The 115,343-nt window shown below is 34.4% G+C and carries 101 protein-coding genes, 1 pseudogene and 1 other annotated feature (2 of these 103 cut by a window edge); of the genes and pseudogenes, 15 read left to right on the top strand and 87 right to left on the bottom strand.

The features are described from left to right. Together MN581_RS01150 and nrdR are read right to left on the bottom strand one after the other, a co-directional pair. Window positions 1-1,227, bottom strand: the 5' portion of a protein-coding gene (locus tag MN581_RS01150; protein ID WP_117972302.1) for a DnaD domain protein. 180 nt of this gene lie to the left of the window's left edge; the window shows 1,227 of its 1,407 coding nt (coding positions 1-1,227); its start codon is at window positions 1,225-1,227; its stop codon lies off the left edge, out of view. A gap of 22 nt (window positions 1,228-1,249) precedes the next feature. Further along, complete coding sequence (gene nrdR / locus MN581_RS01145) at window positions 1,250-1,714, bottom strand: transcriptional regulator NrdR (protein ID WP_117972301.1); 465 nt, start codon at window positions 1,712-1,714, stop codon at window positions 1,250-1,252. Window positions 1,715-2,021: 307 nt separating this feature from the next. On the opposite strand from nrdR, the gene MN581_RS01140 reads away from it, so the two are divergent. Beyond that, window positions 2,022-3,638, top strand: coding sequence for an MFS transporter (locus MN581_RS01140; protein ID WP_241698990.1), 1,617 nt, complete (start codon window positions 2,022-2,024; stop codon window positions 3,636-3,638). 41 nt (window positions 3,639-3,679) lie between these two features. On the opposite strand, the gene coaE is transcribed toward MN581_RS01140, so the two are convergent. The 25 genes from coaE to MN581_RS01015 form a co-directional block, all read right to left on the bottom strand. Next, the gene (gene coaE, locus MN581_RS01135; RefSeq protein WP_241698989.1) at window positions 3,680-4,273 is read right to left on the bottom strand and encodes a dephospho-CoA kinase; all 594 of its coding nucleotides are present in this window, start codon (window positions 4,271-4,273) and stop codon (window positions 3,680-3,682) included. A 13-nt stretch (window positions 4,274-4,286) separates the two neighbouring features. Continuing rightward, window positions 4,287-5,117 (bottom strand): DNA-formamidopyrimidine glycosylase, encoded by an 831-nt coding sequence (gene mutM, locus MN581_RS01130; protein WP_241698988.1) that lies wholly within the window; start codon window positions 5,115-5,117, stop codon window positions 4,287-4,289. A gap of 18 nt (window positions 5,118-5,135) precedes the next feature. Beyond that, window positions 5,136-7,787 (bottom strand): DNA polymerase I, encoded by a 2,652-nt coding sequence (polA, locus tag MN581_RS01125; protein ID WP_241698987.1) that lies wholly within the window; start codon window positions 7,785-7,787, stop codon window positions 5,136-5,138. A 261-nt stretch (window positions 7,788-8,048) separates the two neighbouring features. Beyond that, window positions 8,049-9,125, bottom strand: a complete 1,077-nt coding sequence (locus tag MN581_RS01120) for a DUF5808 domain-containing protein (protein WP_117972296.1) — start codon at window positions 9,123-9,125, stop codon at window positions 8,049-8,051. Further along, complete coding sequence (locus MN581_RS01115; RefSeq protein WP_241699216.1) at window positions 9,109-9,450, bottom strand: GntR family transcriptional regulator; 342 nt, start codon at window positions 9,448-9,450, stop codon at window positions 9,109-9,111. The genes MN581_RS01120 and MN581_RS01115 overlap by 17 nt, the downstream gene beginning before the upstream one ends. Before the next feature lie 165 nt (window positions 9,451-9,615). Then, window positions 9,616-10,305, bottom strand: coding sequence for a Bax inhibitor-1/YccA family protein (locus tag MN581_RS01110; RefSeq protein WP_117972770.1), 690 nt, complete (start codon window positions 10,303-10,305; stop codon window positions 9,616-9,618). After that, a complete protein-coding gene (locus tag MN581_RS01105; RefSeq protein WP_347247400.1) occupies window positions 10,280-10,693 on the bottom strand; it encodes a MaoC/PaaZ C-terminal domain-containing protein in 414 nt (137 codons plus the stop codon). The genes MN581_RS01110 and MN581_RS01105 overlap by 26 nt, the downstream gene beginning before the upstream one ends. Before the next feature lie 114 nt (window positions 10,694-10,807). Continuing rightward, on the bottom strand, window positions 10,808-12,145 hold the full coding sequence (gene murC, locus MN581_RS01100; RefSeq protein ID WP_117972293.1) for a UDP-N-acetylmuramate--L-alanine ligase: 1,338 nt from the start codon (window positions 12,143-12,145) through the stop codon (window positions 10,808-10,810). A gap of 116 nt (window positions 12,146-12,261) precedes the next feature. Next, the gene (locus tag MN581_RS01095) at window positions 12,262-13,059 is read right to left on the bottom strand and encodes a hypothetical protein (RefSeq protein WP_147340772.1); all 798 of its coding nucleotides are present in this window, start codon (window positions 13,057-13,059) and stop codon (window positions 12,262-12,264) included. Between the two features lie 118 nt (window positions 13,060-13,177). Next, window positions 13,178-13,501: a hypothetical protein gene (locus MN581_RS01090; protein ID WP_117972291.1), complete on the bottom strand. Its 324-nt coding sequence runs from the start codon at window positions 13,499-13,501 to the stop codon at window positions 13,178-13,180. A 123-nt stretch (window positions 13,502-13,624) separates the two neighbouring features. Next, on the bottom strand, window positions 13,625-14,062 hold the full coding sequence (locus MN581_RS01085) for an OsmC family protein (RefSeq protein WP_241698986.1): 438 nt from the start codon (window positions 14,060-14,062) through the stop codon (window positions 13,625-13,627). A gap of 261 nt (window positions 14,063-14,323) precedes the next feature. Beyond that, entirely contained in the window at window positions 14,324-14,926 is a 603-nt protein-coding gene (locus tag MN581_RS01080) for a DUF5052 family protein (RefSeq protein ID WP_117972289.1), read from the bottom strand. A gap of 62 nt (window positions 14,927-14,988) precedes the next feature. Then, window positions 14,989-17,586, bottom strand: coding sequence for an ATP-dependent chaperone ClpB (gene clpB / locus MN581_RS01075; protein ID WP_117972288.1), 2,598 nt, complete (start codon window positions 17,584-17,586; stop codon window positions 14,989-14,991). Between the two features lie 202 nt (window positions 17,587-17,788). Next, a complete protein-coding gene (gene pepT, locus MN581_RS01070; RefSeq protein ID WP_241698985.1) occupies window positions 17,789-19,024 on the bottom strand; it encodes a peptidase T in 1,236 nt (411 codons plus the stop codon). A gap of 13 nt (window positions 19,025-19,037) precedes the next feature. Then, entirely contained in the window at window positions 19,038-20,156 is a 1,119-nt protein-coding gene (locus MN581_RS01065) for a Nif3-like dinuclear metal center hexameric protein (protein WP_117972286.1), read from the bottom strand. Beyond that, the gene (locus tag MN581_RS01060) at window positions 20,153-20,854 is read right to left on the bottom strand and encodes a tRNA (adenine(22)-N(1))-methyltransferase TrmK (RefSeq protein WP_241698984.1); all 702 of its coding nucleotides are present in this window, start codon (window positions 20,852-20,854) and stop codon (window positions 20,153-20,155) included. Before MN581_RS01060 ends, MN581_RS01065 begins: the two co-directional genes overlap by 4 nt. A 132-nt stretch (window positions 20,855-20,986) precedes the next feature. Continuing rightward, a complete protein-coding gene (gene typA, locus MN581_RS01055; RefSeq protein ID WP_241698983.1) occupies window positions 20,987-22,831 on the bottom strand; it encodes a translational GTPase TypA in 1,845 nt (614 codons plus the stop codon). 116 nt (window positions 22,832-22,947) lie between these two features. Continuing rightward, window positions 22,948-23,724, bottom strand: coding sequence for an inositol monophosphatase family protein (locus MN581_RS01050; protein WP_241698982.1), 777 nt, complete (start codon window positions 23,722-23,724; stop codon window positions 22,948-22,950). Beyond that, the gene (locus MN581_RS01045; RefSeq protein WP_347247396.1) at window positions 23,717-24,007 is read right to left on the bottom strand and encodes a UPF0223 family protein; all 291 of its coding nucleotides are present in this window, start codon (window positions 24,005-24,007) and stop codon (window positions 23,717-23,719) included. The genes MN581_RS01050 and MN581_RS01045 overlap by 8 nt, the downstream gene beginning before the upstream one ends. Before the next feature lie 126 nt (window positions 24,008-24,133). Beyond that, complete coding sequence (locus MN581_RS01040) at window positions 24,134-25,570, bottom strand: sensor histidine kinase (protein ID WP_117972281.1); 1,437 nt, start codon at window positions 25,568-25,570, stop codon at window positions 24,134-24,136. Window positions 25,571-25,576: 6 nt separating this feature from the next. Next, the gene (locus MN581_RS01035) at window positions 25,577-26,302 is read right to left on the bottom strand and encodes a response regulator transcription factor (protein ID WP_117972280.1); all 726 of its coding nucleotides are present in this window, start codon (window positions 26,300-26,302) and stop codon (window positions 25,577-25,579) included. After that, complete coding sequence (locus MN581_RS01030; RefSeq protein ID WP_117972279.1) at window positions 26,283-26,657, bottom strand: SdpI family protein; 375 nt, start codon at window positions 26,655-26,657, stop codon at window positions 26,283-26,285. The genes MN581_RS01035 and MN581_RS01030 overlap by 20 nt, the downstream gene beginning before the upstream one ends. Before the next feature lie 278 nt (window positions 26,658-26,935). Next, on the bottom strand, window positions 26,936-27,583 hold the full coding sequence (gene pcp / locus MN581_RS01025) for a pyroglutamyl-peptidase I (RefSeq protein ID WP_117972278.1): 648 nt from the start codon (window positions 27,581-27,583) through the stop codon (window positions 26,936-26,938). A 20-nt stretch (window positions 27,584-27,603) separates the two neighbouring features. Further along, entirely contained in the window at window positions 27,604-28,524 is a 921-nt protein-coding gene (locus MN581_RS01020) for a DUF979 domain-containing protein (RefSeq protein WP_241698981.1), read from the bottom strand. Then, complete coding sequence (locus MN581_RS01015; protein ID WP_117972276.1) at window positions 28,524-29,213, bottom strand: DUF969 domain-containing protein; 690 nt, start codon at window positions 29,211-29,213, stop codon at window positions 28,524-28,526. The genes MN581_RS01020 and MN581_RS01015 overlap by 1 nt, the downstream gene beginning before the upstream one ends. A 313-nt stretch (window positions 29,214-29,526) precedes the next feature. Between MN581_RS01015 and MN581_RS01010 the strand changes: the two genes are divergently transcribed. After that, window positions 29,527-29,685, top strand: coding sequence for a hypothetical protein (locus MN581_RS01010; RefSeq protein ID WP_158559350.1), 159 nt, complete (start codon window positions 29,527-29,529; stop codon window positions 29,683-29,685). 208 nt (window positions 29,686-29,893) lie between these two features. On the opposite strand, the gene MN581_RS01005 is transcribed toward MN581_RS01010, so the two are convergent. The 9 genes from MN581_RS01005 to parE form a co-directional block, all read right to left on the bottom strand. Next, window positions 29,894-30,259: a hypothetical protein gene (locus tag MN581_RS01005; protein WP_241698980.1), complete on the bottom strand. Its 366-nt coding sequence runs from the start codon at window positions 30,257-30,259 to the stop codon at window positions 29,894-29,896. Between the two features lie 19 nt (window positions 30,260-30,278). Next, window positions 30,279-30,617: a thioredoxin family protein gene (locus tag MN581_RS01000; protein WP_241698979.1), complete on the bottom strand. Its 339-nt coding sequence runs from the start codon at window positions 30,615-30,617 to the stop codon at window positions 30,279-30,281. A gap of 63 nt (window positions 30,618-30,680) precedes the next feature. Beyond that, window positions 30,681-31,634 carry a DUF1803 domain-containing protein gene (locus MN581_RS00995; RefSeq protein WP_241698978.1) on the bottom strand — a complete coding sequence of 318 codons (954 nt, stop codon included), beginning with the start codon at window positions 31,632-31,634 and terminating at the stop codon, window positions 30,681-30,683. A 57-nt stretch (window positions 31,635-31,691) separates the two neighbouring features. Then, window positions 31,692-32,621, bottom strand: a complete 930-nt coding sequence (locus MN581_RS00990; protein ID WP_117972272.1) for a manganese-dependent inorganic pyrophosphatase — start codon at window positions 32,619-32,621, stop codon at window positions 31,692-31,694. A gap of 448 nt (window positions 32,622-33,069) precedes the next feature. Beyond that, window positions 33,070-33,687 carry a PepSY domain-containing protein gene (locus MN581_RS00985; protein ID WP_117972271.1) on the bottom strand — a complete coding sequence of 206 codons (618 nt, stop codon included), beginning with the start codon at window positions 33,685-33,687 and terminating at the stop codon, window positions 33,070-33,072. A gap of 146 nt (window positions 33,688-33,833) precedes the next feature. Beyond that, complete coding sequence (gene pflA, locus MN581_RS00980; protein ID WP_117972270.1) at window positions 33,834-34,607, bottom strand: pyruvate formate-lyase-activating protein; 774 nt, start codon at window positions 34,605-34,607, stop codon at window positions 33,834-33,836. Window positions 34,608-34,685: 78 nt separating this feature from the next. Then, complete coding sequence (gene pflB, locus MN581_RS00975) at window positions 34,686-36,932, bottom strand: formate C-acetyltransferase (RefSeq protein WP_117972269.1); 2,247 nt, start codon at window positions 36,930-36,932, stop codon at window positions 34,686-34,688. Between the two features lie 305 nt (window positions 36,933-37,237). After that, a complete protein-coding gene (gene parC / locus MN581_RS00970; protein ID WP_241698977.1) occupies window positions 37,238-39,694 on the bottom strand; it encodes a DNA topoisomerase IV subunit A in 2,457 nt (818 codons plus the stop codon). 29 nt (window positions 39,695-39,723) lie between these two features. Then, window positions 39,724-41,739, bottom strand: coding sequence for a DNA topoisomerase IV subunit B (gene parE, locus MN581_RS00965; protein ID WP_117972267.1), 2,016 nt, complete (start codon window positions 41,737-41,739; stop codon window positions 39,724-39,726). A gap of 261 nt (window positions 41,740-42,000) precedes the next feature. On the opposite strand from parE, the gene MN581_RS00960 reads away from it, so the two are divergent. Next, window positions 42,001-43,206 (top strand): MFS transporter, encoded by a 1,206-nt coding sequence (locus tag MN581_RS00960; protein WP_117972266.1) that lies wholly within the window; start codon window positions 42,001-42,003, stop codon window positions 43,204-43,206. A 39-nt stretch (window positions 43,207-43,245) separates the two neighbouring features. Here the strand turns inward: MN581_RS00960 and MN581_RS00955 are convergent, their stop codons facing one another. Then, window positions 43,246-43,875 (bottom strand): DUF1361 domain-containing protein, encoded by a 630-nt coding sequence (locus tag MN581_RS00955; RefSeq protein WP_241698976.1) that lies wholly within the window; start codon window positions 43,873-43,875, stop codon window positions 43,246-43,248. A gap of 27 nt (window positions 43,876-43,902) precedes the next feature. Further along, the gene (locus tag MN581_RS00950) at window positions 43,903-44,091 is read right to left on the bottom strand and encodes a hypothetical protein (RefSeq protein WP_117972265.1); all 189 of its coding nucleotides are present in this window, start codon (window positions 44,089-44,091) and stop codon (window positions 43,903-43,905) included. A gap of 159 nt (window positions 44,092-44,250) precedes the next feature. Between MN581_RS00950 and MN581_RS00945 the strand changes: the two genes are divergently transcribed. After that, entirely contained in the window at window positions 44,251-44,424 is a 174-nt protein-coding gene (locus MN581_RS00945; RefSeq protein ID WP_158559346.1) for a hypothetical protein, read from the top strand. An 11-nt stretch (window positions 44,425-44,435) separates the two neighbouring features. Here the strand turns inward: MN581_RS00945 and MN581_RS00940 are convergent, their stop codons facing one another. From MN581_RS00940 to gdhA, 3 genes are all read right to left on the bottom strand, one after another. Next, window positions 44,436-45,125, bottom strand: a complete 690-nt coding sequence (locus MN581_RS00940; RefSeq protein ID WP_241698975.1) for a DNA alkylation repair protein — start codon at window positions 45,123-45,125, stop codon at window positions 44,436-44,438. A 56-nt stretch (window positions 45,126-45,181) separates the two neighbouring features. After that, window positions 45,182-46,531 (bottom strand): glucose-6-phosphate isomerase, encoded by a 1,350-nt coding sequence (locus MN581_RS00935; RefSeq protein ID WP_117972263.1) that lies wholly within the window; start codon window positions 46,529-46,531, stop codon window positions 45,182-45,184. Between the two features lie 117 nt (window positions 46,532-46,648). After that, window positions 46,649-47,995, bottom strand: a complete 1,347-nt coding sequence (gdhA, locus tag MN581_RS00930) for an NADP-specific glutamate dehydrogenase (protein ID WP_241698974.1) — start codon at window positions 47,993-47,995, stop codon at window positions 46,649-46,651. A gap of 130 nt (window positions 47,996-48,125) precedes the next feature. Between gdhA and MN581_RS00925 the strand changes: the two genes are divergently transcribed. Beyond that, on the top strand, window positions 48,126-49,397 hold the full coding sequence (locus MN581_RS00925; RefSeq protein ID WP_241698973.1) for an NAD(P)/FAD-dependent oxidoreductase: 1,272 nt from the start codon (window positions 48,126-48,128) through the stop codon (window positions 49,395-49,397). Window positions 49,398-49,413: 16 nt separating this feature from the next. Here MN581_RS00925 and MN581_RS00920 read toward each other — a convergent pair whose 3' ends face one another. The 4 genes from MN581_RS00920 to MN581_RS00905 form a co-directional block, all read right to left on the bottom strand. After that, entirely contained in the window at window positions 49,414-51,129 is a 1,716-nt protein-coding gene (locus MN581_RS00920) for a hypothetical protein (RefSeq protein WP_241698972.1), read from the bottom strand. Between the two features lie 176 nt (window positions 51,130-51,305). After that, a complete protein-coding gene (ybaK, locus tag MN581_RS00915) occupies window positions 51,306-51,806 on the bottom strand; it encodes a Cys-tRNA(Pro) deacylase (RefSeq protein ID WP_241698971.1) in 501 nt (166 codons plus the stop codon). A 2-nt stretch (window positions 51,807-51,808) separates the two neighbouring features. Continuing rightward, on the bottom strand, window positions 51,809-52,582 hold the full coding sequence (gene aroD / locus MN581_RS00910) for a type I 3-dehydroquinate dehydratase (RefSeq protein WP_117972258.1): 774 nt from the start codon (window positions 52,580-52,582) through the stop codon (window positions 51,809-51,811). A gap of 30 nt (window positions 52,583-52,612) precedes the next feature. Next, window positions 52,613-53,788 (bottom strand): class I SAM-dependent rRNA methyltransferase, encoded by a 1,176-nt coding sequence (locus MN581_RS00905; RefSeq protein WP_241698970.1) that lies wholly within the window; start codon window positions 53,786-53,788, stop codon window positions 52,613-52,615. 206 nt (window positions 53,789-53,994) lie between these two features. Here MN581_RS00905 and MN581_RS00900 point away from each other — a divergent pair, with 206 nt between their 5' ends. Then, window positions 53,995-56,163 (top strand): LTA synthase family protein, encoded by a 2,169-nt coding sequence (locus MN581_RS00900; protein ID WP_305853361.1) that lies wholly within the window; start codon window positions 53,995-53,997, stop codon window positions 56,161-56,163. A gap of 19 nt (window positions 56,164-56,182) precedes the next feature. Here MN581_RS00900 and abc-f read toward each other — a convergent pair whose 3' ends face one another. Next, window positions 56,183-57,763, bottom strand: coding sequence for a ribosomal protection-like ABC-F family protein (gene abc-f / locus MN581_RS00895; protein WP_241698969.1), 1,581 nt, complete (start codon window positions 57,761-57,763; stop codon window positions 56,183-56,185). A gap of 294 nt (window positions 57,764-58,057) precedes the next feature. Between abc-f and MN581_RS00890 the strand changes: the two genes are divergently transcribed. Then, window positions 58,058-58,753 (top strand): AzlC family ABC transporter permease, encoded by a 696-nt coding sequence (locus tag MN581_RS00890; protein ID WP_241698968.1) that lies wholly within the window; start codon window positions 58,058-58,060, stop codon window positions 58,751-58,753. Beyond that, window positions 58,750-59,085 (top strand): AzlD domain-containing protein, encoded by a 336-nt coding sequence (locus MN581_RS00885; RefSeq protein ID WP_241698967.1) that lies wholly within the window; start codon window positions 58,750-58,752, stop codon window positions 59,083-59,085. The genes MN581_RS00890 and MN581_RS00885 overlap by 4 nt, the downstream gene beginning before the upstream one ends. A 56-nt stretch (window positions 59,086-59,141) precedes the next feature. Here MN581_RS00885 and MN581_RS00880 read toward each other — a convergent pair whose 3' ends face one another. The 26 genes and pseudogenes from MN581_RS00880 to MN581_RS00755 form a co-directional block, all read right to left on the bottom strand. Further along, the gene (locus tag MN581_RS00880) at window positions 59,142-59,993 is read right to left on the bottom strand and encodes a VOC family protein (RefSeq protein WP_241698966.1); all 852 of its coding nucleotides are present in this window, start codon (window positions 59,991-59,993) and stop codon (window positions 59,142-59,144) included. A 93-nt stretch (window positions 59,994-60,086) separates the two neighbouring features. After that, window positions 60,087-61,433 carry a HAMP domain-containing sensor histidine kinase gene (locus MN581_RS00875; protein WP_241698965.1) on the bottom strand — a complete coding sequence of 449 codons (1,347 nt, stop codon included), beginning with the start codon at window positions 61,431-61,433 and terminating at the stop codon, window positions 60,087-60,089. Then, entirely contained in the window at window positions 61,412-62,083 is a 672-nt protein-coding gene (locus tag MN581_RS00870) for a response regulator transcription factor (RefSeq protein WP_241698964.1), read from the bottom strand. Before MN581_RS00870 ends, MN581_RS00875 begins: the two co-directional genes overlap by 22 nt. Continuing rightward, a complete protein-coding gene (locus MN581_RS00865; protein WP_241698963.1) occupies window positions 62,083-62,814 on the bottom strand; it encodes a hypothetical protein in 732 nt (243 codons plus the stop codon). Before MN581_RS00865 ends, MN581_RS00870 begins: the two co-directional genes overlap by 1 nt. Next, window positions 62,807-63,562, bottom strand: a complete 756-nt coding sequence (locus MN581_RS00860) for an ABC transporter permease (RefSeq protein WP_241698962.1) — start codon at window positions 63,560-63,562, stop codon at window positions 62,807-62,809. The genes MN581_RS00865 and MN581_RS00860 overlap by 8 nt, the downstream gene beginning before the upstream one ends. Next, on the bottom strand, window positions 63,555-64,262 hold the full coding sequence (locus MN581_RS00855; RefSeq protein WP_117972248.1) for a lantibiotic protection ABC transporter ATP-binding protein: 708 nt from the start codon (window positions 64,260-64,262) through the stop codon (window positions 63,555-63,557). Before MN581_RS00855 ends, MN581_RS00860 begins: the two co-directional genes overlap by 8 nt. 150 nt (window positions 64,263-64,412) lie before the next feature. Next, window positions 64,413-65,633 (bottom strand): FtsX-like permease family protein, encoded by a 1,221-nt coding sequence (locus MN581_RS00850; RefSeq protein ID WP_241698961.1) that lies wholly within the window; start codon window positions 65,631-65,633, stop codon window positions 64,413-64,415. After that, window positions 65,626-66,333, bottom strand: coding sequence for an ABC transporter ATP-binding protein (locus MN581_RS00845; protein WP_071456915.1), 708 nt, complete (start codon window positions 66,331-66,333; stop codon window positions 65,626-65,628). The genes MN581_RS00850 and MN581_RS00845 overlap by 8 nt, the downstream gene beginning before the upstream one ends. After that, window positions 66,333-67,490 carry an efflux RND transporter periplasmic adaptor subunit gene (locus MN581_RS00840; RefSeq protein WP_117972245.1) on the bottom strand — a complete coding sequence of 386 codons (1,158 nt, stop codon included), beginning with the start codon at window positions 67,488-67,490 and terminating at the stop codon, window positions 66,333-66,335. The genes MN581_RS00845 and MN581_RS00840 overlap by 1 nt, the downstream gene beginning before the upstream one ends. A 284-nt stretch (window positions 67,491-67,774) precedes the next feature. Continuing rightward, window positions 67,775-68,785 carry a DUF1002 domain-containing protein gene (locus MN581_RS00835; RefSeq protein ID WP_117972244.1) on the bottom strand — a complete coding sequence of 337 codons (1,011 nt, stop codon included), beginning with the start codon at window positions 68,783-68,785 and terminating at the stop codon, window positions 67,775-67,777. 164 nt (window positions 68,786-68,949) lie between these two features. After that, complete coding sequence (rpoD, locus tag MN581_RS00830; RefSeq protein WP_241699213.1) at window positions 68,950-70,071, bottom strand: RNA polymerase sigma factor RpoD; 1,122 nt, start codon at window positions 70,069-70,071, stop codon at window positions 68,950-68,952. Window positions 70,072-70,098: 27 nt separating this feature from the next. Next, entirely contained in the window at window positions 70,099-71,937 is a 1,839-nt protein-coding gene (gene dnaG, locus MN581_RS00825; RefSeq protein ID WP_117972243.1) for a DNA primase, read from the bottom strand. Window positions 71,938-72,061: 124 nt separating this feature from the next. After that, the gene (locus MN581_RS00820; protein WP_241698960.1) at window positions 72,062-74,383 is read right to left on the bottom strand and encodes a cation-translocating P-type ATPase; all 2,322 of its coding nucleotides are present in this window, start codon (window positions 74,381-74,383) and stop codon (window positions 72,062-72,064) included. Between the two features lie 144 nt (window positions 74,384-74,527). After that, a complete protein-coding gene (locus MN581_RS00815) occupies window positions 74,528-75,961 on the bottom strand; it encodes a PASTA domain-containing protein (RefSeq protein ID WP_241698959.1) in 1,434 nt (477 codons plus the stop codon). After that, window positions 75,954-76,628, bottom strand: coding sequence for an ABC transporter ATP-binding protein (locus MN581_RS00810; RefSeq protein WP_241698958.1), 675 nt, complete (start codon window positions 76,626-76,628; stop codon window positions 75,954-75,956). The genes MN581_RS00815 and MN581_RS00810 overlap by 8 nt, the downstream gene beginning before the upstream one ends. A gap of 12 nt (window positions 76,629-76,640) precedes the next feature. After that, the gene (locus tag MN581_RS10140) at window positions 76,641-78,179 is read right to left on the bottom strand and encodes an ABC transporter permease (protein ID WP_241698957.1); all 1,539 of its coding nucleotides are present in this window, start codon (window positions 78,177-78,179) and stop codon (window positions 76,641-76,643) included. Window positions 78,180-78,362: 183 nt separating this feature from the next. After that, window positions 78,363-82,013 carry a pectate lyase-like adhesive domain-containing protein gene (locus MN581_RS00800; protein WP_241698956.1) on the bottom strand — a complete coding sequence of 1,217 codons (3,651 nt, stop codon included), beginning with the start codon at window positions 82,011-82,013 and terminating at the stop codon, window positions 78,363-78,365. 293 nt (window positions 82,014-82,306) lie between these two features. Continuing rightward, a complete protein-coding gene (locus tag MN581_RS00795; RefSeq protein WP_241698955.1) occupies window positions 82,307-83,374 on the bottom strand; it encodes a DUF916 domain-containing protein in 1,068 nt (355 codons plus the stop codon). A 33-nt stretch (window positions 83,375-83,407) separates the two neighbouring features. Then, window positions 83,408-86,230, bottom strand: a complete 2,823-nt coding sequence (locus MN581_RS00790) for a MucBP domain-containing protein (protein WP_241698954.1) — start codon at window positions 86,228-86,230, stop codon at window positions 83,408-83,410. A gap of 63 nt (window positions 86,231-86,293) precedes the next feature. Next, window positions 86,294-86,558 (bottom strand): annotated as a pseudogene (locus MN581_RS00785) (transposase); the annotation flags it as partial. A gap of 309 nt (window positions 86,559-86,867) precedes the next feature. Continuing rightward, on the bottom strand, window positions 86,868-87,539 hold the full coding sequence (locus tag MN581_RS00780; RefSeq protein WP_241698953.1) for a hypothetical protein: 672 nt from the start codon (window positions 87,537-87,539) through the stop codon (window positions 86,868-86,870). Between the two features lie 23 nt (window positions 87,540-87,562). Then, the gene (locus MN581_RS00775; RefSeq protein WP_241698952.1) at window positions 87,563-88,660 is read right to left on the bottom strand and encodes a DUF916 and DUF3324 domain-containing protein; all 1,098 of its coding nucleotides are present in this window, start codon (window positions 88,658-88,660) and stop codon (window positions 87,563-87,565) included. Between the two features lie 114 nt (window positions 88,661-88,774). After that, complete coding sequence (locus tag MN581_RS00770) at window positions 88,775-89,575, bottom strand: WxL domain-containing protein (protein WP_241698951.1); 801 nt, start codon at window positions 89,573-89,575, stop codon at window positions 88,775-88,777. Window positions 89,576-89,617: 42 nt separating this feature from the next. Further along, a complete protein-coding gene (locus MN581_RS00765) occupies window positions 89,618-90,433 on the bottom strand; it encodes a WxL domain-containing protein (RefSeq protein ID WP_241698950.1) in 816 nt (271 codons plus the stop codon). Next, entirely contained in the window at window positions 90,423-90,785 is a 363-nt protein-coding gene (locus MN581_RS00760; RefSeq protein ID WP_241698949.1) for an LPXTG cell wall anchor domain-containing protein, read from the bottom strand. Before MN581_RS00760 ends, MN581_RS00765 begins: the two co-directional genes overlap by 11 nt. 837 nt (window positions 90,786-91,622) lie before the next feature. After that, window positions 91,623-93,959, bottom strand: coding sequence for a DNA translocase FtsK (locus tag MN581_RS00755; RefSeq protein WP_241698948.1), 2,337 nt, complete (start codon window positions 93,957-93,959; stop codon window positions 91,623-91,625). Between the two features lie 343 nt (window positions 93,960-94,302). Here MN581_RS00755 and sstT point away from each other — a divergent pair, with 343 nt between their 5' ends. Then, window positions 94,303-95,547 carry a serine/threonine transporter SstT gene (sstT, locus tag MN581_RS00750; protein ID WP_241698947.1) on the top strand — a complete coding sequence of 415 codons (1,245 nt, stop codon included), beginning with the start codon at window positions 94,303-94,305 and terminating at the stop codon, window positions 95,545-95,547. Between the two features lie 108 nt (window positions 95,548-95,655). Further along, window positions 95,656-95,832, top strand: coding sequence for a hypothetical protein (locus MN581_RS00745; RefSeq protein WP_158559342.1), 177 nt, complete (start codon window positions 95,656-95,658; stop codon window positions 95,830-95,832). A 445-nt stretch (window positions 95,833-96,277) separates the two neighbouring features. On the opposite strand, the gene MN581_RS00740 is transcribed toward MN581_RS00745, so the two are convergent. Beyond that, a complete protein-coding gene (locus tag MN581_RS00740; protein WP_241698946.1) occupies window positions 96,278-97,072 on the bottom strand; it encodes a helix-turn-helix domain-containing protein in 795 nt (264 codons plus the stop codon). Between the two features lie 143 nt (window positions 97,073-97,215). On the opposite strand from MN581_RS00740, the gene MN581_RS00735 reads away from it, so the two are divergent. The 4 genes from MN581_RS00735 to MN581_RS00720 all read left to right on the top strand — a co-directional run bounded on the left by MN581_RS00735 (window position 97,216) and on the right by MN581_RS00720 (window position 101,179). Beyond that, the gene (locus MN581_RS00735) at window positions 97,216-97,692 is read left to right on the top strand and encodes a DNA-deoxyinosine glycosylase (RefSeq protein ID WP_241698945.1); all 477 of its coding nucleotides are present in this window, start codon (window positions 97,216-97,218) and stop codon (window positions 97,690-97,692) included. A gap of 120 nt (window positions 97,693-97,812) precedes the next feature. Then, window positions 97,813-99,339, top strand: coding sequence for an acyl-CoA synthetase (locus MN581_RS00730; RefSeq protein WP_241698944.1), 1,527 nt, complete (start codon window positions 97,813-97,815; stop codon window positions 99,337-99,339). A gap of 210 nt (window positions 99,340-99,549) precedes the next feature. Beyond that, window positions 99,550-100,845, top strand: a complete 1,296-nt coding sequence (locus MN581_RS00725; RefSeq protein WP_117972225.1) for a DUF4041 domain-containing protein — start codon at window positions 99,550-99,552, stop codon at window positions 100,843-100,845. Between the two features lie 139 nt (window positions 100,846-100,984). After that, on the top strand, window positions 100,985-101,179 hold the full coding sequence (locus tag MN581_RS00720; protein WP_241698943.1) for a hypothetical protein: 195 nt from the start codon (window positions 100,985-100,987) through the stop codon (window positions 101,177-101,179). A gap of 68 nt (window positions 101,180-101,247) precedes the next feature. On the opposite strand, the gene MN581_RS00715 is transcribed toward MN581_RS00720, so the two are convergent. The 10 genes from MN581_RS00715 to MN581_RS00670 form a co-directional block, all read right to left on the bottom strand. Continuing rightward, window positions 101,248-101,880: a hypothetical protein gene (locus MN581_RS00715; protein ID WP_117972223.1), complete on the bottom strand. Its 633-nt coding sequence runs from the start codon at window positions 101,878-101,880 to the stop codon at window positions 101,248-101,250. Between the two features lie 210 nt (window positions 101,881-102,090). Further along, complete coding sequence (sufB, locus tag MN581_RS00710) at window positions 102,091-103,485, bottom strand: Fe-S cluster assembly protein SufB (RefSeq protein WP_117972201.1); 1,395 nt, start codon at window positions 103,483-103,485, stop codon at window positions 102,091-102,093. Between the two features lie 14 nt (window positions 103,486-103,499). Then, window positions 103,500-103,973: a Fe-S cluster assembly sulfur transfer protein SufU gene (sufU, locus tag MN581_RS00705; RefSeq protein ID WP_117972200.1), complete on the bottom strand. Its 474-nt coding sequence runs from the start codon at window positions 103,971-103,973 to the stop codon at window positions 103,500-103,502. Next, window positions 103,960-105,192 carry a cysteine desulfurase gene (locus tag MN581_RS00700; RefSeq protein ID WP_241698942.1) on the bottom strand — a complete coding sequence of 411 codons (1,233 nt, stop codon included), beginning with the start codon at window positions 105,190-105,192 and terminating at the stop codon, window positions 103,960-103,962. Before MN581_RS00700 ends, sufU begins: the two co-directional genes overlap by 14 nt. After that, window positions 105,193-106,482, bottom strand: coding sequence for a Fe-S cluster assembly protein SufD (gene sufD / locus MN581_RS00695; protein WP_241698941.1), 1,290 nt, complete (start codon window positions 106,480-106,482; stop codon window positions 105,193-105,195). A gap of 17 nt (window positions 106,483-106,499) precedes the next feature. Further along, entirely contained in the window at window positions 106,500-107,273 is a 774-nt protein-coding gene (gene sufC / locus MN581_RS00690; RefSeq protein WP_071456948.1) for a Fe-S cluster assembly ATPase SufC, read from the bottom strand. A 189-nt stretch (window positions 107,274-107,462) separates the two neighbouring features. Further along, the gene (locus MN581_RS00685) at window positions 107,463-108,644 is read right to left on the bottom strand and encodes a cation:proton antiporter (RefSeq protein ID WP_241698940.1); all 1,182 of its coding nucleotides are present in this window, start codon (window positions 108,642-108,644) and stop codon (window positions 107,463-107,465) included. A gap of 228 nt (window positions 108,645-108,872) precedes the next feature. After that, complete coding sequence (locus MN581_RS00680) at window positions 108,873-109,721, bottom strand: MetQ/NlpA family ABC transporter substrate-binding protein (protein WP_241698939.1); 849 nt, start codon at window positions 109,719-109,721, stop codon at window positions 108,873-108,875. 19 nt (window positions 109,722-109,740) lie between these two features. Beyond that, a complete protein-coding gene (locus tag MN581_RS00675) occupies window positions 109,741-110,430 on the bottom strand; it encodes a methionine ABC transporter permease (RefSeq protein WP_117972195.1) in 690 nt (229 codons plus the stop codon). A 1-nt stretch (window position 110,431) separates the two neighbouring features. After that, window positions 110,432-111,460 carry a methionine ABC transporter ATP-binding protein gene (locus MN581_RS00670; protein WP_241698938.1) on the bottom strand — a complete coding sequence of 343 codons (1,029 nt, stop codon included), beginning with the start codon at window positions 111,458-111,460 and terminating at the stop codon, window positions 110,432-110,434. Between the two features lie 65 nt (window positions 111,461-111,525). Further along, window positions 111,526-111,780: a binding site (T-box leader), on the bottom strand. A 168-nt stretch (window positions 111,781-111,948) separates the two neighbouring features. Here MN581_RS00670 and deoC point away from each other — a divergent pair. Further along, complete coding sequence (gene deoC, locus MN581_RS00665; protein WP_117972193.1) at window positions 111,949-112,596, top strand: deoxyribose-phosphate aldolase; 648 nt, start codon at window positions 111,949-111,951, stop codon at window positions 112,594-112,596. Between the two features lie 54 nt (window positions 112,597-112,650). Here the strand turns inward: deoC and MN581_RS00660 are convergent, their stop codons facing one another. The 4 genes in view from MN581_RS00660 to MN581_RS00645 are tightly spaced (at most 39 nt apart) and all read right to left on the bottom strand, a layout consistent with a single transcriptional unit that may run on beyond the window. Then, on the bottom strand, window positions 112,651-113,655 hold the full coding sequence (locus MN581_RS00660; protein WP_071456954.1) for an SIS domain-containing protein: 1,005 nt from the start codon (window positions 113,653-113,655) through the stop codon (window positions 112,651-112,653). 39 nt (window positions 113,656-113,694) lie between these two features. Continuing rightward, entirely contained in the window at window positions 113,695-114,519 is an 825-nt protein-coding gene (locus tag MN581_RS00655; protein WP_199500879.1) for a PTS system mannose/fructose/sorbose family transporter subunit IID, read from the bottom strand. Then, window positions 114,503-115,291: a PTS sugar transporter subunit IIC gene (locus MN581_RS00650; RefSeq protein WP_233519146.1), complete on the bottom strand. Its 789-nt coding sequence runs from the start codon at window positions 115,289-115,291 to the stop codon at window positions 114,503-114,505. The genes MN581_RS00655 and MN581_RS00650 overlap by 17 nt, the downstream gene beginning before the upstream one ends. A 13-nt stretch (window positions 115,292-115,304) precedes the next feature. Continuing rightward, window positions 115,305-115,343 carry the end of a sugar phosphate isomerase/epimerase family protein gene (locus MN581_RS00645; protein ID WP_241698937.1) on the bottom strand. It continues 801 nt past the right edge of the window, so the window shows 39 of its 840 coding nt (coding positions 802-840); the start codon falls outside the window, past its right edge; it ends in the stop codon at window positions 115,305-115,307.

The raw sequence follows: 115,343 nt of genomic DNA, 5'->3' as shown, positions 1-115,343 counted from the left end.
CGATTCTTGTTTGAAGTTTTTCACTTGTTTTAAAGCTTCAGATGCTTTAAACACTTTATTTTGTGCCCAATTATTCGCAATCGTATTCACCATATTTTGATTAAGTGATGGATTGTTTAACACGACCAATGAATAATGAATTAACATATTAATCACTTCATCCGGCAAGTTAGATTGAGCTTTTAAATTTTCAATCGTCCAACGTTCATTTTGCGCGACAAATCCATTTTTTTGTTCTTTAATGGCTTTTAAAAAAATAAGGGGGGCAATTCTTTCACACGATGTAATCACGGCAATCTCTTCTGGAGAAAATCCTTGATGTTTCAAATCATTTTTATGACGTTCAATTGCTTGATCTTGTTCTTTAAGCGTTAATGGTGTCACTTGATTGTTTTTTACATTCAATGCTGTCGATTTAGCTTGATGATATTTTTTATAAATATGACGTTTAAATTCTGTCACATCAATTTTGTTTGTGACATAGTCTAAACAATATTTGACATGACTCACCATCTCTAGTTCATTTATGCCATATAAGCCATGAATTGTGTAAACAAGTGGTTTAAATTCATTGGTTAAAAAGGTTTGATCAATGTTTAAACCAGACAAGTTATCTACGAAAAATTCCCAATCAAATGTTTCACTTTCTAGCGTGGGTTTAACAGATGTTGGCATTTGCTTCATGATTTGATTTGTTTGTTCAATTAATTTATTAGATGGGATTAATCGCTCAGAACTTAACTGGAACGTATCAGTATACTTATTCGTAATATCGCTATAATCTGATAAATCAGGTTGATCAGGTTGAAACATGTCAACTAATAATTGAAATCGTTGTTCTCCCACCCTGTCTAATAATAATAGACTCAAGACATCATCAGCTAAAAAAATATGCGGTGGTAAAACATTTGCTAATAGATAGATATAATGATACCCCTCATCTTTTTTTCTAACATAAGTTTTTAATAGACCTATAGCTTCTAACTTGATACGTGATTGATATAATTCCTGAAGCCCATTATTTATTATATCTTGTAACACAAAATGAGCGGTTGGTTTCTTAAATACCGATACATTGCTTAATAAGTTATGATATAGCATTAAAGCATTCCCACCAATGATTGGTTGATACAGTAGGTTCAAAACACGTGTATCTTCTCCATTTAACAGGCAATAACCATGAACTTCAAATGTATCTTTAGGCTTTAAATGGGTCTGTGTGTTCATCACCTAATACTCACTTCACTTTCTAATCATGTTTTTCTTTATCAATAATTTCTTGTAACTCTTTCAAAAAGACACTCATATCTTTAAACTGGCGATAGACACTGGCAAAACGAATATAGGCAATCTCATCAAGATTGACTAATTCTTCCATGACATATTCTCCAATTAGATTCGTCGATACTTCATTATCTCCTTTTTGTCGGACTCTATTTTCTATGCGCTCAACGACTTGTTCCATCTGATCCATTGACACTGGTCTTTTTTCAGCTGAACGGACCAAACCTCTTAGTATTTTTTCGCGATTAAACTCTTCTCTTGCCCCATTTTTCTTTATAACAAGTAAAGGAGCAACTTCAATACGCTCGAATGTGGTAAAACGAAAACCACACTTTTCACATTCTCTTCTACGACGAATAGCACGATTGTCATCTGCAGGACGACTATCTACTACTCGCGATCCATTATAGCTACATTTTGGACATTGCATTTTTTTCACCTCTTCATAAACTGTCTCAATAGACAAAATAGTAGCACTATTATAACATGTAACACCACTATTGGTATAGGCAAACTAGTTTAGACGGATTAAGCCATTATAACAAATTTTTCTCCATACTAAAAAACAAGAAATCTTTTCTAATTATTTTGTATTTAATAGTGACTATTTCCCTTTAAATAGTGACTATTTTATGACTATGTAAAAAATATGTGTTAATATCGCAAACTGTGTGACACATCGTCACTTTAGGTGTAATATAGAAACGTAAATAACTATATTAAGTGAGGTGTTCAATGTGGCAGATACTACAACTGCACAACAACAAACTGTCAAACATAAATGGTGGGCATTAGCCGTACTCGCTCTGTCTGTATCTCTAGTTGTAATAGATGGAACCATTGTTAATGTGTCTTTACCCGTCATTATGAAAGATTTAAAATTATCTTTTACAGATGCTGAATGGATTATTACGCTTTATTCTTTAATTTTCTCTTCTTTATTAATTACCATGGGACGCATTGCAGATAATTTTGGTCGAAAAAAAATGCTCATTACTGGAATCATTATTTTTTTAGTTGGCTCTATAATGGCTAGTTTTTCAAAAGATATTACCTTTATGTTAGCTGCTAGAACCATGCAAGGTATTGGAGGAGCTACGGTTTTACCAACTACCTTATCAGCTGTTAATGCACTGTTCTTTGGAAAAGATCGTATTGTCGCTTTTGCTGTATGGGGCTCAGTGATTTCTGGTATGGCAGCTATTGGACCATTGTTAGGTGGGTATTTTACCACTTATATGACATGGCACTGGATTTTCTGGATTAATTTACCAATTGGTTTATTTATTATTTTAGCGGCTTTAAAATTTTTACCTGAAACTTATGGTGAAAAGATGACGAATGGTTTTGATTTTATTGGCTTTATTTTATCAACTATTGGGTTAATTTTATTAGTATTTGGTATTATTGAAGGACGTAATTATGGTTGGTGGCACGTAAAAGGCGATCATCCCACTCTCTTTAACTTATCTATCATCCCAACCCTACTTGTTGTAGGAGCTATTTTCTTTGCTTTATTCTTAGTTTGGGAAGCACATTTAAGTAAAACAAATAAATCTCATTTACTTGATTTATCACTATTTAAATTCAAAAGTTTTTCATTGGGTAACACGATTGCAGGGATTGTGGCAATTGGGGAATCAGGTTTGTTATTCTTATTACCACTATTTTTACAAAATATTTTAACACTTAGTCCAATTAAATCAGGTGCTATTTTAGCGATGATGGGACTTGGTGCCTTTTTAGCTGGTGGAATGGCATCCTTTATTGTTGAAAAAACATCTGCTTCATTTGTTGTTTCTCTTGGATTATTCCTAGAAACACTTGGATTTTTCGGTTTCTTTAAAACCGTTGATCCAAATAATGGCTTAACTTGGATTATTGTTTGGTTAGTCGTATACGGTATCGGATTAGGTTTTGCATCTGCTCAATTAACGTCAATTGTATTAAAAGATGTGCCTCCTGCTCAATCTGGTCAAGGATCAAGTATCCAATCCACTGTTCGTCAAATTGGTTCAGCTTTAGGAATTGCGATTATTGGAACAGTATTTGGTTTACAATTACAACATGATATTCCAAATACGTTAGACAATGTTGGATTACCAACACAAGTCCAACATTCACTTGAATCAAGTGTGATTGATAGTGCAGGATCATCTATTCGTGTGTTAAAACAATCAAATCCTGAAACATTGCATTTAACAAAATCAATTCAAGCTAATATTGTTACAAAATTAGATCACAACTTTACAAATAGTGTGGTTAAAACAATCGGTATTGCCTCCATTATTATGTTTATTAGTTTTATTTTAACGTTTGGTCTTTATAAACGAAAAGATAAAGCAACAGAATAAAAAAACGAAACCACCTGAACGAAAACGCTCAGGTGGTTTTTTTATGAAAAGTGTGTTAGCCAATTATCGACTTGTTTTAATGTTTCTTCGATTGATCCACTATTGTCAATTATTGTATCAGCCAGATTTTTTTTATCATCCAAACTCATTTGACTATCAATTCGTTTCAAGGCGTCTTCCTCATTTAACCCATCACGCAACATTAATCGGTGTAATTGAGTCTTTTTCGGTACATAACAAACCATGACACTATCTACCATCTCATCATATGCTCCTTCATAAAGAAGTGGAATATCAAGCACAATGAGAGGTGCTTTTCTCGACTGGAAATAAGTCACTTTCTCTAAAATATTTTGACGAATTTCTTTTGACAGTATGGTATTTAATTGTTCTCTTTTTTTTTCATCCTCAAAAATAATCGATCCTAATTTTTTTCGATTAAGTTTTCCATTAGACAACAGAATCTCTTCACCAAAATGAGCCACAATCTGATTTAACCCAGTTGTATTAGGCTCTACCACTTCTCTAGCAACGATGTCTGCATCAATCACTGGAATATTTTTTGATTTAAAAAATTCACTAATCGTTGATTTTCCAGAAGCAATACCGCCAGTTAACCCTAATAAATAAGTCATCGTTGACTCCCCCCTAATCATGAGTGACTTGACAGATAGGACAAAAGTGCGTGCCACGTTGGGCGACCTTTATTTTTTCAATCGTATGACCACAGCGTTTGCAAGGTTCACCTTGTTTACCGTATGCCGATAAATACACTTGAAAATGGCCAGCATCTCCTAAGGCATTTTTATACGTTCTAATGGTGGTTCCACCAGCCTCTACAGCTGTCGCTAAGACATCAATAATAGATTGATGAAGTGTTTCAACTTCATTGTCCGTTAGTTTTGATGCTATCTGCTCTGGATGAATACACGATTGATACAATGCTTCGTCTACATAAATATTGCCTAACCCTGTGACAAGTGTTTGATCTAATAATAGTGGCTTAATAGCACGATGTTTTTTCTTTAATTGCTGTTTAAAAACCTCTAAATCAAAATCAGGTAAAATAGGTTCTGGACCAAGTTTTTTAATTCCTTTGTACTCTTCACCCAGTCCTTTAGGTTCTAATGATAAGCGACCAAATTTTCTCACATCGAGATAACGTAATTCTGTTCCATCAGTAAATTGAAAACGAACGTGCGTGTGTTTTTGAATCTCATCAGTTTGACTATGATATTCAAATTTTCCTTCCATTCGTAAATGACTAATCATATCATTTTGACTTAATTTAAAAATCAAAAATTTACCACGTCTGTCCACATCTAAAATCGTTTGACCAACTAATGTATGAATAAATTCGTCTACTTCAGGGGACTCAATAATTCTTCCCCAATCGACGATAACATTACTAATTTCTTTTCCCTTAACAAGTTGAACCAGTCCTTTTCTGACTGTTTCAACTTCTGGTAATTCAGGCATTCACTCTACCCCTTTATCTTATTTGGCATCATACCATGTGTCACCATAACTACTATCTGCTCTAAGTGGGACAGATAATTCAACGGCATGATTCATGGTTTCTTCGACTAATTGTTGCAAGACTGGAATTTCTTCCTCTGGTGCTTCAAATACTAACTCATCGTGTACTTGTAACAACATCGTTGCTTGCAGGTTTTCTTCTTTTAATCGTTTATGTATCTGAATCATCGCAATTTTTAAAATATCAGCAGCACTTCCTTGAATTGGCGTGTTAATCGCTGTTCTTTCAGCAAATGAGCGCAGATTAAAGTTTCTAGCATTGATATCTGGTAAATAACGGCGACGATGATACATCGTTTCAACATATCCCTTATCTTTTGCTTCTCGCACAATGTCTTCCATATATTTTTTAACACCTGGATACATTGTAAAGTAACGGTCGATGAACTCTTGCGCTTCTTTTCGTGTAATGCCTAAATTTTGTGATAAACCATAATCACTAATCCCATACACAATCCCAAAGTTAACGGCTTTTGCTTGGCGACGCATATTGCTATCTACGTCTTCAGCTTTTTCAATACCAAACACACGCATCGCTGTACTTGAATGAATATCCATTCCTTCAATAAACGCTTCTTTTAAATGTTCATCATCAGAAATAGCCGCTAACACACGCAACTCAATTTGAGAATAGTCGGATGCGAACAATTTCCATCCCTTTTGTCGTGGAACAAATGCTTGACGAATTTGACGTCCTTCTTCCAATCGAATTGGAATATTTTGCAAATTAGGGTCAACTGAGCTTAGTCGCCCTGTTTGAGTTAGTGTTTGAATGTATCTGGTATGGATTTTATTATCTTCAAAAATGACTTTTAATAATCCTTCCACGTACGTTGATTGAATTTTAGCTAACTGTCGATAAGACAAAATACTATCAATAATGGGTGACTCACCCTGTAATTTTTCTAATACGTCAACCGCTGTCGAATAACCGGTTTTTGTTTTCTTAATAACAGGCAATCCCATTTTTTCAAATAAAATCACACCCAATTGTTTTGGCGAGTTAATGTTAAACTCTTCGCCGGCAATACCGTAAATCGTTTGTTCAATCTCACTTAATCTCTCAGCAAATTCGCCTTTCATTTCTTGCAATCGACTCGCATTCACCGTAATGCCTTCTATTTCCATATCAGCTAAAATCAAGGCAATTGGTAATTCGATATTATAAAATAAATCAGCTTGGTTTTTATCTTCAAGATCGGTCATGATTGGCTCATACAATGAGTCTATTGCGATAACCTTACGAGCTAAATGCTCATATAACGTGTCAATGGATTCAGGTAACCCTTTCTTCGCTCCTTTACTATAAACCACTTCATCACGATCCACATCATAATAATCATAAAAATGAGCGATTTGAGCTAAGTCTTCACTATTATTCGTTGAATCAGCTAAATACGCAGCTAAGAGCATATCAAATTTAACATTTTCAAGTTTAATGTGATAACGATTTAACGCTACATATTGTCTTTTTGCATCAAAAACTTTTTTCGTTTTTTCATTGTCTTGAAGCCATTGAACCAACAATGGATGCGAAAGTAAGTCCATATTATCTGTCACATAGACTTTTTCTTTGTTTCCAAAAGCAAACCCAACAATTGGGGAAGTATGATAATTTTCTCCTAACATCTCTGCATAAAACGTCATATCTGAAGTAAACATATCTTCCCTTAAATCTGACACAACCTCATAATGAATCGCGACTTTTTCAACTAAATCACTTTCTACATGACTGGTATCTAATTTTGCCAAGAATGAATTAAAATCCATTTCTTTATAAAAAGGAATCAACTTTTCTAAATCTTTCCCATTATAAACTAAATCATCTAGCGTCATATCGAGTGGAACATTTGTATCAATGGTGGCTAGTTTTTTACTTAATAAGGCAATGTCTTTTTCATTGATCAGATTTTCTTTCATTTTACTTTTTTTCATATCATCAATGTGTTCATAGATACCTTCAACTGTGCCATACTCTTTTAATAACTTGATAGCTGTTTTTTCACCAATTTTAGTGACACCAGGAATATTATCTGATTGATCTCCTGCTAGACCTTTCATGTCGACAATTTGTGACGGAGTTAATTCATATTTTTCCATAATATGCTCAGGTGTATAACTTTCGATTTCACTGACACCTTTCACCGTTACATCCACTTTCGTGTGCTCACTTGCTAGTTGAGTTAAATCTTTATCTCCAGATAACACCACAACATCTATTTCCTCCGAGGCATAGTTTGTCGCAAGTGTTCCAATGATATCATCTGCTTCATAATTATCTAGTTCAAAATGCTTCATCCCAAGACCTTCAATTAAATCTCGTAAATAAGGCATTTGTTCCTTAAATTCACTTGGTGTTTTTGCTCGTCCCGCTTTATAATCTTCGTAAAACGCATGTCTAAAGGTTGTTTTCCCTGCATCAAATGCTACTAATACATGAGTTGGTTCTTCTTTAGCTAATATATTTTCTAACATATTATTGACTGCATATAACGCATTTGTATGTAATCCATTGTTATTTTTAAACCGTTCTAATGATTGATAGAGTGCATAGAATCCTCTAAATGCAATACTATTTCCATCGACTAATAATAATTTTTTCTTTGTCATTATGACACTCCATTTCTATTCTTCTGTTAATATTCTATCAAATTTTACATGCTATTGCGAAAGTTAAAAATCCTAAAGGGGTTTATTTTTGTCTAGCTGCATTATTCTTTTGAAAGATTATCTTGTTTGCGATAATAGTTTATGTAAATAAATCTTTATAATAACCAGTAAAATAAAAAAAAATGATTTCTATTCATTGCCAGCCATACCAATAATAATTAATAAAAAAACACAAAACCCTTAGATTCTGTGTTTTGATCGTTAACTAATAAAAAACGACACGCCTAACATAAAAACAATCGGTATCACCACAAATGCGACTGCTTTCCAATTAGCCAGATTAATCGTCATGCCAATCCCCATTCGCTTTTCAACCCAAAAGGATGGATCCTCTCGATTATAATAAAACATCCCCCATTTCCAGTATTTATCATCATCATAGGCTTGTGGTATCACACTTGACGGATTTAATCTAGAACCACTTTGTCCATAAATCACCATTAAACTGATAATAGTGAGTAACATGAGTCCTAAAAGGATAATGAATATTTTAAACAGTGTCTTCTCAGTGAGCAGTGGTACCACACTGGTCATTTGGATACTAAATATCGTGATTTGGACTAATACCGCAATCACTACTCCTACATAAGAAGATATTTTTCTAAAAGACTGACTCCATTTAACTGATTGATTATTCATCACTCGTTGTTTGCCACGTTTATATGATTCATTGGTGATGCTTAATATAAATACCATGACTAATTGAATAATGGGTAAAGAATAAATATTAAACCATGTTTTATCAACTATTCTTGTAGGATTTCCTTGAAAATCCCATTGCATGATGATTTTATTAGGGATAATTGCTTGATGTTTGATCGTGATAATTATTTCGATTGCGATAATAATAAGTTGAATAGCAACTAATAACCACGTCGGAAAAATCGTCATAGTTTCTCGGTAATTTAAATCAAGCACCATTTTTTTGTTTGGTTGATAGCCTTCTTTAATTAGTTGGTTTTTATAACATGCTACTTGTCGATTCGCAATGAAATAGGCGACAATCCCAAATACCATTTGAAGAGAGATAAAGACCACCATTATAATGCTCAATGTTTCCTCTGATAGATTTAATCCTTTATCAAAAAAAATAAACAATAGTATCATCACTATGCTTAATAGCATATTTTGATTAAAATATCGTTTCTTTAACTGAATGATGTCATCGGTTTCTTTTGATAAAGTCACACCAAAAATAATCCCTCTTTGTGTTATGTAAGGTGTCATAGACATTGAAAACCCTAAAAATAAAAGTAACGCACTAATTATCCAAATCATTTATTTCACATCCTTCAAGTATATTTAATCTTTGCTCAATTAATGCCTCTATATCTAGATCAAAAATTAACCCATCAATAATAATTTCATCTAATTTTTGTTGAATTTGTTTTTTATTTTCTTCACTGGTTTGAATTGGTTTTTCACAACTCACTGTAAAGCCTTTTTTTTCTTGAACCAATACACCCTCTTCTACAAGTAATTTGTACGCTTTATTAATCGTATGCAAATTCACACCAATATCTCCAGCCAGCGATCTCACGCTTGGCATACTTTGCCCCCTCTTTAGATTCCCTAATACAATTGCTCGCTTTATTTGAAACATTAGCTGACTATATATTGGGATAATACTCTCTGTATCAATCTCTATCATGGTCTCACCTCTTTTTGTTATAGATATAGTATAACAAAAAATATTATATGTCAACTATAACAAAAAAGGTGTCAAAAAAAAAGAAGCCCCTTTTTAAAAGGACTTCTCTTACTTGTATTAATCTCTACCGAAAATTCTTACTAACGCTAAGAATAAGTTGACGATATCAAGGTATAAGCTTAATGCACAATAAACAGCTAAACCTGATGCTGTTTTCGCACCACTTTCTTGATAAATTACTTTAATTTTTTGATTATCATATGCAATCAATCCAGCAAAAATGACAACCATTGAATAAGAAATAAAATAATCAACTGGGGCACTTTTTAAGAAAAAGACGTTAATCAGTGTCGCAATAATCACACCAATCACTAAACTATATAAAGCATGACCCATGGCACTTAAATCTTTTTTGATAAACACACCAAGTAGTGACATCCCAACAAACATAATCGCTGTTGTAACAAACGCACGAACAATGGCTTGTTGATTGTACATCGCAAGCGTGACAGAAATGGTCACACCAGTTAAAGCGGAATAGGCGATAAACCCAATGAATGATTTAGCTGAATCATTAAATGCATTTTTTCCAAGGTAAACAACTAGTACAAGTTGTGCTATCCACATACCCCAAAATAGTAATGGATTACCAAAAATAACGGGTAAAACAGATTCAGCAAATACATTAAGCACTAAGTAAGAAATTAAGGCACTAATACCTAAGCCAACGCCTAAATAGCCATATACTTTACTGTAAAATTTCGCTAAACCATTTGTATGTTCAATTGTTTGATGTTGTTGATTCATTGACATCGCTCACTTTCTCTTTTGTATTAAGTTCGACAATAACCACCGAATTTAAAAGACGTTCATCATCATAATCATACGCTTTAACAGAAAGTGTCATCGTTCTCTTCAACTCGTCAATGTTTATGATTTCAAAATGAAACGTCAGTGTTTCACCGTGATACACATTTCGAAGTAAGTTAAATGTTAGATTTACAATATTCCATCCTGGACCAGGTAAATGTTTTGAGATATTACTTGAAATAATTCCCATTAACATGATACTTGGTACAATTGGCGCATCATTAATCGTTTCTTCTGCAAATTCTGTTTGAATAAATAAAGGATTCGCATCTTTGGTTAATCCTAGATAGAGTAAAATTTGGCTATCTTCTAAGGTTTCTGTGATGCTTAAAATCTCTCCCTCATTAAATTCCGTAATGGCTTTAATTTTATTTTTTGACGAATCGATGATTACCTCTCCCTTCCTTTTTATCTTATCATATCAGAAAACAATCACCAACTACATTGTATTTGGACGAGTGTTTCCTAATAAACTTTCATACGCCACTTCAAATTTCTGTACATCTCCTGCTCCCATAAAAATCACAACAGCCTCTTTGTAGTCAAGTAGTGGTGACATATTTTCTAGTGTAATTAAATCGCCACCTTTAGAAATTTTAACGCCTAAATCTTCAATTTTTACCGAACCAATTTCTTCTCTTGCAGAACCAAAGATGTCACATAAATAAACTTGGTCAGCATGATCTAGTGATTCAGCGAATTCATCCAATAACGCAATGGTTCTAGTAAACGTATGTGGTTGGAAGACAGCAATAATTTCTTTTTCAGGATATTTTTGTCTTGCCGCATCAATCGTTACTTTGATTTCTGCTGGGTGGTGAGCATAATCATCTACAATAATCATATCAGAAACGCGTTTTTCACTAAAACGACGTTTCACGCCACCAAATGTTAGCATCTCTTTGGCGACTAAACTCATATCAAATCCTTCTAGGTGAGAAATCGCAATCACACTTAAAGCATTTAAAATATTGTGCACGCCGTATGTTGGCACTTTAAATGAGCCAATCATATCTCCTTTATGGAGTACATCAAATGATGACCCTTCAGTTGTTCGCTCAATATTAACCGCTTGGAAATCATCCGTCTCATTTAATCCATAATAATAAACTGGCACATCTGTTTTCAAACGTCTTAAGTTTTTATCATCACCAAATGCGATGATTCCTTTTTTCACTTGATTAGCAAATGACTGGAATGCATCAAACACATCCTCAATGCCATGATAATAATCAGGGTGATCAAAATCAATGTTTGTCATAATCGCATAGTCAGGAGAATATGCTAAAAAGTGACGACGATATTCACATGCTTCAAAACAGAAAAATTTCGCTCCGGGCTCACCATGTCCAGTCCCATCTCCGATTAAGTAACTTGTTGGCTCAATTCCTGAAAAGACGTGAGACAACAATCCTGTAGTCGTTGTTTTTCCATGAGAACCCGTTACCGCAATGCTTGTAAAGTGCTTAATAAATTCTCCTAAGAATTTATGATAACGAATAACCGGTAATCCTTTTTTAAGTGCTGCTTTTATTTCAATATGACTGTCTGGAAACGCATTTCCAGCAATAATCACCATATCATCTTGTATATTCACTTCTTGAAATGGTTTAATCGGAATGTTAGCCAATTCTAATTCTCTTTGAGTAAAGATATATTTGTCAATATCAGATCCTTGTACTGTAAATCCTTTTTGATGCAAAATAAGAGCTAATGCACTCATTCCTGTTCCTTTAATTCCGACAAAGTGGTACGTTTTATTTTTATTCAGTTCCATAGAAAAGCTCCTCTATTAATATAATAAATTATGACTATCCTGTATTATCTTACAATTAAGATAACAATTCAATAAAAAATACTTACAAGAATCCACTGATTCCAGTAAGTATTTCCCTAATCAAAATAAAAGTTGTCTGAGTCTTGTCTTGATTCATCTTGCATAATACCAGACAATGATTTTTCTAATCGATTATTTTTTTTAGCTGATATTGGTGTGGTATCATCAACCATTTCTACTGGGTCTAATTCATCCATCATTAACAAATGGTCTTTAGCCGATTGTCTTAACTCTTTCATGACTTGTGTTGATTCAATCTCACTATTACTAGCTGGTTTATCATCAATCAATGATGCTGGAATATACTTAGGTTTGAATAAATCTTGTGGGTTTTCTCCAGGTAAGTGATAAGAAGAAGAAAATGGTTTACGATTATGATGTCGTTTACGGTATTTAGCTTGGCCATTTTGATCTGTCTCATATAACTTATTAGAAAAAGATGATTGTGGTGCTTTATATTCTTGTTCACTAGGCTCAGCATAGACCTGATTAGTCATCTTCTTAATTTCAATATTGCTATTATTTAAGTTAACCGTCTTTTCTGCTGTTTTCTTTGGTGTCACCGTTTTAGAAGTCAAAGGTGTTTTAGCTTTTTTTACGTTAATTTTTTGTTGCACACTTCGATTCGGTTCAGCTCGTTCGATTTCCATCTCTGGCAAACCATCTTCCCCAAAATATTTTGGTTCAGAAACCATTTCGATAGGATCTAAGATAACTGTGTCATTTTCTTGACTACTCACAGTTCGTTTAGCATTATCACCCAACTGTTGTGATGGTCTATTTAATTTGACTCCTGTCTCATCATCATAAACAGGAAATCGAAAGTGTTTACGCTTATCAGAAAAATTCATCATTTATCATTCCTTTAATTTCACTTTATTTATTCTAACATACCTCTAGATAGAAAACATCTAATTTAACGTTAAATAAATAAAAAGTACAAAGATTTCACTTTGTACTTTCCTTGTTTATTTAGTGGAATAAATGCCATAGAAACGGTATATACACATCTAACAGTGGGGCAAGAATACCAAAAAGAATTAAACTAACACCAAAAATAGATAACACAATACCGCTAACTTTATGCGATTTTTTCAACATGTAAAAGATTAATACAACAATAAGAGCAACTGCCAATAAAATAGCTAGCTCAACTGAGCCCATATTTAAAGTATTTCCATTCATTAGTGGTTTAATAATTTGAGAATATAAAAACCAAATTAATTCAATCACATAAATAACCAAAAACCCTTTTAATAATAAGTGATATTTATTGTTCGACTGATTATTTGCCATTAATTCACTCCTCCCTTATATATAACACAATACGCATTATACCAAACTAAATGGCTTTTGTTAATCTTATTTAGCACCCAATCAATAAAAAAATTAGCCCTAAGGACTAGTCTAGTGAAAACATTATTTAATAATATACGATTCCATTTCAGGAGCGTTTTCAATTGTATCGGCTACTGGACATGTTTTGTTGATAAAACGCACGTAATCAGCAATTTCTTCGTCTGTGTTATCAGCGTCGATATAAAAATTTGACACGATTTTAGAAAAACCAACTTTAGCATTTGGATTTTTTCCTGAAAAACCATCTGTATCTAATTCGCCTTCTACTTCTACTTTGATAGATTTTAGATTAATTTTATGATAAGCAGCAAAGCTCTTAGCTACGATGACCTTACAAGCCCCTAATGCACCTAATAACGCTTCCACTGGATTCATTCCAGTATCATTTCCGCCTAGATTTTTAGGTTCATCTAATATAAATTCAAAACCTCTTGATTTTACGGAAACTTGTACTCCTTGAGTATTCTCTGCTACTGTTTTAAATGTTCGAACTGTCATACTAACTTCCTCCTAATCTAATATACCTCTCATGGTATCACAAAATAAGTATTTTTTAACTCAAATGACATTATTTTACTAAAATCCTATCATTTAAAAACGCTCTCAATCCTATTATTTCACTCATCATTACTTTAAAAGAGTAATATAATTGGAAAATAACATAAAAAAATCAATATGATTGCTTTATACATACAATGAAACCTATCAGATTAACTAAAAAAAGAAGCCATAATAATCGCTTCTTTTCAATATTAAAGATTAATCAACTAATGCTTTATCATAAATCGTGTAATCACATCGGTAAATAAACAAATATTTTCCATCAATTAAAATCCCCGTACTTTTTGGCACATCCGTTGAATACATTGATACTTTATTTCCAGCATAAGTTGCTAGCGGGGTTCCATTTTGACTTCTTATCAAAATCACTTTGTCTTTTCCTTTAAACGAATTACTAAAATCATTCACCATTGAGTTAATCATTGGCACACTTCTTTTAGTATTGTTGATATCTACTTTGTCAGCATATTCATCAAAAACGTTGGTTAGTCCTTTTTCCTCAATAATCATTGATGAGCCAACATGATGCATTTCATTTTTACCGACAGTAATTTGAATCACACTGGAGTCTTTACTGTCTTCATCTGTGTCGAAGGTATTATCTCGTTCAATTTTGACAGATTTTCCTTGAACTTTATCCATCACTTGGCTTTGTTCATCATACGTTCTAACAGTCATCTCTAAACCTTTAAAACTTTGTTCAAACTGCTTAAAAGAATTCATAATATCTTGGCAACCTGATAACATGATTACTGTCATACTTAATAATCCCACTACTAATAATTGTTTTTTATGTTTCATGATTAGCTCCTCTCCTTATTAAAAAAAGCAAAGATGATGTAACATCTTTGCCTTTTATTATACTACTCTTCGGTTTGTAATGCAGTAAATGATAATTTACCCTCTACTACTTCAATCATGACGTCTGTTTTAGGACCAATTTTTCCAGCAACAATTTCTTTAGCAAGAGGTGTTTCCACTTCTTTTGTTAAGAAACGTTTGATTGGACGAGCGCCGTAAATTGGATCGTATGCTTGTTCAGCAATCCAAGTTTTCGCATCCTCAGAGATTGTTAATTTGATATCTTGATGAGCTAAACGTCTTGTTAAGCTTTCAGTCATTTTCACGATGATATCTTTCACGTTGTCTAGAGTAAGCGGACTAAACAAGATAGTATCATCAATACGGTTTAAGAATTCTGGTTTGAAGTGACCACGTAACATGTCAAGAACCCCTTCTTTAGCACTCTCAGATACGTTTCCATCTTCATCTACGCCATCAAGCAATAGTTGAGACCCAATATTACTTGTCATGATTAACACAGTGTTTTTAAAGTCAACGACACGACCTTTAGAGTCAGTCAAACGACCATCATCTAGCACTTGAAGTAAAATGTTAAACACATCTGGATGAGCTTTTTCAATTTCATCAAGCAAGACAATAGTGTACGGACTTCTTCTTACTGCCTCTGTTAATTGGCCACCTTCCTCGTAACCAACATATCCAGGAGGAGCTCCGACTAAACGAGACACGCTATGTTTTTCCATGTACTCACTCATATCCAAACGTACCATATGGTCTTCAGAATCAAACAAGTTTTCAGCTAATGATTTCGCTAACTCTGTTTTACCCACACCAGTAGGTCCTAAGAATAGGAATGACCCAAGTGGACGATTAGGGTCTTGCAATCCAGCACGAGAGCGAATCACCGCATCAGACACCGCATCGACTGCCTCATCTTGACCAATCACACGTTTATGGAGTGTTTCGTTTAAGCGTAAGATTTTTTCTCTTTCGCCTTCTTCAAGTCGTTTCACAGGGATACCAGTCAAACGACCAACTACAACTGCGATTTCTTTGTCAGTTACCACTTCTTGTACCATACGGCCATCATGTTTTTCTTTTTCTTCTAATTCTTTTAACTCTTTTTCAAGTTTTGGAATCGTTCCATGACGTAACACAGCAGCTTCTTCTAAATCGTAGTTACTTTCTGCGTTTTCAAGTTGTGTTCTGGCTTGATCCAACTCAGAACGTTTTTCATTTATTTTGTTTAATTCTTCTTTTTCAGTCTCCCATTGCATTTTTAGTGTATTGGCTTCTTCTCTTAATTCAGCCAACTCACCTTGAAGAATGTCTAAACGTTTTTTACTTGCATCGTCATCTTCTTTTTTAAGAGCTGCTTCTTCAATTTCTAATTGCATCAAACGTCTCGTTACTTGGTCTAATTCAGTTGGCATTGAATTCATCTCAACACGAATAGTCGCACACGCTTCGTCGACTAAATCAATTGCTTTATCTGGTAAGTAACGATCAGTGATGTAGCGATTAGACAATGTACTTGCAGCGACTAACGCGTTATCGTGAATGTTTACCCCATGATGGATTTCAAAACGTTCTTTCAATCCACGTAAAATACTAATGGTATCTTCTACAGTTGGTTCTTTCACTAATACTTTTTGGAAACGTCTTTCTAACGCTTTATCAGTTTCCATGTATTCACGGTACTCATCAAGTGTTGTCGCCCCAATACAATGCAACTCACCACGAGCAAGCATTGGTTTAAGTAAGTTTCCGGCATCCATACTACCTTCTGTTTTCCCAGCCCCTACTATTGTATGAATTTCATCGATGAACAAAATAATTTCGCCATCGCTATTTTTGACTTCTTTTAGAACTGCTTTTAGACGTTCTTCAAATTCCCCTCTGAATTTCGCTCCAGCAATCAATGACCCCATATCTAATGAGATGATGGTTTTATTTTTTAAGTTTTCAGGAACGTCTTTTTTCACAATACGTTGTGCTAATCCTTCGATGATGGCTGTTTTACCAACACCAGGTTCACCGATTAATACTGGATTATTTTTTGTTTTACGTGATAAAATACGAATCACATCACGAATTTCTTCGTCACGCCCAATGATTGGATCTTGTTTTCCAGATTTTACTGCTTCATTAAGGTTTGTTCCGTATTTTTCTAGTGCTTCATATTGTTCTTCTTGATTTTGACTAGTCACACGTTCTCCTCCTCTCAAATCTTTAATACGTTCAGTTAGTTCAGCTTCGGTCACTTTTTGTGCCATTAAGAAACGGGTTAAACTAAAGTTTTTAAGTTTCATTAAGGCTAAAACCACTACTTCGGTTGACAAATAGTCGTCATTAAATGATTCTCTAATTTTATCTGCTTCTTGCAATAAGTGAAACAAGTTTTGACTTAAGTTTTGTCCATATTGGACATTTCCACTAACGGTTGGTAATTTATCTAATTCATTATCGACTTCTCTTTCAAATGCATCAACATCTAAGCCAATACCGGCATATAAGTTTCTAGCAAAATGATTGGGTTGTAAGAATATTTTCCATAAGTGGACAATATCAATCTCTTGATTTTTTCGAGTGATTGCAACTTGTTGCGCTTCTGCGATTGCTTGTTGCAATGTCGTAGTCATTTTTTCTATATTCATATCATTACCCCCTTATTCTTAACTACAAAATATATTTTACACCATAGGTCAAAATAGGTCAAACAAAAAGACTCGACATCAAACTGTTAAGTTTATTCTAATATATATAAGTGATTAAAACCACACTTTTTAGGTCTTTAAAACGACAGTTTTCATCAAAAGACATAAAAAAGACTCGATTATCACCGAGTCTTCAAACTATTTACGCTTTTTCTTCATTAAGTTTAACAATTTCTACGATTAAGCTAGTCGCTTTTTCCATGCTTTCAACTGCCACATATTCAAAACGTCCATGCATGTTTTCCCCACCAGCAAAAATATTTGGTGTAGGTAATCCCATGTAAGAAATTTTAGAACCGTCTGTTCCACCGCGTACGGGTGCTTTATTTGGTTCAATGTCTAAATTACGCATTGCTTCGTCTACTAAATCAATGATACTCATATCTTTTTCGATAACTTCACGCATGTTGTAGTATTGGTCAAATAAGTTTAATGACACACGTTCTTGACCAAAGTTGTCGTTAAATTCTTTTACGATGGATTCAAGTAGTGATTTACGTGCTTCAAATTTTTCACGGTCATGATCACGAATAATGTAAGTCATCGTTGCTTCATCAGGCACACCATCTAATTGTAATAAATGGAAGAATCCTTCATATCCATCTGTTTTTTCAGGAACTTCATCTTGTGGTAATTTATTATGTAAGTCAATGGCTACTTGCAAGGCATTAATCATGGTGTCTTTTGCTGTACCTGGGTGAACGTTTTTACCTTCAATTGAAATTTCTGCTTGAGCAGCACTAAATGTTTCAAATTGTAATTCACCAACTGGTCCACCATCCATCGTATAAGCAAAGTCTACTGGGAATTCTTCGACATTAAATTTATCCGCTCCAACACCGATTTCTTCGTCTGGACCAAACGCTACCATGATTTTACCATGTTTAATTTCTGGATGATTCACTAAATATTCCATCGCAGTCATAATTTCAGCGATACCTGATTTATCATCTGCTCCTAAAAGAGTTGAACCGTCCGTTGTAATCAATGTTTGACCTTTATAGTTAGCTAAGTTAGGGAAATCTTTAACGGTTAACTTAAACTTGCCTTCTTTGTCTAAAGGAATATCACTTTGACCATCGTAATTTTCTACAAATTGTGGGTTCACACCAACAGCGTTAAAATCAGCTGTATCCATATGTGCGATAAATCCAATGCTACGCACGTCTTTATCTGTATTGCTTGGTAATGTCGCAATCACAAATCCGTTTTCTTCGTTATGGAATACATCTGACATCCCAATATCTTCTAATTCTTTTTTCAACTCTTTAGCAAAGGCAATTTGAGTTGGTGTTGATGGTGTTGTCTTGCTTGTTGCGTCCGATCTTGTTTCTGTCTTAACATACTTGATAAATCTTGGTACTAAATTTGTATACATAATTGACACTCCCTTATATTATTTCAAATGGATTAGTATTCACGTCACTTTCGATGAACGTGACATCCCAATCATTTTGTTGTTTCCATTGATTAAATAACTCAACATAGTATTTTTTACATACTGACTCAATATAATGTCCTGGGTCAATCACTGATAACCCTTCTTCCATCATATCGTGAGCTGTATGGTAATACACATCTCCGGTAATATAAACATCTGCCCCGTTTTTAAGGGCGTCTTTATAAAACTTCTCACCACTACCACCACAAATGGCCACTGTTTTTACTTGTTTATCTTTTGTATCAGTCGTTAAACGAATGGCATTTAAACCAAATGTCTGTTTAACTTTTTCAACAAAATCAAGCAAAGGCATTGGTTGTGGTAGAGTACCAATACGACCGATTCCATATGTTTTTGATATATTTTCTAGTGGAAAAATATCAAACATCGGCTCTTCATATGGGTGATACTCATTAATAATTGACAGCACTGTTGGGTACTCTTGGGGTAAAAACATCACTTCAATTTTTTCTTCTTCAACACTTGTCAGCTCGTTATTCTCACCAATTGCTGGTTGAGCCTTTTCAAGTGGACGAAAACGACCTGTTCCACTAGATGAAAAACTTGTGTAATCATAATCATGATAAGCCCCAATGCCTACAGCACCAAACGCTTCTCGTAGTGACTCTGCATGAGTTGTCGGCACATAAACTACTAACTTACGGTAGAAATATTCATGAGTTTGACGTAAATAATCCGTTGCGTCAATACCCAACATATCGCAAAACAAATCATTCAACCCATTGTCAACAATATCCATATTTGTGTGTGCTGCGTAGACGGCGATGTCATGTTTTAATAAGTCAGCATACATTTTAGTTTGAAAATCATCGACCAACAAATGCTTAACTGGACGAAAAATCGGCGGATGTTTCGCCACGATTAAATCTATTTTTTTATCAATCGCTTCTTGCACCACATCTGGTCTAACATCTAGTGTCATCATCACGCGGTTAATTGGTTTATTAAGCGTACCAATATGTAACCCAACTGGATCATTATCTTCAGCAAGTTCTAGTGGTACGACTGATTCAAATTGTTTAATAAATTCAGCTCCTGTTATTTTCATGACAGTACCTCCTTGATTAAATCACACTGACGATTGATTTGTGCTATTTTTTCATCTTGGTTTGTTTTAGATTGAGACAACTGATTTATTACGCGTTCATATTGTTCTAATTCAAATTGCCATTTTGCTTTAAACACTTCAGATGATTCTTTCATCAAAATGGGGCCAAATAATTCTTCTGATTCAGTTAGCTCTACTTTTTTATCAGATGCTTCAGCGACAATAATTTCGTACGTTTTATCATTCTCACTCAATATTTTCTCATCTTGAATGATGTAATGATTTTCAACTAACCAACGTCTTAGGATATGAGAGCCAACGTTTGGTTGTAAGATTAATAATTCTTTGCGGGTTAAACGGTTTTTGTTTTTACCACGTTCTAAAATATCACGAATGAGTGTGCCACCCATCCCACAAATCGTAATGACACTCACGTCATCATAAGATTTGATGACTTCTAAGCCATCCCCTAATCTAACATCTATTTTATCTGTCAGTAATAAATCATTGACTAATTTTTCAGCAGATTCATATGGACCTTTGACGACTTCACCGGCAATAGCCCCTGTAATCTGATTATTTAATATTAAATGAGCAGGCAAATACGCATGGTCAGAGCCGATATCAGCTAAAAAGCTATCCTGTGGCACTAAATTTGCTACTACTTCCAAACGGTTTGATAATTGTTGATAATCCATATATTCGCCTCACTTTTCATCATTAATCTTATTATAACACTAATCGTATTTTTTTAAATGATATTAACTGTATGATTTGTGTTATTTATAAAAAAAGACTGACAAGTAAACTTGCCAGTCCTTTCAATTTAATTAAGCATTGTCTGCTTGTTTTTTACGTTTCGCTGCTTTTTCACGTTCAGCTTTGTTTAAGATTTGTTTTCTTAAACGAATGCTTTCTGGTGTTACTTCACAGTATTCATCGTCATTTAAGAATTGTAATGATTCTTCTAAAGTTAAGATTTTTGGTTTTTTAATCACTGATGTTTGGTCTTTTGTTGCAGAACGCACGTTAGTCATTTGTTTTGCTTTTGTGATGTTAACACCTAAGTCATTTTCACGAGAGTTTTGACCTACGATCATTCCTTCGTATACTTCTGTACCTGGCTCAACAAAGACAGTCCCACGTTCTTCAATACTCATGATAGAGTAAGTTGTAGCTTTACCTTGGTCGATAGAGACTAAGGCACCGTTACGACGACCACTGACTAAACCAGAGATTACTGGTAAGTATGAGTCAAACGTGTGGTTCATGATACCATATCCACGAGTTAATGACATAAATTCAGTTGAGTAACCAATTAATCCACGGGCTGGAGCTAAGAAGATTAAGCGGACTTGACCGTTACCTGAGTTGATCATGTCTTGCATTTCTGCTTTACGTTGACCTAATGACTCGATAACCCCACCCATGTATTCTTCAGGTGTGTCAATTTGCACACGTTCAAATGGCTCACATAATACGCCATCAACGTCACGATAAATAACACTTGGACGAGATACTTGTAACTCGTATCCTTCACGACGCATGTTTTCTATTAAGATAGATAAATGCAATTCTCCACGTCCAGAAACGATCCATTTATCTGGCGATTCAGTTTCTTCAACTTTTAGAGACACATCTGTTTGTAATTGGTTTTGTAGACGTTCTTCGATTTTACGAGCCGTCACGTATTTACCTTCGCGACCTGCAAATGGAGAGTTATTTACTAAGAAAGTCATTTGTAATGTTGGCTCATCAATGTGTAGGATTGGTAGAGCATCTTGGTGGTCAACAGGTGTAACAGTTTCTCCAACGAAGATATCTTCCATACCTGAAACCGCAATTAAATCTCCCGCTTTAGCTTCATTGATTTCCACACGAGTTAGGCCTAAGAAACCTAATAATTTAGTGACACGGAACTTTTTAACAGAACCATCTAATTTCATTAAAGCAACTTGGTCCCCAACTTTGATTGTTCCACGGAATACACGACCAATCCCAATACGTCCAACGTAATCATTGTAATCAAGTAATGATACTTGGAATTGTAATGGCTCATCACTATTATCAACTGGAGCTGGAATATGCTCAATAATAGAGTCAAGTACGTGATTCATTGTGTGTTCTTGATCAGCTGGATCATCAGATAAACTTGATGTTCCGTTTACAGCAGCAGCATAAACAACTGGGAATTCTAATTGGTCATCATCGGCTCCAAGCTCGATGAATAACTCTAACACTTCATCCACTACTTCAGCTGGACGAGCAGTTGGTTTGTCAATTTTATTTACAACCACAATTGGTGTTAATTTTTGCTCTAAGGCTTTTTTCAACACAAAACGTGTTTGAGGCATTGTTCCTTCATACGCATCAACAACAAGTACCACACCGTCTACCATTTTCATGATACGTTCAACTTCTCCACCAAAGTCCGCATGTCCTGGTGTATCCAAGATGTTGATGTGTTTTCCAGCGTAGTTGATAGCTGTATTTTTAGCTAAAATCGTAATACCACGTTCTTTTTCAATATCACCAGAGTCCATCGCACGTTCTTGTAACTGTGTATGGCCTTCCAATGTATTAGATTGTTTTAACAACTCGTCTACCAACGTTGTTTTACCGTGGTCAACGTGGGCAATAATTGCCACATTACGAATATCTTCTCTTAATTTCACTATTATATACTCTCCTTACTGTTTAAAAAACATAAGCGATTAATCCTCGCTTAAATTAACCGACTATTCAGTATAACAAAAAAATTCCATGAAAAAAAGTGAAAGTTTTTCATTTTTCACTTATTTTTAAAAAATTTTTGAATATCACGAAAAGTCTGTGGTGTTGCAACAATAAAATACTGACGTTTTCCTAATATATTATAATCTAAATCAGGAAATTGACGACAAACTAACCCTAATGCCTCAGCTAAAACTGTACCAGCTGCAAAATCCCAAGGAGCTAGATTGGAAATATAAGCATTTTGCGTCCCTCGAAGGACATTTAAAAAATCTAATCCAGCACAACCTAACATCCTTACTCCAATGGCTGCTGAGGCAATCTCACGACTGTGTTCATAATTCTCTGAATACATGCCAACGTTACAACCTAATAGCCCATCTGCTAGAGAACTATCTTCTGGAGCATGTAATGGGGTGCCATTTAAATAAACACCCGTAGAAGGACCACCATAAACAAATTCATTTTTCATCACATCATAGATAAACCCTAATAATGGGTTACCATCCTCAAAAATGCCAATCATCACACAAAAATTTTCTTGTTGTTTGACAAAATTCAGTGTGCCATCAATTGGATCAATAATCCAAATACGCCCTTTTGTTGAAGAAACCTCTCTTCCTGTTCCTTCTTCACCAATAATTAAATCATTGGGATACGCCTCGTTTATTTTTTTTACTAAAAAGGCTTCTGTTCCTTTATCAACATTTGTTACCAAATCACTGCGATTCGTTTTTTCTTCTACTGTCACCACTTGTTTTAACTCATCTTTAATGTATTGACCTGCTTCTTCCATCCACTGTTTGACTTGTAACATTAATTGTTTGTTATCCATTCACTAAATCCTTTCTCTTAATCAAACCTGATTGTTTTTTTCTTGCTAGTTGCACCACACGATATAAGGAATAACCACTAACTTCTTCAAACTCACGACCTAATTGGCGTTCTTCACCGATACTTTTAACCACCTGTTTAAACTCATTATATGAATTCAAAAAATCATTGATGTCTATTTTCGATTCATACGCTTGTTCGACTGCTTGCCAAACTCCCATCACTTTTATCAACTCATCTGTTGTCCAATCGGGATTCATTGGATACGTAAAATTTTCTTTCACACGCTCACCTGTTCTCTTTATCGTAATATTATCTAGTTAAAAGTGTATCAAAAAAATCACCAAAGAGATAGTAAAAACAAATAAAAGCCAAAAAAGACGAAGAAAACTGTCTTTTTTGGCCAATAGTTATTTTTTAATCTCATGATCTGGAAACGTCACTTTAAAGGTGGTTCCAACACCCAACTCACTAATGACCTGGATAGAGCCTTTATGAAGTTTCACTAACTGATCAACAATCGATAGACCTAATCCTGATTCACCATATTTTGTGTTTTTCCTTGATGGATCAGCTTTATAATATCTATCCCACATATTTTTTTGTTGCTCTTTATCCATTCCAATCCCATTATCAGAAATAGAGACAACTGTCGCATTTTCTAAACGTGATAGAGACAATCTAATCTCTCCGTCTTGTGTAAATTGGATGGCATTGGTTGTAATATTTACCACGACTTGAACAAATCGATCATAATCAGCACATACCTTAATTGGCTCAGTTGTATCTAGAATAAGTTGATCGTTTTTATCCCCAGCCTTACCCTTTAATTGTTCAATAATTAGTTCCAACACTTCAGTTGCATTAAATTGTTGTATAACCATTTTAATTTGATTGGTTCGAATTTTCTCATAATCAAGGTTTTCATTCACTAAACGAATCAATCGTCTGGTTTCATTTTGCATAAGTGTAATGCATTTTTCTTCTTGATCTTTTGGTATGGCGCCATAAGAAATGCCTTCCAAGAGACCATTAATCGTCGTTAAAGGGGTTCGCATTTCATGAGCCACATCTGCCATAAAATTACGGCGTCGCTCTTCTTGGCGCTCAATTTCTTCTTGCGATTCTTTTAACGCAATAGCGAGTAAATTAAAGTCAGAAGCAAGCTCATCGAGTTCATCACCTTTATCTTTCACTTTAATTTGCACATCATAATTTCCATTAGCTAATTGGTTCGTCGCTTGTTTCATGCGATCAATTCGTTTGACTTGAAATTTCGCTAAAAAGTAACTCAACCAAATAGCAATAATGGTTGAAATTAAAAAACCTTTCAATAAGTCATTGGTCAGTGATTTCAAACTAGCGTCGATACTACTATCTGGCCTAGAAACCAATAAAAGCCCCATAAATTTTAAATCTGGTGAAGAAAAAAGTGGTTGAATAAACAAGGATGTTGGTTGACTATTAGTTGATAAGTGCGTATCTTTTACCGTCTTTTTTATCGTGTTTCCATTTTTTAACGAATCTAACTCCGTCTCAGTCACATAACTCGAACCACTTTGTCCTTCAAATTCTACTGGATAACTCACCGTTAAATCTGGGTTAAGCATCGTAAAGGCTACTTTTTGTTTTTTCAACACAGACTGAGAAGTATCAAGGGATTGTTGAAGTGTCCAATTTTGTTGTTTAATATTATCAATGATGGTATCAGAGTACCCTTTCAATTGAGCATAAGAGGTTTCTGTTACCGTTCGCCTAGTGTACGAACGAAACGAGACACCAAAAATAATTAATACCGTCAAGATAATCACAACAAACGCAATCATCTGTTGTAGTAGGTATTTCATAGCGCACTACTCTTTAATGTTTGAATCGTCAAATTTGTAGCCAACTCCCCAAACAGTTTGAATCACTTGCGGACCAACTTTTTCAATTTTTTGTCTTAATTTTTTGATATGTGCATCAACTGTTCGTTCATCACCAAAATATTGGTAATCCCAAACTAATTCCAATAATTTTTCACGAGAGAATACTTGTCTTGGTTTTCTCGCTAATGTTAATAATAAATCAAATTCTTTTGGCGTTAAACCACTCACCAATTCCTCATCAAAATACGCTTCACGTGTTTTAATGTTAATTTTAAAATGTTCAGTTTTCACATCAAAGTCATCATTTTTACTATGATCTGTATTTCCATCACCGTCTTCTTTGATTTGAGCTCTTCTATGTAACGCTTTAATTCTAGCGATTAATGTGATAGGACTAAATGGTTTTGTGACATAGTCGTCTGCTCCCATCTCTAGTCCAATGACTTGATCACTTTCAGAATCTCTTGCGGTTAACATCACGATTGGAACGGATGACGAATGTTTTCTCATTTCACGACAGACACTCACTCCATCCATTGTTGGTAAATTTAAATCTAGCGTAATCATATCCCAAGATGTTGGATCTTCTAAAAAGGCATCTAATCCTTCTTTTCCATCATCTTTAAACGTAACGTCCCATTCCTCATTCAAAAAAAACATTCTCATCATTTCTGAGACAGACTCGTTGTCTTCAATCATTAATAATTTCATGTGTATCCTCCTCTTTAGTTTTACTCATTTCTCGGTCAAGCTCATCGTTGAACAACTCAAGGCGTCGTTCAATCTGATAGAACACACTAATAATAGGTATTGCTATCAAAAATATTTCTAAAAGAAAGAATTGTGTTATACCACTACTCTTTATTAAAAACCCAATTAACCATGTTGCCACTCCAATCAACAGCAAGATTTTAGCAGCCACTTTTTGAGCATACTTAAATGTGGCATCTGTATATCTTGCTCGCTGCGTACGATATCCGTATTTATTTTCTCGTCTTCTAGAAGGAAAAATCAGATAAATGACACCCACTACTGTCATTAACATTCCCACAAAATTAAATATCAAACTAACACCTACCTCACATTTCTTCTAATAGTATACTCTTTTTAGAACGTACATGGAACTAAAATGAACAGAATCGTTATAAAAGCACCTAAATAACTTTACAAAATAATGTCAAACATTTCAATGATTGCGTTATTTTTTTAAATAAATATTTAATCTTTGAATCATGTTTCACTAATTATGTTATTTTTTTCAAATTTAAAGACTATTTTAAGAAAAACAAGAAGATAAACGTTTTTTTTCTTCACGTTATCTTCTTGTTTTTTTGACCTCCGAAATTAATGAGTTTCTCCACCAATCACTCGAATATCCTTCTTATTGTCAAACAATACAATGGCTTCTAATGCTTTTTCTAAAGATTGTACAATATCATCCAAACTCATACTTGGTTGATTTGGCTTATCAACCACTTGTGATGGGATAAAAGGAACATGGATAAACCCACCTTTTACATTTGGAAATTCTTTATCAATCATATATTGAACTTGATACATGATATGATTGCATACAAATGTTCCTGCCGTATTTGATACGGCTCCAGGTAAGCCCGCTTCTTTCATGGACGCTACCATCGCTTTGACGGGTAATTGAGTGAAATAAGCTGCTTGACCGTCTTTTTGGATTACTTCATCAATTGGTTGATTGCCTTCATTATCTGGAATCCGTGCATCATCTATATTGATTGCCACTCGTTCTGGCGTCACAGAAAATCGTCCACCAGCTTGACCAATATTTACGACAACATCTGGTTGATGTTTTATCATTGCTTCTTTCACTACTTCTGCTGATTTGTTAAAAACAGTGGGTATTTCAAGTTTTATAATAACTGCATCTAAAATAGTTTCTGGTAATTTTTTAACAGCTTCTAAAGCTGGGTTAGTTGATTCTCCACCAAATGGATCAAAACCTGTTACTAATATTTTCATCTAATATCTTCCTCTCTTTATTAAAAAGCTAACACATACATCAAAATGATATGAATGATCATCATCATAATAGCCATTGGGGCTTGAGCTTTTATGACACCATTTGTATCATCCATCTCAAGCAACGCCACCGGTAACGCATTGAAATTAGCGGCCATTGGTGTTAAGAGTGTCCCACAAAATCCTGCCGTCATCGCAAGTGTCCCAGCAACAACAGGGTCCCCCCCTTGCATCATCACAAATGGAACACCAATTCCTGCTGTAATAACAGTAAAAGCGGCAAACGCATTACCCATTACCATGGTAAATATCATCATACCTAAACAATAAGCAATGACGCCAGCTAAACGATTGCCTTCTGGAACAATACCCGAAATAGCATGGGAGATTACATCACCTACACCTGCTGCATTAAATACCACACCAAGCGCTGCTAGTAACTGTGGCAAAATACCTGTCGTCCCCACCGATTGTAACATGCGGTCAGTATCTTTTAATGCCGTTTTTGGTGGAGCTTTCGTAATCACCATCGCCACAAGTAATGCGACAATCGAAGCCACACCAATCCCCACTTGCCCTCCAAGTGGTGTGTACGAAATCACCACAGCGACAATTGCTAATAAAACAGATGGGAAAAAGATCCAACTTCCGATTCTTTCGGCTGATTTTTGACCTTCTTCTTCACTAATCTCGGCTAATTTCCCAACGTTAACTTGTTTAAACAACGTTAATAAACCAATAACAGCTAATAATATGCCTGAAACAACATAAGGCATTAGCTTTCCAGCTGCAAAAATCACCCCAAGGATTAACCAAAAAAGCCCAGTACCAATACGGGCACTATTGGTCTTGTCTTTAAAACAACGAACAGCTGTCATCATAGAAAGTAGACCAATCAAAATATAAAAAAATTCTAAAATCGCTGGAATATAGTGTGCCATTACTTGTCTACTCCTTTTATTTTATTGTATTTTTTAGCTAATTTTTTATCAAATAACCAGTTTGACACAGCAGAAAGAATTAAAGCGATCACTGCCACAAGTAACGCCATACGCGCAATACTTGCGTCACTTACTTTATAACCTAAATCTTTTAGTGTTCCGTAAATCAATAGCACACCTGCTGAGGCAATAAACGTATTTTGAGCAAAAAAGTTAGCAAAATTTTCGTTTGCTGCAGCTCTTGCTTTAATGTTATCTTCGTCTTCTTTTGAAATATCCCCATAAGTATGTTTGGCTGCTGCTTGAGCCATTGGGTTAACAATTGGACGCACAAACTGAGGATGCCCAGATAAACGAATCCCAAATAAACCGGCTAATTCACGTAGTGCAGTATATAGTGTAATAAATTTTCCGGGCGTGAGTCCCTTTATTTTCTTTATTAAAATAACTGCCTGTTGTCTTAATCCAAATCGTTCAGATAAACCAATCATTGGTAAGGTTAATAAAAATATTGTCACCAAACGATTATTAACAAACGCTTCACCTAACATGGTAAAAAATTCGTATAATGACATACCTGATACAAGAGCTGTTGATAATGCCGCAACAATGACAACAGCAATCGTATCAAACTTAAAAATAAACCCGACTAAAATAATCAGAATACCAATTAATTTAATCCATTCCATAAAAATCCCTCCTAAAAATAACAATAAATAGAAGTATAAATAACGTTTTCTGCAAAGTAAATAGTTTTTTATCCAACAAATTATCCACATATTATTCAATAATTTATTTTTTATATAAAAATAAATTTAATCTGTTTAGTTATTCCTTTTATTTTATATAATTTTTACTTTTGATAATTATATTTTTTTACATAATGTTTACACTCTATTCATAAACTTCATGGTAAATTAGTTGATTAAATAATTGGTATATGTTAAATTAAGAGTGTGGTTGACAAATGTCTTCCATGAATGTTTTTTAAAGGAGGAATGTATGATGGTATTTACACAACAAGCCATTCAATACCGTGTGACATTAAATACTGATGAAAATATCTTTATTGTATTTGATGCAACAAACGATGAAATCTTTGCAACAGGCGCAACAATTGAAGAAGCTAAAGATAACTTAAATCAACTTGTTAAGGAGTAATTACATTGGAAGAACCCAGTAATTAAAGCAAGTATTCACCCCTAAACCCATGGATGAATACTTGCTTATTTTATTTGTTAAAATAAAGACCTATTGCTTCATGCATCATTCTAAACGACATCTATTTAAAAGTGGTATAGTTAATAAAATATAACATAACAAAAAAAGACAATGTTTTTTTAAATATAAAACACTGTCCAAATTATTATTATTTGTCTTTAATTGGTTCATCATCGAACACTGCCACTATCTTTCCATTGGCTTGTTTCGTTGCAGAGATTAGATACAATGACTTATCAGGGTATTGATCTAACACATAAATACCATCTTTAGTTTTATCATCTAGTGCATCCCAGGACTCAAATTCTTCTGTGTATTTTCCTTCGTCTGTTGTTTTTGAATCAGTTTTCGAATCATCCGTTTGCTCTATTTTGGATAAATCAATGCTTCCTGTATCTTTTGCCACAATATCAGGTGCGCCACCTTTTATTTGTTCAGTGTAAAAGTAATAACCTACCCCACCAATAATAATGACTAAAATTAAAATAGAAAAAATTCGTTTAAATACTTTCATGTCTTATCTCCTCTAAAGGCTAGCTCATGCTATTGACACCATCGACGATTTTTTTTATATCTTTATATAATTCCTCAATGGGAACAAACCTTGCTTTTCTTAAATATTCTCTGCCATCTAAAAACAATAATATGACAGGTACTGTCATTACTTGATATTTTCCAGATACTTCTGGTATATCAAACGTATTCACTTCTAAAAATGTTACATCTTCACTAAATTCAGCTAATTTTTTCTCTACTTGTGGTTTCAATCCGTGACAAACACTACAATTTGGTTGGCCAAAATAAACCATCGTCAATCCTTCTTGAGACACTTGTTCATTTAATTGATTGATGTCATAAACTTTTTCAAACATAACGTTTCCCCTCATTTCTCTCTTTATTATATAAAGAGAGAAAGGTTAATCCAACTTTTATGCCTAAAGCGGTTTAAGCCCAAATAGAGTAGGATAATGTTCCAACGTATCTACTAAATCCATCGCATCTAAGAGAGTATAAATTACCACTATCTCCCAGGGTCTATTAAAGGTTTCATCAAATAACTCAATGACTGGATCCAGCTCTTGATGAATCTCTTCTATCACATGTTCCTCAACACTTAGTACATTTAACTTGTAATGACGTGCCTCTATGGTCAAATAACCCAACGTGACAAGTGCGTCTAAAAAAATATCAGGTGTATCGGATGACATGATTCGTCCCTTTTCAATACGACGTAACTTTCGTTCAGCATATGTTAAAAAATAAGACTCATTTACATCGCCCAATCGTTTGTCTAACAATAAAAACTGAGGCGCTCGTGTGTTTTCTCGGTAAGTTTCTTCATAAAAAAAACTTGGCAAACTGACACATTCAGCTAAATTGGTTAAATTTTCAAACGATAGCCATTCTGTTTTTTTACCAGTTAATTGTTGAAAATAGAAAGGCAACTGCTTTATCTTAGCTAATGCTGGAGTATCTTCTGCATACTGACCCAAAGCTATATTGCCTTGTATTTTTTGATGCAAGGCATATAGTAAATAAAAAGCAACGTCTTTTGTCGATAAATCCAATTGTCTACATTTAGCGTTTAATTTTTCCACACAAGATAAAAAAAATGACTGATAGGTCTGTTTTAATTCCTCTTGTTTTTCTTCGGACATCACATATCCAACTAACTCATATCGTCCATGATAACGTGTGATAAGTCCAGCTGATATCCATGTTTCGATTACCACTTCGATCTCTTCCACATCAGGCAAGGCACGTTTTATATCGCGTAAGGTCACACTTTCTCCTTGTTCAATCATAAAATTAACGACTTGTTGAAATGCTTTATCTTGCATTAATGACCGATAAGTCTGTTCTGTTTGTAATGTTATAAATTGATACATTAAATTAACGCCTCATTTGAAAAAAATCTCCAAGTTTCCTCAGAGATTTTTAGGTTTTTATGCATTAAATGCGTTTGTTAGTGGTGGAACCACTTGTTTTTTACGTGACACGACGCCAGCTAATTCAGCTGTATGATTTTCCAATGTCACACCAAAAGCTGCTTCCACTTTTTCTTTTGGTTCTCCAACAACAAGAGCCACTGAATTACTATCTAAAATGTTTGTAATTACTAAGATAAATAAATCAAACCCGTTATCAGTGTTTTCTTTTGCCATTACTTCTTCTAATTCTGCTTGACGAGCTAATACGTCAGTCACGTCTACTGTATTAACTTGACCAATACGAACTGATTTATCACCCATTGGGAAAGTTTTAGCATCCGCATTGATTAATTCTAATGCTGTTTTAGTTGAAAGATTGGTTCCTGCTTTAAGCATCTCTAAACCATAACTTTCTAAATCAACACCAGCAATTTCAGCTAATTCTTTCGCTGCTTTAATGTCTTCATCCGTACAGGTTGGTGATTTGAATAGTAATGAATCAGACACAATAGCTGAAAGCATCATTCCTGCTATGTCTTTTGGAATGTCAATGCCATGTTCTTTATAGATTTTTAAGATAATGGTATTCGTACAACCAACCGGCTCAGCACGATAATACAATGGATTAGCTGTTTCAAAGTTTGCAATACGGTGATGATCCACTACGGCTAATACGTCTAATTCTTTAATGTCACTCACACTTTGTTGTGCTTCATTGTGATCGACTAACATCACTTGTGTTGTTTCATTTGCACAGCTTTCAATCACTCTTGGGGCATCCACGTTAAAATAGTTTAATGCATACGTTGTTTCTTCATTAGGTGTTCCTAAAGCAACAGCTTCAGCTTCTACACCTAGTTTATTTTGTAGATAAGCAAATGAGATTGCTGAAGCAATTGCATCTGTATCCGGATTTTGATGACCAAAAATTAATACCTTTGTCATAGTTATATATCCCTCCAATTAATGTCATACAACTTGTATTATATCACAATTTTTATCATCAATAAGCAGAAATTTTTAATCATATTTAGAAACCTATAAATGGAAAGGACGCTTTACACAAGGAGGAGCGATGGCAAACTGACTGAAATACAAAAAATTTGTTACCAACCCCCAATATGCCAAACAATATCAAATAGAAGAAAATGACCCTCGTAACATTGAAATACGCACGATGGCACCAGCAAAATCTAGCTCTATTTTATCCATCTTAGTAGTTATTTTATCTCTGATCACATCCGCCACACAACAAGCTCTTTGGATTACAGCAACACTCATTGGTTTATTTATGATCCACACAGCTTTAACATTTTATTTTATCACCAAACTAAATAAAACTATGTAAAAAACAGATAGGTTAGTCGTTATAACTAACCTATCTGTTTTTTATTTAATCTATATCTGTTTCAATAATTTCTCCAGTTTGGGCATTAATCTTGTACTCAATTTCTTTTGTCATACCATCTTTAATTGACACTTCCCAATAAGTAACGCCCATGTCTTCTTTGATTTCCCAATCATCTATTTTGCCAGAACCAGCTTCTTTCAAGGCAATATCAAATATTTCTTTCATATCTTTTAAATTAGTTAAATCAAGTTTGTTCTCTCTACGTTTTACGCCATCTTTCTCATCACGATCTAAATTTTCTTCGCGTTCTTTTTTTATTTCTTTTGTATCAGTGTTGATTTTTAATGAATATTCTTTATTATCATCTATCCCTTCAATATCATAAACTGTTTGCCCAAAACTAGTATCTAAACTAATTGATATGATATCAGTATTTGGATACGTTTCTTTATATGTTTCTATCGCGTCTGATAAACTCACCTTATAAACTGGTTCACTTGTACTTGATTCACTCGTTGATGAACTAACTGCGTTACTTGAAGCTGAAACTTGTGAGCTTGATGACTTAGTCGTCTTACCCGAATCTATGTTTTGCGATGAACACCCTGCAAACACTCCTAATGATAAAACCACACTACTTAATAAGATTATTTTTTTCATTGCTCATTCTCTCCTTTTGTTTTTCTTAATACAATTTTATCATAAAGTACGTTTTATGAAAATAGAAACCTACTTAAAAATGACTTTAACCTCGTTATTTCCATACAAACTAAAAAACCTAGAAGATAGCACTTCTAGGTCATTCATTATTTCACTGCACGTTTTTCTTTATACTTATTATAGTCTGCAGTATGAAGTAATTCTTGGGCATTTTTTACTCGCTCTTGAGTTGGTGGGTCAATGCCTTTTAATGGGTAATCAATCCCTAAGTCTTGCCATTTGAAAAGACCCATTGTGTGATATGGCAATACTTCGACTTTATCGACATTTTTTAATTCTTTAATAAAATTATCCAATCGAATTAAATACTCATCATAATCCGTTCTTTGAGGAACCAGCACATGACGAATCCAAACCGGCTGACCAATATCAGATAAATACTTCGCCATTTCAAGAATATTATCATTAGTATGCATCGTTAGTTCTTTGTGACCTTGTGGATCGATATGTTTGATATCAAATAAAAACAGATCAGTGTATTTCAACATTTCATTGAATTTACTAAAAAAGGGTTCGTCAAACGTAAATGGTTTACCACAAGTATCTACCGTTGTATGAATTCCATGTTTTTTCGCTTTTTTAAATAAATCAATGATGAAGTCAAGTTGAAGTAATGGCTCACCACCACTAATTGTAATGCCTCCATCTTCGCCCCAGTAAGATTTATAACGCAATGCTTCTTCTAATATTTCATCAGTTGTTACTTCGCGCCCTCCACCAATTTTCCAAGTATCAGGATTATGACAAAACTGGCAACGCATTTTACACCCTTGCATAAAGACTATAAAACGTACACCCGGACCGTCAACTGTCCCTAAATTTTCTGTTGAGTGAATTCTTCCTGTTACTGATTCTGTCATTATCGTCACTTCCTAACTTTGCTTTTAAAAAAGGATGACCGCTAAAACAGCCATCCTCTTATTTTACGAATTGTTTAATTACATTCTATCATGAGCAGTACGAGAAATAACGTCTGCTTGTTGTTCTGGAGTTAAATCACGGAATTTAACTGCGTATCCAGATACACGGATAGTTAAGTTTGGATATTTTTCTGGATGAGCTTGAGCGTCTAATAATAAGTCAGTTGTAAAGACGTTTACGTTCAAGTGGTATCCACCTCTATCGAAGTAGCCATCCATTACGTTACGTAAGTTGTTAATACGAGTATCATCATCTTTACCTAAACCATTAGGGTTAATCGTTTGTGTATTTGAGATACCATCTAAAGCTGATGTATAAGCAAGTCTTGCAGTTGAGTTTAATGATGCTAAAAGACCATTTTTCTCACCTAAGAATTTACCATCTTGGTAACTTGGGTTAGCACCTGGTGCTAATGGTTTACCTGCACGACGTCCGTCTGGTGTGTTACCAGTTGCTTTACCATAAACAACATTAGAAGTAATCGTTAATAATGATGTTGTAGGTGTTGAGTTTCTATAAGTATGTTGACGTTTAATTTGAGTCATGAAGTAATCTAAGATCCAGTTTGCCATTGCATCTGCTTCTTCATTGTCATTTCCGTAAGTTGGGAACTCATTTTGTGGTACATAATCAACTGCTAATCCATCTTCGTCACGGATAACTTGTACGTTACCATGTTTGATAGCCATGATACTATCAGCCGCATGAGAGATACCAGCGATACCTGTTGCGAATGTACGTTTTAAGTCAGTATCCATGAATGCTAATTGTGGTGCTTCATAAGCATATTTATCATGCATGTAATGGATAACGTTTAATGTGTTTACATATAATTCTGCTAACCAATCTAATATATCTTTGTAACGAGTGATGAAGTCATCATAGTTTAATGTATCACCAGTCATTGGACGGAAACGAGGTGCAACTTGTGCTTTCGTCACTTCGTCAACCCCACCGTTAATTGCATATAACACAGCTTTAGCTAAGTTAGCACGAGCTCCGAAGAATTGCATGTCTTTACCCATAACAGTGGCAGACACACAACAAGCAATCGCACAGTCATCTGATCCCCAGTTAGCACGTAATAAATCGTCATTTTCAAATTGGATTGAAGAACTTTCTTTTGCAATTTTAGCTGCGTAAGTTCTGAATCCTTCTGGTAAATGAGAAGAATACAATACTGTTAAGTTTGGTTCTGGAGATGGTCCCATGTTTGTTAAGGTATGTAAGATACGGAAATCATTTTTAGTTACTAATGAACGTCCGTCAATTCCCATACCAGCAATTGATAAGGTTGCCCAAATTGGGTATCCAGAGAATAATTGGTTGTATTCAGGCGTACGAGCGAATTTAACCATACGTAATTTCATAATTAAGTGGTCAATTAATTCTTGTGCTTCCGCTTCGTTGATTACGCCATTTTCTAAGTCACGTTGGATATAGATATCTAAGAATGCAGAGATACGTCCAATTGACATAGCCGCACCATTTTGAGATTTAATGGCTGCTAAGTAACCGAAGTACACCCATTGGATCGCTTCTTGAGCATTTTTAGCAGGTTTAGAAATATCAAATCCGTAGTAAGTCGCCATTTCTTTAATGGCAACTAATGCTTTGATTTGATCAGACACTTCTTCACGTAAACGAATCACATCATCTGTCATCACTTTGTTCCCTACGTTAGATAAGTCTTTTTTCTTTTCAGCGATTAAGAAGTCAATTCCGTATAATGCTAAACGACGGTAGTCACCGATAATACGTCCACGGCCATAAGCATCTGGAAGACCTGTAATAATTTTATTTTTACGAGCGGCTCTCATTTCTGGAGTGTAAGCATCAAATACACCTTGGTTATGTGTTTTTCTCCAGTCAGTGAAGATTTTAGTCATTTCGTCGTCAATTTCGTATCCATTTGATACTAAAGCATTGTTTGCCATGTTAATACCACCAAATGGCATGAATGCTTGTTTTAATGGAACATCAGTTTGTAATCCAACGATTTTTTCTTCTTCTTTAATTAAGTAACCAGGTTCATGTGATGTTACTGTAGCAGGGATGTTGTTATCCATGTCATAAACACCATTTTGTTCGTGTTGTACTTCAAATAATTCTTGTAATTTTGTCCATAATTTTTCTGTGCTGTCAGCAGCTGGCTCTAAGAAACTGTCGTCACCTTTGTATTCTGTGTAGTTTGCTTGAATAAAATCTCTAACATCCACAGTTGTGCGCCATTTACTACCTTTAAATCCATCCCAGTATCCCATAATATGAGAACCTCCTTAAGTTAGTTGTTTCAAAGTTTTATATTTCATTTATTTACATGTTCAGTATAACACAAAAACAGATTCACGCAAGTGTTATAGTGAAAAAAAATACTAATTTTGTTAAAAAAAACACAATTTCCGTTTAACCCCTAGCTTTAGTGACTTTCTTAAAATTTTATTAAGGAAGTTTTTCCGCTTATCTGTTTTATTTCCTGTACCCATCTGTATTACAACAGCGGTTACATTTTAAATCGTGTCATATAACAGAAAAAAAGAAGAAACCTTTTAAAGATTTCTTCTTTTTATTAATCTTCTTTTTCTTTTTGTGAAACAGTTAATTTAATCACTTCTCCATCTACTTTTTCATTCGAAATAAATGAGCCATTAGACGTTCTATCGTTTATAGGGATGTCCTTTGTATCAACTGTATAGCTTGAACCGTTTTTGGTTTCTATTATAATTAATTCATTATCACCATTAGTTGATATCGCTAAAAAGACGCGGTGTGGATTATTTTTCAATTCTCTTAAAACCATCAAACCACGTTTTGCTCGCCCTAATTTACTAATCTCTAATACATCCATTTTCTTGACTGATCCACGTTGTGTCACGACTGTCACCAAATGTTCTGCCGTACTAATTGGGAAAATATGACTGGAAACCAAATAATCTCCTTCCTTTAAGTTCATGGCTTTAACGCCAGATGCTTTTGCTCCAACTGTTGGCACTTCACTTAAATCATAACGTAGTCCAAATCCTAAGTGGCTTATTAATGTGACTTCGTACTCTATTTGAGCTGATACCAAATTTGCACTAATCAATTCGTCTGTGTCTGTTTTAAGTTTCATACACATCAACGGTCTACTCCTATAGGTTCGCCAACTAGAAAATTCGCTCATTGGTGTTCGTTTAATCATGCCTTCCTTTGTGACAAAGACAAATTCTTTCGTCTCATCAAGTGTTTCATAAGGAAAAACTTTTAATATTTGCTCATTTGGAAGAAGCGTACTTAGCGTTTGTGAAAAATGTTCACCAACATCCTTCCATTTTTTATCTGTTAATTCATGCACAGGTCGATAAATGATATTTCCTTTAGTTGTCACAAATAATACATGATGATGAGTATTTAATTGTCCAGCATAAATCAGTTGATCAGATTCTTTCATATCAATCGCATCATCTTTGGATGCTCCATATGATCTTAAACTACTTCGTTTAACATACCCTTCACGCGTCACACTCACCATGACGTCTTCTTGTGGCACAATAACTGCTGTTTCAATATTAATTTCTTCTATCTTATCTTCTAACACCGTTCGTCTGTCAGTGTCATAATTTTTCTTCACTTCACGTAATTCTTTTTTCATGACTTTTAACAACTCATTTGGGTTATGAATGATTAACTCAAGTGATTTAATCAATTGTTCTAACTCAGCTGCTTCTTGCTCAAGAGCTGTAATATCCGTATTAGTCAAGCGATATAATTGCAATGATACAATCGCTTCTGCTTGCTCTTCACTAAAGTTATGTGCTGAAATCAAATTATCTTTGGCATTCTTTTTGTCTTTACTTTGACGAATAATGCGAATCACATCATCCAAGATGGATAAAGCTTTCATCAAGCCTAGTACAATATGTTCACGCTTCTTCGCTTTAGTTAAATCAAACTGACTACGGTCAATGATGACTTGTTTACGGTGAGTAATATAGCCTTCTAAGATATCTTTCAAACCAACTTGTTGTGGACGAAGTTTGTTGATAGCTACCATATTAAAATTATAATTGACTTGCAGTTCCGTATTTTTAAGTAAATAGTTTAAAATACCTGTAGCATCGACTTCTTTACGGAGCTCAACTACAATACGTAAACCCGTTCTATCTGTTTCATCTCTAACTTCAGATATTCCTTCCACACGTTTTGTTAAACGCAATTCATCCATTTTTTTCACTAAGTTAGCTTTATTCACTTCATAAGGAATTTCTGTAATCACAATTTGTTCACGTCCACCTTTAAGCGGTTCGATTTCTGTTTTAGAACGAATAATCACGCGACCTTTGCCTGTTTCGTAGGCTTTTTTCAATTCTTTTTTCCCTTGAAGAATCGCACCTGTCGGAAAATCTGGTCCAGGAATAAATTCCATTAATTTTTCCACACTGGCATTCGGATGATCGATTAAATAAATCGTGCCATCAATGACTTCACCTAAATTATGTGTTGGAATTTCGGTTGCATACCCAGCTGAAATCCCTGTTGATCCATTAACTAGTAGGTTAGGAAATCCTGCGGGTAACACAGTTGGTTCTTTTTCAGTATCATCAAAGTTCCAAACAAAATCCACGGTTTCTTTTTCAATATCTTTTAATAATTCACCACTAAGTTTTGATAAGCGTGCTTCAGTATAACGCATCGCAGCAGGAGGATCGCCATCCATACTCCCGTTATTTCCATGCATTTCGATTAATGGCTCGCGTAACTTCCAATCTTGACTCATACGAACCATTGCTTCGTAAATACTACTATCACCATGAGGATGGTAATTCCCCATGATGTTTCCGACCGATTTAGCTGATTTTCTAAAACTTTTTTCATAAGTATTGCCATCTTTATTCATTGAAAATAAAATCCGACGTTGAACAGGTTTTAGTCCATCTCTTATATCGGGTAATGCTCTATCTTGAATAATGTATTTTGAATAACGTCCAAAACGATCTCCCATTACATCTTCAAGACTAAGATTTTGAATCCCATGCTCTTGATTCATTCTTGTTCTCTCCCTTTTGTTGGTACTCACTAATCAAATAGATTGATTTCTTCAACTGTTTTATTATCAGATGTCACGTGTTCCTCTAAAATATCATGATTTTCTAAGATACTACCATCTTCTTCTAACGTAAATTGGACATGTTCTTCAATCCATTTACGGCGGGGCTCTACTTTATCGCCCATCAATGTTGTCACACGTCTTTCTGCTCTTGCTGAGTCATCAATCGTCACACGAATCAATGTTCTTGTGTCAGGATTCATCGTTGTTTCCCATAGTTGGTCAGCATTCATTTCACCAAGACCTTTGTAGCGTTGAATTAAATAGCCTTTCCCCATTTTTTTAGTAATATTATCCATTTCATCATCTGTCCATGCGTATTCAAGCTGTTCAGTCTTACCGCGGCCTTTACTCACACGATAAAGCGGTGGCAAAGCGATATAAACTTTTCCTGCTTCGACAAGGGGTTTCATGTAGCGATAGAAAAAGGTTAATAGAAGCACTTGAATATGTGCCCCATCCGTATCCGCATCGGTCATGATGATGATTTTATCATAATTGACATCATCTAGTTGAAAATCAGGGCCAACACCAGCACCGATTGTATAAATCATGGTGTTGATTTCTTCATTTTTTAATATGTCTTGTAGTTTGGCTTTTTCCGTATTAATGACTTTTCCTCGAAGTGGTAAAATCGCTTGGAATTTTCTGTCGCGACCTTGTTTAGCAGATCCCCCGGCAGAGTCCCCTTCGACTAGGTACAATTCATTTTTCTTAGGATTACGTGATTGAGCAGGTGTTAATTTTCCTGAAAGTAATGACTCGCCTTTACGACGTTTCTTGCCATTACGACTATCTTCTCGCGCTTTACGTGCCGCTTCTCGTGCTTCTCGTGCTTTCAGCGCTTTTTTTACAAGCATTTGTGATAAATCATTGTTTTCTAATAAATAAAATCCTAATTGATCACTAATGACTGTATCAACAATCGTCCTAGCAGCTGGTGTCCCTAATTTCCCTTTCGTTTGTCCCTCAAATTGAAGCAAGTTTTCGGGAATACGCACACTAATAATGGCTGACAAACCTTCTCTAAAGTCGCTACCTTCAAGATTTTTATCTTTTTCTTTTAATAAACCAGTTTTTCTAGCATACTCATTAAATGATTTGGTTAATGCTGTCTTCATCCCAACTTCATGTGTCCCACCATCTCTTGTTCGCACGTTGTTTACAAAAGATAAAATGTTTTCAGAATAGCCATCATTATATTGGAAGGCAAATTCGACTTCGATTTCTTCTTTTTCACCTGCAAAATAAACAATTGGTGACAACTCATCTTTGCTTTCATTTAAATAAGCAATAAATTCCTTGATTCCATCTTCATATAAAAAGACATCTTCTTTTTCTTGCCCTTCTCGTTCATCTGTTAACGTAATTTTAATGCCTTTCAAGAGAAAGGCAGTTTCTCTCAGACGTTCTGATAAGACATCATAAGAAAAAACCGTTGTTGAAAAAATGGACGCATCTGGCTTAAATGTAATCATTGAGCCATTTTGTTTAATCGAGGTTTTCACCTTTGTAAACTTTCCATCAGGGTGACCACCATCTTTAAACGATAAAGTTGCCTTCTGACCATCTTTAACGGTTTCCACTGTTAACGTACTTGATAAGGCATTAACCACACTTGCCCCAACACCATGAAGCCCTCCTGAGGTTTTATAACCACCTTGACCAAATTTTCCACCTGCATGCAGTATGGTAAAAATCACTTCAATCGTTGGCTTTCCAGAAGCATGCATTCCTGTTGGCATCCCTCTACCATAATCTCGTACACTAATACTATTGTCTTTATGTATTGTTACATCAATTTCTGTTCCATAACCAGATAACGCTTCGTCAACCGCATTATCAAAAATCTCAAAAACCAAATGATGCAATCCTTTAGAGTCTGTTGATCCAATATACATCCCTGGACGTTTTCTTACCGCCTCTAGACCTTCTAATACTTGAATGGATGAATCATCGTATTGTCTATTTATTTCTTTTGACATAGGTAAACTCCTTTTCTACCATCATTACGTAAACAAGTTAGTTGCTTGTTCTAATCAATAATAGGCTACTTTTACGCCGATGTAAAGAACAGGTATTCGCCCTATTCACGGCAACATCATTTATTCTATAATAAAATAATGTATCTTGCAAAGTTAGTTTTTTTCGAAAAAATAATGAAGCTTTTGATTTTTCAATTTACAACGTTTTTAAAAAACTGTATATTTATTAAATGATGATATTTTTTTAGAAAGGACACGTCTATGAACAATACAAAAAAACAAGTTAATTTATCTTTACTATTATCCACATTATTTCTAGGTTATGTGATTGTTTATATTGATAAATTATCTGTTGGGATTTCCATCATTTCCATTAGCAAGGATATTCCTATGACTGAAAGTCAAAAAGGACTCATTTTAAGTGCGTTCTTTATTGGTTACGCTATTATGCAGGTTCCTATGAGTTTTGCGATTAATCAATTTGGGGCAAAGAAAGTCCTTATTTGGTCTGTCTTTATGATTGGGGTGTTTGATTTTATCTTCAGTTTTGGAGAAACCGTGACAATGCTCTTAGCCATTAGATTATTAACAGGTATGCTGGCTCATTCTGGTTACCCTTCTGCTTCTAGTAAGGAAATCATTGATCATTTCCCTTTAGAACGCAGGACATTTGCTAAAGGGATTCTCATTTCTTCCTCAGGTATTGCTGGCATTGTGGGACCTATTCTATTATCACCAATTATCGAGCAATACAATTGGAAATTTGCTTACATGTTACTGACTATTCTGGCTATTTTAGCTTCTTTTATTATAGTAAGAATTATTCCTACACCGAATAAACAATCAAAAGAAGTCATTGAAGAAGCGTCTGAAAAAGTATCCTTACTGAATATTTGGAAAAACCGAAATATTTGGACACTATTTGCTGCCGCATTTTTTATCAATAGTTTACTTTACGGTATTAACAACTGGTTACCAAGCTTTTTAACAAGTCAACGTGGTATTACACTGACTCAATCTGGTATGGTCAGTTCATGCGTTGGGGTCTTTTCTCTCATTGGAGCCATTGGTGGAAGTTATGTTGTAAGCAAGTTTTTTTCTGAGAAGGATACACTGGTGATTATGATGATGGCAACGATCGGTTCATCATTAGTCTTTTTATCTTATTATCTCCATTCTCTTGTCCCATTTATCCTCGTTTTAGGATTAGCAACATTGTCTATGACAGTTGCCTTTGTGACCCTTATGACCATCCCACTGAAAGTATTTACTGGTAAACACTTTGCACCAAGTTACTCTACTATTTCAACTGGTGGTATCCTAGGAGGCGCAACAGCACAAATCATTATTGGTTCATTAGTCGATGGTTCTGAATCCTATTTCTCTGCTTTTATTTATTTCTTTGCTTTAGGTATTTTAGCCACACTTTCTTTAGCCTTCCTTAAAAAAGGCGCTGAAAACTATTAAAAAAAAAGCACGTCACCTTCATTAAAGGCGATGTGCTTTTTAATTTAATGTTGATAATTGTTTATTCATTGTCATCACACCAACAATCGCTAAGTGAAGAATTAAAAAAAGGACGACTATTTCTAATTTGACGAGTGACCAGTTAAGAAAAATGGTTTTAAACACATACCAAGGCCTAACAAAAATATCAATAGAATGAAACCTTGGTGGAAATCTACCAGCATAAATGCCTAGTGAAGATAACAAACACACAACAATTAATATCAAACTGACTTGAGTCATGTTTAGGGTATAACGATTTTTAATATAATTTAATAGTTTTAACAATTGACCAAACCCAATTAAAACAAAACTAAAAACCGCTAAAAACAATACCACAGTCAATGTCCAATCACCTAAATTTTTAATGCTATCTCCTGTAAAATAGTTATAAATATCTAAAATATCCATGTGAATCATATCTGTCACCAAATAAGGAATATTAGGAAAATATAACATAAACAAAGCTGCTAACCCTATTTTTAAACTATTTTTCTTGACACGAAAAAATTGAAATGACAGCTCTAAAGGGATGTAAGCTAATAAAATATTCAATGATAAAAACGAAAAACGTGTATTATACGTTCCAATGATAAATAATAGACTCATTAATCTAACCATATTTTTCATTTTTTCACCCCTTTTCTATCTTGATCATTAGCGTTCTATTAGATTCCTAAAATAAAGAAATTCTTCCATCAACTCTTTATTGATTCTTTCTCCCTTAAACATCGCGTTTTGTGCAGCTTGATATAATACATTAAATCGATTCATATCACCCTTTTTATCTAATATAAGGACCGCTTTTAAATGAGATAATTCTGTTATAAAATCTTCTGGATTCATTCTTTCTACCCCTTCATCTAATTTTTATCTATCGACATATTATAACATCTTTTTACCCATTTTTTGAAAAATTCATTAAATATTCAATTCTTTAAAACTCTTTTTTTCTTGAAATTTGTTATAATGAAAGAAATAAATAACAAAGAGGGGTTGGAATAAATGATTTATATTGACAAAGAAAAATTTGCTCAAGCTGTCTTGATGTCTGAAAAAAAAGAATTAACACTCGAACAAAAACTTGATTTGTATGTTAAAGCCATGGATTTAGCAGCTCAACATAACAAAGAAATTCCCAAACCAAAAATGAATATGTTTGGAACTAAAGCACCTTAAAAAGCTTTCCATTAATTGGAAGGCTTTTTAAGTGTCTTTAGATAGTCTTTTGTTTCTGGTGAGATTCTTAAACTCTCACGCGCCTTTTGAATCGTTTTTTGATGTGTCCAGTCATCTAATCTTCTCTCATTAATATAGGGAATCGTTACATCATACTGCTTAGCCAAACTGGTCGCAAAAAACCATGCTCGCATCATATTGACATAATAGGCCTCATTTTTCACCTCACACACACGCTCTAATATCGATTCATTGAAGTTGTCTTCTGTTAGATAAATATTCATCAGCTGCAATATAGCAAAACGGATGGTGTATTCCTCACTTGAAACCAGCCATTCGTCTATATATGGTAGTAATTTGTCTGGATTCTTTTTAAATACAGCAGGTGTTTGGCAATCTGTCACGGCCCAATTATCCACATAAGGCAAAAACGTTTGGTATGCTTTAATGGCTTCATCAAAGTCTTTTATACTTGAGATAATCAACATATGCAGGACATTTTCCTCGTGATAGGTATGAGGTAATTCTGATAAAAAATTGACTGTATCCTCATTTTTAATCATCTCTTTAGCTAGTTTTCTAAGTTGTGGCATCCTCACACCAATGACCTTATCAGGACTAATGGTCGGGATTAATCTCGCGTTAAAGGCTTTGTAAGTCGTATCTTGCATTGAAAAAAGGGTTGTTTGTGTTGGTGTCATACGTTTCCTCCATTAAAAAAGCACCCGACAAATGTGTCGAGCGCTCATCAATTGTCTTATTTAAGACGTTCGTTTAATTCTTTTGCTAACTCTTCAAAACCTGGTTTTCCAAGTAAAGCAAACATGTTTTTCTTATATGCTTCAACACCTGGTTGATCAAATGGGTTGACACCATTTAAGTAACCTGAAATACCAACTGCGATTTCAAAGAAGTACATTAAGTAACCTAATGTGTAAGCATCTGTTTCAGGAATATTTACCACAAAGTTTGGCACATCACCATCTGTATGCGCTAAAAGTGTTCCTTCAAAGGCTTTTGTATTAACAAAGTCAATTTCTTTTCCTTGAATGTAACCTAAACCATCTAAGTCTTGATCAAGTACTGGAATCTCCACGCTTTTACGAGGTTTTTCGACTTTAATGACTGTTTCAAAAATGTTACGGCGCCCTTCTTGAATGTATTGACCTAATGAATGTAAGTCAGTTGAGAAGTTCGCACTTGATGGGTAGATACCTTTTTGATCTTTCCCTTCAGACTCACCGAATAATTGTTTCCACCATTCAGAGAAATATTGTAAGTTTGGTTCGTAATTGATTAATAACTCTGTTACTTTTCCTTTACGGTATAAAATGTTACGTAATGCAGCATATTGATACGCTTCATTTTTTGTTAAATCATCAGAGCTGTATGCAACGCGTGCGTCAGCAGCACCTTTCATTAACTCATCAATGTTGGCACCTGTTACAGCGATTGGAAGTAATCCAACTGGCGTTAACACAGTGAAACGTCCCCCAACATCATCAGGAATAACAAATGTTTCCCAACCTTCAACGTCAGCTTCTGTTTTAACAGCGCCGCGTGCTTTATCAGTTGTTGCGTAGATACGTTTGTTTGCTTCTTCTTTACCGTATTTTTTCTCTAATAAATCTTTAAAGACTCTAAATGCAATTGCTGGTTCAGTTGTTGTACCAGATTTAGAAATAACATTCACTGAGAAATCTTTGTCCCCAATAATTTGGATTAAATCAGCTAAATAAGTTGAGCTAATAGAATTTCCAGCAAAGAATACTTGTGGTGTTTTTCTTTCTTCATTGTCTAAAAGGTTATAGAATGAGTGGTTTAAAAAGTCGATAGCAGCTTTAGCTCCTAAGTATGACCCACCAATTCCAATGACGATTAAAATATCTGAATCTGATTGAATTTTTTCTGCTGCTTTTTTAACGCGAGCAAATTCTTCTTTATCATAGTTTTCTGGTAAATCAATCCAACCACGGAAATCATTTCCTGGTCCAGTCCCTTCACGCAATGCATTGTGTGCTGCTGTTACTTCTGCTTGCATGTAACCTAATTCATGGTCACCGATAAATGTACCGACATTTGAATAATCAAAACGAATATGTGACATAATCATCCTCCTAGTAATATGTGATTCTTAGTACAAGAATACATCCCTATTCTACCACTTTTTTGAATGTTTCACATCTTTTTCAGATAGTTTATAACAAAACGTGGAAAATTTTTATTACACAAGTCCTTGAGCAAGCATTGCTTTAGCAACTCGTTCAAATCCAGCGATATTTGCACCAGTTAGTAAATCGTCTTCTTTCGCGTATTCTTTTGCTGTTGTCGCACATGTTTCATAGATATTTTTCATAATGCTATCAAGTTCTGAGTCGACTTGTTCAAAACTCCAAGGTAAACGTTGAGCATTTTGAGCCATTTCTAACGCTGATACAGCCACTCCACCAGCATTGGCTGCTTTACCTGGACAATAGATAACACCAGAATTCGTTAATTTGTGTAGAGCTTCAAGTTTAGTTGGCATGTTTGCCCCTTCAGCTAAGACTTTTATCCCGTTTTTGATTAGAATAGCTGCTTCATCTAATCCAATTTCATTTTGAGTGGCACATGGTAAAGCGACTTCATAGGCAATATTTTCTGTCCAAATTGACGCATTTTCAACGTACTTAGCATTTGGTTTTGCTGCAGCATAGTCACTTAAACGACCACGTTTCACTTCTTTGATTTCTTTAACTAACTCACAGTCTACACCATCTTCATCGATGATATAACCAGAAGAATCAGAACAGCCAAGAACTGTTGCGCCTAATTCTTGTGCTTTTTCAATCGCATAAATGGCCACGTTGCCACTACCTGAAACCATCACACGTTTGCCTTTTAGTGAGTCACCTTTGTCTTGTAACAAATACTTAACAAAATACACTAAACCATAACCTGTTGCTTCTGTACGAGCTAAACTTCCCCAGAAAGCTAATGGTTTACCAGTTAAAACACCTGCTTGATAACCATTTAGACGTTTGTATTCTCCGTATAAATACCCAATTTCACGGCCTCCAACACCCATATCACCAGCTGGCACATCCATACTTGGGCCAATATATTTTTGTAATTCTTGCATAAAACTTTGACAAAAACGCATGATTTCACCATCAGATTTACCTTTAGGATCAAAATCACTTCCCCCTTTACCTCCTCCAATAGGTAAAGAGGTTAAACTGTTTTTAAAAATTTGTTCAAACGCTAAGAATTTCATAATACTTTGATTCACTGACGGGTGGAAACGTAACCCACCTTTGTAAGGTCCTAACGCTGAGTTGTATTGAACACGGTAACCAGTATTCACCATCCACTCACCTGAATCTGACATCCAAGGAACGCGAAACTCAATTAAACGCTCAGGTATAATCAACTGACCTAAGATATTTTTCTCACAGTATACGGGATTTTTTTCTAAAAATGGTGTGACTGTGGTTAAAAATTCTTCCACTGCTTGAATATACTCTGATTGGTAACCATATTTTTCTTTCACTTCATCCAACATTTTTGTTACATAATCTTGTGGTGACATATTGTATCATTCCCTTCTTAAACTTAATTAGTATTATATAATATTTAAATAAATAAAAAAAATCTTTTCTCATCAAATTTTAAAAAAAGTATGCTAAACTATCATTTAATAATGAAAGGAGTGGCAATAGATGAATATAGATGTCATTGTCATTGGTGGGGGAACAAGCGGTATGATGGCTGCCGTTTCCGCGGCTGAAAAAGGCGCACGCGTCATGATTATTGATAAAAACAAAATGCTTGGAAAAAAATTACGTCTAACTGGTGGAGGTCGATGTAACGTCACCAATAATAGACCGTCAGAAGACATTATTTCTTTTATCCCAGGAAACGGGAAATTTTTGTATAGTACCTTCTCTCAATTTAATAACTATGACATTATGGAATTTTTTGAAAGCCATGGTGTGCATTTAAAAGAAGAAGACCATGGTAGAATGTTTCCTGTTGAAAACACCTCTAAAGCAATCGTTAACGGTTTATTTGATCGCTTAAATGCCTTAAACGTTGAATTAAAAATGAACACAACTGTTAAAAAATTATTAGTAACTGATGGTAATATCACTGGCGTAATGACTGATACAAAAGAAGAAATTCACGCTCCTTGTGTGGTTTTAGCCACTGGTGGGAAGACTTATCAATATACTGGGTCCACTGGAGATGGGTACACATTAGCAAAAAAAGTGGGGCACACCATTACCAAACTATTTCCAACCGAATCTCCCCTTTTATCTGAAGAGTCTTTTATTAAAAGTCGTGATCTTCAAGGGTTATCGTTACGAGATATTGGGTTATCCGTGATTGATGAAAAAGGGAAAGTGGTTGTCACTCATGAAATGGATGCGTTGTTCACTCATTCTGGCATCTCTGGTCCTGCAGCCCTTCGTTGTAGTATGTTTGTCAATCAACTCCTTGAAAAAGGACAAAAACATGTCACGATGTCTCTTGATTTGTTTCCATTAAAATCTGAACAAGATATCAAACAGCAAATGGTGTCTATCCAAAAAGAAGATGGCAATAAATCCATAAAAAATGCGTTAAAGCCATTGATGCAAGAACGTTATCTAGAGTTTTTACTTACTCGCAGCGGGATTGACACGCAGACACCTTTCAAACAGGTGACTGAAAAAGAAATTGATGTTCTCGTCGGTGAAATCAAACACCTTACGTTTACAGTTAATAAAACTTATCCACTTGATAAATCGTTTGTCACAGGTGGTGGGATTAGTCTAAAAGAAGTGAACCCAAAAACGATGGAAAGTAAATGTGTAAACGGGCTATTTTTCTGTGGTGAGTTACTGGATATCAATGGATATACTGGTGGTTTTAACATTACTGCAGCGTTTTGTACTGGTCATGTTGCCGGAGAACACGCGGCAGAAATTGCCAGCTATTTTAACTATTAGAAGAAGAAAACTGACCTTAACTTTTAGGGATAAGGCCAGTCTCTTTTTTTATTTTCATGACATAAACACCATAGAACAACGCCACTATACCTGAAAATACCGCACTATATTTTATCAAAAAAGGCGGATCATAATAAATAGATAGCTCGTGAACTCCCTTAGGCAATTGAAATGATAAGGTTCTCTCAGATGAGAGGGTGGTTTTGATGCGTTTTTCATCCTCCTCCACTACTAATCCACTATAGCCAATAATGGGTGTGTCAACAGTATTAGTCTGCTCATTCAGTGTCACCTTTATAATCGCTGCATTTTTTTCAAACTGGTAAGGCATTGGGACATCTTCTTGGTTCACTTGCCCAATCTTATCTTTAATGCGTTTAGTTTGTTCGTCAGTCAATCCCGCTGGAAAATAGTCTCTATTAACAGATTTAATATACCGTTTGGTCGCTACAATATCTTGTTTATCATACATTAATTTATTTAACGACCGACGAATCATTAAAGCATTAACACTAAGAGTGGAGATAATCACCATAGCAACACTTAACCAAATTGTGACTCGTTTTAATGAAACGGTAGCAAAACGGCTAAAATAATCAGCCAAAATCGCTGCTCCTAAAAAACTACCAAATACGGATAAAAAGGGCATTAAACGGAAAGGAAACTGGATAATCGCTAATGGTGTATGTTGCAATACACGCCACGGAAATACTGATGTCATCATGAAAGTTATGACTAATGATAACCACAAACATAGCCTTAATAATTTATCTTTACGGACAATCGATTCTTTTTTCCAAATAACGTGATATATCCCTAACATAAGTGAGCATAGCAAAATAATTCCGATACTTATATAACTTAAATAATTAATGCTAGATGACACGATCATCACACCAATATTGGTCGCTTCACTCGCCAAATCATGAACCCGTACAGAACGAATATGTAAAGTTAACATTTGATATAAAATAGGAACAAGAGCGCCAGCAGAAATAATCATCGTCATAATAGCACTAAATACTAATTGTTTGAATACTTTCATCGTAATCATCTTTTTAATAAAACCTACCACAAATAACCCAGTCAATACAACAACCACTAACATCAATGACAAAACATGTGAATACGCTGTAAGTGACAAACCAACAATCAGCCAATATTTTTTTGTTCCACCATCTTTTAAGATACTATAAAAGCCAGCAAATATTAGAGGGTACATCGTCAATACAAAAAATTCACCCAAATCAAATCGTTGATAAAAACAAATCAGTCGATAATGGGAAAAGACATAAAAAAATGAAAAAACAAACGGTAAAAACTGCTTAGCACGTATGTTTACTTCTGGTAGCGCAATGGAGCTAATATAGTTAGCACATTGGTAGGCAATATAAAACGTCAATAAATTCATCAAAAATAGATATCCATAGACACCAAAAATCACTGATTGAAAAATCAAAGATAATAACGCAATTGGTAAGACTGTCGTAAGCGTAGGGTAAAACATATTGACTCCATAAAAAATATCACGCTCACCAAATCTTGCGACTGATTGAATCTGCCCTGTGTCTTTTAATTGATCCATAACGCCAAAAATTCGCGCAAAATGAAAAGGATAGTCATCCCCACGAATAAGTGCCACATGCCAATTCGATAAATCCACTGCTGGCAACATATAAAATAATGATAATCCTATCCAAGAAAATAGAATAAAAAAATGATTTTTTTTCATTTGTCTTCCTTCTTTTAATTAATCTAATAATAAACAACACAATCATCTATAAATCAGCATATTTCGTGTATTAACCTGTTACAAACATGACTATTTTACCAAATAATCGTTCAATTTACTAATAAGAGTTAAACGTCATACTCTATCATCATTCTTAAAAAAAAACGATTCTAAGCCTAACCTAGAATCGTTTCATCTTCTGTTAAATCAGCATACTTTCCATGTGTCACATTTAATAAATCTTCAGGCGAGACACTCATTTGTAGTCCTCGACGACCTGCAGAAACGTGTATAGTATCAAAAATTTCAGCTTCTTTGGCATAATAAGTTGGAAATAATTTTTTCATTCCAACAGGAGAACAGCCTCCATGGATATAGCCTGTTAATCCTTCTAACTCTTTCATTGGTAGCATCTCTATTTTTTTATTACCACTAGCTTTAGCTAATTTTTTTAAATCTAACGTTTTATTTCCAGGTATAACTGCTACAACAGGTCCCGTCTTATTTCCCATAGTCACAAGCGTTTTAAAGACTTGATTTTCATCAATCCCTAACGCATTGGCGGTTTCAAGTGCCGCTGCGTGTTTATCGCTGTATTCATACTCTCTGGTATCAAATGTTATTTTCTTTTGTTCCAACAACCTAACAGCATTTGTTTTAGCCTTCTTTTTAGACATTTCTATCGACTCCCTCTTTTATACCCAATAAGATTCATTCCTTCTCTTAAGATTGGTATTGGAAGCTGACCTGGTGCTGAAAGATATTTTCCATTTGACGCATAAGTTAAACTAGACCCAAATAATTCACCTGTCATACGAGATAATTGGCCTAACTCACCCATACTAATCATAACAAAAGGAATCTCCGAATGTTCGGTTTGGATTTTATTTGATACTTCCAACACATTTAACATATCCTGTAAATCATTTGGCATAACAGCCAGCTTACAAATATCCCCACCTAATTGATACATGTCTTTAATTAACTCATACATATTATGCACGTCAGGTGTAAAATGATTATTATGTTTGGATAGTAATACTTTAACATTTTTTTCCTTAGCATGAACCATGATATCACTAGGTTTTTCTAACATCATTTCAAATTCTAAATCAACCATATCTATTAAACCAGTATCCATCATCATACGATTGAGTTCAACATATTCATCTAACTCAATATGTTGTCCACCACCTTCTTGCAATGTTCTGTAAGTAAAGATAAGTGGCTTATCATCAATGGCATAACGCACAAAGTAGGCCGCTTTTTTCATAAATCTTGCATCGTGAACATACATAAAATAATCTGCACGCCACTCGATGACGTCACAATCTAATTTACTTAATCGTATAGCTTCCGAAAACAGTTCTTCAAAATTTTTCGCTATAAGAGGCACACATATTTTTGGTTTTCCTTTTCCTAATTCAAGGTTACGTACTTTTAACTCTGACATCAAACCCCACCTATCATTTCATAATCACATTTATTTCACTCGGTAAAATAATACTTTCAAATAATTTCCTTCATTAAACTCTTTTGCTACTCGGAAATCTTCTGGTAATTGATATAATTCTAAAAACGTAAACGCACGACCAGTTTCTTTTATTCCTAGCTCGACCATTTTCCTAAACTTATCCAACGAGACATTTGCCGCATTTGTTGAAGCAACCAGTAACCCATCTTTATTTAATAATGCTACTGCTTCAGTCGTTAATTGCTGATAATCTTTGGCGACAGAAAAAACTTTCTTTTTATTTCTTGCAAAACTCGGTGGGTCCATTACCACAATATCACAAGTGACTTGTTTTTTAAAAGCATATTTAAAATAATCAAAAACGTCCATTACTATTATAGACTGATTATCGGTACTAAGCCCATTCACAGCAAACTGTTCTTGGGTTTTTTGTCGACTTCTTTTTGCTAAATCAACGCTTATTGTTGACACAGCACCTCCCATTGCACTTGCAATAGAAAAAGCTCCAGTGTAACTGAATGTATTTAATACTGTTTTTCCAATGGCATAACTATCTGTCAAACGACCTCTAACTTGACGTTGATCCAAAAAGATTCCCGTCATTAAACCTTCATTTAAATAAGTCGCATAAGTGATATTATTTTCTTTGATTAAAAGTGGCTCAGGTGCTTGTTTACCGCTTAAAAATGCTGACTCAGGTACTTCTTTTGTATTAAAGCGAATTTTTTCATATATACCTTGATACTTAATATTAGAAGACATTAAGGCTTCTAGTATCTCTTTTTTTAATTGGTAGATGGTGTCATTATACCAAGAAACAACTAAAAAACCAGCATACCAATCAATCGTTACACCACCTAATCCATCTCCTTCACCATTAAACAAACGAAATGCCGTCGTCGCCTCATCTGCAAAAAATGTTGAACGGTAGTCTTTTGCTTCGTTAAATAGATGGACTAAAAAAGATTTATTTATTGGTTGGTTTTCAGAAAAGCTAACTATCCAACCTGATCCTTTATGTTGTTTCCCTAAATAGCCATATCCTAAAAATTCATCTTTTTCAGAATAAAAACTAACCCATTTTTTACACTCGTCTTGAGCATTTACCATATCTTCAGCTTTAATTAATGGATAGTGGCCTTTATATTTTTGACTTTTCTTTTGTCTTATTTGTACTTTCTTCATGCAGTCAATCCCTTTAATTTCTATTCATTTATTGTATGATACTACTATATCAGTTTTTACGTCTTTTTTCTCCCTTTTTAAAGATGTTAGTTCTATATTTTTTTTTAAGAAACATGACCATAATTGACAGACATGTAAGGAATATGTAAAATGTAACATGGAATATTCAGCTTGGTAGTCTAGTGACACTAAGTTGTTAAGAAAGGATGTTTATTTTGAAACATAAATATAATAAAAACTGGCTCAACACCAGGATGGGGTTTTTCTCATTAATGGTTGTGTTATTCTGGTTAAAAAACCTACTAGCTTATACAGTTGACTTTAATTTAGGAATTGAAAGTTTTTTCCAATACGTTATCTTATTTATTAGTCCTGTGGCAACAACAGTCTTTTTATTCTCTGCTGCACTCTATATAAAAAGTCCGAAAAAAGCCTACATTACGTTACTGATTATCTCATCATTAACCACCTTGTTACTTTTTTCTAACGTCATTTATTACCGAGAATTTACAGATTTTATTACCGTTAACACCATGCTTGGTGCCGGTAAAGTAGCTTCTGGTCTTGGTGAAAGTGCTCTTCGTATGTTTAGACCATATGATTTATTGTATTGGATTGATATTATTGTTGTGATTGTCTTACTTGCAACAAAAAAAATCAAAATTGATGAAAGACCAATTGCTATTCGCTCAGCATTTGCTGTAACAAGTTTTTCTATCCTTCTATTTTCTGCTAACTTAACTTTAGCGGAAACAGATCGACCTGAATTATTAAAACGTACTTTCTCAAGAGATCATATCGTGAAATATTTAGGGATGAACGTCTTTACTGTTTATGATGGCGTACAGACGTATAACGCGACACAACGACGTGCTCAAGCGAGTCAAAATGATTTAGTTGATGTTCAAAAATATGTGAAAACACATTATGCTAAACCAAATGATGACATGTTTGGAATTGCCAAAGGGCGTAATGTCATTTATGTCCATTTAGAAAGTTTCCAACAATTTTTAATTGATTACAAATTAAAAGATGAAAATGGTGTTGAACACGAAGTTACCCCCTTCTTAAATAGTTTATTCCATTCAAATGAAACATTTAGTTTTGATAATGCCTTCCATCAAGTGGGATCAGGTAAAACAAGTGATGCTGAAACCTTGTTAGAAAATTCATTCTTTGGTTTAAGCCAAGGCCCTTTATTTACTCAATTGGGAGATAAAAACACATTCCAATCCGCACCTAACATTTTAGGTCAAACACAAGGTTATACAAGCGTAGCATTCCATGGTAATAGTGGCTCATTCTGGAATCGTAATGAAACATACAAACATTTAGGTTATAACTATTTCTTTGATGGTAGTTACTATGATGTGAATGAGAACAATTCATTCCAATATGGATTACATGATAAGCCATTCTTAGCACAATCTATTCAATACTTAGAGCATGTGCAACAGCCGTTTTATTCTAAATTTATTTTAGTATCAAACCATTATCCATATGCGAAATTTAAAGACGATAATGCTGGTTTCCCAATGGCTAATACATCAGATGCGACAATTAATGGATACTTTGCAACAGCAAACTACTTAGATACAGCGGTTAAAGAGTTCTTCGATTACTTAAAAGCATCTGGACTGTATGATAATTCAGTCATTGTGTTATATGGAGACCACTATGGTATTTCAAATTCTCGTAACAAATCTTTAGCTGAATTACTTGGTAAATCAAAAGAAGAATGGAACGACTTTGATGATACAGCCGTTCAACGTGTTCCCGTAATGTTCCATATTCCTGGTCAAACTAAAGGTGGGATTGATCATACATTTGGGGGACAAGTTGACATCTTACCTACACTGCTACATTTATTAGGTGTTGATACTCAACCATATATTCAATTAGGACAAGATTTCTTCTCTAAAGATAAAGACCAAATTGTCGCCTTTAGAAATGGAACCATCGTCACACCAAAATACACGATCTTAAGTGAAGCCACCTATGATACAAAAACGGGTGAATTAATTGATTCGCCAACAGAAGAACAACTGACTGAAATAGCGGATATTAAAGAAAAAGGAACCACACAACTTAATATGTCTGATGCTATTACAAACGGTGATTTATTACGATTTAACACAAACAGTGGATTAAAACCACTTGATCCGGCTAAGTTTGATTATAAAAATGGGTTAGATAAACTCCTTCAAGTTGAACAACAAAAAGGAGATAAATCAACCAGTGTTTACTCACTACACAATAACCAATCAACTGTTGGTTTATTTAAAACACAGACTTATAAAGAAATTCAAGAAGAAAAAGGGGGGACCACTCAAAGTAGTGGAACCACTGAAACTTCTTCTACAACCGCAAAATAAACGAAAAACACACAAGATATCAACTCTTGTGTGTTTTTTTGTATACTTGTTTTTGTTTTAATAATAACTGAAATTCTTGCTCTAATTCTTCACTTGGTTCAAGACTCAACTTACCTAATATTTCACTAATTTTTGTTTCAATCACTAATAAACTATCCTGCTGTTTTGAATTCTTTTTAATGATTGGGGTGATTTTATAATCTGACAAAGGTCCTTCAAATACGTTTATCTTTTTGTTTTCAATAATTAATAATTTTGTTGCCACTGAATTAATAAACTCTCTATCATGAGACACAAAAATAACTGTCCCTTCAAACGCTTGTAATAATGCTTCTAATGCTCGTATTGCTTCAATGTCTAAATAATTTGTCGGCTCATCTAGGACTAACGTGTTAATATCACTTAATAATAGTTTTGCTAAAGTCACTTTGACACGCTCTCCTCCACTTAATACACTGACGGTCTTTTCAATATCGCGGTCAAAAAAATGCATTCGTGCTAATACCGTTCTTGCTAATGTCTGATTATGATCACGCATACTTGATAAAACATTTTCTAGGACTGTTTCCTTATCGTCTAGTAAATCAACTTCTTGTGAGAAATAACCAAACTCAATTGATGGTGACACTTTAATAGAACTTTCTTTATCTAACATCATTTTTAGTAACGTCGTTTTGCCTACGCCATTGTCCCCAACTATTGCGACCTTTTCTCTATTTTTAATATAAAAATCGCTCTGAGAAAAAAGGACTTGATGATTTATTTCAGCTGATACATCCATCCCTCTTATCATAATATGCTCACCTGACATATGAGAAAGAGAAGTTTCCATAGTGAGTGATGTTTCTTTTTTCGGTGCTTCCACTCGTTCTAATTTTGATAATCTTGTTTCCAGGGCTTTGGCTGATTTATCTAGTTTTTTCTGTTTTTTTGCATAATATGGTTTGCTACTACCAACTTTTTCTCCAGCTTGCTTTTTATTTTTCGGCACAGCCATGGCCCCATTTGCTTGTTGCTTTTTTGCTCGAATCGCTTGTTCCAATCCTTTCTTTTCACGTTGATAAATGTCATAGTTTTCTTTGTATCGTTTTTCTTGTTCCTCATATTGGGTTAAAAATGATTGGTAGTTTCCTTTATAAACTGTTATTTTTCCATCTTTTAAAAGCCAAATTTTATTACACACTTGATTTAAAAAATGACGATCGTGTGATACAACCACTATACCTTCGTGATGATTCAATACTTGTTTTTCAACCCAATCAACATGACGATTGTCTAAATGGGTCGTTGGTTCATCAAGTAACCACACGCTATCTTGTTTAAATGCTTCTTGCAAATAGCGTTGCGTTTTTTCTCCTCCACTTTTATCATCAAATCCTTCTTTAAACTGTTTGACGAGTGTGACAGATAGATAATGCTGAACACTTGGTGTCTCTAACGAAATGTCTTGCGCTAAAAGGTGTAGTAACGTCGTTTTCCCGCTACCATTATTTCCAATTAGCCCAATTTTATCTCCCCTGTTCACACTTAGGTTGTCTATCGTTAATTCTAAATTTGGGTTTATTTGATAATTAAATGTTAGTATATCAATTTGTTTCATCTTACCATCTCCTTAATTTTAGGAGAAAAAAATCCCTCCTATTGTTTGAAATAGGAGGGATTAAACGTGTTTAGGGCATACTCAAAAAAACATCAACCCACACTCATACAACCACACCTATTCCACAAATAAAAACAAACGCATAACAAAAAAGCTTGTTCGATCGTTTTCTTCATTTTGCTTATAAATAGGATTTAGTTGTACATGTATTTGGGTCACCCTTTCTTAAATTGTTAAGACAACTATAACACGACGTGGCTTATTTTGACTACTCACTTTAATTGACTGACTTGAATGAAAAGAAAAGCGTTCGAAACAGCTCTGCCCTACACACTGCCAATTTGTGTTGGGTTTTTGTTTTTAGGAATGTCTTATGGTTTTTTGATGCGTAGTATGGGGTTTAGTGTGTGGTATCCAATGCTCATGAGTTTTTTTATCTATGCTGGTTCAATGGAATTTGTCACAGCTAATTTACTCATGTCAGCTTACAACCCACTTTATGCCTTTGTTTTGACGCTTTTAGTCAATGCTAGACACATATTTTACGGTATTTCTATGTTGGATAAATATAAAAATACCGGTTGGAAAAAGTTCTATCTTATTTATGGTATGTGTGATGAATCATTCACGATAAATTGTACCGTCACACCACCAAAAGATGTCGATAAAGGATGGTTTATGTTTTTTGTGACATTACTAAATCAGATTTATTGGGTAGGCGGCGCAACACTTGGTGCATTACTTGGTTCAGTTATCACATTTGATACAACTGGCATTGAATTTGTGATGACTGCTTTATTTGTTGTCATGTTTATCAATCAATGGAAAGAATCCTCCGACCATAGATCAGCTCTTATTGGACTCATTAGTTCGTTTATTTGTTTAATTTTATTAGGGGCTAACAATTTTATGTTGCCAGCCATGGCTTTAATCGTGTTAATCTTTACTTTAGATAGAAAAAATCTTGATAAACAGGAGGTGACGACATGATGACAACCATGTCTTTTTCACACCAACTCATTACGATTGGCGTTGTAGTCCTTGGGACGATGTTAACTCGTTTCCTACCATTTATATTATTTCCAGAAAATAAAACACCTCCTGTTTATATTACATATCTAGGAAACGTTTTACCTTATGCCACGATGGGTTTGTTAGTTGTATTTTGTTTAAAAGATACTGTCACAAGAGCAGTTGCTTTTCCTGAATTACTCGCAATTTTACTGATTGTCATCATCCATAAGTGGAAACACAGCACCTTTTTAAGTATAGGATTAGGAACCATTTTTTATATGGTACTAGTACAAACTATTTCATTTTAAGAAACTTGCATGAATAAAGAAAAACCATCTACCCACATTTGGATAGATGGTTTTTCTTAACCAATCATCAATTTTAGTTTTATATCTGACGGATCAAATACAGTAACCTCATTTTCTTTTTCCATTACTGGAATACCTAATTCTCTTAATGACGCCACAGTCTCTTGTCGTTTTTCTTCGCTTGGAAAGACAATTGAATAACTTTCGATGCCTGTTTCTGTTTTTTCAGCGTGTTTAATTTGTGTCCCTGACCAAGTGTTTAAGGCAATATGATGATGATAGTTTGAATCAGATAAAAACAATGCCTCTCTTCCATATCGACTGACCACATCAAACCCAAGCCCATCAACATAGAACTCTTTATTTTTTGCTAAATCATTCACTTGCAAATGAATATGCCCCATCACCGTTTCTTTTGGCAAACCATTCCAAACTGGGTTAACTGATTCTTTTAATAAATCATCAAAATCAACTGGGTCAGTCGTCATGGTAACTTCACCATTCGACCATTGCCAAACACTCGCCTCTCTGTCGACATAAATTTCAATCCCATTGCCATCTGGATCATTTAAATAAATGGCTTCACTAACTAAATGATCTCCGCCACCAAAACGAGCGCCTAGATGAATAAAATGTCTCACGACTTGAGATAAGTCTGCTCGTTTTGGTAATAGTAAAGCAAAATGGTACAAGCCTGTTCGTTGTTCTTGTTTTTTGTTGACAGTTTTTGGTTGGGTAATCGTTAACAAAACATCCTGACCATTTGTCGTAAATGACACACTGTTTGATGTCTGTTCTTTTATGTTTAATCCTAATACTTCCGTATAAAAACGTTTAGATTTTTCTAAGTCACTCACTTTAAGTGCAACATGACTAACAAAGGTAACTGGATTTTTATGAAATGACATATGCTTCAACCTCTTTCTTTTGTATAACTCTTACTTTATGTAAGTAACTATACTACGAAAAATAATCCAGCACAACTAACTTGTTTCATGATGTTATTTCTTAAATACTAGCGTCACTTTCGCACCTGTTTGATTTTTTTCTGGACGATTTTCGATGAGCAATGTCCCATGATGCCGTTCAACCATTTCTTTCACATGATACAATCCTAATCCGTGAGAAGTCGTATTATCTAGCTTACTTGACATATATTTACTAGGTGATGAGGCTAAAAATAAATCCGAAAATCCTGTTCCTTCATCTGTTATGGTCACTCGATACTCTGTCTCTAAATCTCTAAAATCTAATGTAATCGTTGAATTTAGGTTAGAATGCTCGATTGAGTTACTGATTATATTTTGTAACGCTATCGTGACATTTTCAGTTTCTAATGGAATAGAACTTGTATCAGTTTCCATCACGCTAAGCTGTCGTTGATGAGTGTTACATAATAAACGTGCGACACCAATCCAACGACTTAGTACCTCTTCGCTTACTGGTATTTTTTCTTCTGTGACATGACTTGAAATCTGTTTTAATCTTTCAACGTAAACTTCTAATCGTGATACGCCTTTTTCAATATCTTTCACCCGTTCACTTGAACTAGCAGTCAACTCTTCTTCATCTAACAATTCAAGATTCCCTTTTATTAACGTAATAGGGGTTCTGATATCATGAGTCACTGATTCAATTAAGTCTCGCTCGGTTTCCTGCATTTGCCACTGTTCTTGCAGAGATTTCTTTAAATCATTTGCCAATAAATCAATGGTAGATAATACGTCATTAATTTCTTTATAGTCACTGTTTATTCTTGGATAATCAAGATTTTGTTGCTGAATGTAGACACTGGCTGTTGATATTTTTTTAATCTCTCTTTTTAGTATCTTAGTTAATCTCACAATCAAAAATAAAAAACCACTTATCCAAACCAAAAAAACAACGAGCCAATAAAAACCTTCAAAATGTGGAATCAACTGATTAAGTTTTTGTGATGCAAAGAATGGACTTAATTTGTAGCTGACAACTAGTTCTTTATCATTTATAGTGTAGTATCGAAACACTCTTGCCCCAATAAAACTATCTTTTGACGCTCTTGCTGTTTCTTGTGCTTTTTTGACATAAGGTTGATAAGTCTCACTGATGTTACGATCCACCACTTGCCCATTTTTAATATACTCATACTTATAAAAAAACGGCAGTTGATCTGGTGTCCAACTCTCAGATTTAAAGTCTTTTTCAACCTTACCCAACTGACTTTCAGGGTAATTAGCTGGGTAAACAATACCAGTATTGACCAATATATTTAGTAGTAAAAAGAAAAAAATCATGACGAAAAACGTATAAAGTAACTCCATCACAGCGTATGTTGTGACCAAACGAGTCAGTCCTTTTCGATTTGCCATTTATACCCAACTCCCCATACTGTTTTAATTGGATTAATGCCAACTAAATCAAATTTTGCTCGAATCTGCTTCACTCGTTCTGTAATCGTTGTTTGACTATCTCCCACTGCTTCTAATCCATAAATAGACGTATAAAGCTGTTCTTTTGAAAAAACTTGCCCTTTATTTTTTAATAGTAATTCACATAACTCATATTCACTTGAGGTAAGTGATACTTTCGTTTCCTCGTAAAAAAACTGCTTGGCAATCAAGTCACAGGACACCGGATAATCAATCAATCGATGATGCTTTTGTCGTTGCTCTCTTCTTAAATGAGCAGCAACTCGTGCTCTTATTTCTTTGATAGAAAAGGGTTTGGTCACATAGTCATCCGCCCCTAAAGCAAATCCTTCAAGCTTATCTTTTTCAAAATCTTTTGCTGTTAAAAGAATGATTGGGGCATCAATTAGTTCTCTGTACTGTTTTAAAAAGTCAAAGCCTGACATCTCTGGCATCATCACATCTAATATCACTAAATCATAATGCTTTAACTCATCAGGATTAACTCTATTTGCACCTAATTTAGTCTCCACTGTGTACTCTTTACTTAACGCATTTTCTATTAGTTTTAATAAATCCTCGTCATCATCAATGACTAATATTTTCATCACTATTCCTCCAATCGTGTGACACCATCCCACTTATTATACCAAAGTGACAATCCCCATAGTGTGATTGCTATTACTAAAACTGTCCCTATTAACACTAGACTGACAATATGAAGACTCATTGTTCCTTTGCCTACTTCAAAAGTTAATTTAATTGGCCAAGTAAAGGGTAAAAACAGCCACACTCTCTCACCCAAATTCGTTGTCCCAAGTAAGATTGCTGCTAATGTTATTAAGCATCCTACCAAAATACTACCAGTATAATTAAATCGTAAAGATAAATACTGATAAATAGCAATCATCGGCATTAATGTCATTAACAGGATAACTGTTAAGGTAATAACTTGTATCAGGTTAAACTCACTATTTGTAACAAGTAAGGAAAAAATAAAAAAACTCACTGCTAAAAGAATAATCACTAGACAAATCAGTGTGATAAAAACAAATCGGGTAAAAAATACTCGTCGTCTGTCGATGCCGATTCGTAAATCGTTGGCATAATGACTGGCTATTTTATCAGGGTCATAAATCATTGGGACAAGAAGACTTAATGAAAAAGTCGATATAATGGCTAACATCGCATAAAACGAGAGAACTTCTTGTCCTTTTAAAGTCTTTGAAAAAAAGAAATACAAACACACGATAAGTGAATATAAAATTGGTGCAAGGATCATCAACACTCTCACTGGAGTCCTTTTAGTGCGTAGCCAGTATGATTTTAAGAGATTAGTCATGGTCTTTCCTCCTAATAATAATGGTCAAAGTAATTAAAATAAGTAGATAAACCATTAAACTTAACATAATACCTAAATAAGTTGCATGAGTAGTCATCAATGGATTCTCCTCAGTTAAAAATGTGCCATTTGGATGGACCCCTATAATTGGTGCAAGCATACGTAAGCTATATGCCCATGGGAAAAAGACCCATTTTGATTGGACTGCTATTAACGCTGAAGGAAAAACCAATAAAAAGTTTATTAAGATAACCACCACTTTTTTATGAACGACATAAAATAATAAAAATGACATGCCAACAACAGGCAAACTACCTATAAAAAGTGTGATGGTAGCCATGATTAAGGTCTTAATGTGAATTGTTTCCTTAAAAATAAATATCCCTAATCCATCTGCCAGTACAGAAGATAAAATTAACATAACAAATAATTCAGCTAATACCACTACATTTTTTGCAAACAACATTTTACTTCCACTGACTCCCAAACTCTTTTGACTAACAAGGTGTGATGGTGTTTCCTTACTGCAACTATTGACTACCAATAAACTTAATATGACAGGTAAAATCAAAATTGGATACCAATTAAAGGTCGTTGCCATCACGTAACTTTTACCAGTTGGTGCTACTCCCATTAGACTGACCATCAATAAATTAAACACTACAACAATCACTGGAACAAGTTTCATCAAGGTCGCATTAGCAGAACGTTTGTCTTTAATGAATTCTGCCTTTATATAGTTATTCATAATCCTTACCATCCTTTTTGATGATAGTCATAAACAAGTCTTCAAGATGAGTACCCGTCATATCATTTTTCCCTTCGTAACGTAAATGTCCATGATTGATGATCCCTACTTTATCAGCAACTTGTTGTACTTCACTTAAAATATGACTGGACAAAATCACGGTTATTCCTTGTTTTGAAAATGATTTGATTAACTCTCTTAATTCTTGTATCCCAACAGGATCTAAACCATTTGTTGGTTCATCTAAAATCAATAACCTTGGTTGATGAATCAATGCCATCGCAATGCCTAAACGTTGTTTCATCCCAAAAGAAAAATCTTTTGCTAGCTTTTTTCCAGTGTTTTCTAACGACACAACGGATAGAACCTCTTTGATACGTGTTTTTTCTATATTAAGTAATGTAGCTAAAACGTCTAAATTTTCATAAGCTGTTAAGTTAGGATAAATAGCTGGACTTTCTATAATCGCCCCTATCTCAAGTAAATCAGATTGGTTTAATTCATGTGAGTCAAAGTAAATCGTTCCAGAATCTGGTTTAATTACTTGAGTAATAATTTTTAATAAGGTTGATTTCCCAGCCCCATTTGGTCCTAATAAGCCATAGACTGTGCCTTCTTCTATCGTTAATGAGATATTATCTAAAACAGTTTGATGTTTAAATTGTTTTGATACTCCTTTTATTTCAATTATGTTTGTCATCATATGTCCTCCTTTTGATGACTTAACTATAAAGGGTAAATATAATGAAATTATAATGAAATAAAAACAGCAAAAAATAATTCATAAACAAAATTAAAAAGAACAAAAAAACACCTAATTTGCTCGATTTGAACAAATTAAGTGTGTGATTTATTGATAAATTGCTTTTATAGGATCTAATTTGGCTGCATTAATAGCTGGTATAACACCAAATATTAACCCAATTCCTGCTGAAATAGACGCTGAGAGTATTGCCATACTTGGACTAACAATTGCTGTAATACCATCTGCAAAAGTGGAAATCAGTGTTGCAAGTCCCCATCCAAAGAAGATCCCAATGACGCCACCAATTAGTGTAATAAACGCTGCTTCTAATAAAAATTGTAATAAAATAGTAATGGGTTTTGCCCCAATGGCTCGTCTAATCCCAATTTCTCTTTTACGTTCAGAAACAGACACATACATGATATTCATCACGCCAATTCCACCAACTAAAAGTGAAATAGCTGTAATAAATAATAATCCTGTTACAACTGCTTGAAGCATCGATTCAATTTGTTGTCGTGCTTGTTCATTTGAACGATCTTCTTCAAATGTTCCAACTAAATTAGGGTGTTGTTCTTTAAGTAATGTATTTGCTTGATCAATAACGGCTTGTCTATCACCGTGTTCTGTCATTTTTAATTTGATTGCATTGATTGGTTTATTCTTTGCAAGGTCATTAAACGCTTTTTTAGGTACTTCGTCAAAAAAGGCGGAATCATCCATTATCATGGCACCATCATCAATCTTAGGCTTTACACCAACTACCAAAAATTTTATACCATCAACATCAATCGCTCTTCCAATAATATCTTTAGGTTTTCGGATGCCTAGCGTTGATTGCATGGTATCATACGTGATGATAATACTATTTGATTCTAATTGCTCAGTAGTAAAACTATTTCCAAAACCAACTGGTGTATTCGTTTTACTTGTTGCCACAATTTGACCACTACCTGAAGTGTCAAAATAGTTTAGTGTACTCGTCACCATCTCTTTAGCACCGAATCCAAACCCATAATCAGCACTAATGGTATCAACACCATCGAGTCCTCTTAACAGTTTTAAATCAAGTTTGTCAAACGCAAACGGCTCTTCGTCTTGAAAGCCAATACTATCATCACTCTGATCAACCTTATAGATTAGACGAATCACGTTAGCATCGGTAGATTCCATTACTTTTAAGCTACTTTGCTTCATCCCTTCACCGATTGCTGATACTGTCACAACAGCTGTGATTCCAATAATAATTCCAACCATCGTTAAAAAAACACGTAGTTTATGTGCCCTTAAACTTAAGAAAGTACTTAATAATAGATTTTTAAGCATTGATAAATTCCTCCTCGGTAAGGAATAAACCATCTTTCATATAAACCACTCGTGTGGCATACTTTCTCATATCAGGATCATGAGTGACCATGACAATTGTTTTTCCTTCTTTATTTAAATTCGACAAGATAGTCATAATATCTTCACTCGTTTCACTATCAAGGGCTCCTGTCGGTTCATCTGCCATAATTAATAGTGGATCATTAACTAAGGCTCTAGCTATGGCGACACGTTGCTGTTGTCCTCCTGATAACTCAGTCGTTTTAGAAAACTCTTTTCCTTCTAGACCAACCATAGCTAAATAGTCTGAGGCGATTTGACGACGTTCTTTTTCTTTTTTCTTTCCACCATACACCATTGGTAATTCAACATTTTGAATCACATTTAACGATTGTATTAAGAAAAATTGTTGAAAAATAAATCCGATGTATTCGTTTCTTAAAGTCGATTTTTGATTTTCAGTTAATTCTGACGCGTCTTTATTATCAAAAATATACTCACCATCTGATAGTTGATCTAAAAATCCAATAATATTCATGAGCGTCGTTTTTCCACTACCGGATTTCCCCATAATCATGATAAATTCGCCTTGCTCAATAGTAAGGTTGAGATTTTTTAAGACATGCAGTGTTGATTTGCCGACTGGATAGTATTTATTTATATCATTTAACTCAACTAATACTGGGTTGTCGTGACTCATTATTTTTCTCCTCCTTCATTTTCGGTAACTTCACCTCCAGGAGTTGGTTCACCTACTGTTAAAGGTGCTTTGGATGAAATAATGACACGATCTAATCCTTCTAAACCACTTGTTACGATAATTTTATCTTTTGATGCCCCTTGATCGGTCGTTTCAACTACCCGTTTTGCAATTGTGCCAAAATCATCAACGAGTACATAAACTTCTTTCGTTTTATCATCTACTTTTACGGCTTCTTTTGGTATTTCTATTTTTTTATCTTCTAGCTTAATCGAAGCTTGTACATGGAATCCTTTGCGAATTTCTTTTGCATCTTTTAAACTTAATTTTACTGTGTAAGTTGATAAAGAATTCCCACTATTTGATGCACCACCTTCTGTTGCTTGCTGGGTATTCGGAATATTAGACACATAAGTGACTTCACCTTTGTATAGTTTATTATCCGCAATGGTTCTAACGTCCGCTATTTGTTTTTCTTTAACTTTTTCTAAGTCTTTCTCATTGACACTACCTTCAACATAAAAATCAGTTGATGATAACGTTAAAATGGCACTATCCCTGTTTTGGTCTTGTGGAATAATAACCTGACCGTCAAAAGGTGCAATGACTTTATTAACCTGTTTTTCGCTTAATTCATTAATTTGTGTTTGTAATTGACTCATTTTAATATCATAACTACCTAAATCATATTTTAATTCTATGCTTTCTTTCGATACAGGGCTACTGGTAGCTTCTCCTGATTCTGAGGTTGGCGCATTATTCATTTCATTTATTTCAAGTTGCATTTGTCTTGCAGCTTTTTCTTTTTCGGCTTGTGTTGATTCAATTTGAAATTTCAAGTCTCTAATTTGAGAGTCTGTTGTCTCATCTAAGTATTGATAAAGCACTGTATCTTTTGTGACATTTTCACCATTTTTTACGTTTAAATCACCCAATTTACCTAGAGTTGTATCTTTGGTAAATTCTTTTGACATAACAGGAGTTACCACACCATTAATAAACACTTGATCAACATTTTCAACGGTATAAAACTCAATTTTTTCTTCTTCCTTTGTGTTTACTGGCTCTTTTTTCGATAACACCATTTTCCCACCGATTGCAGCAATCACTACCAACCCAATAATACTCCCAATAACCACTTTTTTCTTTTTTGACATCCTCAATAACTCCTTTTTCATTAATAATTTAAGTATACCTAAAAAAAGCATTGGAAAAATCAGTCGATGGTCCTATTGTGAGTGAGTATAAGAAAAGGGAAAAGTCCGCCTTGACCTATGAAAAAATAGGAAATTTGACCCTGAATGAGCAGCGAAGCGCGCAATGGCGAAAAGTTATCTTTTTTTCACTAGGTCAGGACTTGGGAGCTAGACATTGACGGCTGAACTTATAATCCCCTAGTCTATTAAAAAAACTACCTAGTTTTCACTAGATAGTTTCAACGTTATTTAAATAAGTTTGAGAAGAAATCTTTAATCTTTTGCCAAATTCCTTTTGCTTTTTCGACATTTTCTTCTGACAATAAATTATCTTTAAATTCTTTACCATTTTTCACAATGTCATCTTTAAACCCAGATAATTGACTGGTTAATTCTTTATCTGTGATGGCACTTGTATTAGTAAAGTTCACCATGTTATTGACGACTTGCGTTTTTAGTTCTGGTGTAATGGCTTCTTGCAGGCCGTTTTTCTCAATTTGTTCGTCAACCACATTGGTTACTTCTTGTTTCTTTTTCTCATCAGACATGTCACTTAATTTCTTATTAATTTTTTGTAATTCCATTTGAATATCAGCTAACATGACTAAGATGTTTTCTGAAGAATAATCTTTATTATCTTGGTTTTGTTGATCAATGGCAGAAACCACTTGCATTTGATCTTGTGCTACTTCACGCTTTTCATCACGCTCTTTTTGTTCTGTTTGATTAGAGGCAGGATCTACTTCATCATAAATCTTATAAATACCAGCTAATGCACCACTACCATCCATTGGTCGAACGCTTGCAATACGAATGTAGGCATCATACACACCACTTGTAATCGCTGCTGAACGATACATTGCTTCAGTTCTTGCGGTAATTTTATCTGGTGTCACAATATCTACGGTAACACCTGACCCACTTTTTGTACGAGCAATCAACGCACTTGAATAAGCTTTTGACGAACTGGTAAATTCTGGAACGTCGGTCACATATTTCACTAAATCATTGCCATCAACAATGTATTCATTTATATTCTGAGTGTTTGCTCCACTTAACATGGATACTTTACTCAGGTCTTTTGTTAAAATATCACGTGTTTGTTGCTTTTCAGCATCTGTTAAGCCATTACCTAATGCGATATTTGGAATATCCCATCCTTCATCTTTCGCTTTTTCTGCAGCCGAAACTTGCGTACTTAATCCAACTGTTGAAAGTAGTGTAAGACCTAGTAAAATCTTTTTAAATTTATTCATAACATCACCTTTTCATTTTTTAATTCATTACAAATGTAACACATCTATTCCTTATTTCCATCCATCTTTAGAATGAATTAAGTCTTTTTATTGATTATTTAACATTCTTTTAAAAAAATCAATTAAAAACAAACGCACTAGCTTTAACTAGTGCGTTATTATTTTTATTCTAAAAAGTCTTTTAATTGTTTAGAACGAGAAGGGTGGCGTAATTTTCTTAACGCTTTTGCTTCAATCTGACGAATTCTCTCACGAGTCACACCAAATACTTTTCCGACTTCTTCTAATGTACGAGTGCGTCCATCATCTAAACCAAAACGTAAACGTAAGACATTTTCTTCTCTATCAGTTAATGTATCAAGCACACTTTCTAATTGTTCTTTTAATAATTCGTAAGCTGCATGTTCAGCTGGACTAGTTGCATCTTGATCCTCGATAAAATCACCTAAGTGCGAGTCATCTTCTTCTCCAATAGGTGTTTCAAGTGAGACAGGCTCTTGAGCGATTTTTAAGATTTCACGTACTTTTTCAGGTGATAAATCCATCTCTGCTCCAATTTCTTCTGGTGTTGGTTCGCGTCCCAAGTCTTGTAGTAATTGACGTTGGATACGAATTAATTTATTGATTGTTTCAACCATATGAACTGGAATACGAATCGTTCTTGCTTGATCGGCAATCGCACGCGTAATTGCTTGACGAATCCACCAAGTCGCATAAGTAGAAAACTTAAACCCTTTTTCGTGGTCAAACTTTTCAACTGCCTTCATTAATCCCATGTTCCCTTCTTGGATTAAATCAAGAAATTGCATTCCACGACCAACGTAACGTTTTGCAATACTCACCACTAAACGTAAGTTAGCTTCAGCTAATTCTTGTTTTGCTTCAGGGTCACCTTCTTTAATACGTAGCGCTAAAGCAACTTCCTCGTCAGCTGTAAGAAGTGAGACACGACCGATTTCTTTTAAGTACATACGAACGGGATCATTGATTTTTACCCCAGCTGGTGCAATTAAATCTTCTTCTTCTTCTTCTTTTTCTTTTGTCTTCTTAGATTCTTGATTTTTTTTAGCGACACGCAAACTATGTTCACTTGGCTCGCCTTTTTCATCCACAACGCTAATTCCTGCGTCCTCAACTTTTTCAATCAATTCATCCATATCATCAGCATCTAATTCATAAGGAGTAGCTAATTTATTGGTTAATTCATCATAAAATACTGAACCTCTAACTCGATTTATTTTGATGAACTTGGTTACTTCTTTTTTGTATGCGGCATCTTTTTCCATTTTTGACATGATGGACTCCCCCTTGTATTATCCCCAATTACTTAATTCTTTTTGCAATTGGATAATTTCTAATGTTACTTCCATTTCTTTGATAGAATCACCTATCTGTTTGACCTCTTGTTGCTGTTTCTTTAAAGCGTTTATTTTAGACTGAATACTTGCTTTTTCTATCACTTGTAAACAATCACTAATCTCCCGGTCATTACTTTGTTCACTAAAATTTTGCATGGTAATAGTTATTAATACATTACGTAAATTGTCTTCTTTCAAATAATTAATAAAATCTGCCAATTCAACTCGACCATACAATTCATAAAAACTTGCTATATGTTGAAATAATTCCTGATAGGCATCATGAATAAATGAAAAGTTAGGCTGACTGATTATTTTTTGAAATGTTGTCTTCTCATTTAACGCACGAAATATTAATAACCTTTCGGCTTTTTCAACCACATCTATGTTTCTAAATTCCTGTGTTTTAGGAACGATGGTTTCTGGCCTTCTAGGTATGATTTGTTTAAAAGCTTGCTGCTTATTATCTTGTATTAATTGATTTAATTGAAGTTGTAACGTTTCTTTAGAAAGGTTAAATTCTTCTGATAGTTGTGTTAAAGCGAAATCTTTTTCAATAACAGATGGAATCATAGCTAACTCTTTTAACACAAGCTCTAGATAAGCTAAAACATCTGATTCGTTTGCCAAATTAAAATCTTGCATCAAATAAACGCGTTTAAACTGAAACACAGTTTGTTTATGGTGTAATAATTCGTTTTCTAAAGCATCTGTTCCATACATCATCCGATAATCATCTGGATCTAGTTTATTCGGTAAACTGACTACCTGAACCCCGATTGCGGTATTTTTGGTCAATAATTCAATTGCCCGGTTGGTCGCATTGATGCCGGCTGAATCACCATCATAACAAATCGTCACATCTTCGCACACACGCTCTAATCGATGAATTTGTTGCTCAGTTAAACTTGTTCCCATAGTGGCGACAGCATTTTTAACACCAGACATATAAGACGCCATAACATCCATAAATCCTTCAAATAAATAAACCTCATTTGTTTTTCTAATATGAGGTCTAGCTAAATGAAAATTATAAATCACTTCTCGCTTGTTAAATATCTCCGTTTCAGGACTATTAAGGTATTTAGGCTGCTTTTTATCCTTATCTGGTTGATCTGTTGGCATCTGCCTACCTGAAAAACCAATTGTTTTGCCTTTAGCATCCTTTATTGGAAACATGACTCGATTAAAAAACCGGTCCATCAACGTGCCATCATCTCTTTCGACAAATAAACCTGACTCATCAAAAGGACCGTCTTTAAATTCTTTTTGCATAACTTTTAATAAAATGTCTCGGTTGTCAGGAGCAAAGCCTAACTCAAACGCATCAATATATTCTCGAGAAATACCTCGTTGTTCCAAATAAGTCATAGCATCTTTACCAACTTCTGTATTTACCAGAATATGGTGAAAAAAACTTTTAGCATGTTCGTGCATCTCAATTAATGTCTGATGTGTACTATTTTTGGGTGTTTGTTGCACACCAGAAAATGACGTTGTTGGCAAAGATACATTTAGTGGTTCAGCTAGTTTCCCAACTGCCTCAGGAAATGATAATCCTTCTACTTCTTGAATAAAAGTAAACACATTTCCACCCTTACCACATCCAAAGCAATGAAAGATTTGTTTATCCTCTGCTACGGTAAACGACGGTGTTTTTTCATTGTGAAATGGGCATAAGCCTAAATAATTTTTACCAGATTTTTTTAATTGAACATAGTTTTCAACGACCTCAACAATATTTGTTTCTTGTCTAACTGTATCAATTAATTCTTGAGGGATTAATTGTGGCATATTGATAAGTCATCCCCTTTTTACATAATTAAGTCAGAAAAGTCGCACTGAAATCAGCGCGACCACGACATAACTCTTCATAATAAATTATAACATAAATCATTTAGTTTGCAACAATTTGTGCTTAGTTAAAAGATCCCATTTTACCCGTAATTAATTTATCTAAAATGAGCTTACCAATAATCGAACAAATAACAAGTACAACAAAAACAGGTAATGTAGTAGCATTTAGCCAAGTGATTTCTAATAATGATGTAAATAGCATTGCCGCTACAAACGTTCCAACAGTTGTTGTCACCGCTAAAAATAATCGGAGTGGATTAAATGGCAAACACGCCTTAATAACTGCCATAGCACTAACAGCAATCAACATGTAATACATTAATGTTGTTTGATCGATTCCTGTAATGCCTAATTTTGGAGAAACAAAATAGATCACTAACATATTAATGACTACTAACAATGCATTTGGCAACGCTCGTCGTAGGGCAGTTGGTAAAAATTTTGTCGTAATTTTACGTTTGTCAGATTCAAATGATAAGAAGAACGTAGGATAGCCTTCTATTGCTAAATCAAGCAACGTAATTTGAATCGGAATAAATGGGAATCCAATTGCTGCTGCCATACAAATAATGGACAAGATAAATGAGTAGATAGTTTTAATAAAAAAGATACTCGCAACTTTTGTCACATTATTAACCACACGTCGACCTTCAAACAACACATCTGGTAAGGTAGTAAAATCAGAATTTAATAAAACCAAATTAGCCATTTGACGTGTCGCATTATCCCCTTCAGCCATGGCAATACTACAGTCTGCCTCTTTCATCGCTAAAATGTCATTCACACCATCACCCGTCATAGCAACAATATGGTCTTTTTGTCTTAGTGCTTCGACTAACCATTTTTTCTGTTGTGGACTCACTCGACCAAACACAGTATAGTCATCCACAATAGCTTTGACCTCTTCTTCTGTTTCAATCGTTGATAAATCAATATATTCCTCATAGTGATTTAGACCGGCACGTCTTGCTACATTTGATACAGTAATTGGATTGTCACCAGAAATAACTTTCAACGCAACCCCTTCACTGTCTAGATAAGCCAATGTCTGTTCTGCATTTTCTCGAATAGCATCTTCAATAATTAAGACAGATAATGCTTCAACATTTCCTATTGTATCAGTTAGCTGAGTGGCTGATTGATCGATCCCTAAAAGAAGGACTCGACTACCTTGTGCCTGTGCTTGATAAATTTCTTGTGGTAATTTATCTTCTGACACTAAACGTTCTGGTGCTCCAAGATACACACATCCCACACCTTCAAACAATACCGCTCCCCATTTTCTATCTGATGAGAACGCTAAAGCATCTAATACATTTAAATTAGTTGACGTTTGATAATAAGAACGCAAGGCTTGCATGGTCAAATTATTATCATCTGTCGCATTAATATAGTTTTCCATTAAATTGGTTGTGTTTATTTCTTTGAATGATGGATTGACATCAATCACTTCTGACACCAACATGTTTCCCTGCGTAATCGTACCAGTCTTATCTAAACACAACACGTCCACATGTGCTAATGTTTCGATTGAGTGCATGTCTTGAACCAATACTTTTTTCTTTGTTAGTTTGACCACACCTGTTGCTAAAGCAATACTAATTAATAACACCATTCCTTTTGGCAGCATACCTAGTAAGGCAGCAGCAGATGACACCACAGATAATTTCAAATCACTTTGTCTTAAAAAATACGCTTCTAAAAACAAAATCATACCCAAAGGGATGATAATATAACTGGTAAATTTCGCCACTTTTCTGATCGATTCAACTAATTCAGAAGTGACTGGTTTATGAATTTTAGCTTCTTCAGCGATTCTGACGGCATAATTATCTTTTCCAACATGAACCACTTTGGCCACACATTGACCACTTGTGACATAGCTTCCTGACATAAGTTGACTGGCAGTTGATTTTTTGATTAGATCAGCCTCACCTGTTAATAACGATTCATTTACCTCAACATTTCCAGACAAAATTTCCATATCAGAAGGAACTTGTTGCCCTGCAGATAAAATAACCACATCATCTAATACTAATTCAGTGGTGGGAATGCCGATTGTTTGATTGTCACGAAAGACTTCAACGTTTTCTTCGTTCACAATCGATAACTGTGACACAAGATTTTTCGCTCGAATTTCTTGTGATACTCCAATGACCACATTTAAGATAATAATAGCCATAAAAAACAGATTGCTATAAGCTCCAACTAAAGCTAAACAGATAGCAATCACAACATTTAACAAATTAAATAAAGTAAAAACATTGTCATAAATAATCTCTTTGTTGCTTTTTGATGTATCAGAAACATAATCATTCACTTGTCCCTGACTAATACGCTGGTTAACTTCCGCTTGGGTCAATCCTTTTTCATTCATTCTCATTATATTTACTCTCTCTTTTCATGATTTCTTCCATTATTGTATAGATTTTTTCGGCAAATTTAAAGCTTCTTAACAAATAATTAAACTCCTAACTAGAAAAGCTTAGGAGTTTAATCGTCGTATTATGTCTTAGTCAGGTTTGTATCACTCACCAGGCAAGGATGCATATTTTCCATTACTAATCGCAAATACTAAATGAGCGTTTGTTGCGATATATTGATTATAAGCATTTGCATGAACAATTTGGCCTTTTTCTTTATCTGAATCCACATAATAGACTTCATACGTGACACAAGCCCCTTTTGAATTAAAGTTATCGTAAATTAATTTAGGGATATCTCCTTCTAATTGACCGAAGAATGATTTAATATATGGTCTTCCAGAAGAATAAACAACATTGACGGCTTTTTCATCATTTCCCGTTAATTTTTTTCCGGCTTCAATAGACTGAGAAATCAATTGGCCAAAAGGAACACTATCGGAAAAAGCTTCTTTCGTCATAACTTGTAAATCACTTGTTGCATTGGTTGCTTCTTCAATTGAATAGTTAGCAAAATTAGGCACAACGACAGCTTTTCCAACAGAGATAGAAACACTCATAGACTCCTGTTTAGCTATCTTAGTATCAGGATCTACTGTTTGAGAGACAACTAATCCAGCCTCAATTTTATCAGAGTCCACTTCTTTATAATCGACTTTAATATCGTTTTTCTTAGCCCAATCTTCTACATCACTTTTAGATTTCTTACTAAAATCTGGGACTGAAATATTTTTTTCAAACACTTCTTTTCCTTTAGAAAAATAAACGTTCGCGATATCTTGTCGTAAATAATTTTCCTTAGTGACTTCTTTGTCTGTAAATTCAAGCTTAATAAATTTACCTTTGTCAACTTTATCATTGTATTCATCAATAAGGGAAACATTATCCGCTTTATTTTTACTTATCCATTGTTCAACTTCTGATTTAGACATTTTTTCAAAATCAGGTAACGTGATTTTTTCTTTGGGATTAGCCCCTTCACTGACTTTAAAGGTGATATTAGACCCTTTTTTTAATTTCTTATTTGGTGCGACAGATTGACTAATCACACCATTTGTTTCGACTTTGGTAGAATACTCCTGTTCGATTTTTGGCTTCATTCTATTTTCTGATGCCCAGTTTTTAGCATCAACAACCGTTTTATCAGAAAAATTAGGAACACTTACACGTGTCACCTGGTAATAAATAATATAACCAATGAGTAGTAAACCAACAACCGAAGCCCCAATCACCGCTTTGCGTTTAGTTTGTTTGCTCTGATAATCTGGATCGATTTCAATATCATCTTCAAGTGATTCTTCCTCTATTGGAACAATAGATTGGTTAGGAATAGTTTGGCTCTTTCTTTTTCTCTTTTTTTTTCGTCTTATTTTTCCTTCATGTTCTGGAAGGACTGATTTGTTGCCATCGACGTCATCAGATAGTAAATCGTCCTCTAATTCTGCATTCTCTTCTAATTGTTCCTCTTTTTTACTTTTTTTATCATTTAATATTTGTTTATAATTGTCATGTTCGAAATTTGATAAAAAGTCAGACATTCTCTTTTAAAACTCCTTTTCTAAGAAGATAGGAATGATCTGATTGCAATGCTATTTCCGGCGAGTGAGTAACTACAATCACGCATTTATTATGTTTGTGAGCAAGCATTTTAAATATTTCCACAATCTCTTGTTCCATCTCTTCGTCTAAATTACCAGTTGGTTCATCAGCTAAAATAACATCAACGTTTGTTGCCAACGCTCTAGCAATTGCCACACGCTGTTGTTCGCCACCTGACAATTGCGTCACCAATCGTTTAGCTTTATCGTTTGATATGCCCATATAATCTAATAGATTCATAGCTACTTTTTCCTCATTTTCTGGCAATTTATTATCCGTTATTGCCATTGGAACCAACACATTTTCAACGGCTGTTAAATAGGGAATTAAATTATAATGTTGGAAGATAATACTAATATAGTCACGACGATACTCATCATAACCTATTTTTTCTATATTTTTTTTCTCGTAAAAAATACGTCCTCCCTGTGGTTTATCCAATCCAGCTAAAAGAGATAAAAAGGTTGTCTTACCAGACCCAGATTGCCCTACAATGCTGTAAAATTGACCTTTTTCAAAGGAGACATTCGTATTTTTTAAAATAAAGCGCCGTGTATCACCATCTTGATAATAGTAATTTAATTTACTTGCTTTTAAGATTGACATAGATTGGCTCCTTTACATCATCATTTTTTTCGGATTCAGCCTCATGATATAGACTAGAGGAACAATCGTTGATAATAATACGACAATCAACCCAATTAAATAAAATAATGCAATATATGATGGTGTTAACGCTATTTCATATGACCTCATGACGTCATCTTCTGTGATACCGACGTCAGCGACTGGACTGCCATACATCATCATATTATCGTCTATCGAATTATTTTGCTGTGTCCTCATCAATGAATCAGAAAAACCTTTCGCTAATAGATTACCAGAAAAAACAGATAATGTCATGGCAACTAACGCAACTAACACCACTTCAACGACAATTTGACCCACAATCTTTTGGCGTTTTTCCCCCAATGACAAGTAAATGCCCAATTCATGTTTTCTATCTCTTAAGAAAAGAATCGTCACCAAGGTAATAATAAATATAGAGGCTAATACAGAAGCCATTAAAACGATTTTAGAAATTTTCGCCATTCCTTTAATTGGTCCAGCTATTGAATCAAATTGGTCAGCACTCGCTTCGATTTTATAATAATCCAACCCATTGTCTTTTAGTATTTGATCTCCTAACAATCGGAAATCTTCAATTTCCTCAGGTTTATTAAGAACATAGGTTGCCACAATATTTTTATAAGAAAATTCTTTCAATACTGTCTCTTTATCCATTACTTTTTCGTTTTCATCTAAAAAATTATCTGGAAAATTATCGTATGTAAACTCTAGCATTTCAGCTTGTGTTTTTTCAATGTAATGATTTGGTAAATAAATAGTGTTTAATTTATCATATAAATCAATTGTTTGGTTCATTTGCTTTTCACTATCTTTTTGTGAATTACCAGTTGATTTTTTTGCTTCTACTTCTTTTACATCAAATAACCCAATAATTTCAACAGGATAATCTTTAGATTTTGTTTCAACGTCATTGCTATCATCAGAACCACCTTGATTATACTGTTCAATTGTGCGATCAAAAACAGCTTTATCTCCCACATGAAGATTATTCTCTTTAGCTACTTTACTTGATATAATAGCAACAGATGATCCTTTTTTTATGTCCTCTTCATTAAAATTTCTACCATCAACTAACCTTATTTTCTTTGATTGTTCATCAATCAACTCAGGTCTACTTGCCCCTTTAATATCAAAATAATATAAGCCATTGTAACTGCGACTGTAACTTCCATCAGATGGTTCAACATTTTTTATTTTCTTTGTTTGCATCATATCTATAATGGAGTAATCATAAAACTTTACTTGCTTTAATGCTCCTATTTCTTGATAGACTTTAGCTGTTGGTTCTTTCATGTCTAGCGTTTGACTAGATGAGTCATCTAGATCTTGCAACTTGTCTTGATTAAATGATACAGTCGCATTTGCGCCTAATTGTGTTTTTATCTTCGTTTCAACACCCTTTGTTGCCTGCTGAATAGCAATAGCCCCTGCCATTAAATTACCTAAAATAAATATAACCAAAAATAATATCAATGACTTTCCTTTTCGTCTTTGGATGCTCAACAAGGCTCTCTTAAAAAAGGTCACTTTCTCACTCCCTTTACATTGATTGTCTTACCTCCCATTTTATCACCCTTTATTATAAAATTCATTAAATTTTCATAGTTTAATCCAGAAACATTCAATTTATTTTAATCATCATACTTTAGATTAAAAAATGACTATAAAAAAATACCCCAAAAATATTTAGGGTATTTTATATGTACTTATTTAAGGTTGACCTTCCATAATCTTCCAAGTAATTTCGCCAGTATAACTACCAGTATGAATATCACCTGAAGAGCCTAACTCTAATTTAATCCCATCAGATTTTGGCTTATCTCCCCAACCATTACTAATGTCATAAATGCCTGCTTTGTTTTCTTTATCACTAAAAATAGCTTGGGAATTTTCAGATAACACAGTATCTTTTCCATTAGACACATAATGAATAACATCTTCTAATACTTTTCCATCGGTGGTTTGAAGTGGCGAGCTCATTTGGGCATACATAATCCATCCATCTGTCGCATTGGCTCGTGTGTCACTAACAACTAATGGTTTATCATAGGTTGGTTTTTCAACCCGATTAGGACGCGCAATGTAATTGACTGTTCCAAAATCTAAGACCGTTGGAACCGATTGAATCATCACAGTCCCTTCTACATAATACACAAGGGTCATTTCCGTATCTGTTACCTTGAAGGCAGTTTCTTGATCTGGACCACGACCAAGTAAGTACCCATTTGATTTAAGTAACTCTTGTTGGGTCTTGATATGTGTGTCTTTAGTTAAATCAAGCGTATCACCAACTAGCGCTTTAACTGTCGTGGTATAATCATCTAACACTTTTCCTGCTTCATTGATGAAACTGATGGTTAAAACAGCATCAATATCGGTTACTTTTACCGTCATAGTACCAGTGATATCATCACTAACTCCTTCACCGGCATCTTTTGCTGAAACAACTAAAGAAATAGTATAAGGGGTTGATTTGATCTGTTCAATATCAGCTAAACCACCCAAATCTTTAACAGAAACAACTTGACTTAAATCAATTTTTTTACCATTTAACAATTTATACGCAGATATATTTCCTTTAGATAAGATGTACTCGTTCATTTGTTTTTCAGACATATTACGTAAATCCTTAAATGAAATAGATAACTCATCTCCAGAAACATAAGTACTTGACTCAACCACAGAAAGGGTGGTATCAATCGTTGCTGTATTACCTGCTTCATCCGACACATCAACCTTGACTTTGTGGTCTCCTATTTCACTCATATACGCATCAATCGTTTCTTTTGGATTAGCTTCATTATATTGATAAGTATAGTGTGTATTATTAGGATTTGTATCTGAGACATTAGTCACTAACACATTTGGATCTGGCGTTTCTCCATGAACAGGTAAATAATAGTGAGCGCCTTCCGCTGTTGGCGGGGTCTTATCTTGAACCGTATTGATGACATAATCATCTTTGGCATTTAAGAACCCATACGCTTTGATTTTATCCCCTGCGACTAATTTAAAATCACTCGGAACGTTAAATTCATATGTTCCAGTATTACTTGCAACAACGTGATATTTTTTATTTTCACCTTCTACTGGAGAAGGAACCGTTGCATTAGGTAATAAAATATCCTTGCTAGGATCCTTTTCATCAACGACTTTATAAAAGGCTACACTTGATCCATTATTGACAACACCTTTAAGGACTTGACTACTTGATAATTTAGGATTATCACTGAGCTCACCAAAGCCAATGTTCACATCGGGAATATAATCAAATAATACACGTGACATATTTTGTGTTTTGTAATTATTAATAAAATCATCACGCATTTTATAAGTGAGACTGTTAGCCGTAATTTGACTAGGAGAACTACCATTATAGCGAATATCTATCCCATACATTGGACTCCAATCATACGATGGATGATCATCTGATTGACCCGCGTCCTCTTTTGTCCAAGCTTTTACGGCTTGAATATCTGCTAAAAAGTCACCAGTGGCCATACCAATTAGAGAAGCATTAGCATTGCCGCGGACATCTAAATCAATTCGTCGAGCATTGGCAAATTTGAAATTCGCCCCTGAAGCAAAATCTAACATGGTTCTTGTACCAGAACCGTTTTTTATTTGGGAAGTAAAGAGACCACGTTCACCAATAATAAAGGTAGATTTATTAGCACCGTATATCACGGAATCCGTCGAGGTTCCTTCACCATCTGAAACAAATTTTACATTTCCTTCATCAGATACATTAAACAATGAATCGGCACCTAAGTTTAAGATGTTCCCTCTACCGCCATCTTTGTTAATTAACATACTACCTGATTCTGCTACGTTAATTTTTGAATTAACTCCCATTGATATTACAGGAGCTCCAGTAGTCATATTTCTAGCAGATACATTTAGTTTAGCATTTTCACCAACATTGATTTGAGAATTTTGTTTTAACATAAAACCAGCATATTCTTCTGTACCATTTTGCCTCTTAGCAATAGGTCCATTTATATTCACATTAAATTGACTATTTTTTGATAAATTAACACTCGTAATCCAATCTCTGGTATAGGAATTGTCATAATACCCCAATCTTACCGGTACCCTAGTCGTTCCTTCAGCCGTTTCTGCCACTAATGTTGAATTTTCACCAACATCTATCCGACCATTTCTATTAATATTAATCACAGAATATAAATTAGGATCTCTATTGGAAACATAATAGTCATTATTTTCACCGATATTCCCTAATGTTTTCAACGTCACTTTAGCATTTTTTCCAATAACCATAGATGGTTGAATACTTCTCACAGGTTCTTGATCAGAATACCAACTACCTAAAATAACAGCATCGCCATTATCAGTAGTAAATGTATTTTCTGAGCCATCAGAAAAGCGTAAGGTATGAGCTTCAATACCAGCTTGATTATCTTGAGATAAACGAACAAAACTTCCATCAAAAGAAGTATAGCTACCTGTTTTAGTATATACACTATTTTTCCCTTCAAACGTTATAGTAGCCTGAAAAGCTGCCGTTACTTGAGATCCAATATACGAAACATTACGATATGTAATCGATGTTCCATAATTTGTCGTATCAAACATAGAAACAGGCCCGTAATAATTAGTGCCATAAAAATCTAAATTGTCAAGTATCGCATGTGGTGTCACCAAAGCTCCGTTTAGTCTTTGACCTCTAAAATTTCTCCAAGCATAACTAGCAAATAAAAAATCAATAGAATAACCATTACCAAGTAACACAAAATCTTTTCTGGCATTAGCTAATGAAACATTACCTACATTACTTGTATTTTTTAAAGAATTTTGTACGTCAATAACAGTGACATCGCGATCCCTAATAGCTGTATCAAATTCGTTCCAAGTAGTTGGCTTAGCCACTTTTCCTGTGTAAATAATCACATCGGTAGACAATGCTTTGCCAGTACCTGAATACTCAGCTGGGACTGTTAACGTGACATGATGTTCTGCCAAATCATTAGAAGACGTAGAAAATAAATCACCTAAGTCTCCTACTTCGATTTTGTCTGTCACATCACCCATCAAACCATAACCAGTAGCGCCACTCTCGTATAAAATCATCTCTTTAGCCGCTTGTTCATCACCATTTAGCGCCTTGATATCTTCCATACTTTTACCAACATTGTATGCTACAATTCCCGTTCCTTGACTATCTAGACTTATATCTTTAAGATACGTGAAATTACCAAATTCTTTCTTATTCGATACTACTTGATTTTGCCTTAATGATGAAGATACGTTAACAGAACTTTCTGCCTCAACGAGTCTTCCACTTATCATAACAAAAAAAACTAATAGGAAAGAACATAACAACCAAACTTTTTTCCTCATTTTTTATCCTCCTTATATTGCAAATAACCTCCACTTCTTTTTTAGATTATTAACTCCAAAATAACATTTAATAAACTTAACAATCAGTTATTATGCTTAAATGTTATACTTACATTGTAATAGGTATTTAAAAAAAAGACAATGATACTTATATGACATATCACTAAAATTCAATTTTATAAAAAATAAAAACGTTTAGTTTAACGAAAAAGACCTAGAAGATATCTCACTTCTAGGTCTTTTTCCTACTAATTAAACAAATTAATTTTTATCTATTATCTTTTTATAATACGTTACTTACCTTTACGTTTTTTAGACGAATTCTTTAAAAACGTTTTGGAATTCATTTTTACCATTCTTTTAAAAATAAAAAAGACGATTAATATGACCATACTGATAAAAAATAATAATAAATAAAGAAGGGTATGGCTTTTTTTCTTATGACGAGAAGAAGTTGAATTACTATCTCCCAACAGTTTTACTAAACCTTTATCAACCTCAAAATCCTCATGCCATTTTTCTTCTATACCATCCTGATTTTTTACAGAAATATTCGCAGTATAGATGCCAGAATCAAGATAATTATCTAAAATTTCCACTGGAATAGTAATATTAGAATTAGGTGCCATCTTCATATTGGATTGTTTCTTTTCGTACAATGCAGTGGTATAACCTTTTTTACTTATCTTGATGTCAACATCCATATGATATAAATAGGTTGCTGCTACATTAGAATAACTCACATAAAGTTTATTATCTAAATACTCTATCCCTTTAAAAATTAATTTTGGTTCTACTGGTACCTCAGTCTCTTTTAACACCATTGTATAGATATATACATATTCATTAAAAATGACTGAGCCTTCTTTTCTATTGTTTGACCGATCTTTTCTATTTTGATTTCTTTCCATAAATTGGATACCACCAGATACTACGCCATCAAACTGTTTTTTAGGCATCTTAATCGTTAATTCTATCGTTTTTTTTTCTTGAGGATTTAATTCTACACTCGATGGACCACTGACAATATGAGTGAAATCATTTTTCAAAGAATCGTCCTTTTTTATTTTAGAATCACCATATTCTACGACGCCGTTGGAATTTGTTTTAGCGGAATGCAATGAGATATCTATTGTTTTTTTTTCGGAACTAGTATTGGTTAAATCTATTAATACTTTTTGCTGTTCATTTGGTTTTAATAATAAGTAGTAGTAATCAATATCCTTATTTATTTGATTCTTAGGAAATCTAGGTTCTACACTAAAACCTAATGGTAATGAATCAGATGTTTGTCCTAGAGATGTTAAAGGAATAACAAAAAACAAAATACTTAAACTTAATAATAATGTTAATTTTTTCAATAGCTATACCCCCTTACACTCATTTTTTACCTATTATGGCTGACCGGCTACTAAAGCCCATCTAATCTTCCCTTCATACTCAGAAGGTTTTGGAGAGGAGTTGGCATTAATCTTAAGTTGTAAACCATATTTTTTATTTTTCTCCCAAACACTCGTAACATCGACTCTTTTTTGTTCTTTTGACTGATTGTTATAAATTTCGACTGGATCCATGCCTAACTCACTTTCAAGATTATCGTGTAAATAAGTTAACTTACTATCTAACAAGACACCATCACTATCTTTAAGTGGTTCAATTAATTGGGCTGTTAATGTCCAACCAGTATTAGATGACATATCTCTTGTATCCATTACCACTAAAGAATTGTCAACTTTAGGATTTTTAATGACCGTGTCTTTTGCTTCATAAACAAATGTCCCAAAATCAACCTCTTTCGGTGCAGATATTAGACCTAGATTACCAATAATTTTATTAGTTAATTCTTTAGCCTCTTTTTTAATCGTAAAGGAGTTACCATACATCAAATAATTAGATGACATCGTAGCGTTTGTTGAGATAGTATCGCCTGTTTTAGCATCTAGACTGACCGTTCCTAAATAGTTTACTACAATGTCTTCTGTATTTGGTACATCTGATGTTAAACTAACATCTATTTTAGATGTCTCACTATTATATTGACCATTCCCTACTATTTCACCACGTTTATTCAATACTTCAATATCACGTATGTTTTCTAATTTGGGATCAATCTCTATTTGAATAGCCGTATTTACATAAGTCGTGCTAGTTAATTCTGAATTATCTTCAACACCACTCTTGATCGATAGTTGATACGCGACATCATGATGTTGTGTCACATCAGATATGTTCGAAGTCAATAGTAGAGAAAAATGATTTGGTGTATAAATAAAATCTATTTCTACAGGACTGTTACTTAATGAAATAGTCACTCCATTTCGTTGAGTTAATTCATCTTCTTTACTATTAACTTTAACTGATTTAATCAGATAACCTGGAAGCTCTCTAGATTCTATGTTGTAGTCTTTATTTATATCGAGTTGTTTTTCTTCTTGTTTATATAATAGTTTTCCATCACTATCTTTATAATTAATGGTTACTCTTTGCTGATTTAATTCATAAACAAAGTTAATCGTTAATTCTTTATTAGTTGTTGGGAATGTCCCTGTTTCCTTGTCATATTTACTATCAACCTCAAGAAAATGATAGTTATCTATTTCCTTATTTTCAGGAGAAAAATCGTATTCTAAGCCTTCTAAACCTTTTTTTACTACTGTATCGGCTATCTTCTCACCTTTTGTATCAACATAGTTTAAATTAACGGTTCTCTCATCTAATACTTTTACTGGTACATCAATAGCTAGTTCAACACCTGATTCTTTTCCTTGCAACACAAAAGCCACTTTTTGACCAGATGCTTTTGTCGTAAATGTTTTTTCTTCAACAGACTTAATCTTCAAATCATCCGTATCAAAAGCCCCTACCATATCTGAAAAGAATGTCTCAATAGGTTGATTCACCCAATCCGATGTGTTGGAATGTGTTGCAACCAATTGCTCTTTTGCTTTTGCCTCAATAATGGCTCTCGTTTTAGCAGAAGATGATTTAGACACACTATTATATTTTTGCGTTTCATAAAATACAGTAGCGGGAATATTGTAATAATTATCTTTATATAAAGACTTATAATCTTTTCTATCCTTTATCTTTCCAGAAATTGCAAAGAAATAAGCATTATCAACAAAGTTATCATTTGACATAGTAGCATCACTTGCTGATACAATAATTTGATTATTTTTTGCGTCTTTCTCATAGGTAAAATACGAATCAGCATTTCTATCATCTTGGTTTGTAGCCGTTATGTCTATACTGTCAATATCTATTCCTTTATTTAACTGAATAAACATTTTATAATCTTTTGGATACCATGTATCCTTCTCCTGTTTTGGAACATCTTGTACGACTTTATAATTTACTTTTGGATAAGTCTCGTTTACTTCCCCTACAATTTGCGGAGTTGGTAACTCGACTTCTGTAACAGGAGCACTATCATATCTTAAATAACCCACACCTGTATTCTTAATAAATATACCTTGGTTTAACATACCTTTAGGTGCGTCAAAAAGGATGGAAAAAGTTTGTTGTTCATTCTCACCACCGCTTTCTCCCACAATTCTATATAGTGGTAAATAATCTTTGTCGTAAATTAACTCTGTATCAGCACTGGTATACATAGAATGGATAGAATTTGGATTTAAATCAACTGTTTTCCTGTAATTAACTCGTCTATAATTCCACATCCCTTGATAAGGAATTTTTTCCTCCGTACCATGCCTTAAAAATTCGTATCTTATTTTAGCCTGAGTATTAAATGGTCGAGTATTCATTCTCATAAAATCAATGCCGCCTCTCACAGTATATATTTGAATATGTCTGGTAGCACTAGGACCGGTAAGAGACTCCACGTTGATACGTAAATCTATATACTCTCCGTTATATATAGCGATATTATTTAATTGAACATAATGCTTTTGACCATCTTTCTCTTCTGTTTGATTATCTCTATCGTAAAAACGATAGCTTCCCCCACCTTCATATGAATGAACATCATTAGAATTTGACCCAACAACATCATACGTCACATCTGGTCTGTACCGAAAAATAGTGGCGTACTCTCCAGGTATTCTGGGAGGATCATACCCATCTCCTACTAAATTCATACCGGGGAGTTGCGTAATACTTTCCCAATCTTCAGCATGAGTCACTAAAGGGACACTAAAAAAACACATACTCATTAAAAATATTATCTTAATCATCATTGTTTCAAACTTTTTCATTTATATAACTCCTCTCAAAGACACTGATGGTTGCGTTAAGAATTTTGTGTAAATGGAAAATCCATCAGAAAATTGTTCTGTTCTCTTTGTATATTTTTTAATTGCTTATTAAATTAGTTGAGTAGATGGTCTTTCTGATTGAGGAAGGAAGGTTATAAAGAGTTAATACAGCAAGATTCATGAAGAATTTGACAACTCGTGAATACTGTTTTTTCCATTTATCTGTTATAAAAGTTACTTATTCAATTGCTTTTTCTTTTGAAATAGCTTGATAGACGGCTTTAAAAGCATCTTAGATTTCCTTTCTATCTTTCACTATCACCCTATTAATATCTAATACAACGAACCTATTGTAACAATAAAGCACATATTTATCAAATACACGCATAATAAATTTGTTTGCTAATTATTTTTTTAATCTTTTTTGTTGAGAGTTAGTTAGTATAAAAAATGGACAGCCTTTACTTCTATCTTATTTTGATATATTCCTTTGATTTATATTATAAAAAAAGACAAAGTATTGATAGGTATCAATACTTTATCTATGCTCTAAATATTATTAAGAATACTTCATGTATAAACATTTAAGATTGATCTTCCAAGTGATTTTGCTGGTATAACTACCAAACGTTTTTATTTATTTTCCTTTTATCAAAACAGCTTTATCTACTTTATAATACTTGAAGACATCCCCTTCATAATCTTTTGCTCCCTGAATGTCTTTTAAAAATTGATTCACTAATTCACTATTACCATAAAAATTTTTCGTTTGGGTGCTGGCATTCATCCCCAACTGTTTCACTGAATTGTAATATCGATTTAATACTAATTGTCCATCTACTGAATTTAGGGTATTTGCCTTTTTGGTACCATAACTTGCCATTGAGGTTGATAATTGACGAATATTTTGTTCTAATTTCGTTTGATCATCTTTTTTATCTTTTAATAAATTTAATTGATCTTCAAAATCTCGAATCAAATAATAAGAAGTGACAATTGATTTAGAATCTTCTGGCGTTAAATTCATTGCTTGATAGTATCTAATATAAGCTGAACTTCCAAAAAATATCAGTGAAGAGACTAGAGATACAATAAATAAAATAAGAATAGACTGTTTTTTTCTGCTTAAGGCTATCTTTTGTCGCTTTTTATTTCTTTTTGCTTTTTTACCTTTAGGTTTACTCTTATCTAACGTTTTTAAATTTTTACGCAATGAGATTAAACGAAAAATAAAATAGCATAACCCTATCACAGATAAGCTTCCAATCGATAATGTCCCTATATAAATCCATTCCAAATATTCTACCATATCTTTATACCCCTATAACTCATCTATTTTTTACTGCGTCGCTTATTCTTTCCTTTTTTACTTTTAGATTTTTTATCTTTGTTATTTTTTCTACGTATCAACAACACAATGATTATAATTAATAATAACAGACCTAGTACAATAATTGCTACTAATTTCCAATTAAATCCTTTTTCTTGGACCAATCCTACGTCTCTATTATTAAATTTATCTGCTTCTTCACTAGTAATTTCAAATTCTTTCTTCCAATGCCACGTTTGATTTCTCTCACCAGACGTCACTAAAATGTCTGCTTCATAATTTCCAGGACTCATCGGTTCACCATTCATACTAACTGGGTAGTTGATAAACGAATTAGGTGCCATTCTCATCGCCGTTTGTTTTTTCTCATAAAGAACGGTTTCACTACCTTTTTTCATGATTTTAACTTCTGTCGTCATGTCATTAACATAAGACGGCATAATATTTGAAAAATTAACAAAAATCGCATTACGATAGTTAGACTGGCCAGCTCCTACCTTATTTAGTTTTAATTCAGGTGGTACATCTTTATCATTTTCTTGTAATACCACTCCTACAACATAGGCATACTTATTAACAATCTTGGTACCACCTTCATTAGATTCTGTCCCTGTTTGATTTTCTTTTTGTATTTCCATTCCACCGGATATGACACCATCAAATGATTCATCAGGCATTTTCACAGTATATTCTACTGTTTTAGTAGCATCTGCTGCTAACTCAACTTTTTCTGGGCCTTTTAAAAGATCCTTTAAATCATATTTTAATGAGGCATCTTTTTCTAAAGTTGAAACACCATACTCAATAACCCCATTTTGGTTGGTTTTCGCACTGTTTATTTTTACAGAAACAGATATTTTTTCTTTACTTGGATTATTAAAAGTAATAGATAATTTTTGTTCCTGTCCAGGCTCCATGTTTAATTTAAAATAACCTAAACTTTTATCAGTTTGATTATCCGGATAATTGATTTTATAATTAAAACCGGTTGGTGATTCTGCCTTTGCAGCAGAGGCTTCATGCGACCATCCTATCATCATGCATAACATAACACTTAATATCATCACTAATTTTTGACTGACTCGTAATTTTCCCCTCATAACAAACCCCACATCTACCATTATTTTATTTGTTTCTAAAAACACATAAAGTCAAAGCCAGTTTCGACACTGACTTTGACAGATTTTCTTTATTTGTATTTTAACATGATAATATTACTCAGCAGCGACAATTTTCCATGTTACCTCAGCTTCATAATCGCCTTTAACCATGTCAGTTGCTGTTGCAGCTGGGACAGTTAACTTAACAGATTTGTCATCTGTCGCTGCTTCTTCGCCTTGAGTTTTGTAGTCTTTACTTTGACCAAATTCCATAGTAAGACGACCTTTACCTTCTTTTTCCTCTTTAGCAGCTGTTACCACTGTTTGTGCTCCGCTTGATTCAGACAGTGTAAAACTTGTTTGAACGTTTGATGGTACTACTTTACTTGCAGCGGTAGCGTCATTATCTTGTGTTTGTGATGCTATGAGACCATTTGAAAAATCAATAAGTGAACCTTTTAACACATTTTCACCTGAAGTAAATTGTTTAGTTAATTCGGCTGTTACTGTGTATCCGTAAGTCCCTCCTGCACGAACGTCAGCCCATTGTACGTAAGCCCCACGCGTTTTAGCTTTGTCATTAAATGTTACTGGTTCTGCGAAAGCTTCCACATCGTTTGCTGATGTTTTGATTGTTCCAAAGTTTAAATCGGTTGTTCTTTCAATAACAAGAGTTCCTGTATCAGGGTTTTTATTTTCCTTTGGTGAATCCGGATCTGGATCTGGTAAATTTTCACCAGGATTTTCTGGATCGACTGTTTTTGTGTCTTCCCCACCTGCAGTACCTTCTTCCACTTTTACTGAGCCTTTAGATGTTAAAGATGTTGCCTCAGCTGATGCCAATAATGGAGCGCCTAAAGTTGATACTCCTAATACTGCCAATAAAGTTGATGAATAAATTTTTCTTGCTTTCATGATATTTCTCCTCCCAAATTTATATATATATCTATATATATGTTAAGGTAATTTACCTAACACCCATGTTAATTCTGTTTCATAAGAAACAGGTTGAATCGTTGTCGAATCAGGGACAGTCAACGTCACAGCAGAATTTCTCATCAATGGTTTTTTTGTTTTTTCATCAATAAGTTGATTATTATGGTCATCCACTGCTGGTGACAACGTTGGCGACTGATTCTTAGTGTTCTTGTCAGATGCCCCAAATGAGATAACCCATGTACCACGTGCTTCATTTGGTTTGGCTGATGCCACTTCATATGTTACTCCCATTTCGTTAATTGCAATCGTTTCTCTTGTAACGACAGGAGGTCGACTATCACTCATTGAATTGGCCCACCCTTTATCCAAAGACAATACCGCTCCCTTTAATTCTTCAGCAAGACGAGTATCTTTTGTGACACTAGTAAACTGACGATTTTGTTTTACCTGAAGTGTCCATCCAGCTGTAGAATCTTGGTGATTTGTGATTTGGATATAGTTAGCACGGGCATCTACATTTCCATTAAATGGTTGCGCTAATGCAGCATATTTACGGTTTGTTTTAGTAATCTTATTAGCTCCAAAATTCAATGGAGAAATAAAATCAAATCTCAAGCTACCATTTGTTGAATAATTATTATCATCTGGATTACTTGGCGTTCCAGGATTACTTGGATTTTCAGGATCAATAGGATCTGTTTTATCCGATACTTCAACACTAACTGACCCATTATTGGATAAATCACTATCAGCACTTACCAAAGTTCCCCAAAATAAACTAATCAAACAAACACCCACTAAACAACTTAGTAATTTCTGTTTTTTATGAATCATAATGGTCGTCCTTTCTACGTTTTCGTAAAAAGAATAACATAACAACAACTATCACAATAGCAACACCAATCAGACCATAATTTTTTATAGCCTCACCAGTCTGAGGTAATATCCCTTTATTGGTTGTCTTATCAGTTTGAGTTGTGTTATTTTTTGAAGTATTTTTTTTAATGGACGAGCTAGATGTTGGTTCATCTTTGGTCGAGTCACTATTATCTTCATAAAAAGATATTTCACTAGGTACAACCACCTGACCATTAGTGGAATCCCCTAATACCATATAGGGTTTAGTTAAAATACTCATTAGCACAACCAACAAACAGATTAAAAAATGATTCCTTTTTTTTGTCATCCTTTCATCTCCTTAAGGTTGTCCCTCCATAATTTTACAGGTGATTTCTTCGGCATATTGCCTAGTATAGGCACCACCTGAAGAGCCTAGTTATACTTTACTATAGCACATGACCCTTTTTATTACTAAAAATATAGCGAACAGCCGTATCATCCCTATTGCGATTTAGCAATAATTATGACTTAATAATGACCAATATCACACACTATAACTTTTCCAATTCTTTCATAGGGGAACGAATAACCTATTATTGAAAAGCTTTAAACTTCAATAACGTACATAATAAAACGATGTATAAATGTTATACTTTGCACGTAGGAATTACAAAACAGTTTATGAATCATAAATAAATGACACTATATATCCATATTATGACTAAACTGATTCCTATTTCTAGCGTATATTAATATACGTTACTTTTCAATGCTGATACTTTCTTAATGTTGACTTGCCAACCGATTGACATGCTTATTCAAACCAAAATAGCATGAATACAAAGAAGTAACAAATGGTTTATCCTTCCTATGATAAGTTAATCGCTAGTTTATCACCCTTTCCTCCAATTAATCAATCTTTTTTAACATAAAAAAGCATTAAATAGAACCTAGAGTTGTTTTAAAAATTAAATGAACGGCTTCATGCCCATTATAGTTAATATATGTTGAAAAAACAAATTTTTTATGAATTTTATTAGAAATTATTCTATAAAAAGATGGTTATTTACAATAGATATTATTGAATTATATCTATTATCTAACATAATACACATGATATAAAACCCCTTACACAGCAGAAGAATAAGAAATAACCAGTCTCTAATTAGAGACTGGTTATTTCTTATTCTTCTGCTGTGTTGTCATCGCTATAAGTCATTAATACTTTACGTGGTTTACTTCCTTCAGACGCACCAACGACTCCCTGTTCTTCTAATTCATCAATGAGTCGAGCGGCACGGTTATAACCAATTCTAAAACGTCGTTGAAGAAGTGAGATACTCGCTGTTTGCATTTCAATGATAAGAGCCTTGGCTTCATCAAAATACTCATCCAAATCAGCAGTAGAACCGTTTGTTGCAGTATTTTCTGATGGCATCATATTCTCTTGATAATCTGCTTCTTGTTGATTGGTCACAAATGCTACAAGATGTTCAACTTCTTCATCTGATATAAAGGCCCCTTGTACACGAATGGGTTTATTTTCACCCACGGGAACAAACAACATATCTCCTCGACCAAGTAATTTTTCCGCCCCATTACTATCAATAATGGTTCGCGAATCAATCCCACTTGATACAGCAAAGGCAATTCGTGAAGGGACGTTTGCTTTAATAATTCCTGTAATAACATCCACACTTGGTCGTTGAGTAGCTAAAATCATATGAATACCAGCCGCTCTTGCCATCTGTGCTAATCGAATAATGGCATCTTCCACTTCATTACTTGCAACCATCATCAAGTCAGCCAACTCGTCAACGATAACGACGATATAAGGTAAACTTGATTTGTTTTCTCCAGTCGTTTGATTATGTTTTTTCACCATATCATTGTAGCCATTCATGTTTCGCACGCCAAAGCCCGCAAACAATTCATAGCGTCTTTCCATCTCTTCCACCACTTTTTGCAGTGCTTGAGCGGCTTTTCTAGGATTTGTCACAACAGGTGTCAACAAGTGCGGCACACCATTATAGACATTTAATTCCACCATTTTCGGATCAATCATCATCATTTTAACTTGATGGGGTTTAGCCTTCATTAAAATACTCGAAATGACTGTATTAATACAAACCGATTTTCCACTACCAGTAGATCCTGCTATCAATAGATGGGGCATTTTCGTTAAATCTGCCGTCATCACTTCACCAGAAATACTTCGCCCTAACGGCACTTCAAGTAATAACTCATCATGATTGTTTTCTGACTCAACCACATCACGAAATGAGACCATACTGGTTGTTTGATTTGGTACTTCAATTCCAATCAATGATTTCCCAGGAATTGGCGCTTCCATCCGAATATCTTTCGCTGCTAAAGCTAAGGCTAAATCATCGGTCAATCCAACGACTTTACTGACTTTCACCCCAACAGCTGGTTGAATTTCAAACCGAGTCACAGAGGGCCCAAGACTTGCGCGCACCACTTTGGCATCCACACCAAAACTATCAAATGTTTGTTCCAATACCTTAACATTTTTTTCAACTAATTTGTATTCTGCACTTTGATCAGTGAGCGGAATATCATTTAATAATTCAACTGGTGGTAATTCATAATCTTCGTTTTCTTCACCTTCTGGTAAATCAAAAAAGAGTGGCTGTTCTTTTTCGGGTTCACCTGTTTTATTTTCTGTTGATCCCTTTTTAGGTCTTGCAACGGTTTGTTGTTGATCACGCTTTTTATAATGATCTTGATAACTATCAATTTCTAAGGTCAGTTGTTCTTTCTCACCTGCCTCATCATCACTCATTAAGGGCGCTTGTTGTTTTTTTTCTTTGCTTTTTGTCTCTTTGGGTTTATTTTCTGAAACTTTTAACTGATTTTTCTTATTCAGTTTTTTTTTTTCCTCTCGCTCTTGCTTTTTTTCTTTTAGTGAATGAAAAAACTGACCACCAAAATCAACTACTTTATCAGCGACTTGAGACACACCGATATTAGAAACAAGTAGCACACCTGCGACCATCGCTAGAAAGGCAACCACATAAGAGCCTGCCTTAGACACTAAAAAGTACGTTACGGTATAAAGAAGGGCTCCAATCATCCCTCCTCCAACTGATTGCGTGACACTATTTGCTTTTATGTCAGAAGAAATTTTTTGCCATGTCATGGCTAGGATGTTTGTATCACGACTAATCGTTTTAAATAAGCCAATTTCAATAAATAGCAATAATCCTAGAAAAAAGACTAATAGACCTATTACCAAACTTTTTCGTTTAAATTTAGGGTCTTTTCCCATTAACATCAAAAGTGCTCCATAAATAATTAAATAAAGAGCCATTACTAGATGCAAGTTTCCCACAAAAAAGCGAAAGACGTTTGTCATCAACATCCCTAAAAATCCTAATCGTAACCCACCTAAAATGCCAAATAAGATAAATGACACACCAATTAGAAAATAAGTTGTTCGCTCTTGTTGTGCTTTTTGCTTCTTAGTAGGCGCTCGTTTTGTTTTCTTTTTCGCCATAATCTCTCTCCTTTAAGTCATCAGTGATATTATACTATATTTGTTTTAGTTTTTCTTGTTCTTTTATTTTTTTAAACAAACACTCGTACCTATTTCTTTTTCTCATAGATCCTTAATAAATTAATTGATACATCTTTTCTTAACTAGTTTAACTCACAATAAACTAGCTTTTATTGTCATAGCAACATCAAGTAACCCAGTGTTAACCTATGCTGTTTTCAAATTAAAACTCTATACAATATAATAAAAAATGAAAAAAATGTGAATTAATTTCAAAACAAGTGTTTATTTTCATCGTATTTTACAGTATATTATATTAATATTACAAAAAGGAGAGAACAATATGAAAAAGATTAGAAAGTTATCATTAATCCAAAAAATCTGTATCGGGATTGTCGTCGGGGCAATTTTAGGGATGTTAGTACCTTCCTGGACTTGGATTAAACTACTAGGTGATCTCTTTATCGGGGCTTTGAAGGCAATTGCCCCTTTATTAGTCTTTTTCCTCATTATCGATTCATTATCTAAACAACAAAAAGGCATTAAAACGCATATGCGAACCGTCATTATTTTATATTTGAGTGCGACTTTTATTGCTGCCTTAGTTGCGGTGTTTGCCTCAGACTTATTCCCAGTAAAATTGGTTTTACCTGATGTAGCTGTCGAACAACAAACACCAGATGATTTATGGAATATTTTATCTGATATTATCATTGGAGCTGTCATGAACCCAGTTCAAGCCATTATCGAGGGTAACTACCTGTCTCTACTATTTTGGGGAGCAGTTATTGGTGTGGGTATGAGAAGTGCAGCAGACGTCACAAAAAATGTCCTGTCAGATATTTCAGATACCATTTCTAAAGTCATTCAAATTATTATTCAACTAGCTCCCATTGGGATTGTGGGATTAGTCTTTAATTCTATTTCTGAAATCGGAATTAAAGGACTAGCCGAGTACGGTAAGTTAATTTTATTATTAGTTGGAACGATGTTGTTTGTGTCATTTATTGTGTACCCATTTATGGTCTTTTTACTACTCAAACAAAATCCTTACCCATTAACAATGTTTTGTATGAAAGAAAGTGGGATTCCTGCTTTCTTTACACGTAGTTCAGTTGTTAATATTCCAATTAATATGGAATTATGTGAGAAACTAGGATTAGATAAAGAGTCATACTCTATTTCTATCCCACTAGGAGCAACTGCTAATAGTGGTGGTGCGGCGATTACGATTTCAATCATGACGTTAGCAGCGGCTCATACAATGGGAATGGATATTCCGTTTCCTCTTGCTTTTCTACTCTGTTTATTAGCAGCCATTTCATCAACTGGTGTCTCTGGTATTGCTGGAGGAAGTTTACTTCTTATCCCACTAGCATGTAGCTTGTTTAATATTTCAAATGATATTGCCATGCAAGTTGTTGGAATTGGATTTATCATTGGAGTTGTCCAAGACTCTGTTGAAACAGCCCTTAATTCAGCGGCTGATTTGTTGTTTGCAGCAACAGCGGAATTTTATGATAAGCAAAAATCTGGTCAGACAATTGATTTAAATGAATGTGTCAGAGAAGCTAGAAAATTACTTTAATAAAAAAACTTCCTCAAAAGTTGGGGGAGTTTTTTTATGATTTAAATTTAGGCGCTAAAAACAAATAGACAATAATAATCTGCCTTTAACAAGGCGAATGATGCTACAATGCACACTAAGGAAAGTTTAATAACCTTTTTTAAAGCATCCCAAATGGATGATACAAAAGTTGCACCATTTTTAACTGATCGAACTGAAAAAGTAATCTATGATGTTCATGACAAAGCTGTGTATATTTTAGACTGGTCTGAAAATGGTTTTATCACTACATTTAAACGCCTGTAGCCTTCCAATGATTGGAAGGTTTATTTTTTTGTTATCATCACTCTTTATCTTTTCTTAAACTTGTTCATAAATACTTCTTATTATTTTACGTTTCATTTAAGGTTTAGCTTGTATGATTAAGACAGTTCAAAGAGAGAGATAGTCATTCAACACTTTGAATTTTTATTAGAGCAATAGAAACTCATTTATTTCTAGCTCTTGCTTATATGTGGGCGAACGTGGTGTTTTCACTCTAAGAGTCTAAACGTGTGTTTGTTCTCTATTTACCGAGGTGTAGGTTCGAATCCTACCGTCCACTTAGTGCCATCATTTATTTGAAAGGATGATTTTTATGAAGAAAAAAACTGTTATCATTGCCACTATCGCGACTGCTATCCTTGCTTTTAAAAAGCATCAACAAAAAACACTTAATAAACAGACTGGCTTTTATAGTTAGTCTGTTTTTTTAACTCATTTGAAAGGCCAGTATTTTTTGCTTAATATCAACCATCTCTTCTTCACTTGCTGGAGTGTCTTTTATCGACTGATTGAACCAATCAGGCAATGTTTCTGTTTTTGATGTGGTTGTCTTACCTTTTTTACTTTCAACAACAAGTCGCTCAAATGTTTCTCTTAACTTTTTAGGATGCCTGATATGACGAGACCAAAAATCATTGGTTGTTAACCAGTTAATCATGTGATCTATGTCCTCTATTTTCACGCCATCTTGCCTATTTAACAAGTACATCTCACTTGCCCAATCATTTAAGTTAACTTTGCTCATCTCTTTTGGAAAATCTTTTGATAGATTCATGTGTAACATTTTTGCTAATCTCATATGCTCTTCCGTATATTGATACTTTTTATTCATTGTTTTATTCTTTTTAGTATTCACTGTCTTATTCTCTTTAAACTTTTCTTCAATAGGGGTAATCACATTCGTTGGTGGGGTGAGCTCTTTTGGTTTCATAGGCTCTTCAACAATTTTTATATGCCTCTTGTCGATTTCTTTACTGTCTTTTTTATAATGCAACTCCACTGTCACAAAGCCTTGCTCTTTTAATTGGTTAATCCATTTTGAAATAGACGTTTTACTCACATCATATAGTCTGGCAAAATAATCATTGCTTGCCCAGCAATACCCTTGTTGATGACATAAAGCAGAAATGTCTCCATATAACAGTTTGGCATTAGCACTGATCGTTTTAGCGTATCTCACATGAGCTGGGATAATCGCAAAATAAGTTGGTTGTGTTGTCATCATCTCATCCTCCATATTTTTCTCTACACCTATATAAACGTTTGAGAAATGGATTCTGTCACTCATATTTTTAACTTGCTAAGATTTACTTATGACTAGTTTTATCTTACGATGAACTAAATCACAAAAAGGAGGCATGTTTTATGCAACGTGGACTTGATCCGATTTTCAATGAAGACACAAGTATACTGATTTTAGGCAGTGCACCAAGTGAGATGTCATTAAAGAAACAACAATATTATGGTAACAATGGGAATCAGTTTTGGAAAATGATGTTTGCTTTTTTTAATGTCCCCTTTGAAACAGACTATGACAAAAGAGTAGCGTTACTATTAAATCACCATATCGGCTTGTGGGATGTGTATCATTTATTTGAGCGCAGAGGGAGTTTAGATACGTCTATCAAAACAGCGGAATTAAATGATTTTAGTGAAATTTTAGATACAGCGAATATTCAATTAATTATCACGAATGGTAAAAAAGCCTATGAGGAAGTGTTAGAAAATCAGTTATTTCCGGATATAACCATCATGCCTTGTATTTCAACGAGTGGCGCTGCGAATGGGTATATGAAAAAAAGAAGACAACAGTGGTATGAGGCGTTGGAGATGGTGAGATAAAGAATAAAAAATTCTTTACTTAACCATATTTTTTAACCATAGAAAATAAAGTCATTTTATGATAAGATAATTCAGCAATTGTTCAAACTTGCACAATTTATTTTGAGAGGGTTTTTTTATTTGAAAAATATACTTGATTACCAACCATTAAATCTTTATACCAACTACAAAGAGGCGGCCGAAAAAACGCCGACGATTCCGATTATTTTTGATGAAACACTACCAGCTTTTGCCTCACTTGGCTTAGAAACAACATATAAAGACAGCCATAACAAAATATTAAAAAGAGCCTATCAGTTAGCCCATTTAGGTGTTAAAAAAGGCGATAAAATCATCCTATATAAAAGTCCTAAGTTTGATACGTATTTACTTGCTGTCGCAGCCTCCTTCCTTGGTGCGATACCTGTCATGGTGTCTTACCATTTACCGCCTGAAACCATTAGCGTGTTTGTTGAGCGTTTAGAAAATCCATTTATTTTATTTGATGATATGACTGATGTTAATGTAAGAGCCGTGCAAAACAGTTCACATGATAAAAAGATTTCATTAGAGACATTATTAAACGCCCCAGCACAACCTGTATCGCAAGAAGAGTTGGGCAAAGATGACATAGCATACATGACTCACACGTCTGGCACAACGGGTATACCAAAACTGATTTGTCATTCTTATCACTCAATGGGATGGCGAACTAAATGGCAACGAGAAATTTTTACTCATATTTCAAAAAAAGAATTGGTCGCGTTTCACATCTCACCTGTTCACTCTCGTTTTAATATTGGGGTTTCTTCTTTGATGAGTATGGGATTTCCTATGATGCCGCTAGCAAATGCTACACCTCAACGAGTGGAAGACATGCTAACAACACACCAACCTATTGCTTTAGAAACTCATCCAAATAATTTCGTCCAATGGGCAAGACTGGCAAAAGAAAAACCTCAAGTGTTTACTAGCATTAAGTTTTATCATTCGACATTTGATGCAATAAACAATGCGACTATGTTAGCCTTTTTAAACGCGTCAAAAGAAAATGACCCTATCTTTTTACAAGTTTACGGTCAAAGTGAATGCGGTCCAATGATTTTACGTTCGCACACCATTAATTCACTAAAAGACTCTGATGCTCGTGATATGGGCGTTGGACTTGAAGGATTAACAAAAGCCAGAATTACCGATGAAAATGGCACACTGCTACCTGTCATGACAGATGGACACATTCAATTTTTATCAAAAGGACGTGCGTTAACTTATTATAAAGAAGACGCTCGTTTCGAAGAAAATGTTTATGGTAAATGGTGGGATAGTGGCGATTATGGCATGATGGACGAGCGTGGTCACTTATACTTAAAAGATCGCCAAGTCGATTTGATTGAAAACATTGATAGCACTCTTGCACTGGAAGATTATTTATTAGATGCCTTAGATTTCTTAGAAGAAGTCGTGATTGTGCGTGGAAAAGATAACTCTCCTCAACCTGTTTTAGCTGTTGTTCCTGGAAAAGAAATGGATTGGGACGCGTGGTGGCTGCAAGTAGCCGACCTCCCTCATTTAAATGAGCCCATTATCAAAACATTTGACGAGATACCTCATACCGCCACAATGAAAGTACAGAGATTATTACTGGAGAGATGGTTGAAGGAGGAGTAGGAAAAAACGTTAGAGATGTGAAAACATGTCTAACGTTTTTTATTTTTGATAATTTTCTAGCTATAGTCATTTCTCTCCTACTTGATGTGATATAATCATACAATCATATCTTTAGTAATATAGGAGGAGTTAACTATCGCTATTTTAGATATTTTTAAAATCAAAAAAATAAAACAAGAAAACGAACGATTAATAGATGAAAATAAAAAAATGCAAAAGAGATTAGATAATCGTTCAGAAGAATTAAGTCGCATCAAAAAGAAACAACTTTCCATTGAATCTATGTCGATTATAGAAAAGCAAACGATGATTGAAGATTTAACCATTGAAGTGAACAAACTTGATGACGCGGTATTAAAAGTAAAACGCACCGAAGTAGAATTAAATAATAAATTATTGCAGTTGGGTGCTGAAATTATGGACAAAAAGAACGAATTAAATACGTTGAATAATACAATTGACGCGCAAAATTGGGGATTGTATGAACCACAATATAATTTTGCTTCATCACTTTTGTATAAAGACAAACTAACTGAAGTTCGAGCAACACAAAAACAAATGATTAAAGATAAGACTGCTGTCAATTTTTTTGATGGATGGACAGTTAATGGAAGTGCTGCTGAAGGTAAAAAAATGACGAATAACAATATTAAACAAATTCTGCGTTCGTTCAATAATGAGTGTGAAACCATCATTATGAAAGTAAAATACAACAACTTAGATGCTTCTAAAAAAAGAATGGAAACGTCCTACCAACAGCTTAATAAAATGAATGAAAATAACCAATTGTCTATATCACCAGCCTATCTAGAAATCAAAAAACAAGAAATGTATCTCGCATATGAATACGAACGAAAGAAACAAGAAGAAAAAGAAGAATTAAAACTACAGCGTGAAAAAGAGCGTGAAGAAAAAGCGTTACAAAAAGAGATTAACGCAAAAATGAAGATAATAGATAAAGACTTAACCCACTACAATAATATGATTTCAGATTTAGAATCAAAAATGAAAAAGAACGATGATCAAGCAGAAATTGACGCTTTAAAACAACAAATTGCTGAATTACAGGAACAAATTGAAAACAAAGAAGAAGAAAAAAATGAGTTAGATTATAGAAATGCACATGCTTATGCTGGTTACGTTTATATTATTAGTAACATCGGAGCTTTTGGTGAAGATGTCTTTAAAATTGGGGTAACTAGACGATTGGAGCCACTAGAGCGAATCAACGAATTAAGTAGTGCATCAGTCCCTTTCAAATTTGATGTTCATGCCCTTATATTTAGTTATGATGCCTTCAAACTTGAAGCCGAACTTCATGACTATTTCCATGATTATCGTATTAATAAAGTAAATAATCGAAAAGAATTTTTTAGATGCTCTATTGATTTAATTGAGCAAAAATTAAAAGAATACGAAACTTTAACAATTGATTTCACGAGATATCCTGAAGCAGAGGAGTATATGCAGTCGAGGGATTCAATACAAGATAACCATTCTTATTAATAATGTATGTTTTTTACCCTTTTGAGTATTTATATGATAAAGTAATACATGTGTTGTGTATTTTTCAAGTACTCTCGTTGATCAAAATAAAGTCTTTGGTACTGATGTAATAGACAAAAGAACTTCTGCTGGTGGATGCGTGGAAGTTTATAAAATAGTCGAAGAAGCAACTAAAAGAAATGATTACTTAACAGGTTTTGACGGTGGTATTCTTAGTGCTGGTGGATATACTGTTGTTGGTACAGTTATTATTAGAACATCAGATGAAATGACTGCAACTAACCAAAAAGAATTAGAAAATGAAATTATTAATAAATTAACAACCGTAAATTAAAATAAAAAGCAAAGCATCAGTATATGGTGTTTTGCTGTTTGAATTATTAGACTTAAAAAATATACATGTTACCAACTTATCTCTTTAACCTTAAGATTGTTCAAATAGCTTTTCACTTCAGTACTAATTCTTTCATGACAGTCTCTTAAGATGTTGATACTTTTCAAAATACTCTTTTGACATTCAACTATATCAATTCTTTCAATTGATTTTTCATTCATCATAATCTCCTCTATTAATTTTTTAGAAGTCTTATCAACACTAATACTAATCTCTAATAATTCATCTTTAATATTTACGATAAAAAATGGTGAGTATCTCATCTGAATTCTTCTGACGTTTATAAAAGCTAGATTTAGATTATTCATAGAACTATCTAATTTTTTGGTAATGATTAAACTTGATATTGATTCATAAGGTTTATTTAAATAGACTAACAATCCATACATTTCTTCCAAACTTCTGTCCAAATTAGCTAGAGATTCGAATAATTCCAGATAGATTTCAAATTCCTTTTCATATTGTTTATTTGACATAAAAACAAGGCTATCTTGTTTACTTTTCATTTGTTCTATTTGAATTGACATATTTTTTTGCTGTGTTAATATTCGTTTTTGTTTTAAATAATCAACAAAAGATTTGATAATCCAAACTAAAAAGCTTACTCCACCTAAATAATTTAATACTGAATTAATATCCATTTCCCCACCTCAATAACTATTATAGCAGATAATATTTCTAAAACACTTATCACTCAGATACATTTATAAACTCGCATAATAAGTAAAAAACTATCTCAATACTTAAGCTTCTAACAAATAGATAGTTTTTTAGATAGTATTTCTTAAATGAAGGCAAACAAAAAAGCTAGAAACATTATTATATCAACGTTTCTAGCTTAAATATTATGATTATCCCACAGACCCTTCCATCTCATATGAAATCAGTCTATTTAATTCAACGGCATATTCCATTGGCAATTCTTTCGTAAATGGTTCCACAAATCCCATGACAATCATCTCTGTCGCTTCTTCTTCTGACAAACCACGACTCATCAAGTAGTAAAGTTGTTCTTCAGAGATTTTTGATACTTTGGCTTCATGTTCCAATGCCACGTGACTATTGTGGATTTCGTTAAATGGAATCGTATCACTCTTCGATAATTCATCCATAATAATCGTGTCACACTCAATATGTGAGATTGACCCTTCACTTTGTTTAGAGAAAGTTACTTGTCCACGATAGTTCACTTCTCCACCATCTTTAGCGATTGATTTAGAAACAATTGAGCTTGATGTGTTTGGTGCGTTGTGAATCATTTTTGCCCCAGTATCTTGAATTTGATTCGCTCCAGCAAACGCAACAGATAACATCGTTCCACGCGCGCCTTCTCCTTCAAGATAAACACTAGGGTATTTCATTGTTGTTTTAGCCCCTAAGTTTCCATCAATCCATTCCACTGTTGCTCCTTGATCTGCACGAGCACGTTTTGTTACTAAGTTATACACGTTGTCAGACCAGTTTTGGATGGTTGTGTAACGGCAATACGCATCTTTTAAGGTAAAAATCTCAACAATCGCCGCATGCAAACTATTGCTTGAATAAGTTGGTGCAGTACATCCTTCCACATAATGCACGCTTGCCCCTTCATCAACAATGATCAACGTACGCTCAAACTGTCCAGTATTTTCAGCGTTAATACGGAAGTATGTTTGTAGTGGCACATCTACTCGCACGCCTTTTGGTACATAGATAAAGGTTCCACCAGACCATACTGCTGAGTTTAATGCTGCTAATTTATTGTCAGTTGGTGGCACTAAAGAGGCAAAATATTGTTTAAATAAATCTGGGTACTCTCTTAATGCGGTATCTGTATCAGTAAAGACGATTCCTAATTTTTGGAATTCCTCTTTCATGTTATGATATACCACTTCTGATTCATACTGCGCACTCGCTCCAGCTAAGTATTTACGTTCTGCTTCTGGAATCCCGATACGTTCAAAGGTTTCTTTGATTTTATCTGGCACATCATCCCAATCACGGGCTGGTTTATCACTTGGTTTTTGATAATAGTTAATCTTATCAAAGTCCATGTCAGATAAATCTGGTCCCCATGTTTGCATCGGCATTTTGTGGAATGCTTCCAGTGATTTCAAACGAAACTCAAGCATCCATTCTGGTTCTTCTTTTTTAGCCGAAATCGCGCGAACAATCTCTTCTGTTAATCCTTCACCTGTTGTATAGATCGGTTGCACATCGTCGTGAAAACCAAATTTATACTCTTCTAATTGTGGTACCTCACTCACTTGGGTCACACTCCTTATTCTTCACTATGTAATTCTTCGGTTACAACCGTTTGATTGTCTTCAATAATCCCACGCTCTAATGCTTTCCACGCTAGTGTTGCACATTTTATCCTCGCAGGAAATTTTGCCACGCCCCCTAGCATTTGAGCATCTTTCAAGACTTTTTTCTTCTCACCAATGTTTTCACCTTGCACCAACTCTAAAAAGTCGGCAATGATTTCAATGGCTTCTTTTTCGGTTTTTCCTTTTACCGCGTCAGTCATCATACTGGCACTTGCCATACTGATTGAACAGCCATGACCGTCAAAGGCAATCTCATCAATTACCCCATCTTTCATCGCAAGTTGTAATTGAATCACATCCCCACACGTTGGGTTATTCAATTCAATTTGGCTAGTCGCTTCATCCAATACCCCTTTGTTGTGTGGGTGATTGGTATGATCTAAAATAACTTGTCGATAAAGATTGTCTAATCTAGATAAAGCCATCTGAGAAAAACTCCTTTGCAGCGATGATTGATTCAACTAATGAATCAGCATCTTCTTTTGTGTTGTAAAAATAAAAACTTGCTCTTGCTGTTGAATGAACAGCCAAATAGCGAAGCAATGGCTGAGCACAATGATGTCCCGCTCGAATCGCCACGCCTTGCATGTCTAGTGCGGTTGCCAAATCATGTGGGTGCACGCCTTTAATGTTAAAGGCAATCACACCAGTATGTTTTCTCGCTTCTCTTGGTCCATACAACTCAAAGCCGTCAATTGCTAGTAATTTTGGCAACACATACTCGACTAATTCCTGTTCATGTTTTGTGATGGTATCTAAACCAATTTCTTCCAAATACTTGATCGCACTTGCTAATCCAATCGCCCCAGAAATATTCGGTGTGCCGGCTTCAAACTTATACGGCAACTCTGCCCATGTGCTGTAATCATCATAGACAAAATCAATCATCTCACCACCAAACTCGATGGGTGACATTTTTTCAAGCCAAGTTTGTTTGCCATACAACACACCAATCCCAGTTGGCGCACACATTTTATGACCACTAAAGGCATAAAAGTCACAATCCAATTCTTGTACTGAAATCTTCATGTGTGGCGTTGATTGCGCGCCATCAACGACCATTACAGCACCGACTTCATGAGCCAGTTTTGCTAAGTCTTTGACAGGATTGACCACACCTAAGACATTCGATGCATGGGCAATCGACACAATTTTCACACCTGATACGATTTTTTCTTTCGCATCAGCCATATCCAACTCACCGTCTTCAGTCAAATCAATGTAGATGAGTTCAGCTTGTTTGCGTTTGGCTAATTCTTGCCACGGTACAATGTTTGAATGATGTTCCATGCGACTAATCACAATTTTATCACCTGGCTCAACAACTAACTCACCAAGTGAACGTGCCACCCAGTTTAGTCCTGTTGTCGTCCCTCGTGTAAACAACACTTCTTTCACACTACTCGCATCAATAAATGCTCGTACGGTTTCTCGTGCTGCTTCATATTGACTTGTCGCACGTTCTGCCAATGTATGGACACCACGATGCACATTCGCATGACTGGTTTGCATATACGTAACCAAATCATTGATCACAGGTGTTGGCACATGTGTTGACGCGGCATTGTCTAAATAGACAAGTGGCTCATCATTTACTTGTTGAAAAAGAATTGGAAAATCTTGTTTGCGTTTAGATACAGTCATTTAATCAGCCAGCTTTCTATCAATTACTTGAACAAACTCCTCTTGAACAGATTTAACAGGGATTGACGTAATCACAGACCCTAAGAATCCACGTGTTACCAATCTTTCTGCTTCTTTTTGAGGAAGTCCTCTACTCATTAAATAATATAATTCTTCTGGGTCAAGACGACCAGCACTTGCTGCGTGTCCTGCTGTTACTTCAAATTCATCAATTAATAAAATCGGGTTCGCGTCACCACGAGCTTTATCAGATAACATTAACACACGGCTTTCTTGTTGGGCGTCTGCACCTTTTGCCCCTTTGATAATGTGACCAATTCCGTTAAAGGTTAACGTACTTTTCTCACGAATCACACCATGTTGTAAGATGTGACCAATTGAATGTGACGCTCTATTTGTTACACGTGTGTCGATTCCTTGAATTTGACGACCTGTTGCAATCGCAACAACTTTCACTTCCGCATGAGAGCCTTCGCCCACAAGTTCTGAGTCAAAATCAGCGACAACATTTCCGTCACTCATTAAGCCTAACGCCCAGTCCACACTCGCGTCACGCATAATGTAGCCACGACGATTTAAGTATGTGTTGACTTCTTTGCCTAGACGGTCAATCGCAGCAAATTTTACTTTTGCTCCTGGTCTAGCAATCACTTCAACCACGATATTTGCTGCTAATTTTTCAGCTGTTTCGCCAACTGATTGGAATCTTTCCAAGTAAGTTAGCTCACTATTATCATCCGCTACGATTAAGACATGTTTTACCATGGCACTGCTGTCGTTTAATTGGTGATAAAATAATGACTCAAACGCGTCTTTTACAACCACATTTTTTGGCACGTATAAGAATACCCCACCGTTTAAAAAGGCTGTATGGAACGCAGTTAATTTGTCTTCGTCACTTGGCACAGCTTTTGTCATGAAATATTTCTCAACTAAGTCGCTGTGCTCTTTCATTGCGGTAAAAATATCAGTAAAAATCACGCCTTGTTCAGCTAATTCGACTGGCATTTGTTCAAAATAAGTTGTCGTGCGACCTTGAATGATTAATGGGTTATCTTCTAGTTCTGTAAAAGAAGGCAAGATTTCTTCATTTATCACTTCATTGTTTAACTCGCCAACATTCATTAAAGGCCAACGATGGTATTTGACTCGTTCGATTGCTGGTAATTCTAAGTCATCGATTTTATTTAACGCCTTTTTACGACGTTCTAACATCCATTGTGGTTCTTCCTGACTAGCTGAAAATAATGTCACGTCGTCAAGATAATCAGTTACATTTGCAGATTTCATTTATCTTGTCTCCTTCATTATTCTTCGTTTTCTTCGTAATCAATTCCTAATTCTTCACTGATTCCTTTGTATCCTTCTTCTTCAAGACGTTTTGCTAAATCAGCGCCACCAGTCATAACCACACGGCCATCCATCATAATATGCACCACATCTGGCACGATATAATTTAATAGTCGTTGGTAGTGAGTGATGATAAGTGACCCAAAGTTATCGCCACGCATTTCATTGATTCCTTTTGATACAACTTGTAAGGCATCAATATCAAGACCTGAGTCGATTTCATCTAAAATCGCAAACGTTGGTTCTAACATTAATAATTGAAGAATTTCATTACGTTTTTTCTCTCCGCCTGAGAATCCTTCGTTTAAGTAACGTTCAGCCATTTCTTCTGGCATATCTAATAACGCCATTTTGTCATCTAATTTATCTAAAAAGTCCATGACTGAAATTTTGTCATCATCAGCACGTTTTGCGTTCATTGCCGCGCGCATAAATTCAGCATTTGTAATCCCTGGAATTTCACTCGGGTATTGAACCGCCAAAAATAGACCAGCACGTGCACGCTCGTCAACTTCCATTTCTAATACATCTTCACCGTCTAAAAGAATTTCACCTTTAGTGACCGTATAATTTGGATTTCCCATAATCGCAGCAGATAAAGTTGATTTACCTGTTCCGTTTGGGCCCATGATGGCATGAATTTCACCCGTTTTCATGGTTAAATTAACACCTTTTAGTATTTCTTTTTCTTCGATTGATACATGCAAATCCTTTATTTCTAAAACGGACATGTTTTTCCCTCCAAATTATTACTTTAATAAAAATTAACTCTCTTTCAATTCTAACCTAATTGAGAATGGACTTCAATTTAAAAGTGCTTCAATTACGTCTTATCTGGAAAAAAGGCAGATAATAATCACTCTCATTTAATATTTCTATCAAATAAAAAAATGCAGACAATATTGTCTACATTTTTTTATTTAAGATTCATGCACTGGGTCGTCTAATTCTGCTTTTGATTTATCTCCCAGCGCAATCGCCCATTTCAACAATATTGGGGCAATAACTGTGGTAAGGATAATGACTAAAACTAAAGACGCATACATTCCTTGATCGATAAAGCCTTTTTCAAGTCCTAACGCAATCAAGATTAATGCCATCTCGCCACGTGAAATCAGACTCGCACCAATAATAGCACTACTATTGTTATCAAATTTCTCGATTTTCCCTCCAAGGAACCCACCGATAAATTTAGTAAAGATAGCTAGTACGCTAAAGACAATGATTAATAACATGTTTTCGCCTAAACCATCTAAAACAAGTTTTAATCCAATGCTTACAAAGAATACTGGAGCAAATAATGCAGAAGTAATACTGGTTACTTTTCTTTCAACATATTCGGCAAATGGTGTTTGTGAGATTAAAATACCAGCAAAGAAAGCACCGATAATATCTGACATACCAATCCAATCAGCTAAAAAACTGAGTAAGAACACCATGATTAAAGAAAAGGCAACGTCTCGTTCTGGAACGATAAAGTATGACAACCCTTTAAGAATAATAGGTAAAATAAATTTTCCGAAGATATAAATAAATAAGAAGAATAATACATTTTTAAAAAGAAATGGTAATACATCTGCAGTAGTTGTATTGGGGTTGACTAGATTTAAGACTAAGTTCAACAAGATAACGACGATGATATCGTCTAAAATAGATGATCCGATAATAATGGATCCTTCTTTTGTTTGTATGAAATTTAACTCTTTGAGTACCTGAATGGCGATGCTTAGAGAAGTTGCTCCGAAGATTAGACCAATAAATAGTGAAGTGTCTTGCGAATAATTAAACGACCTTGAAGCAAAGAAAAATACGGCGAATGGGATTAATACCCCTAGAAGACCTGTGATGAGAGAAGGTTTAAAATATTTTTTTAATATCTTTAAATCACTTTCCACACCAGCAATAAACATTAGAAGAATAACTCCCAAGTGGGATAACAACTCAATTGATGCATTGTTTTGTATGATGTTAAAAACAGATGGTCCTACTAATATCCCAACAATCAAACTCCCGACGACTGATGGAAGTCCAAATTTCATTGCAATGCTATCTGCTATTTTTGTCAATAAAATAATTAACCCTAAAGTTAACAAAATATCCATAATCTACCTCTTTTCATGTTTTATTTCGTTATACGAACGATTCCATAATGTTAATAATGACATTTTCCCTCTACACCTCACTTTGATTTTTTCTAACACTACTTCTATAAATTAATCGTATAATAAATGGAAACTGATTTCAAGTTTGAACTCTATCTTGCAATAACTACCTCAAAATAAAAAAGTACAAGTTGAAACGTTTCATTCAACTCGTACTTTTTTTATTTCTTATTGATTCACAATCGTAACGGTACCTTTCCACTTGTTATTAACAAAATCAACTATTTTTTGATCATGTAATGCTTCAACAAGGGCTTTTGTTTTGTCAGAATCTTTGTCTTCAGATCTTACGGCAATGATATTAGCATATGGAGAGTTATTGTCTTCAACTAAAACACCATCTTTTTCAGGATTTAAGCCAATGCTTTCAGCAAAATTGGCATTAATCGCCACTAAATCGCCCTCTTTGTTTTGGTATGTTGTTGCCATCATCGCTGGATCGATGTCATATTTGAAAACTAATTTTTTCGGATTTTCTGAAATATCATCAAATGTTGCAGTGGTTAAATCAACACCATCTTTCACTTTCACAAGTCCTGCTTCTTGAAGCATCCCAATCACACGACCCCAGTCAGTTTGAGAGTTACTAACTAAAATTGTCGCACCATCTTCTAAGTCTTTGATGTCTTTAATTTTTTGTGAGTATAGTGCCATTTTTTCTAAATGGATTGCTCCTGCATTAGTAAAATCATACCCTTTTTCTTTTACTTCTTTATTAAAATATGGAATATGTTGGAAATAGTTGGCATCAATTTCTTTTTCAGCCAATGCTTTGTTCGGCAAGATATAATCTTGGAATGTCACGATTTCTAAATCGTACCCTTTTTCTTTTAATAATGGTTTTGCCTCTTCTAATATTTCAGCATGTGGCGTTGGAGAGGCACCGACTTTAATCACCTTGTCATCTTTACTTCCGCTGCCTGACGCACTATCTTTTGTGCTTCCACTATTGCCACATCCAACCAACGTTAAAACAGCTAATGCTGCCACGCCTAATTTAATCCATGTTTTTTTCATTTACTTTTCCCCCTAAATGTTAATTTCGTTTATCTGTTAATTTTACTAATAAATCGCCTAACCATTGTAAAATAAACACAATGATTAGAATTAATACTGTTGCGACCATGATAATCGTATGCTTATTTCCCATAAAGCCTCCTTGATAAGCAAGAGAGCCTAAACCACCTGCCCCGATTGCCCCTGCCATAGCCGTAAAGCCAATCATCGTAATGGTGGTCACTGTGATACCAGAGATTAATGCTGGCACACTTTCAGGAATTAAGACTTTAAAAATAATTTGCAATTGTGTGGCACCCATTGCTTCACTAGCTTCAAGTACGCCTGGATCTACTTCACGAAACGCAATATCGACCAACCTTGCATAAAACGGTGCGGCTGAAATGACTAAAGCTGGTAATGCCGCTGTTGGCCCTAACATTGTGCCTATCAATGCTTTTGTGATAGGGAACAATAAGATAATCAAAATAATAAATGGTATCGAACGGAATGTGTTACTGATGATTGAGACAATTCCGTAAAGTGTCTTACCAAGTGGTTTGTTGCTTTTTCCGAAATAGTAAAGCATTAGACCAATTATAAGGCCGATAATTACCACAAAAAATGTTGAGACAAACGTCATATACAATGTTTCTTTTGTGGCTTTGATAAAATCATCGACATTAATTTCACTAAAATTAAAATACGTTTCTATTAATCCTTTTTCCATGTTAAATCACCTCAACTCCTACGCCATGTTGTTCAAAATAAATTAAACTCTCAGACACCGTTGCCTCGTCGCCTGTCAATTGCACAAGCATTGTTCCAAAAGATGAATGATTTGCTTGTCTAAGACTGGCTTGTAAAATATTGACGTTGATGTTGTATTCATGAATGACTTGCGAGATAACCGTTTCTTTTGCTTTATCTCCCTCAAAAATCAAGCGAACTAATAGCCCCTCAGGATAATGTTTCACCAAGTATTGAATCGCTTCTTCGTTTTCTTCACTATCTTCTTGAATGTCTTGTTTGATAAATCGTGCTGTCACCTCATGTTCTGGGTGTCTAAAGACGGATAAGGTGTCGCCTGTTTCAATCACACGCCCTGTCTCCATGACAGCCACTTTATTACAGATTTTACGAATTACATTCATCTCATGAGTGATTAACACGATGGTTAAGCCAAGTTGTTTGTTGATGGCTAACAATAAATCGAGTACTTCTTCGGTTGTTTGTGGGTCAAGAGCACTTGTTGCCTCATCACATAATAAAATCTCTGGGTCATTTGTTAGTGCTCTAGCAATTCCGACACGCTGTTTTTGTCCACCTGAAAGTTGGCTTGGATAAGCATTTTCACGGCCTTCAAGACCAACTAGTTTAATCAACTCGCGTGCTCTTGCTTCTCTTTCAGTTTTTGGCACATGACTAAATTCTAAAGGTAGTAACACATTGTCTAAAACCGTTCTCGACCATAATAGGTTAAAATGTTGGAAAATCATCCCAACTTTTTTTCGGTAATCTCGTAAACTTTTTCCTTTTAATTTCGTGATGTCCTCACCATCCACTTCGATGATGCCACTTGTTGGTTGTTCTAATAAATTCAATAAACGAATTAATGTACTCTTACCTGCTCCTGAAAAACCGATTACTCCAAAAATATCGCCACTTTTAATGGATAAATTGACATCTTTAACTGCTTCAACTGTTTGTTTCTTCGTTTTATATGTTTTACAGACATCAATTAACTCTATATTACTCATGATGTTGCCTCCTATATCTTGATAACAAAAAAAGCTTCCGTCCTTTATCTACTTTACATAAGTAAACAAAGGACGAAAGCGTTGTTTCGTGTTACCACCTTTTTTCATTATTACCTCACGATAATAATCTTACCCAGTACGCAAGCCAGTCGCTTTAAATACTGTTGTCCGGTAACGGGAACTCCCGAAAAATACTAGCGGTAGACGCTCATACTTTTATGCTCAAAGACCATCTTCTATTTCCTTCTTGTTCCTCTTTCTCACCATCCGAGGTCTCTTTATACAATCCAAAAATATACTCTTCTTTTCAAAGCAATGATTTATAAGGCATATAATAACAAATGAAAAAATGCCTGTCAACAACTTTATTCGTCATTTTTTATAATTATGACTACTTAGTTTACGTTGCTATTCTACCATAATCATTGTAAAATATAGTAGTAGTAATACAGTAGCGTTTACAAATATTATTTGAAGGAGCTAATTTTATGAATTTAGCAAAATATGTCGATCACACGTTATTAAAACCAGATGCCACAAGAGAGCAAATCAAAACATTGTGCGAGGAAGCCGCAGAATATGATTTCGCCTCAGTTTGTGTCAATCCTTTCTGGGTAAGCTATGCAGCAGAAATTTTAGCTGATGCAAAAGCAAAAGTGTGTACAGTTATTGGGTTCCCTCTAGGAGCAAACACAACAGAAACCAAAGTATTTGAAACAACAAATGCTATTGAAAATGGTGCAGAAGAAATTGATATGGTGATTAATATCGGTGCACTAAAAAATAAAGAATACGATATCGTAGAACAAGATATTGCAGCAGTTGTTAAAGCAAGTCATCCAAAAGCGATTGTAAAAGTCATTATCGAAACATGTCTTTTAACTGACGAAGAAATCGTTAAAGCATGTGAATTATCTGTAGCAGCAAATGCTGACTTTGTTAAAACATCAACAGGATTTTCAACTGGTGGTGCAACACCTAAAGACGTGAAACTAATGAAAGACACGGTTAAAGACAATGCCTTTGTTAAAGCATCAGGTGGCGTCCGCTCTAAAGAAGATGCCTTCACCATGATTGAAATGGGTGCTGACAGACTTGGAACAAGTTCTGGAATCCTTTTAGTAAAAGAAGACTAACATAAAAAAGTCGATCAATTCTTGCTAATAACAAGATTTGATCGACTTTTTATTTTAGTAATCAAATTGTCGATAGTAACGGCGGATGTCTAATGGATGACAATTTAGTTTTTCAACATAAGCGTCTATACGTTGTGTCACACAGTGCATTAGTAAATATGATAAGACACGTCCTCTATTTTTCTCACTTATACCATCCACTGGATAATCTTTTGTGTCAATAAAAGTATAATTAGCACAAATTCGAGGTAAAAGATTTTTTACACGTTCTGATAACATGCGCTGCTCATCTTCTCCTAAAAATAATGTCACAGGAGTAGTCTCATCAATAACTTCTAAAGTTCCATGTAAAAATTCAGCAGAATGAATTGATTTAGAACGTAACCAACTTTGTTCTTCCCAATAACACATTGCATATGAGTATACTGCCCCCCACTGGTTACCTGCCCCTATAAAATAATGCATTGCATCATGACGATGTTTTTGTGCAAATTCCAAACCAAAACTATCTGCTTTCTTTTCAGCCTCAACTAAACCTTTCGCTAAATAGTTATCTAATTCAGCATAGTACTCTTCATAGTCATCAAAGTCGCCATTTCTATTCATTAAACGATCAGCTACCATAAAATATTTAATTTGTTCTGTTCCTAATGGTTCATAACAAACAACGTAATCACATAATTCAGCTAAAATACTCCCTGCTTTATCAATAAACCCAAGTAGTGTTGCACCGACTTCTTTCATTTCTTTCACTGCACGAACAACCTCTTGTGTCGTACCAGTAACTGAAGATAGAATGACTAAAGATTTTTCAGTTAATCGTCTATTTCCCGTTGTATAATACTCTGCTGCATGTTGGACATAGACTGGTAAATCACTTCTCCCATTCATATATGTTACTGCTTGCATACCCGAAGCATATGTTCCACCAATTCCTAAGTAAAACACATTATCAAAACCTTCATCCCATACTTTATCGATGATTTCTTCAACAGTAGGTCTTAATTCTAAAGCACCCTGTATTGTATCAATTTGTTGTTGTTCATTAAATTTTAGCATATTTTTATCCTCCTAATAATCTTGTTTTATTAAAATTTATTATCCTAAAATGCCATACCAAGTCAGTAAGACACCGATAATTGCTGCTCCTAAAATTTGCCATAATACATTAACTTTTCGTTTATTGAGTTTATAGAATATATATAAAACTACTAAACTCATTAATCCTGGCATCATGCCATCTAATATATTTTGTAATGTTTGTGCTTCATCTCCACTACCTAACTTTAAAGTAAAGTTAATCGCAACCATTTCATTTGTCATGGCTCCAATCACCATTACCCCTAAAATAGATGCAGCTTTTTTAAAGGTCTCCATTAACCCAGACTCTTGAATCTTAGTTAGATATCCTACTCCTAATTTATAACCTGACATCACACCATAGTATCTTAGTAAGTAAGCTGGAATATTGTAGAGTAACAGGAACAATATTGGGCCCAGGATATTTCCTTTTTCTGCAAGAGATACAGCTAGTCCTGTTGCTATTACACGGATGGTTCCCATGAAAATAGAATCACCGATTCCGGAAAGGGGACCCATTAATGCTGTTTTAATCGAACTAATTGAAGAAAGATCAAAGTCATCACTGTTAGCATTTGTTTCCTCCATAGAAGCAACAACCCCACCTATAAAAGGTACAATTTGTGGTGTGCAATTGAAAAATTCCATATGTCGTTCTAAAGAATTAGCATACTGTGCATCATCTTCTCCATACAATTTTTTCATAAGTGGCGACATCATATGAGCAAAAGCTAAATGCATTTGCCTCTCATAATTCCAACCAAATTCCATTGGCAGTGAGCGCCAAAATATACGCATTAAATCTTTCTTTGTTACTTTTTTTTCATTAAAAGTCATCATCATCTTCCACCTCTTGACCTGTTATCGTATTTGTCATTGAATGTGAACTTGTATTATTAAATTTCATTGTTATAAAAATCAGAACCAATCCAAACATAGCAACCCCTAATACTGGAACATGGAGATACGATGACAATAAAAATCCTAAAAAGAAGTATGGAATAATTGATTTATTCAAAATCATTTGTAATAAAATTGCGAATCCGATTGCAGGTAATAAGTTTGCAGAAACTTCTAACCCGGTAATAATTTTATCTGGTATCATGGAAAGGACATGCTCGATTTGTGAACTACCTAAATAAAACCCAAGGAAACATAGTACACCGCGTCTAGTACATTCTAATAAACCAATCGTCCACATAGATTTGGTGATACCTCTAGCATTCCCTTCTGAAGCTGCACGATCTCCTGAATGGGCAATCATTGGAAATATAATACTTAATAAGTTCCCAATAGCTAAAGACAACATTGCTATTGGCATGGCTATCGTAATAGCAGCTCCAACACCTTTCCCTAAACTAATAGCAAAAGCTGTTCCTAATACGCCACCAACAATCACATCAGGTGGTAAATAAGCTCCAACAGATATTGCTCCCATAAAAATTAATTCTAATGAAGCACCAATTATAATTCCTTGTGTCAAATCACCTAAAACTAATCCTACTAACGGCCCCATAATAATTGGACGATTTAATAAATTTGATCCAATAGCAAAATCCATAGGTCCTAAAAATCCGATTAGTCCGATTAATAGTGCAGGCACTATATCTCCCATATTTAATTCCCCCTTAGTTTAATGTTTTCTTCAAAAAATCAATTGCTCGTTT

The organism is Vagococcus sp. CY53-2 (assembly GCF_022604695.1).
Classification (GTDB): domain Bacteria; phylum Bacillota; class Bacilli; order Lactobacillales; family Vagococcaceae; genus Vagococcus.
This window is presented reverse-complemented; position numbering and strand designations above follow the sequence as displayed.

Bases quoted from the DNA above. Each gene is read 5' to 3' on its own strand.
- nrdR (WP_117972301.1), bottom strand. From the start codon at position 1,714: ATGCAATGTCCAAAATGTAGCTATAATGGATCGCGAGTAGTAGATAGT.
- coaE (WP_241698989.1), bottom strand. From the start codon at position 4,273: ATGACTTATTTATTAGGGTTAACTGGCGGTATTGCTTCTGGAAAATCA.
- mutM (WP_241698988.1), bottom strand. From the start codon at position 5,117: ATGCCTGAATTACCAGAAGTTGAAACAGTCAGAAAAGGACTGGTTCAA.
- polA (WP_241698987.1), bottom strand. From the start codon at position 7,787: ATGACAAAGAAAAAATTATTATTAGTCGATGGAAATAGTATTGCATTT.
- MN581_RS01120 (WP_117972296.1), bottom strand. From the start codon at position 9,125: ATGATTTGGATAATTAGTGCGTTACTTTTATTTTTAGGGTTTTCAATG.
- MN581_RS01115 (WP_241699216.1), bottom strand. From the start codon at position 9,450: ATGTTTCAAATAAAGCGAGCAATTGTATTAGGGAATCTAAAGAGGGGG.
- MN581_RS01110 (WP_117972770.1), bottom strand. From the start codon at position 10,305: ATGAATCAACAACATCAAACAATTGAACATACAAATGGTTTAGCGAAA.
- murC (WP_117972293.1), bottom strand. From the start codon at position 12,145: ATGGAACTGAATAAAAATAAAACGTACCACTTTGTCGGAATTAAAGGA.
- MN581_RS01095 (WP_147340772.1), bottom strand. From the start codon at position 13,059: ATGATGAATTTTTCTGATAAGCGTAAACACTTTCGATTTCCTGTTTAT.
- MN581_RS01090 (WP_117972291.1), bottom strand. From the start codon at position 13,501: ATGGCAAATAATCAGTCGAACAATAAATATCACTTATTATTAAAAGGG.
- MN581_RS01085 (WP_241698986.1), bottom strand. From the start codon at position 14,062: ATGACAGTTCGAACATTTAAAACAGTAGCAGAGAATACTCAAGGAGTA.
- MN581_RS01080 (WP_117972289.1), bottom strand. From the start codon at position 14,926: ATGAAACATAAAAAACAATTATTAGTAGTGGGATTATTAAGTATGACA.
- clpB (WP_117972288.1), bottom strand. From the start codon at position 17,586: ATGAATATAGAAAAAATGACTACGACATTGCAACAAGCAATCGCAGAA.
- pepT (WP_241698985.1), bottom strand. From the start codon at position 19,024: ATGTATACAAATTTAGTACCAAGATTTATCAAGTATGTTAAGACAGAA.
- MN581_RS01065 (WP_117972286.1), bottom strand. From the start codon at position 20,156: ATGAAAATAACAGGAGCTGAATTTATTAAACAATTTGAATCAGTCGTA.
- MN581_RS01060 (WP_241698984.1), bottom strand. From the start codon at position 20,854: ATGGATTATCAACAATTATCAAACCGTTTGGAAGTAGTAGCAAATTTA.
- MN581_RS01050 (WP_241698982.1), bottom strand. From the start codon at position 23,724: ATGGATAACAAACAATTAATGTTACAAGTCAAACAGTGGATGGAAGAA.
- MN581_RS01040 (WP_117972281.1), bottom strand. From the start codon at position 25,570: ATGAAATACCTACTACAACAGATGATTGCGTTTGTTGTGATTATCTTG.
- MN581_RS01035 (WP_117972280.1), bottom strand. From the start codon at position 26,302: ATGAAATTATTAATGATTGAAGACAACGAGTCTGTCTCAGAAATGATG.
- pcp (WP_117972278.1), bottom strand. From the start codon at position 27,583: ATGAAAATATTAGTAACAGGTTTTGATCCATTTGGTGGAGAATCAACT.
- MN581_RS01020 (WP_241698981.1), bottom strand. From the start codon at position 28,524: ATGGCACACTATATTCCAGCGATTTTAGAATTTTTTTATATTTTGATT.
- MN581_RS01015 (WP_117972276.1), bottom strand. From the start codon at position 29,213: ATGGAATGGATTAAATTAATTGGTATTCTGATTATTTTAGTCGGGTTT.
- MN581_RS01010 (WP_158559350.1), top strand. From the start codon at position 29,527: ATGATGGTATTTACACAACAAGCCATTCAATACCGTGTGACATTAAAT.
- MN581_RS01005 (WP_241698980.1), bottom strand. From the start codon at position 30,259: ATGAAAGTATTTAAACGAATTTTTTCTATTTTAATTTTAGTCATTATT.
- MN581_RS01000 (WP_241698979.1), bottom strand. From the start codon at position 30,617: ATGTTTGAAAAAGTTTATGACATCAATCAATTAAATGAACAAGTGTCT.
- MN581_RS00995 (WP_241698978.1), bottom strand. From the start codon at position 31,634: ATGTATCAATTTATAACATTACAAACAGAACAGACTTATCGGTCATTA.
- MN581_RS00990 (WP_117972272.1), bottom strand. From the start codon at position 32,621: ATGACAAAGGTATTAATTTTTGGTCATCAAAATCCGGATACAGATGCA.
- MN581_RS00985 (WP_117972271.1), bottom strand. From the start codon at position 33,687: ATGAAAAAAATAATCTTATTAAGTAGTGTGGTTTTATCATTAGGAGTG.
- pflA (WP_117972270.1), bottom strand. From the start codon at position 34,607: ATGACAGAATCAGTAACAGGAAGAATTCACTCAACAGAAAATTTAGGG.
- pflB (WP_117972269.1), bottom strand. From the start codon at position 36,932: ATGGGATACTGGGATGGATTTAAAGGTAGTAAATGGCGCACAACTGTG.
- parC (WP_241698977.1), bottom strand. From the start codon at position 39,694: ATGAATCAAGAGCATGGGATTCAAAATCTTAGTCTTGAAGATGTAATG.
- parE (WP_117972267.1), bottom strand. From the start codon at position 41,739: ATGTCAAAAGAAATAAATAGACAATACGATGATTCATCCATTCAAGTA.
- MN581_RS00960 (WP_117972266.1), top strand. From the start codon at position 42,001: ATGAACAATACAAAAAAACAAGTTAATTTATCTTTACTATTATCCACA.
- MN581_RS00955 (WP_241698976.1), bottom strand. From the start codon at position 43,875: ATGAAAAATATGGTTAGATTAATGAGTCTATTATTTATCATTGGAACG.
- MN581_RS00950 (WP_117972265.1), bottom strand. From the start codon at position 44,091: ATGAATCCAGAAGATTTTATAACAGAATTATCTCATTTAAAAGCGGTC.
- MN581_RS00945 (WP_158559346.1), top strand. From the start codon at position 44,251: ATGATTTATATTGACAAAGAAAAATTTGCTCAAGCTGTCTTGATGTCT.
- MN581_RS00940 (WP_241698975.1), bottom strand. From the start codon at position 45,125: ATGACACCAACACAAACAACCCTTTTTTCAATGCAAGATACGACTTAC.
- MN581_RS00935 (WP_117972263.1), bottom strand. From the start codon at position 46,531: ATGTCACATATTCGTTTTGATTATTCAAATGTCGGTACATTTATCGGT.
- gdhA (WP_241698974.1), bottom strand. From the start codon at position 47,995: ATGTCACCACAAGATTATGTAACAAAAATGTTGGATGAAGTGAAAGAA.
- MN581_RS00925 (WP_241698973.1), top strand. From the start codon at position 48,126: ATGAATATAGATGTCATTGTCATTGGTGGGGGAACAAGCGGTATGATG.
- MN581_RS00920 (WP_241698972.1), bottom strand. From the start codon at position 51,129: ATGAAAAAAAATCATTTTTTTATTCTATTTTCTTGGATAGGATTATCA.
- ybaK (WP_241698971.1), bottom strand. From the start codon at position 51,806: ATGTCTAAAAAGAAGGCTAAAACAAATGCTGTTAGGTTGTTGGAACAA.
- aroD (WP_117972258.1), bottom strand. From the start codon at position 52,582: ATGTCAGAGTTAAAAGTACGTAACCTTGAATTAGGAAAAGGAAAACCA.
- MN581_RS00905 (WP_241698970.1), bottom strand. From the start codon at position 53,788: ATGAAGAAAGTACAAATAAGACAAAAGAAAAGTCAAAAATATAAAGGC.
- MN581_RS00900 (WP_305853361.1), top strand. From the start codon at position 53,995: ATGTTTATTTTGAAACATAAATATAATAAAAACTGGCTCAACACCAGG.
- abc-f (WP_241698969.1), bottom strand. From the start codon at position 57,763: ATGAAACAAATTGATATACTAACATTTAATTATCAAATAAACCCAAAT.
- MN581_RS00890 (WP_241698968.1), top strand. From the start codon at position 58,058: ATGAAAAGAAAAGCGTTCGAAACAGCTCTGCCCTACACACTGCCAATT.
- MN581_RS00885 (WP_241698967.1), top strand. From the start codon at position 58,750: ATGATGACAACCATGTCTTTTTCACACCAACTCATTACGATTGGCGTT.
- MN581_RS00880 (WP_241698966.1), bottom strand. From the start codon at position 59,993: ATGTCATTTCATAAAAATCCAGTTACCTTTGTTAGTCATGTTGCACTT.
- MN581_RS00875 (WP_241698965.1), bottom strand. From the start codon at position 61,433: ATGGCAAATCGAAAAGGACTGACTCGTTTGGTCACAACATACGCTGTG.
- MN581_RS00865 (WP_241698963.1), bottom strand. From the start codon at position 62,814: ATGACTAATCTCTTAAAATCATACTGGCTACGCACTAAAAGGACTCCA.
- MN581_RS00860 (WP_241698962.1), bottom strand. From the start codon at position 63,562: ATGAATAACTATATAAAGGCAGAATTCATTAAAGACAAACGTTCTGCT.
- MN581_RS00855 (WP_117972248.1), bottom strand. From the start codon at position 64,262: ATGACAAACATAATTGAAATAAAAGGAGTATCAAAACAATTTAAACAT.
- MN581_RS00850 (WP_241698961.1), bottom strand. From the start codon at position 65,633: ATGCTTAAAAATCTATTATTAAGTACTTTCTTAAGTTTAAGGGCACAT.
- MN581_RS00845 (WP_071456915.1), bottom strand. From the start codon at position 66,333: ATGAGTCACGACAACCCAGTATTAGTTGAGTTAAATGATATAAATAAA.
- MN581_RS00840 (WP_117972245.1), bottom strand. From the start codon at position 67,490: ATGTCAAAAAAGAAAAAAGTGGTTATTGGGAGTATTATTGGGTTGGTA.
- MN581_RS00835 (WP_117972244.1), bottom strand. From the start codon at position 68,785: ATGAATAAATTTAAAAAGATTTTACTAGGTCTTACACTACTTTCAACA.
- rpoD (WP_241699213.1), bottom strand. From the start codon at position 70,071: ATGGAAAAAGATGCCGCATACAAAAAAGAAGTAACCAAGTTCATCAAA.
- dnaG (WP_117972243.1), bottom strand. From the start codon at position 71,937: ATGCCACAATTAATCCCTCAAGAATTAATTGATACAGTTAGACAAGAA.
- MN581_RS00820 (WP_241698960.1), bottom strand. From the start codon at position 74,383: ATGAGAATGAATGAAAAAGGATTGACCCAAGCGGAAGTTAACCAGCGT.
- MN581_RS00815 (WP_241698959.1), bottom strand. From the start codon at position 75,961: ATGTCTGACTTTTTATCAAATTTCGAACATGACAATTATAAACAAATA.
- MN581_RS00810 (WP_241698958.1), bottom strand. From the start codon at position 76,628: ATGTCAATCTTAAAAGCAAGTAAATTAAATTACTATTATCAAGATGGT.
- MN581_RS00800 (WP_241698956.1), bottom strand. From the start codon at position 82,013: ATGAGGAAAAAAGTTTGGTTGTTATGTTCTTTCCTATTAGTTTTTTTT.
- MN581_RS00790 (WP_241698954.1), bottom strand. From the start codon at position 86,230: ATGAAAAAGTTTGAAACAATGATGATTAAGATAATATTTTTAATGAGT.
- MN581_RS00780 (WP_241698953.1), bottom strand. From the start codon at position 87,539: ATGGTAGAATATTTGGAATGGATTTATATAGGGACATTATCGATTGGA.
- MN581_RS00775 (WP_241698952.1), bottom strand. From the start codon at position 88,660: ATGAGGGGAAAATTACGAGTCAGTCAAAAATTAGTGATGATATTAAGT.
- MN581_RS00770 (WP_241698951.1), bottom strand. From the start codon at position 89,575: ATGAAAGCAAGAAAAATTTATTCATCAACTTTATTGGCAGTATTAGGA.
- MN581_RS00765 (WP_241698950.1), bottom strand. From the start codon at position 90,433: ATGATTCATAAAAAACAGAAATTACTAAGTTGTTTAGTGGGTGTTTGT.
- MN581_RS00760 (WP_241698949.1), bottom strand. From the start codon at position 90,785: ATGACAAAAAAAAGGAATCATTTTTTAATCTGTTTGTTGGTTGTGCTA.
- MN581_RS00755 (WP_241698948.1), bottom strand. From the start codon at position 93,959: ATGGCGAAAAAGAAAACAAAACGAGCGCCTACTAAGAAGCAAAAAGCA.
- sstT (WP_241698947.1), top strand. From the start codon at position 94,303: ATGAAAAAGATTAGAAAGTTATCATTAATCCAAAAAATCTGTATCGGG.
- MN581_RS00745 (WP_158559342.1), top strand. From the start codon at position 95,656: ATGCACACTAAGGAAAGTTTAATAACCTTTTTTAAAGCATCCCAAATG.
- MN581_RS00740 (WP_241698946.1), bottom strand. From the start codon at position 97,072: ATGACAACACAACCAACTTATTTTGCGATTATCCCAGCTCATGTGAGA.
- MN581_RS00735 (WP_241698945.1), top strand. From the start codon at position 97,216: ATGCAACGTGGACTTGATCCGATTTTCAATGAAGACACAAGTATACTG.
- MN581_RS00725 (WP_117972225.1), top strand. From the start codon at position 99,550: ATGCAAAAGAGATTAGATAATCGTTCAGAAGAATTAAGTCGCATCAAA.
- MN581_RS00715 (WP_117972223.1), bottom strand. From the start codon at position 101,880: ATGGATATTAATTCAGTATTAAATTATTTAGGTGGAGTAAGCTTTTTA.
- sufU (WP_117972200.1), bottom strand. From the start codon at position 103,973: ATGGCTTTATCTAGATTAGACAATCTTTATCGACAAGTTATTTTAGAT.
- MN581_RS00700 (WP_241698942.1), bottom strand. From the start codon at position 105,192: ATGACTGTATCTAAACGCAAACAAGATTTTCCAATTCTTTTTCAACAA.
- sufD (WP_241698941.1), bottom strand. From the start codon at position 106,482: ATGAAATCTGCAAATGTAACTGATTATCTTGACGACGTGACATTATTT.
- sufC (WP_071456948.1), bottom strand. From the start codon at position 107,273: ATGTCCGTTTTAGAAATAAAGGATTTGCATGTATCAATCGAAGAAAAA.
- MN581_RS00685 (WP_241698940.1), bottom strand. From the start codon at position 108,644: ATGGATATTTTGTTAACTTTAGGGTTAATTATTTTATTGACAAAAATA.
- MN581_RS00680 (WP_241698939.1), bottom strand. From the start codon at position 109,721: ATGAAAAAAACATGGATTAAATTAGGCGTGGCAGCATTAGCTGTTTTA.
- MN581_RS00675 (WP_117972195.1), bottom strand. From the start codon at position 110,430: ATGGAAAAAGGATTAATAGAAACGTATTTTAATTTTAGTGAAATTAAT.
- MN581_RS00670 (WP_241698938.1), bottom strand. From the start codon at position 111,460: ATGAGTAATATAGAGTTAATTGATGTCTGTAAAACATATAAAACGAAG.
- deoC (WP_117972193.1), top strand. From the start codon at position 111,949: ATGAATTTAGCAAAATATGTCGATCACACGTTATTAAAACCAGATGCC.
- MN581_RS00660 (WP_071456954.1), bottom strand. From the start codon at position 113,655: ATGCTAAAATTTAATGAACAACAACAAATTGATACAATACAGGGTGCT.
- MN581_RS00655 (WP_199500879.1), bottom strand. From the start codon at position 114,519: ATGATGATGACTTTTAATGAAAAAAAAGTAACAAAGAAAGATTTAATG.
- MN581_RS00650 (WP_233519146.1), bottom strand. From the start codon at position 115,291: ATGGGAGATATAGTGCCTGCACTATTAATCGGACTAATCGGATTTTTA.